106 protein-coding genes and 6 riboswitches (2 of these 112 cut by a window edge) are annotated in these 115,343 nt (G+C 40.5%); of the genes, 87 read left to right on the top strand and 19 right to left on the bottom strand.

Features of this window, described 5'->3' with window-relative positions; all coding sequences use genetic code 11:
* The 12 genes from Q5O24_11625 to Q5O24_11570 form a co-directional block, all read left to right on the top strand.
* Positions 1–843: the 3' portion of a DNA repair exonuclease gene (locus tag Q5O24_11625; protein WKY47004.1), read on the top strand. Its footprint begins 276 nt before the window's first position; 843 of the gene's 1,119 nt are visible here — the last part of the coding sequence; its start codon lies beyond the left edge, outside the window; its stop codon occupies positions 841–843.
* On the top strand, positions 840–3,149 hold the full coding sequence (locus Q5O24_11620) for an AAA family ATPase (protein ID WKY47003.1): 2,310 nt from the start codon (positions 840–842) through the stop codon (positions 3,147–3,149). The genes Q5O24_11625 and Q5O24_11620 overlap by 4 nt, the downstream gene beginning before the upstream one ends.
* A 121-nt stretch (positions 3,150–3,270) precedes the next feature.
* Complete coding sequence (locus tag Q5O24_11615) at positions 3,271–3,621, top strand: hypothetical protein (protein WKY47002.1); 351 nt, start codon at positions 3,271–3,273, stop codon at positions 3,619–3,621.
* Positions 3,618–4,037 carry an ATP-binding protein gene (locus tag Q5O24_11610; GenBank protein ID WKY47001.1) on the top strand — a complete coding sequence of 140 codons (420 nt, stop codon included), beginning with the start codon at positions 3,618–3,620 and terminating at the stop codon, positions 4,035–4,037. The genes Q5O24_11615 and Q5O24_11610 overlap by 4 nt, the downstream gene beginning before the upstream one ends.
* 23 nt (positions 4,038–4,060) lie before the next feature.
* The gene (locus Q5O24_11605; GenBank protein WKY47000.1) at positions 4,061–5,425 is read left to right on the top strand and encodes a [Fe-Fe] hydrogenase large subunit C-terminal domain-containing protein; all 1,365 of its coding nucleotides are present in this window, start codon (positions 4,061–4,063) and stop codon (positions 5,423–5,425) included.
* Positions 5,412–5,744 carry an AraC family transcriptional regulator gene (locus Q5O24_11600; protein ID WKY46999.1) on the top strand — a complete coding sequence of 111 codons (333 nt, stop codon included), beginning with the start codon at positions 5,412–5,414 and terminating at the stop codon, positions 5,742–5,744. The genes Q5O24_11605 and Q5O24_11600 overlap by 14 nt, the downstream gene beginning before the upstream one ends.
* Positions 5,744–6,481, top strand: a complete 738-nt coding sequence (locus Q5O24_11595; protein WKY46998.1) for a PHP domain-containing protein — start codon at positions 5,744–5,746, stop codon at positions 6,479–6,481. The genes Q5O24_11600 and Q5O24_11595 overlap by 1 nt, the downstream gene beginning before the upstream one ends.
* A 412-nt stretch (positions 6,482–6,893) precedes the next feature.
* Positions 6,894–7,364: an NADH-quinone oxidoreductase subunit NuoE gene (gene nuoE / locus Q5O24_11590; GenBank protein ID WKY46997.1), complete on the top strand. Its 471-nt coding sequence runs from the start codon at positions 6,894–6,896 to the stop codon at positions 7,362–7,364.
* A gap of 2 nt (positions 7,365–7,366) precedes the next feature.
* Positions 7,367–7,912, top strand: a complete 546-nt coding sequence (locus Q5O24_11585) for an ATP-binding protein (GenBank protein ID WKY46996.1) — start codon at positions 7,367–7,369, stop codon at positions 7,910–7,912.
* A 3-nt stretch (positions 7,913–7,915) separates the two neighbouring features.
* Positions 7,916–8,314, top strand: a complete 399-nt coding sequence (locus tag Q5O24_11580) for a (2Fe-2S) ferredoxin domain-containing protein (GenBank protein ID WKY46995.1) — start codon at positions 7,916–7,918, stop codon at positions 8,312–8,314.
* A 20-nt stretch (positions 8,315–8,334) separates the two neighbouring features.
* Entirely contained in the window at positions 8,335–10,134 is a 1,800-nt protein-coding gene (locus Q5O24_11575; GenBank protein ID WKY46994.1) for an NADH-quinone oxidoreductase subunit NuoF, read from the top strand.
* Positions 10,135–10,152: 18 nt separating this feature from the next.
* Positions 10,153–11,907: an NADH-dependent [FeFe] hydrogenase, group A6 gene (locus tag Q5O24_11570; protein WKY46993.1), complete on the top strand. Its 1,755-nt coding sequence runs from the start codon at positions 10,153–10,155 to the stop codon at positions 11,905–11,907.
* A 92-nt stretch (positions 11,908–11,999) separates the two neighbouring features.
* Here the strand turns inward: Q5O24_11570 and Q5O24_11565 are convergent, their stop codons facing one another.
* From Q5O24_11565 to Q5O24_11555, 3 genes are read right to left on the bottom strand one after another with little or no spacing between them, the layout of a single operon-like run.
* Positions 12,000–13,394, bottom strand: a complete 1,395-nt coding sequence (locus tag Q5O24_11565) for an SLC13 family permease (GenBank protein ID WKY46992.1) — start codon at positions 13,392–13,394, stop codon at positions 12,000–12,002.
* A 55-nt stretch (positions 13,395–13,449) separates the two neighbouring features.
* Positions 13,450–14,430, bottom strand: coding sequence for a uroporphyrinogen decarboxylase family protein (locus Q5O24_11560; GenBank protein ID WKY46991.1), 981 nt, complete (start codon positions 14,428–14,430; stop codon positions 13,450–13,452).
* A gap of 49 nt (positions 14,431–14,479) precedes the next feature.
* Positions 14,480–15,832, bottom strand: a complete 1,353-nt coding sequence (locus Q5O24_11555) for a glycoside-pentoside-hexuronide (GPH):cation symporter (GenBank protein ID WKY46990.1) — start codon at positions 15,830–15,832, stop codon at positions 14,480–14,482.
* 655 nt (positions 15,833–16,487) lie between these two features.
* Here Q5O24_11555 and Q5O24_11550 point away from each other — a divergent pair.
* The 4 genes from Q5O24_11550 to Q5O24_11535 all read left to right on the top strand — a co-directional run bounded on the left by Q5O24_11550 (position 16,488) and on the right by Q5O24_11535 (position 19,840).
* Positions 16,488–17,468, top strand: coding sequence for a uroporphyrinogen decarboxylase family protein (locus Q5O24_11550; protein WKY46989.1), 981 nt, complete (start codon positions 16,488–16,490; stop codon positions 17,466–17,468).
* An 11-nt stretch (positions 17,469–17,479) separates the two neighbouring features.
* Positions 17,480–18,277, top strand: a complete 798-nt coding sequence (locus Q5O24_11545; protein WKY46988.1) for a methyltetrahydrofolate cobalamin methyltransferase — start codon at positions 17,480–17,482, stop codon at positions 18,275–18,277.
* A gap of 55 nt (positions 18,278–18,332) precedes the next feature.
* Entirely contained in the window at positions 18,333–18,962 is a 630-nt protein-coding gene (locus tag Q5O24_11540; GenBank protein WKY46987.1) for a corrinoid protein, read from the top strand.
* A 221-nt stretch (positions 18,963–19,183) separates the two neighbouring features.
* On the top strand, positions 19,184–19,840 hold the full coding sequence (locus Q5O24_11535) for a TetR/AcrR family transcriptional regulator (protein ID WKY46986.1): 657 nt from the start codon (positions 19,184–19,186) through the stop codon (positions 19,838–19,840).
* A 23-nt stretch (positions 19,841–19,863) separates the two neighbouring features.
* Here Q5O24_11535 and Q5O24_11530 read toward each other — a convergent pair whose 3' ends face one another.
* Together Q5O24_11530 and Q5O24_11525 are read right to left on the bottom strand one after the other, a co-directional pair.
* Positions 19,864–20,613, bottom strand: a complete 750-nt coding sequence (locus Q5O24_11530; GenBank protein ID WKY46985.1) for a ComF family protein — start codon at positions 20,611–20,613, stop codon at positions 19,864–19,866.
* Positions 20,614–20,638: 25 nt separating this feature from the next.
* On the bottom strand, positions 20,639–22,846 hold the full coding sequence (locus tag Q5O24_11525) for an ATP-dependent RecD-like DNA helicase (protein ID WKY46984.1): 2,208 nt from the start codon (positions 22,844–22,846) through the stop codon (positions 20,639–20,641).
* A 321-nt stretch (positions 22,847–23,167) separates the two neighbouring features.
* Here Q5O24_11525 and murB point away from each other — a divergent pair, with 321 nt between their 5' ends.
* The 8 genes from murB (at position 23,168) to Q5O24_11485 (ending at position 29,525) form a co-directional block, all read left to right on the top strand.
* On the top strand, positions 23,168–24,070 hold the full coding sequence (gene murB / locus Q5O24_11520) for a UDP-N-acetylmuramate dehydrogenase (protein WKY46983.1): 903 nt from the start codon (positions 23,168–23,170) through the stop codon (positions 24,068–24,070).
* Between the two features lie 21 nt (positions 24,071–24,091).
* Positions 24,092–24,400: a nucleotidyltransferase domain-containing protein gene (locus tag Q5O24_11515; GenBank protein ID WKY46982.1), complete on the top strand. Its 309-nt coding sequence runs from the start codon at positions 24,092–24,094 to the stop codon at positions 24,398–24,400.
* Positions 24,387–24,719 carry a DUF86 domain-containing protein gene (locus Q5O24_11510; protein WKY46981.1) on the top strand — a complete coding sequence of 111 codons (333 nt, stop codon included), beginning with the start codon at positions 24,387–24,389 and terminating at the stop codon, positions 24,717–24,719. Before Q5O24_11515 ends, Q5O24_11510 begins: the two co-directional genes overlap by 14 nt.
* A gap of 13 nt (positions 24,720–24,732) precedes the next feature.
* Positions 24,733–25,467 carry a PHP domain-containing protein gene (locus Q5O24_11505; GenBank protein ID WKY46980.1) on the top strand — a complete coding sequence of 245 codons (735 nt, stop codon included), beginning with the start codon at positions 24,733–24,735 and terminating at the stop codon, positions 25,465–25,467.
* Between the two features lie 34 nt (positions 25,468–25,501).
* Positions 25,502–26,392, top strand: a complete 891-nt coding sequence (rapZ, locus tag Q5O24_11500) for an RNase adapter RapZ (GenBank protein WKY46979.1) — start codon at positions 25,502–25,504, stop codon at positions 26,390–26,392.
* A 72-nt stretch (positions 26,393–26,464) separates the two neighbouring features.
* A complete protein-coding gene (gene yvcK / locus Q5O24_11495; GenBank protein WKY46978.1) occupies positions 26,465–27,478 on the top strand; it encodes a uridine diphosphate-N-acetylglucosamine-binding protein YvcK in 1,014 nt (337 codons plus the stop codon).
* Positions 27,479–27,782: 304 nt separating this feature from the next.
* Entirely contained in the window at positions 27,783–28,724 is a 942-nt protein-coding gene (gene whiA / locus Q5O24_11490; GenBank protein ID WKY46977.1) for a DNA-binding protein WhiA, read from the top strand.
* Complete coding sequence (locus Q5O24_11485; GenBank protein WKY46976.1) at positions 28,725–29,525, top strand: CpsB/CapC family capsule biosynthesis tyrosine phosphatase; 801 nt, start codon at positions 28,725–28,727, stop codon at positions 29,523–29,525. It begins immediately after the preceding gene.
* Positions 29,526–29,758: 233 nt separating this feature from the next.
* Here Q5O24_11485 and Q5O24_11480 read toward each other — a convergent pair whose 3' ends face one another.
* Both Q5O24_11480 and Q5O24_11475 read right to left on the bottom strand, forming a co-directional pair.
* A complete protein-coding gene (locus Q5O24_11480) occupies positions 29,759–30,346 on the bottom strand; it encodes a sigma-70 family RNA polymerase sigma factor (protein ID WKY46975.1) in 588 nt (195 codons plus the stop codon).
* A 174-nt stretch (positions 30,347–30,520) separates the two neighbouring features.
* Positions 30,521–30,658 (bottom strand): hypothetical protein, encoded by a 138-nt coding sequence (locus Q5O24_11475; GenBank protein WKY46974.1) that lies wholly within the window; start codon positions 30,656–30,658, stop codon positions 30,521–30,523.
* A gap of 339 nt (positions 30,659–30,997) precedes the next feature.
* Between Q5O24_11475 and Q5O24_11470 the strand changes: the two genes are divergently transcribed.
* The 3 genes from Q5O24_11470 to Q5O24_11460 all read left to right on the top strand — a co-directional run bounded on the left by Q5O24_11470 (position 30,998) and on the right by Q5O24_11460 (position 36,380).
* Complete coding sequence (locus Q5O24_11470; GenBank protein ID WKY46973.1) at positions 30,998–31,579, top strand: RNA polymerase sigma factor; 582 nt, start codon at positions 30,998–31,000, stop codon at positions 31,577–31,579.
* Positions 31,576–32,817 (top strand): hypothetical protein, encoded by a 1,242-nt coding sequence (locus tag Q5O24_11465; protein WKY46972.1) that lies wholly within the window; start codon positions 31,576–31,578, stop codon positions 32,815–32,817. The genes Q5O24_11470 and Q5O24_11465 overlap by 4 nt, the downstream gene beginning before the upstream one ends.
* A gap of 497 nt (positions 32,818–33,314) precedes the next feature.
* On the top strand, positions 33,315–36,380 hold the full coding sequence (locus Q5O24_11460; GenBank protein ID WKY46971.1) for a hypothetical protein: 3,066 nt from the start codon (positions 33,315–33,317) through the stop codon (positions 36,378–36,380).
* 574 nt (positions 36,381–36,954) lie between these two features.
* Here Q5O24_11460 and Q5O24_11455 read toward each other — a convergent pair.
* Entirely contained in the window at positions 36,955–37,308 is a 354-nt protein-coding gene (locus tag Q5O24_11455) for an ATP-binding protein (protein ID WKY46970.1), read from the bottom strand.
* A gap of 507 nt (positions 37,309–37,815) precedes the next feature.
* Between Q5O24_11455 and Q5O24_11450 the strand changes: the two genes are divergently transcribed.
* The 5 genes from Q5O24_11450 (at position 37,816) to Q5O24_11430 (ending at position 40,089) form a co-directional block, all read left to right on the top strand.
* Positions 37,816–38,127, top strand: a complete 312-nt coding sequence (locus Q5O24_11450; GenBank protein WKY46969.1) for a DUF4258 domain-containing protein — start codon at positions 37,816–37,818, stop codon at positions 38,125–38,127.
* 2 nt (positions 38,128–38,129) lie between these two features.
* A complete protein-coding gene (locus Q5O24_11445) occupies positions 38,130–38,357 on the top strand; it encodes a type II toxin-antitoxin system MqsA family antitoxin (protein ID WKY49250.1) in 228 nt (75 codons plus the stop codon).
* 301 nt (positions 38,358–38,658) lie between these two features.
* A complete protein-coding gene (locus Q5O24_11440) occupies positions 38,659–38,976 on the top strand; it encodes a DUF4258 domain-containing protein (GenBank protein WKY46968.1) in 318 nt (105 codons plus the stop codon).
* Positions 38,973–39,203: a type II toxin-antitoxin system MqsA family antitoxin gene (locus Q5O24_11435; GenBank protein WKY46967.1), complete on the top strand. Its 231-nt coding sequence runs from the start codon at positions 38,973–38,975 to the stop codon at positions 39,201–39,203. The genes Q5O24_11440 and Q5O24_11435 overlap by 4 nt, the downstream gene beginning before the upstream one ends.
* A 127-nt stretch (positions 39,204–39,330) precedes the next feature.
* Positions 39,331–40,089 carry a transposase gene (locus Q5O24_11430; GenBank protein WKY46966.1) on the top strand — a complete coding sequence of 253 codons (759 nt, stop codon included), beginning with the start codon at positions 39,331–39,333 and terminating at the stop codon, positions 40,087–40,089.
* Here Q5O24_11430 and Q5O24_11425 read toward each other — a convergent pair.
* Positions 39,996–41,036 carry a magnesium chelatase domain-containing protein gene (locus Q5O24_11425; GenBank protein ID WKY46965.1) on the bottom strand — a complete coding sequence of 347 codons (1,041 nt, stop codon included), beginning with the start codon at positions 41,034–41,036 and terminating at the stop codon, positions 39,996–39,998. The two genes, Q5O24_11430 and Q5O24_11425, sit on opposite strands and share 94 nt — an antisense overlap.
* A gap of 634 nt (positions 41,037–41,670) precedes the next feature.
* Here Q5O24_11425 and Q5O24_11420 point away from each other — a divergent pair.
* From Q5O24_11420 to Q5O24_11400, 5 genes are all read left to right on the top strand, one after another.
* Positions 41,671–41,937 (top strand): DUF4160 domain-containing protein, encoded by a 267-nt coding sequence (locus Q5O24_11420; protein WKY46964.1) that lies wholly within the window; start codon positions 41,671–41,673, stop codon positions 41,935–41,937.
* An 8-nt stretch (positions 41,938–41,945) separates the two neighbouring features.
* Positions 41,946–42,185, top strand: a complete 240-nt coding sequence (locus Q5O24_11415) for a DUF2442 domain-containing protein (protein ID WKY46963.1) — start codon at positions 41,946–41,948, stop codon at positions 42,183–42,185.
* A gap of 224 nt (positions 42,186–42,409) precedes the next feature.
* Entirely contained in the window at positions 42,410–42,733 is a 324-nt protein-coding gene (locus tag Q5O24_11410; protein ID WKY46962.1) for a transposase, read from the top strand.
* 206 nt (positions 42,734–42,939) lie between these two features.
* Positions 42,940–43,221: a hypothetical protein gene (locus Q5O24_11405; GenBank protein ID WKY46961.1), complete on the top strand. Its 282-nt coding sequence runs from the start codon at positions 42,940–42,942 to the stop codon at positions 43,219–43,221.
* A 211-nt stretch (positions 43,222–43,432) separates the two neighbouring features.
* Complete coding sequence (locus Q5O24_11400) at positions 43,433–43,648, top strand: hypothetical protein (protein ID WKY46960.1); 216 nt, start codon at positions 43,433–43,435, stop codon at positions 43,646–43,648.
* Positions 43,649–43,800: 152 nt separating this feature from the next.
* On the opposite strand, the gene Q5O24_11395 is transcribed toward Q5O24_11400, so the two are convergent.
* Both Q5O24_11395 and Q5O24_11390 read right to left on the bottom strand, forming a co-directional pair.
* Positions 43,801–45,708, bottom strand: coding sequence for an EAL domain-containing protein (locus Q5O24_11395; protein ID WKY46959.1), 1,908 nt, complete (start codon positions 45,706–45,708; stop codon positions 43,801–43,803).
* 82 nt (positions 45,709–45,790) lie between these two features.
* On the bottom strand, positions 45,791–45,937 hold the full coding sequence (locus Q5O24_11390; GenBank protein WKY46958.1) for a hypothetical protein: 147 nt from the start codon (positions 45,935–45,937) through the stop codon (positions 45,791–45,793).
* Positions 45,938–46,075: 138 nt separating this feature from the next.
* On the opposite strand from Q5O24_11390, the gene Q5O24_11385 reads away from it, so the two are divergent.
* Positions 46,076–47,428, top strand: coding sequence for an HD domain-containing protein (locus Q5O24_11385; protein WKY46957.1), 1,353 nt, complete (start codon positions 46,076–46,078; stop codon positions 47,426–47,428).
* A 65-nt stretch (positions 47,429–47,493) separates the two neighbouring features.
* Here the strand turns inward: Q5O24_11385 and epsC are convergent, their stop codons facing one another.
* Positions 47,494–48,441: a serine O-acetyltransferase EpsC gene (epsC, locus tag Q5O24_11380; GenBank protein WKY46956.1), complete on the bottom strand. Its 948-nt coding sequence runs from the start codon at positions 48,439–48,441 to the stop codon at positions 47,494–47,496.
* Between the two features lie 218 nt (positions 48,442–48,659).
* Here epsC and Q5O24_11375 point away from each other — a divergent pair, with 218 nt between their 5' ends.
* From Q5O24_11375 to Q5O24_11325, 11 genes are all read left to right on the top strand, one after another.
* Positions 48,660–50,414, top strand: coding sequence for a S8 family serine peptidase (locus tag Q5O24_11375; GenBank protein ID WKY46955.1), 1,755 nt, complete (start codon positions 48,660–48,662; stop codon positions 50,412–50,414).
* A gap of 226 nt (positions 50,415–50,640) precedes the next feature.
* The gene (locus Q5O24_11370; protein ID WKY46954.1) at positions 50,641–53,643 is read left to right on the top strand and encodes an Ig-like domain-containing protein; all 3,003 of its coding nucleotides are present in this window, start codon (positions 50,641–50,643) and stop codon (positions 53,641–53,643) included.
* Between the two features lie 47 nt (positions 53,644–53,690).
* Positions 53,691–57,125 (top strand): hypothetical protein, encoded by a 3,435-nt coding sequence (locus Q5O24_11365; GenBank protein ID WKY46953.1) that lies wholly within the window; start codon positions 53,691–53,693, stop codon positions 57,123–57,125.
* A gap of 266 nt (positions 57,126–57,391) precedes the next feature.
* A complete protein-coding gene (locus Q5O24_11360) occupies positions 57,392–58,348 on the top strand; it encodes a GBS Bsp-like repeat-containing protein (GenBank protein WKY46952.1) in 957 nt (318 codons plus the stop codon).
* A gap of 148 nt (positions 58,349–58,496) precedes the next feature.
* Positions 58,497–60,308, top strand: a complete 1,812-nt coding sequence (locus Q5O24_11355; protein ID WKY46951.1) for a hypothetical protein — start codon at positions 58,497–58,499, stop codon at positions 60,306–60,308.
* 140 nt (positions 60,309–60,448) lie between these two features.
* Positions 60,449–61,189, top strand: a complete 741-nt coding sequence (locus Q5O24_11350; GenBank protein WKY46950.1) for a CpsB/CapC family capsule biosynthesis tyrosine phosphatase — start codon at positions 60,449–60,451, stop codon at positions 61,187–61,189.
* Positions 61,190–61,269: 80 nt separating this feature from the next.
* Positions 61,270–63,189 carry a nucleoside-diphosphate sugar epimerase/dehydratase gene (locus tag Q5O24_11345; GenBank protein WKY46949.1) on the top strand — a complete coding sequence of 640 codons (1,920 nt, stop codon included), beginning with the start codon at positions 61,270–61,272 and terminating at the stop codon, positions 63,187–63,189.
* 65 nt (positions 63,190–63,254) lie between these two features.
* Positions 63,255–64,202, top strand: coding sequence for an LCP family protein (locus Q5O24_11340; protein WKY46948.1), 948 nt, complete (start codon positions 63,255–63,257; stop codon positions 64,200–64,202).
* A 24-nt stretch (positions 64,203–64,226) separates the two neighbouring features.
* Complete coding sequence (locus Q5O24_11335; protein ID WKY46947.1) at positions 64,227–64,919, top strand: CpsD/CapB family tyrosine-protein kinase; 693 nt, start codon at positions 64,227–64,229, stop codon at positions 64,917–64,919.
* A gap of 226 nt (positions 64,920–65,145) precedes the next feature.
* The gene (locus tag Q5O24_11330) at positions 65,146–66,168 is read left to right on the top strand and encodes an NAD-dependent epimerase (protein WKY46946.1); all 1,023 of its coding nucleotides are present in this window, start codon (positions 65,146–65,148) and stop codon (positions 66,166–66,168) included.
* Positions 66,169–66,248: 80 nt separating this feature from the next.
* Positions 66,249–67,415, top strand: coding sequence for a nucleotide sugar dehydrogenase (locus Q5O24_11325; protein ID WKY46945.1), 1,167 nt, complete (start codon positions 66,249–66,251; stop codon positions 67,413–67,415).
* Between the two features lie 31 nt (positions 67,416–67,446).
* Here the strand turns inward: Q5O24_11325 and Q5O24_11320 are convergent, their stop codons facing one another.
* Positions 67,447–68,136 carry a Wzz/FepE/Etk N-terminal domain-containing protein gene (locus Q5O24_11320; protein WKY46944.1) on the bottom strand — a complete coding sequence of 230 codons (690 nt, stop codon included), beginning with the start codon at positions 68,134–68,136 and terminating at the stop codon, positions 67,447–67,449.
* Positions 68,137–68,335: 199 nt separating this feature from the next.
* The gene (locus Q5O24_11315) at positions 68,336–69,010 is read right to left on the bottom strand and encodes a Wzz/FepE/Etk N-terminal domain-containing protein (GenBank protein WKY46943.1); all 675 of its coding nucleotides are present in this window, start codon (positions 69,008–69,010) and stop codon (positions 68,336–68,338) included.
* 287 nt (positions 69,011–69,297) lie between these two features.
* On the opposite strand from Q5O24_11315, the gene Q5O24_11310 reads away from it, so the two are divergent.
* From Q5O24_11310 to Q5O24_11155, 32 genes are all read left to right on the top strand, one after another.
* Positions 69,298–70,239 carry a glycosyltransferase gene (locus Q5O24_11310; GenBank protein WKY46942.1) on the top strand — a complete coding sequence of 314 codons (942 nt, stop codon included), beginning with the start codon at positions 69,298–69,300 and terminating at the stop codon, positions 70,237–70,239.
* 6 nt (positions 70,240–70,245) lie between these two features.
* Positions 70,246–71,661 (top strand): lipopolysaccharide biosynthesis protein, encoded by a 1,416-nt coding sequence (locus tag Q5O24_11305; protein WKY46941.1) that lies wholly within the window; start codon positions 70,246–70,248, stop codon positions 71,659–71,661.
* 53 nt (positions 71,662–71,714) lie between these two features.
* A complete protein-coding gene (locus tag Q5O24_11300; protein ID WKY46940.1) occupies positions 71,715–72,335 on the top strand; it encodes a VanZ family protein in 621 nt (206 codons plus the stop codon).
* A 29-nt stretch (positions 72,336–72,364) separates the two neighbouring features.
* Positions 72,365–72,982: a sugar transferase gene (locus Q5O24_11295; GenBank protein ID WKY46939.1), complete on the top strand. Its 618-nt coding sequence runs from the start codon at positions 72,365–72,367 to the stop codon at positions 72,980–72,982.
* A gap of 14 nt (positions 72,983–72,996) precedes the next feature.
* Complete coding sequence (locus tag Q5O24_11290) at positions 72,997–73,833, top strand: aldolase/citrate lyase family protein (protein ID WKY46938.1); 837 nt, start codon at positions 72,997–72,999, stop codon at positions 73,831–73,833.
* Positions 73,834–73,971: 138 nt separating this feature from the next.
* Positions 73,972–75,090 (top strand): glycosyltransferase family 4 protein, encoded by a 1,119-nt coding sequence (locus tag Q5O24_11285; GenBank protein ID WKY46937.1) that lies wholly within the window; start codon positions 73,972–73,974, stop codon positions 75,088–75,090.
* Positions 75,091–75,100: 10 nt separating this feature from the next.
* The gene (locus Q5O24_11280) at positions 75,101–76,210 is read left to right on the top strand and encodes a glycosyltransferase family 1 protein (GenBank protein ID WKY46936.1); all 1,110 of its coding nucleotides are present in this window, start codon (positions 75,101–75,103) and stop codon (positions 76,208–76,210) included.
* Positions 76,211–76,212: 2 nt separating this feature from the next.
* Entirely contained in the window at positions 76,213–77,391 is a 1,179-nt protein-coding gene (locus Q5O24_11275; protein WKY46935.1) for a hypothetical protein, read from the top strand.
* Between the two features lie 29 nt (positions 77,392–77,420).
* On the top strand, positions 77,421–78,440 hold the full coding sequence (locus Q5O24_11270; GenBank protein ID WKY46934.1) for a glycosyltransferase: 1,020 nt from the start codon (positions 77,421–77,423) through the stop codon (positions 78,438–78,440).
* Positions 78,441–78,887: 447 nt separating this feature from the next.
* A riboswitch (cyclic di-GMP riboswitch) is annotated at positions 78,888–78,963 on the top strand.
* Positions 78,964–79,025: 62 nt separating this feature from the next.
* Positions 79,026–79,101, top strand: a riboswitch (cyclic di-GMP riboswitch).
* A 47-nt stretch (positions 79,102–79,148) separates the two neighbouring features.
* Positions 79,149–79,223, top strand: a riboswitch (cyclic di-GMP riboswitch).
* Between the two features lie 13 nt (positions 79,224–79,236).
* Entirely contained in the window at positions 79,237–80,691 is a 1,455-nt protein-coding gene (locus Q5O24_11265; protein ID WKY46933.1) for a right-handed parallel beta-helix repeat-containing protein, read from the top strand.
* Positions 80,692–80,888: 197 nt separating this feature from the next.
* Positions 80,889–80,963, top strand: a riboswitch (cyclic di-GMP riboswitch).
* A 9-nt stretch (positions 80,964–80,972) separates the two neighbouring features.
* The gene (locus tag Q5O24_11260) at positions 80,973–82,802 is read left to right on the top strand and encodes a right-handed parallel beta-helix repeat-containing protein (GenBank protein ID WKY46932.1); all 1,830 of its coding nucleotides are present in this window, start codon (positions 80,973–80,975) and stop codon (positions 82,800–82,802) included.
* 285 nt (positions 82,803–83,087) lie between these two features.
* The gene (locus Q5O24_11255) at positions 83,088–83,933 is read left to right on the top strand and encodes a leucyl/phenylalanyl-tRNA--protein transferase (protein WKY46931.1); all 846 of its coding nucleotides are present in this window, start codon (positions 83,088–83,090) and stop codon (positions 83,931–83,933) included.
* A gap of 189 nt (positions 83,934–84,122) precedes the next feature.
* Positions 84,123–84,198, top strand: a riboswitch (cyclic di-GMP riboswitch).
* Between the two features lie 47 nt (positions 84,199–84,245).
* A riboswitch (cyclic di-GMP riboswitch) is annotated at positions 84,246–84,320 on the top strand.
* Positions 84,321–84,332: 12 nt separating this feature from the next.
* Positions 84,333–85,910, top strand: coding sequence for a right-handed parallel beta-helix repeat-containing protein (locus tag Q5O24_11250; GenBank protein ID WKY46930.1), 1,578 nt, complete (start codon positions 84,333–84,335; stop codon positions 85,908–85,910).
* Between the two features lie 258 nt (positions 85,911–86,168).
* On the top strand, positions 86,169–87,116 hold the full coding sequence (locus tag Q5O24_11245; GenBank protein WKY46929.1) for a glycosyltransferase: 948 nt from the start codon (positions 86,169–86,171) through the stop codon (positions 87,114–87,116).
* 181 nt (positions 87,117–87,297) lie between these two features.
* On the top strand, positions 87,298–88,779 hold the full coding sequence (locus Q5O24_11240) for a lipopolysaccharide biosynthesis protein (protein ID WKY46928.1): 1,482 nt from the start codon (positions 87,298–87,300) through the stop codon (positions 88,777–88,779).
* A gap of 182 nt (positions 88,780–88,961) precedes the next feature.
* Positions 88,962–89,645 carry a leucyl/phenylalanyl-tRNA--protein transferase gene (locus tag Q5O24_11235; protein WKY46927.1) on the top strand — a complete coding sequence of 228 codons (684 nt, stop codon included), beginning with the start codon at positions 88,962–88,964 and terminating at the stop codon, positions 89,643–89,645.
* A 30-nt stretch (positions 89,646–89,675) separates the two neighbouring features.
* Positions 89,676–90,554: a leucyl/phenylalanyl-tRNA--protein transferase gene (gene aat / locus Q5O24_11230; protein WKY46926.1), complete on the top strand. Its 879-nt coding sequence runs from the start codon at positions 89,676–89,678 to the stop codon at positions 90,552–90,554.
* 57 nt (positions 90,555–90,611) lie between these two features.
* On the top strand, positions 90,612–91,712 hold the full coding sequence (locus Q5O24_11225) for a DegT/DnrJ/EryC1/StrS family aminotransferase (protein ID WKY46925.1): 1,101 nt from the start codon (positions 90,612–90,614) through the stop codon (positions 91,710–91,712).
* A gap of 57 nt (positions 91,713–91,769) precedes the next feature.
* Entirely contained in the window at positions 91,770–92,489 is a 720-nt protein-coding gene (locus Q5O24_11220; protein ID WKY46924.1) for a WbqC family protein, read from the top strand.
* A gap of 72 nt (positions 92,490–92,561) precedes the next feature.
* Positions 92,562–93,296 carry a WbqC family protein gene (locus Q5O24_11215; protein ID WKY46923.1) on the top strand — a complete coding sequence of 245 codons (735 nt, stop codon included), beginning with the start codon at positions 92,562–92,564 and terminating at the stop codon, positions 93,294–93,296.
* The gene (locus tag Q5O24_11210) at positions 93,296–94,006 is read left to right on the top strand and encodes a WbqC family protein (protein ID WKY46922.1); all 711 of its coding nucleotides are present in this window, start codon (positions 93,296–93,298) and stop codon (positions 94,004–94,006) included. The genes Q5O24_11215 and Q5O24_11210 overlap by 1 nt, the downstream gene beginning before the upstream one ends.
* A 296-nt stretch (positions 94,007–94,302) precedes the next feature.
* Positions 94,303–94,719, top strand: coding sequence for a zinc-ribbon domain-containing protein (locus Q5O24_11205; protein ID WKY46921.1), 417 nt, complete (start codon positions 94,303–94,305; stop codon positions 94,717–94,719).
* 53 nt (positions 94,720–94,772) lie between these two features.
* On the top strand, positions 94,773–95,324 hold the full coding sequence (locus tag Q5O24_11200) for a glycerol-3-phosphate responsive antiterminator (protein WKY46920.1): 552 nt from the start codon (positions 94,773–94,775) through the stop codon (positions 95,322–95,324).
* Positions 95,325–95,451: 127 nt separating this feature from the next.
* Positions 95,452–96,951, top strand: coding sequence for an FGGY-family carbohydrate kinase (locus tag Q5O24_11195; GenBank protein WKY46919.1), 1,500 nt, complete (start codon positions 95,452–95,454; stop codon positions 96,949–96,951).
* A gap of 50 nt (positions 96,952–97,001) precedes the next feature.
* Entirely contained in the window at positions 97,002–97,775 is a 774-nt protein-coding gene (locus tag Q5O24_11190; GenBank protein WKY46918.1) for an SDR family oxidoreductase, read from the top strand.
* A 175-nt stretch (positions 97,776–97,950) separates the two neighbouring features.
* Positions 97,951–99,396: an NAD(P)/FAD-dependent oxidoreductase gene (locus Q5O24_11185; protein WKY46917.1), complete on the top strand. Its 1,446-nt coding sequence runs from the start codon at positions 97,951–97,953 to the stop codon at positions 99,394–99,396.
* Positions 99,397–99,399: 3 nt separating this feature from the next.
* A complete protein-coding gene (locus Q5O24_11180; GenBank protein WKY46916.1) occupies positions 99,400–100,659 on the top strand; it encodes an FAD-dependent oxidoreductase in 1,260 nt (419 codons plus the stop codon).
* Positions 100,649–101,014, top strand: a complete 366-nt coding sequence (locus Q5O24_11175; GenBank protein ID WKY46915.1) for a DUF1667 domain-containing protein — start codon at positions 100,649–100,651, stop codon at positions 101,012–101,014. The genes Q5O24_11180 and Q5O24_11175 overlap by 11 nt, the downstream gene beginning before the upstream one ends.
* Positions 101,015–101,017: 3 nt before the next feature.
* Positions 101,018–101,878: a class II fructose-bisphosphate aldolase gene (locus Q5O24_11170; protein WKY46914.1), complete on the top strand. Its 861-nt coding sequence runs from the start codon at positions 101,018–101,020 to the stop codon at positions 101,876–101,878.
* A 306-nt stretch (positions 101,879–102,184) separates the two neighbouring features.
* Positions 102,185–103,627: a GBS Bsp-like repeat-containing protein gene (locus Q5O24_11165; protein WKY46913.1), complete on the top strand. Its 1,443-nt coding sequence runs from the start codon at positions 102,185–102,187 to the stop codon at positions 103,625–103,627.
* A 63-nt stretch (positions 103,628–103,690) separates the two neighbouring features.
* On the top strand, positions 103,691–104,101 hold the full coding sequence (locus Q5O24_11160) for a phage holin family protein (protein WKY46912.1): 411 nt from the start codon (positions 103,691–103,693) through the stop codon (positions 104,099–104,101).
* Complete coding sequence (locus Q5O24_11155; GenBank protein ID WKY46911.1) at positions 104,094–104,648, top strand: D-Ala-D-Ala carboxypeptidase family metallohydrolase; 555 nt, start codon at positions 104,094–104,096, stop codon at positions 104,646–104,648. Before Q5O24_11160 ends, Q5O24_11155 begins: the two co-directional genes overlap by 8 nt.
* 196 nt (positions 104,649–104,844) lie before the next feature.
* On the opposite strand, the gene Q5O24_11150 is transcribed toward Q5O24_11155, so the two are convergent.
* The gene (locus Q5O24_11150) at positions 104,845–107,679 is read right to left on the bottom strand and encodes a GBS Bsp-like repeat-containing protein (GenBank protein WKY46910.1); all 2,835 of its coding nucleotides are present in this window, start codon (positions 107,677–107,679) and stop codon (positions 104,845–104,847) included.
* Positions 107,680–108,105: 426 nt separating this feature from the next.
* Between Q5O24_11150 and Q5O24_11145 the strand changes: the two genes are divergently transcribed.
* Together Q5O24_11145 and Q5O24_11140 are read left to right on the top strand one after the other, a co-directional pair.
* Positions 108,106–108,423 carry a helix-turn-helix transcriptional regulator gene (locus tag Q5O24_11145; protein ID WKY46909.1) on the top strand — a complete coding sequence of 106 codons (318 nt, stop codon included), beginning with the start codon at positions 108,106–108,108 and terminating at the stop codon, positions 108,421–108,423.
* A 3-nt stretch (positions 108,424–108,426) separates the two neighbouring features.
* Complete coding sequence (locus Q5O24_11140) at positions 108,427–108,981, top strand: DUF2812 domain-containing protein (GenBank protein WKY46908.1); 555 nt, start codon at positions 108,427–108,429, stop codon at positions 108,979–108,981.
* Between the two features lie 153 nt (positions 108,982–109,134).
* Here Q5O24_11140 and Q5O24_11135 read toward each other — a convergent pair whose 3' ends face one another.
* Positions 109,135–110,190 carry a PocR ligand-binding domain-containing protein gene (locus tag Q5O24_11135; GenBank protein WKY46907.1) on the bottom strand — a complete coding sequence of 352 codons (1,056 nt, stop codon included), beginning with the start codon at positions 110,188–110,190 and terminating at the stop codon, positions 109,135–109,137.
* Between the two features lie 318 nt (positions 110,191–110,508).
* Between Q5O24_11135 and Q5O24_11130 the strand changes: the two genes are divergently transcribed.
* Positions 110,509–110,955 carry a VanZ family protein gene (locus Q5O24_11130; GenBank protein ID WKY46906.1) on the top strand — a complete coding sequence of 149 codons (447 nt, stop codon included), beginning with the start codon at positions 110,509–110,511 and terminating at the stop codon, positions 110,953–110,955.
* Here Q5O24_11130 and Q5O24_11125 read toward each other — a convergent pair.
* On the bottom strand, positions 110,943–111,653 hold the full coding sequence (locus Q5O24_11125; GenBank protein WKY46905.1) for a S24 family peptidase: 711 nt from the start codon (positions 111,651–111,653) through the stop codon (positions 110,943–110,945). The genes Q5O24_11130 and Q5O24_11125 overlap by 13 nt on opposite strands.
* A 257-nt stretch (positions 111,654–111,910) precedes the next feature.
* On the opposite strand from Q5O24_11125, the gene Q5O24_11120 reads away from it, so the two are divergent.
* The 3 genes from Q5O24_11120 (at position 111,911) to Q5O24_11110 (ending at position 113,884) form a co-directional block, all read left to right on the top strand.
* Positions 111,911–113,164, top strand: a complete 1,254-nt coding sequence (locus tag Q5O24_11120) for a DNA polymerase IV (GenBank protein ID WKY46904.1) — start codon at positions 111,911–111,913, stop codon at positions 113,162–113,164.
* A gap of 32 nt (positions 113,165–113,196) precedes the next feature.
* A complete protein-coding gene (locus Q5O24_11115) occupies positions 113,197–113,451 on the top strand; it encodes a hypothetical protein (GenBank protein ID WKY46903.1) in 255 nt (84 codons plus the stop codon).
* Between the two features lie 73 nt (positions 113,452–113,524).
* On the top strand, positions 113,525–113,884 hold the full coding sequence (locus tag Q5O24_11110; GenBank protein WKY46902.1) for a hypothetical protein: 360 nt from the start codon (positions 113,525–113,527) through the stop codon (positions 113,882–113,884).
* 37 nt (positions 113,885–113,921) lie between these two features.
* On the opposite strand, the gene Q5O24_11105 is transcribed toward Q5O24_11110, so the two are convergent.
* Entirely contained in the window at positions 113,922–114,404 is a 483-nt protein-coding gene (locus Q5O24_11105; protein WKY46901.1) for a hypothetical protein, read from the bottom strand.
* Between the two features lie 16 nt (positions 114,405–114,420).
* Positions 114,421–115,343, bottom strand: partial view of a glutamate-5-semialdehyde dehydrogenase gene (locus tag Q5O24_11100; GenBank protein WKY46900.1) — the 3' portion only. 367 nt of this gene lie beyond the right edge of the window; 923 of the gene's 1,290 nt are visible here — the last part of the coding sequence; the start codon falls outside the window, past its right edge — the gene reads right to left on this strand; its stop codon occupies positions 114,421–114,423.

Raw genomic sequence — 115,343 nt, 5'->3', positions numbered from 1 at the left:
GATTACAATGGGGAAGATTCTCCTTATAAAAAGGTGGAGTGGCCCCGAAATGTTTATATTTTCAATGAAGACCGGTTTCGGTCTGTTTATATACAGGAATTAAATACTGAAGTTTATGGTTTTTCATGGGTGGAGAACGAATACCGGGAATTTCCTGAACTTTCTTTTGATCGTTTGCGTCTCAATGAGGGTCGATATAATATTCTTTTGATGCACGGAGAAGTGGCTTCAAAGAGTTCTTACCTGCCCATTAACCTTAAAAAAATTGAAGAAAAAGGCTTTCATGCCATTTGTCTCGGGCATATTCACAAGCCGGGAATTACTTCCGGCGGCGTAGCCTATTGCGGCTCGCCGGTTCCTCTAGATTTTGGGGAGACTGGGGACCATGGCTTCTTATCGGCGCGGGTGGAAGTGGATTATGAGAAGCAGCTGTTTCTCACCAAGAACCGCTTTAATCCCATTCATTCCAGATGTTATGAGTCACTGGAGATTTCAGTTACTCCCGAAGATTCCTACTCGGATATTCTCGATAAAGCAACAACCTGTGACTCCCGGGATAATCGGATGAACAATTATTACCGGCTTAAGCTGACCGGACTCATTGATCCGGAAATCCATTTGGATTGGATTGAAGATGATCTGGAGGATTCCTTTTATTATGTCGAAACAGATCTTTCGAGTTTAGAAACTGATATTGATATCGAGAAGCTGATTGATGAAAATAAAGACAATCCTGTGGGAAGCTTTCTGTTGGAACTTCAGGAGATTCAGGACGAAGAACTGCGAAAACGGGCCATCCTTTACTCTATTGAAGCGATGCTTAAAGAGGGGGTGCTTAAATGAAAATAAAAGCGCTTAGAATCAAAGCTTTTGGGAAATTTAAAGATCGCACTTTGTCGCTAAAACCAGGCTTAAATATCGTCTATGGTGAGAATGAAGCTGGTAAAACGACCATGCAGGCCTTTATTCAGGGGATGTTCTTTGGCTTTTTCAAACCCTACCGAAAGAAAAAGACCTATAGCGATGATTATGAAAAATATATGCCCTGGGCCCAGTTTGACTACAGTGGCTCCTTAGTATACGAATTAGATGGTGAAGAACTGCGTCTGGAGCGAAATTTCCTGCGTGGCAAGGATAGCCTGACAATCTTTGATAATGCAACTGGCAGCGAACTGACAAAAAAATTCGCATACGATGGCGTAATCAGACAACATTTGCCTTTGGGAAATCTGGGAATAACACCGGGGATTTACAATCAGACCGTGAATCTGAAGCAGACCGGTTATGACTTTGATCCGGCTTCAAGTGAAGAAATCAGAGATTCTTACTTGGAATTCTTAAATGCTGGAAACTTCGATTTAAATCTCAGCAAGGTTGCTAAAAATCTGGAAGATCGTAAAAAAAGTGTCGGTCGTGCTGGTCAGTCTAAATCAAAAATCGGTCTCTTGATGAGAAAGAGAGAGGAACTCAGAGAGACTTTAAAAGAAGCCCAGGAAGCTTATCAGAGAGTGGCAGATAATCAGGAGAAAATTACCAGACTGTCCAAGCGGCTTAAAAAAGTGGAAACAGAAAATAATTATTTGATTCAGGAAACAGAAGTCCGAAACAAACGCGATTTATTAAAATCTTATGAGAAAATCACCGAACTGGAAAAAGAAAATCTGGCAATCACAGAACGTTTGGAGATTTTGGGAGATAAAGAAAGCTATAATCAGGAAACCCTTGAAAATTTAAGAACCACCCAAGGTCAGATTGACCGCCTGGAAGATCAGATCCAATACATCCAGAAAGAAATTGATGACCTGACTGAACAGTTAAAAGCATTGCGAACGCGGGTAGAAGCAAAAGAACAGGTCCTGGAAGGCAACAACTGGGAAATGATTCACGCCGATTACGAAGTTTTTGGAGAGGAAAAAACGGGCAAAGAGGATGCGATTCAGAAAAAAAATGTTTTGATCAGTACAGCTTCTATCGTTGTAACTTTTCTAGGCCTTTTAGTGATTTGGCTTAATGTGATGGGTTTTACACCGATTGATGGTTTGGATCAGACTGCGGCCCTGCTTATCGGATCGGTGCTGATGATTGTTGGTGTAGGTGGTTCGATCTTTGGGATTATTTCGGCCTTTCAAATCCGCAGAAGCCGTTATGAGATTCAGCTGACCATGGATCAGGAAGAGATATTAAAAAAATACGATTTTTCCAATGGACAGGAATTCGAAGACTTTTTTAAAAAAGCCAGTCGTGCCCAGCGGGAACTGGAACAATTGTTCAACGAAAAGGAACTGCTTTCTGTCCAATTGGGGCGTCATCAGACCGGTTTTGAAATACTGTTTGAACAAAGTCGAGGAATAAAAAGAGAACTGGAGAAAAAATTTGAGCTAAACGGCGTTGATTCAGTTGAGGCCTATGCTGAAAACTGCGTGATTGCTCGGGAAATCAAAGAGTTAAAAGAAAATTTCATGGATAACAAAGATCAGATAGAGAGTTTGCGTGAATCTGTGACAGAAAGCGAAGAACAGCGGATTTCTAATACCTGGAATAAGACCAATCCCAAAGCAGATGAGCTGTTAATGATCGGGAAGGAAATAGCACGGCTGGAAGGTGAAAATGCAGCCCTGACCGAAGGAGTGGATCTGCCGGTGGAAATAGCAGAAACCATAGAATCCCTGGAAGCGCAAATTTCATCATATAACAGAGAAATTGCAGCCTGCGACGCGGCTCTTAAGGTTATGGCCCGGATGCAAAAAGAAACACATCGGGAATCAGCACCGGAACTCAATGATTCGATTGGTGATGTGTTGGAGACCCTGACCGGCCGCTATAAGGGAGTTAAAATCGATGAAGCCATGCAGGTTAAAGTGGTTGATCCGTCTGGCGGTGATTTTAAAGAAGCTGACCAGCTCAGCGCCGGGACCATGGATCAGGTTCATTTTGCCTTTCGTTATGGGATGGGTAATATGATTACCCGGGACATGCCTTTTATCCTGGACGAACCCTTTGTCCGCTATGATGAAAATCGAAAAACTCAGGCTCTTAAACTGCTTTCTGATTTATCAAAAGATAAGCAGATCATTTTGTTTACCTGCGGTAGTGATGAGGATAGAATCCTCGAATCTCTGGGGCGAAAATACCACCGGATCGAATTGTAATCTGGACCGACCAAAACGACCATGGGCTTTGCCCTGGTCGTTAAAAAAGTAACCCTTTACATTTCCGGAGATTGGAGTTAGACTTAAGTGGTTCATTTGAGAACAGGTAAAAAGGAGTATTATGAAACTCAAAGAAATTAAGGATTTATTAAATGCCGTTGTACTCACGGGTGAGGATCACCTGGAGGATGAGGTTTTTTGCGGTTTTGGTAGCGATCTGATGAGTGACGTGCTTTGTTATGCCAATGATGATGCAATTCTTTTAACTGGCCTGATTAACAGACAGGTTTTAAACACAGCGGAGATGGCCAATATGCGTTGCGTAGTTTTTGTCAGAAACAAAAGACCGTCAGAGGACCTGATCGCTTTGGCGATGGAAATGGATATGCTGGTGATGACGACCCGGATGATCCTTTTTGAATGCTGTGGAGTCCTCTATCAGCATGGCCTTTCCGGAGCTAATAAAAGATGAGTTATGAATTGAAATTTGAAGTAATGCGGGGCGATTTCGAATCGGCCGGCCAGGCTTCCCGAAAAATTAAAAAAACCCTGCAACAGTTGGGGATCAATAATAAGACAATTCGAAAAGTGTCGATAGCCGGCTATGAAGGTGAGATGAATCTGGCCATTCATTCCGATGGCGGGACCATTTGTTTAACGGTTTTAGAGGGTGAACTGCTCTTGATTATTGAAGATAACGGTCCCGGGATTCCAGATATTTCCCTTGCTATGCAGGAAGGCTACTCTACGGCTGGTGATGAAGCTCGGGAAATGGGATTTGGGGCCGGGATGGGGCTTCCCAATATGCGTAATAATTCTGACGCCTTCGAGATCACATCTGAGCCAGGTGTGGGCACTCGAATTGAAATGCATTTTAAAACTACATAGATTAAAGAAATAGAGGATGAGGAATGGAAAAGCTTTTGCATTCCGTTTACCTCGACTCGGATAAATGTTTGGGGTGTACAACCTGTTTGAGGAATTGTCCCACCGGAGCCATCCGAGTTCGGGACGGAAAAGCGATTATAATTGAATCAAAGTGTATCGATTGTGGAGAGTGTATTCGGGTATGTCCCCACCACGCAAAATTGGCAAAAACTGACCCGCTGGCAAAAATTTCCCAATTCAAATACAAGGTAGCCATTCCGGCGCCTTCGATTTTGGGACAGTTTAAACCCAAATATTCTATTGTTGAAGTGCTTTCGGCGATTAAAGCTCTGGGCTTTGACGAAGTGGTGGAAGTCGCTTATGGTGCTGAAGTAGTGGGACGGGCACTCAAATATGAGTTTCATGCCAAACGTTATCCAAAACCACTTATATCATCGGCCTGTCCGGCAGTAGTTAAACTGATTCAGGTTCGGTTTCCTGAACTGACTGATAATATCTGTCGTTTAAAATCTCCAATGGCTCTGACGGCAAGGCTGGTGAGAAAACGACTGAGGGATCAGAAAGGCTTTAAAAACGGGGAAGTGGGTGTGTTTTTTATTACACCCTGCGCAGCCAAGGCGACGATGGTCAATAATCCTGCTTCCAGTGAATATGATTCTTATGGACATATCGATGGAGCTATTGCCATGAAAGATATTTTTGCCGATCTCCATAAGCAACTGGGCCACTGCCAACTGGATGAAGGGATTGTCAATTCTACTGCCGAAGGGTTTTCCTGGGCCTTGAGTGGCGGGGAGAGCAAATACCTGAAAAATAAAAATATTCTCCATGTCGATGGGATTCAAAATGTTATCAATGTGTTGGAGGAAATTGAATGTGGAAAACTGGAGTCAATTGAGTTTTTCGAAGGCCTGGCCTGTATCGGCGGTTGTGTGGGTGGCTGCTTAACCGTTGAAAACAATTATGTGGCAAAAATGTACATGGAAGAGCGGGTTAAGCAATTAAGTGAAACTTCTATCGTACATATGTCAGAGGAGTATGTTAAGGAAATCTATAATTCGGGGATGATGCATATTAAGGAGCGAATTCTCCCGCGCAGTCCCGAACCCTTGGATCACGACATCAATAAAGCCATCGAAAAAATGAAAAAGATCGAAGAGATCGAAGAACGGCTGCCACGGTTGGACTGTGGGTCCTGCGGGGCACCGGGCTGCCGGGCCCTGGCTGAAGATATTGTCATCGGCAAGGCCCGGGAAATAGATTGTGTCTTTGTTTTGAAAGACCGGTTGCTGGAACTTTCGCAGCTGACCAATGAGTTGTTGCAGTTGGCCCAACCAACCGGAAAGAATAATGAGGAAAAGGGAGAAGCTAAGAATGAAAGTAAGTGACTTGTGTAAAAAGAGTGAATTCACCTGCCTGAATCCGGAAGTTGGTTTGGAAGGCGAAATTAAAGAAGGCTATACCGGAGATCTTTTAAGCTGGGTGATGGCGAATGCCAAAGCCAGCTCAGCCTGGGTGACTATTCAAACCCATGTCAATATTGTAGCGGTGGCAACCTTATTGGAAATGGCTTGTATTATAATCCCGGAAGGTGCAGAAATTGAGGATTCTGCATTGGAACGGGCTATCCTGGAGGATGTGCCGATCGTAACAACTGAATTAAATGCCTATGAGGTCTGTCGGGTTCTGGCGAAAGCCGGCATCTAATGGAAAAGATTGCCGTCGATCTTCATATTCATTCCTGTCTCTCGCCTTGTGGCGAGGAGGAGATGACACCAAATAATATTGTCAATATGGCAATTCTAAAAGAACTGGACTATATTGCAGTGACTGATCACAATTCAGCAAAGAATCTACCGGCGGTGGCTGAAGTGATTGAAGTGCTTAATCAGGGGATTTGTCTGTTGCCCGGGATTGAAGTAACGACCAAAGAGGAAGCCCATGTATTAGCTTATTTCAAGAACGTTTCTGATGCACTGGAGTTTGGAGACTTGCTTTACAGCCACCTGCCGGACATTAAGAATGATAAAGCTATCTTTGGGCCCCAACTGATTTTGGACAATAACGATCAGGTGATCGGGGAAGTAGACAAACTGTTGATTTCAGCGACTGATTTAGGGATTGATGAACTTTATGATTTGGTTTCCGGTTTTGGCGGAGTTATTGTACCGGCCCATATCGATCGAAAATCTTACAGTATTGTAGCATCTCTTGGCTTTGTTCCGCCTGAGTTACCAATTAAGACGCTGGAAGTTTCCAGACACAGCGAAATTGAAACTGTGAAAAAAAGTTTTCGCTTTTTTAAACCCTATCAGTTTATTAAAGCCTCAGATGCTCACCAGCTGATGGATATCGCTGAAAGGGAGTTTTTTATTGAACTGCCTGACCTGCAGCGGGAAACCTTGATTTCTTTTCTGGGAGAAAATGACAGCAGACAAATCTGAAACGATACTTTCAACTGATTAAAATAGCTATAGACTTAAAACTGCGTATTGATTCAAGTGCATTGAAACTCAAATGGCAGTTTTTTAATTGCAAAAAATTGGTTATTTTTTTGATTTGAAAGATTTTAGAATTTGTGGTAAAATTGACAAATAATTAACAAAAAATAAAGAGAAGGAACCGGGTTTGCTAGGGGCAAAAAAGTTTCTGTTTTTATCAGGTCTGTCTTTATGAGAAAAAAAATTGATATAATTCATAAAAAATGCCCCCAAATTATTAAATATTTGTGCAAAACCGGTAAAAATTTATCTGATATTTATATAACAGAGGCAAGACCGCTATGCTATAATCGAGTATACAAAAAGTGTAATTGCAATCGTAAAGGTTTGCATAAATTTTGAGGAGGTTATTGAATTGGCTGATTATGTACCAGTTGAAAACTTGGATGTGGTGAAAGAAATCGTCGCGGCGCAGAAAGATGTACCGGGATGTCTGATGGGAATCCTGCAGGAAACCCAGGAAAAGTATGGTTATTTACCACTGGAACTTCAGAGCACCATTGCTGATGAACTAAAGATTCCATTAACAGAGGTCTACGGAGTAGCAACTTTTTACTCTCAGTTCACCTTAAAACCAAAAGGAAAATACAAAATTGGGGTTTGCCTGGGAACGGCCTGCTATGTCCGTGGTTCACAGGATATTCTGGATAAGGTCAATGGCCAGTTGGGGATTAACACTGGTGATACTACCGAAGACGGTAAATTTTCAGTGGATGCAACTCGCTGTGTAGGTGCTTGTGGTCTGGCTCCGGTTATGATGATTAATGAAGAAGTTTACGGCCGTCTGGTTGCAAACGACGTGGCTGATATATTGGCAAAATATTAATTATGAAAGAACTTTCGCTTCATTTGCTGGATATCACACAAAATTCTGTTCGAGCTCAGGCCAGCCTGATTAAATTAACAATCAACGAAGCCGTAAAAAAAAATCTTCTTTCAATGGAAATAGAAGATAACGGAAAAGGGATTCCCAGTGACAGGCTGGCAGTTATTACCGATCCTTTTGTTACCAGCAGAACCACCAGACGGGTGGGACTGGGGCTTTCGATGTTTGAAGCAGCGGCAAAACAATGCGGAGGAGAATTTGAGATCCAGTCACGGGAAGGCTTGGGAACTACGGTTTCAGCCAGCTTTATCTACGATCATATTGATCGTGTACCCCTGGGGAATATGGCGGATACCATTGTGACCATGGTGATGTCATTTGGAGCGGCAGATCTGTTATACCAACATATTTATAATGAAAATATTTTCGTTTTTGACACTCGGGAAATAAGAGCTGCGCTAGAAGTAGTGAGCCTTAATGAGATTGAAATTCTTGAGTGGATTAGGGAAAATGTGGCTGAAGGCCTGGAAGAAATAATGGAGGGATAAAAAATGGCAAAGTCATTAGCTGAATTAAAAGAAATTCGCGAAAAAAAATTCAATGAAATGAATTTAAGAAAAGGTAAAGAGGGTTATCGTGTGGTTGTTGGGATGGCAACTTGCGGAATTGCTGCCGGAGCGCGACCAGTAATGGTTAAACTGATGGAAGAAGTAGCAGAAAAAAATTTAACAGATGTAACTGTTGCTCAAACAGGTTGTATTGGTTCATGTCGTCTTGAGCCAATGGTAGAAGTGTATAATGCTGAGGGTGAAAAAGTTACTTATATAAAAATGACACCGGAAAAAGTCAGCCGTATTGTAGATGAACACCTGACAAACGGAAAAGTTGTTGAAGAATACACCATGACGGTAGTAGACGGCAAAATCATTGAACCCACTAAGAAAGCTTAGTAGAGGAGGAGAAAAGCAATATGGCATATAAACGTTCTCAGATACTGATCTGCGGGGGTACTGGGTGTACTTCGTCAGGATCCCAGGTATTGGCACAGGAATTAAGAAAAGAACTGGTTAAACATGACATTCTGGAAGAAATTGAAATTATTATTACAGGATGTTTTGGATTATGTGAGCTGGGCCCAGTGGTTATTGTTTATCCCGAAGGTACTTTTTATAGTCGGGTTGAAACCAGCGACATTCCGGAAATGGTCGAAGAACACCTAGTTAAGGGACGTCCTTTAGAAAGACTGATCTATTCTGAAAAAGGTGACGGACAGCACCCGTTATCAATTAATGAACTGGGCTTTTTCAAAAAACAGAAAAGAATCGCCCTGGCTAACTGTGGTGTTATTAACCCCGAAGATATTGATGAATACATTGCTTTTAATGGATATATGGCTCTGGAAAAAGTATTGGGTTCTATGAGTCCTCAAGATGTAATCGATGAGATTAAAGCTTCCGGACTCCGAGGCCGTGGCGGCGGTGGATTCCCAACTGGTTTAAAATGGCAGTTCGCCCATGACGCAGTCTCCGAAGACGGTGTTAAATTTGTAGCCTGTAATGCCGACGAGGGTGACCCGGGTGCATTTATGGACCGTTCTGTCTTAGAAGGAGATCCTAATGCTCTAATCGAAGCGATGGCCATTGCCGGATACGCTGTAGGAGCGGAAAAAGGCTATGTTTATGTTCGTGCGGAATATCCGATTGCCGTTGATCGTCTGCAAATTGCTATTGATCAGGCTAAAGACTACGGAATCCTGGGGAACAATATTTTTGATTCAAACTTCTCTTTCGATTTAGAAATTCGATTGGGTGCCGGTGCCTTCGTTTGTGGTGAAGAAACTGCTTTAATGAATTCTGTTGAAGGTAAACGAGGTGAACCACGTCCACGTCCGCCATTCCCTGCTAATAAAGGTTTATTTGGCCGACCAACCGTTTTAAACAATGTTGAAACCTATGCTAATATACCAGCTATCATTTTAAATGGGTCAGAATGGTTTGCTTCAGTTGGTACTGAAAAATCAAAAGGAACCAAAGTATTTGCCTTAGGTGGTAAGATCAATAATACCGGTCTTCTGGAAATCCCAATGGGAACAACCCTGCGTGAGATTATTTTTGAAATCGGTGGCGGAATTCCAAATGGAAAAGAGTTTAAAGCGGCTCAAACCGGTGGTCCTTCGGGCGGATGTATTCCAGCAGATCTTTTAGACACACCAATTGATTATGATAACCTGATTGCAATTGGCTCTATGATGGGTTCCGGTGGTCTGATCGTAATGGATGAAGACAACTGTATGGTCGATGTAGCCCGCTTCTTCTTAGACTTTACTCAGGACGAATCATGTGGTAAATGTCCGCCATGTCGTATCGGAACCAAGAGAATGCTGGAGATTCTTGAACGAATCTGCGATGGTAAAGGTGAAGAAGGCGATATTGAACGGCTTGAAGAACTGGCTGTGGGGATCAAGTCATCTGCCCTTTGCGGTCTGGGACAAACAGCACCTAACCCGGTACTTTCTACCATCAAATTCTTTAGAGACGAATATGAAGCCCATATCCGTGATAAAAAATGTCCGGCTGGCGTTTGTAAACACCTGCTTGACTTTACCATTGTGCCAGAAACCTGTAAAGGCTGTGGCATCTGTGCGAAAAAATGTCCTGTTTCTGCTATCAGCGGCGAAAAGAAAAAACCGTATACCATCGATACAGAGGCTTGTATTAAGTGTGGTGCCTGTATTGAAGCCTGTCCATTTGGCGCAGTAATAAAGGCATAAGAGGGGGTTTTAAAAACGATGAAAGAAGTAACATTTAAAATTAACGGTCAGGAAATGACTGTCCCGGAAGGTACAACTGTGCTGGAAGCTGCCAGAATGAAAAACATTGATATTCCAACATTGTGTTATCTCAAGGATATCAATGAAATTGGTGCTTGTAGAATGTGTCTGGTGGAAATCGCCGGTGCTAGAGCTCTGCAGGCTTCCTGCGTGTATCCAGTTGCCAATGGGATTGAGGTCCTGACTAATTCTGAAAAGGTCAGAGAAGCTCGACGTGTGAATTTGGAGCTGATTCTCTCTGACCATAACCGGGAATGTACAACCTGTGTCCGTAGCGAAAACTGTGAGTTGCAGTCCATGGCTAAAGATTTGGGCGTATCTGATGTCCCATTTGAAGGGGAACGTTCTGGACATTTAATTGATAATATGTCAACCTCTATTGTTCGGGATGAAAGCAAATGTATCCTGTGTAAACGCTGTTCAGCTGTATGTAGCAGCGTGCAGGGAGTTGCAGTTCTGGGAGCTGTAGGCCGTGGTTTTACATCACAGGTTCAACCAGTCTTCGATAAATCGCTGGCCGAGGTAGGCTGTATCAATTGTGGACAGTGTATCGTCAATTGTCCAGTTGGTGCTTTAACCGAAAAATCAAATATCCGACAGGTCTGGGACGCAATATCTGATCCTTCAAAAATGGTTGTTGTTCAGACTGCGCCAGCCGTTCGTGCTGCTCTGGGTGAAGAATTCGGACTGCCTATGGGAACTGCGGTAACAGGTAAAATGGTGGCATCACTCAAAAGACTGGGATTTGATAAAGTCTTCGATACTGATTTTGGCGCTGATGTGACAATTATGGAAGAAGGAACAGAACTATTAGGACGGATTAATAATAATGGCGTTCTGCCGATGATCACTTCCTGTTCACCTGGCTGGGTTAAATATATCGAAACCTATTATCCGGAAATGATTCCTCATCTGTCAAGCTGTAAATCGCCACAGAATATGACAGGAGCCCTGTTAAAATCGCACTATGCAAAAGCAAACGGAATTGATCCTAAAGATATGTTTGTTGTATCGGTTATGCCATGTACTGCTAAAAAATATGAAGTACAGCGTGAAGAACTGGCATCGAAAGATGGCCTGGCAGATGTTGATGTTTCAATTACTACCCGTGAACTGGCAAGAATGATTAAAGAAGCCAGAATCATGTTCACGAAATTACCAGACGAAAGTTTTGATGAATACTATGGTGAATCGACAGGTGCAGCCGTTATTTTTGGCGCAACTGGTGGTGTTATGGAAGCCGCAGTTCGAACCCTGGCTGATATTTTGAATGACAAAGATATCCAGGAAATCGATTATGAAATGGTTCGTGGCGTAGAAGGCATTAAACGGGCAACCGTTTCTGTTACACCGGAAATGGATGTTAATGTTCTGGTCGCTCACGGTGGAAATAATATTAAAACCGTTATGGAAGATTTAAAAGCCGGAAAATTATCCGATGTGTCATTTATTGAGCTGATGGCCTGTCCGGGTGGTTGTGTAAACGGTGGTGGACAACCAATTGTCGCACCTAAAGATCAAATTGATATAGATATCCGCACAGAACGGGCTAAAGCTTTATATAATGAAGATGCTCAGGTGTTAAAATATCGTAAATCGCACCAGAGCCCATCTGTTAAACGGATCTACGAAGAATTCCTGGAAGAGCCTAACAGTCATGTTGCCCATGACATTCTTCACACGACTTATTCTGAAAAACCTAAAATGATCTAATCTAGTTTTAAACATCAAAAAGGCTGCTAGCCGGTGACCGTTGTGGTCAGTCGGCAGCAGCCTTTTTTTTATTTCTTATTTATAGAGAAGAATTAAACCAGTCCGATCAGTCGCCCGCCGATTGGCAGCCAGATGGTACAAAGGACGATGAAGGCCAATTGCATATAAATGGTTGCCTTAGGCATATCCATCATTTTGTAATAACCGGCTGTGTAGGTTATGAGGGGAATGGTATCGATGGGGAACAGATAACAATTCCCGGCACAAAGCCCCAGGGTGATAATTAAAAGAGCCGGATTAATGCCCGTGGTCAGAGCAATACTGACAATAACCGGGGATAAAACCCCAATCAGGGCCGGGGCTACAGGTACCACCAGCATGACCACAAAAGCGATTATAGAGACAAATAGGACACCTTGCATCACGGTTAGTGTCAGAGAAGCAGGCAGGACATGACTGACAAACCATTCACTGACACCGTTGGTAACCAGTGTATTGGCGATACATAGAACAGTACCGATTAAAATAAAGGAAGTCCAGGAGACCGCTTTTACATATTGCTCCCAGCTTAGAACGTTGATTCCCGGCATGAAGAATAGGGAGCAGCCCAACAGGGCGACAACTGATACGTCAATACCGGAAACAAATGAACTCAGTATCCAGAAAAAAAGCATTGTGGCACCGATGGTCAGGACCTTTTTTTCAATCGTCTGTAGTCCTTCAGTAATGGCGATGCTTTCAAGGTAGGTTTGAACGCGGTCATGTTCAATGTCTGCGGGAGGGAAAATCTTTATCAGCAGCCACCATGAAAAAGGTACCATGATAATGACTATCGGGATAGCACAAACCATCCATTGAATAAAGGTAATCTGAATACCGGCTATCTCCTGGAGCAGTCCGATGGTCAGGATATTGATACCACTGCCTGCTGGAGTCATAATTCCCCCCAGCATAATCGCAATGGGGATTCCGATCATTAAGGGTCGGGCAGTTTTTTTTCGGTCGGCCTCGTTTTCAAAAAGCTTTAAAAAACTGCTCCCGATACCCATAAAAACCACCACCGTAGGCACATCAGTAACCATAGAAGATACGATTGTTCCGGAGATCATAATGGCCAGTATACAGGTTTTTACGTCCTTGCCAAAGCTCTTGATAATGGCGTATAGAATTCGCCTGACAATTGGTGTTGAAGTTACTGCTTCTGCCAGGCCAAAAGAGGCGATAACAAAGAAAAGCATGGTGTTGGAAAAACCTGTCAAACCACTGGCTAAATTCTTGGTCACCCCTAAAAGCGGTAAAAGGGCTAGACTGATAAAGCAGATAATCCCAACCGGCAGAGATTCGAAAATAAGCAAAACCAGGAAAAAAATCAGCAGTCCGATGGTCCGAAATCCGATTTCAGTCAAACCTTCAGGGATAGGTAAGAAAATACTGGCTAACAGAACCAGGATTCCCAGAGCGATGCCGACAATCTGTTTTTTATTCATTTTTCACCTCACTTGTAAAAAAAAAGGGAGGAATAATCCTCCCTGTATAGTTAGTTTAGAACATTTCTTTGGACATTCGATCGATTTCATTGGTCAGAGTCTGATAAACTCCAGGGAAGGATTCGACCGGCAGACCGGAAGTCTGACAAGGAATGAAATACAGTTTTCCATTTTCCCGGCAGGTTTCTTCAACATATTTTGCAACAATTTCAGGGGTCCAGTCTGGGAAATCAACCAGACCAGAGTGAATACCACCCATGAATGAAATCTTTCCACCATACTCTTTAATCAGTTCGGGAATTTTATTGGTATTCATGACTCCCTGCCAGATATCAATGCCCATCTCGATCATTGAGGGGACCAGGTTGGCAGCATAAGAATCACTGTGGTGAACAATTAGTTCTACGCCGTTTTCCTTATAGAAACCATAAATCTTTTTATAAGCTGGGACAAAGAACTCTTCAAACATTTCAGGAGAAATGAAGGAATTAATCTGGCTGCCCCAATCATCATGATGGAAAACAGCATCTGGATGGAGGTGTTCGATAAATTCTTTTGCCAGTCTAAGTTCAAAATCAACAAGGAAATCAATTAGTTCATGCATCGCTTCCGGTTCTTCATAGTAGGCCATTAAAGCTTCTTCCATACTCATCAAATAATGGATATGTTCAAACAGACCGGGTGCAACAAAGACAGTGACAAAATATTCATCGCGATCAACCGCAGCAGCTTCTGCAGCAGCTTCTGCCCAGGCTTCATCAGGATAGTCAAGATTAGGTGCTTTTACATAGTCACGCCATTTTGTGATGTCTTTGATGACAATATGTTCCTCATCATGAACCGGGAAAGAGCCAAGCTGTCCTTCCGGCCATCGTAGCAGTACGCCCCATTCATTATAAGCTTCACCACCAACTGGCGGTTTAATTCTAGTGATCGGTGTTTTCATGACCAGATGCAGCGCTTCATACTGATTAACAAATCGGTCAGGGTTTCCGCCTTTTATAACTTCCATTAAATTTTGTCGTTTAGTTAACATGGTATCTCCTTTAACATTGATAAGAATTCGATGCTGATTTTACAACTGCTTATTTTTGTTTATCCATATCTTGCTTAATTTCAGCCATTTTCGATGGAGTCAACGAGTAAAGTTTTAACATCAGAAGCAGACCAATTGCCATGATGATAGCAGGGTACAGAGCAAAACCGTTTTTAATTCCCTGAACAAGTTCTGGAGTAACTGCCATATCAGCAACATAACCAACAGAAGCAAGTACTGCTGAAATAATTACCGAACGTACAAATACAGAGATTTTTATGGGGAAAGAAATCAATGACATGATGAAACCTCGGGCGTTTTTACCAGTTTTCCATTCACCATAGTCAACAGTTGCAGAGTACATGGCAACACCCAGTGAATCAGGAAGTCCATAACCGATGTAAGCAACAAACATAACCACTTTAAAGGCTGTAGCGCTTAAAGGCACAAACCAGACGACCAGCAGACCGACAATCAGGAATAAAAGGGCAATGACATAAGTCATTTTTTCACCCAATTTCTTGGCAATCGGTGCAGCGATCATAGCAGCAAAGAAGGAAACGATGGTCAGTCCTGTCATAAATAAAGCCAGACCTGGCAGGTCTTCAATAACATATTTGAAGTAATAGAAAGCCATACCGAAGATAACAAAACGTCCCAGATAACGACCCAGCTCTACTAACATCAGTCCCATTAAAGGAGGATTGACAGTGATCTGTTTAAGCATTTCGCTAATAGGCATTTTTTCTTTAGTGGCCTGAGCTTCAGAACCATTATCTTTATATGGAGTAGTAATTTTAAAATAAGTCAGGTTACAGATGATCATAATACATCCGGTAACAGCAGCTATGATGGTATAACCTAACACTTCATTACCAATACCGGCGCCAACAGCAGCGATAGATTTAACGCCAAAATATGAGAAGACAAGGCTTCCGGCAGCATTAAACATACCACGATTACCAGCCATAGAAATTCGCTCTTCACGAATGGTGGTTAAGGCATTATTCATAGAAATATGAGCCGCATAGAAGGTGTTCCAAACCAGATGGGAAACGGCAAAACCGATAAAGATAATAACAGCTGTTGTCATCGCTTCACCAATCTGAGAGAACTGGAAGACATAGAAAAAGGCTGCAATCGGTGGGCCGACTAATAGCCAGGAGCGATATTTACCCCATTTCATATTGCTTTTTTCAAGAATGATCCCAGATACTGGAACCGACACAATATCAACAATAGAAGTTAACAAAAGTACAGCAGAGGCGAGTGCCAATGGTATTTTAGCGTAATCGGTCAGAAACGCTGCAAAGAGCATGACCTCGATATTAACCATTGTCTGAAAGCCGAACGACGGCAAACCATAGAGATTTATGGCTGACTTGCTTAAAGGTTGATTCATATGTTTCTCCTTTTCATTTCAGTCAATAAACTGATAATTTTAGATTTTATAAATGTGTTGATGATTCTTTTTAAAACCCTCTTACCCTCTTCATAATTACGATATAAGAACGTCTTAAATACCTGTGATTTTACAAACAGTAAATTGGCCAATAATTACTATAGAAATCATGACTTCATTGTACTCGGTTTCACATTCATAGTCAACATATTTTAGTATATTATTAAAATATTTTTGTTTTTCGCCAGATGATTTCGTTTACATTCAGTAATAATCAAATAACTTACGGAAAATAGGTATTTCATCAAAAAAAATGAATTAACGAAAAAAAATAGAATAAGGAAAAATAAACAGTAAAAAATTAAATACGCTTAAATTATATCGATGTTTTATGGATTGTCAATACAAAATGCTATATAAAGGATAACATTTACAAAAATATAAAAATGATTTTAAATTTAATTTGATAATTCGTAAATTCAGCTTGAGAAAATAGGGACTTTTTGAAACTTATGATTGACAATATTGCTGAAACCGTTTATACTACAGTAAAATAATTTAAAATTACTAATAAAACAGTAATCAATAAATTTAATACTAATAATTACGAAGATGGGTTTTGTAATTATGGGAAAATCATTGAGGAGGTTGACAAGTGTTAACGATTAAAGAGAACTTAAAGGAAGTAATGTCAGGTGGCAAACCGGATCGGTTTGTAAAACAGTTTGAATTTATGGAAATGATTATGAATGTTCCATCTTGCCGAATTAAACCAGCTATTGGCGAAGAGGTGGTTAACGAGTGGGGTGTAACCGTTGCATGGCCGGAAGGACAGCTTGGTGCTTTCCCGGTTCATAATAATGGTAAAATCGTTTTAAAAGATATTACTGAATGGAAAGAGTATATTAAAGCTCCAAATGTTGTCTTTCCGGAAGCTGACTGGCAACCGGCGATTGAAGCTGCAAAGGCAGTTGATCGTGATAATAAATATGTTACTGCTTTTATTGCACCGGGAATTTTCGAATTAACGCATTATCTGATGGGGATGGAAGATGCATTAATGAGTTTTTATGAAGAGCCGGAAGCCATGAAAGAGCTGATTGACTATCTGACAGAATTCGAATTAGCTTATGCTAAAGAGCTGGTTACTTATTTAAAACCAGATTGCCTGTTTCATCATGATGATTGGGGCAGTCAGATTTCTACTTTCCTTTCTCCAGCAATGTTTGAAGAATTCTTACTGCCAGCATATAAAAAATTATACGGCTTCTATAAAGAAAACGGTGTAGAATTAATTGTTCATCACAGTGACTCTTATGGTGCAACTATCGTTCCAGCGATGATTGAAATGGGAATCGATGTCTGGCAGGGTGTTATGACAACTAACGATATTCCGGCAATGATTAAGGAATACGGCGGACAAATTACCTTTATGGGCGGTGTTCACTCAGGCATCATTGATCATCCGGATTGGACAAAAGAGCAGGTAGAAGAAGAATTTACCCGTGCCTGTCGTGAATGCGGTAAACTTTACTTCATCCCGGGAGCTTGTCAGGGAATGGGCGTATCTTCCTTCCCAGGCGTTTACGAAGCCAGTGATGAAGCAATTGATAAAATGACCAAAGAAATGTTTTAAAGGAGATACTAATGATTATTATTGGAGAAAAAATTAACGGAGCGATTCCGTCAACCGCCAAAGCGATTGCGGCTAAGGATGCTGAATTCATTAAGAATCTGGCCATTAAACAGGCAGAAGCAGGCGCAGATTATATTGATGTCTGTGCATCAGTAGATGATGACATTGAAATGGAAACCATGAAATGGTTAATTGATATCGTACAGGAAGCGGTAGATACCCCTATTGCTGTAGACAGTCCTAATGTTTTCACTTGTATTGAATCCATGAAACTTTGCAAAAAACCGGGATTATTCAATTCAGTTTCCATGGAAGGGGACAAAATTGACGCGGCTTTTAAAGCGCTGGCTGATACCGAATGGGAATGTGTTGCTCTGTTAAACAGCGATAAAGGAATTCCTAAAACAGCTAAAGACCGTTTGGATGTATTCCACGACATTATGGCTAAATGTAAAGAATATGGCATTGATCCATCCCGTATGCACATCGATCCATTGATTGAAATGCTGTGTACCTCTGAAGATGGCATTAATATGGTTACTGAAGTTATCCGTGAAATTAAAAAAGCCTACCCGACTATTCATGTCACCGGTGCGGTTTCAAATATTTCCTTCAACCTGCCAGCTCGTCGAATTGCCAACCAGGCTTTTGCCGTGCTAGCAATGAACGCTGGCATGGACTCCTTCATCCTGGATCCACTAAACAAGGACATGATGGGAATGCTTTTTGCCACTGAAGCCATGATGGGTGAAGATGAGTACTGTATGGAATATATCGGCGCTTTCCGCGAAGGTATTTTTGTAAAATAAATAATTTTGCACACACAAAGATAAAAAATAAAATTAAATTCTAAGGAGAAAGAATATGTCAACAATTGCAGAAGTAAAAACACTGGTAGAAACTGGAAAATCTAAAAAAGTAGGAGCTGCTGTACAGGCTGCTTTGGATGCAGGCGTAGTTGCTCAGGAAATTTTAGATGGCATGATCGAATCCATGGGCGTTGTCGGTGAAAAATTCTCAGCTGGCGAAATCTTCGTTCCAGAAATGTTGATTGCTGCCAAAGCAATGTCAAAAGGTGTGGATATTTTAAAACCGGTTATGGCTGGTGAAAATTCTACTTCTTTAGGAACCTGTATTATGGGAACTGTTGCCGGAGACCTGCATGATATCGGTAAAAACCTGGTTGTTATGATGCTTGAAAGCTCAGGATTTGACATGGTCGACCTGGGTGTGGATGTACCAGCAGACAAATTCGTTGAAGCGGTTAAAGAAAACGATAATGTAGTTTTAGTTGCCTGCTCTGGTCTGTTAACTACTACAATGCCAGCTTTAAAAGAAGCAGTTCAGACTGTAAAAGCTGCTTATCCTGAACTTCCAGTTATCGTTGGTGGCGCTCCTGTAACACCAGAATATGCTGCAGAAATTGGCGCAGATGGATACGCTCCAGATGCTGGTAGCTCAGCTTCAAAAGCCAAAGAACTAATTGGCGCATAGGAAACTCTTTATTTAAAGATTGCAATAATTGGGCCTTCTGTGATAAAATACCTACTCATGGAAGGCTTTTTATATGTGCAAAATTTTTTTGGCAGTAAAAAAGACTTTAGTTCGGGAAAAAATAAGTGGATATTAAAAAATAATGTGTTATTATTTTGTTGGATATTATAAATCGGAATGTTTCAATCAGATATCCACTTCAGTCCTAAGGAGATAGAGAGATGCGTAAAAAAACTAAAGGCGAAATGACAAAAGAAAGGATTTTCGACAGTGCAAAAGAACTGTTTTATCAGCAGGGCTATAATGCAACGACAATAGTCCAGATTGCTGAGCGTTCAAATTCCACTTTGGGCTCTATGACTTATCATTTTGCGACGAAAGACCTTTTTATTGCTCAAATTTTTGAAGATTATTTAAATAATATTCATGATAGCTTAAAAGAAAAGCTGATCGGATATCGCCCCATCAATGCTTTCGAAAATCATTTTTACTTAACGATGGTCTGGTATCATTATCTCTTATCCGATCCCCAGGTCAGAAATTTTTATTATGAAATCTCCCGAATTGATTCACTCTATCAGTTTCTCCATAAGAGTATTGAAGCCATTTATCACCAGTTTGTGGATGACTATAAATTGCGCATCCGGCCGATCGAATTTGATGCCCTCCTAATCGCCGATTTCGGGGCCCGCCGGGAATTGACCAGAAACTACTGTGAAGGTAATATTAATATGCCGGTGGAGGATTTCTCCATCCTTTTAATTTCCAATACCGCCCGCTGCTTTGGGATTCCCCAAAAGGTAATTTACAAAGTCAGCTATGAAGCCCTGCTGTTTTTCCGGGGAAACGATTTTTCAGACATTAAACTGCTGGTATAAAAAAAGACCCTAGAGGTCTTTTTTTATTGGTCGTCGAGAGCGGCGATAACGGCTATAAAGATTTTTCCAGCCCCGCCGTCTCTTAGCGTGGCGGCTGCTTCAAAAAGCGTTGCCCCAGTGGTCAGTACATCATCAACCAGTAGAATGTTCTTTTTATAAACCTCTCTCGGATTACTTAAATCAAATACGCCCAGCATATTTTCCTTACGTTTCTTTAAAGACTGGCCGATTTGATGGGGGTTGTTGTGGCTCCGAAAGAGATTATCATTAGCAAGGTGAATCGCCAGATTTTCAGGCAGTTCAGCGGCTAGACCTTCAGCTATTTTCTCACTCTGGTTGTAGCCTCTTTCCTTCCGCCGTTCTGGGTGAATGGGGATTGGCATAATTAAGTCAACCTTGTTAATCCAATCCTGTGTTTTGATTGCTTTGCCCATTTCCTGGCCCAGATAAACAGCCAGTCCCGGCCGGTTTTTAAATTTAAGGTCAGTAATCATTTTTCTTGAATCTTCCTGATAGTGAAAAAGACACAAGCCGCCGGAAAAAGGGTCTTCTTCCTGCCGGCAATGTTTACAGACCAATTTTTGATTGTCAGTCAGAGCCCGGCCGCAAGATTGGCAGACAGGACCATTATTAAGCGGCTTTCGTTTTTCGCATTCAGCACAGAGAAAAGCATCGCCCCAAAAAAGGACCTTTCCACAGACCGGGCAGGTCCCGTTTTTCAAAAATAGAAATTCCCCTAAAAATGAATTAATAGCTTCATATAGTGAGTTCATATTCGCGCTCCATTTTCCCTGCGGGCTATAGCAGCGGGTTATTCAAATAATCTATAATTCGCATTTTAAGAGCGGTCTGGCGCTGCTGGCTCTTTTCCGATTTAATCATCTGCCGGAAAACATACTGATTACCCATTAAAATGAGAAGCTTCTTGGCCCTGGTAACGCCGGTATATAAAAGTTTGCGGTTTAAGAACATCGGCGGTCCCCCGACTATTGGCATAATCACAACCGGAAACTCGCTGCCCTGGCTCTTATGGACAGTCATGGCATAGGCATGGGTAATCTCATCCATCTGGTCATAATCGTATTCCGATTCCCGTCCGTCATTAAAGAGGATGGTAAAAGTTTTTCGGCCGGGGTTGATATCGGTCAGAATTCCGATATCGCCATTATAAACCCCTTCACCTTCGTCGGGTCCGTCTTCCCATTTTTGCCGGTAGTTGTTTTTAATCTGCATGACCTTGTCGCCTTCCCGATAAATAACCGCTCCGAATTCCCGCTGGTTTTTATCAGCTGCGGGCGGGTTTAAGACGGACTGCAGGGCCTGATTTAAGTTAATCACCCCAACGGTTCCCTTTTTCATTGGCGAGATAACCTGAATATCGGAAATGTCAGTAAAGCCTTTGGCATTGGGGATGCGGTTTTCAACCAGATCAAGTATATCTCTTAAAAGTTTGTCATTATCATTTTTGTTAAGAAATAGAAAGTCAGTCTGATTATCGATATCGGGATAGCGGCCCTGGTTGATTTCATGGGCATTGACAGAAATCATACTATCCTCAGACTGGCGGTAAATCCGCTCTAAAGATACCACCTTGACAGCATCGCTTTCGATAATATCAGCCAGGACATTACCCGGTCCAACAGAGGGCAGCTGATCGGCATCGCCCACCAGAATCAGGCGGGTGCCGGGGGAAAGGGCAGATAAAAGGCTGTTTAATAAAAGGATATCGATCATTGAAGACTCGTCAACGATTAAGGCATCGGCCTCTAACGGATTGGCTTCATCACGGGTGAAGAAGGGGTTATCATCGTCACCGCCAAATTCGTATTCCAGCAGTCGGTGGATGGTTTTGGCTTCTGCCCCGGTGGTCTCCGACATCCGTTTGGCAGCCCGGCCAGTGGGGGCGCACAGCACAGTTTCCAGGCCCAGATTGGAAAAGATCTGTAAGATTCCATTTATAATGGTGGTTTTCCCGGTTCCCGGTCCACCGGTAATGACAATGACGCCGTGATCCATAGCTGCTGAAATGGCCTCGCGCTGCCTTGGGTCCAGGTCTAACTGCATTTGTTTTTCGTAGCGAGAAATTTGTTCTTCGATCGAAGTATCAGGAATTTCATATTGCGAACGGCTGATTCGGGCCATTAAAAGGGCCGCATTATCTTCTGCTTCAAATAGGGATAAAGGATAGTAAACGGGCTGGTCATCGAGAACTTCCTGACGGACCTGACCGGAAAAAATAACCTCGCTTAAGTGACTCATAATCGTGTCCGTGCTGACATTAAGCATTCGTGCTGCCCCGCCAATCAGCTCATCTTCGGTCATATAGGTATTGCCCCGGCTGTAGCAGTCGGACAGCACATAAGAGATGCCGGCCAGAACCCGACCGGGACTGTCCGGGTCAAAACCCAGCTGACTGGCAATATGGTCGGCAATCTTAAAGCCAATACCGCGGATGTCCTCAATCATTTTATAGGGGGTGTTGAGTAAAACGGAAATGGTATCACCTTTGTAGGTCTGGTACAGTTTCATAGCCCAGGTTGAGGAAATTCCGTATTCCTGAATTTGAAGCATGGTATTGCGGATTTCCCGCTGTTCAGGGTAAACTTCCTTGATGCCGGCCAGGGTTTTTTTACCGATTCCTTTAATCTCAGATAGACGGTTCAGGTCGTTATCAAGAATCTCGATAGTATCCTGTCCAAAACGTTCAACGATCAGGCGGGCGGTTTTTTCACCAATCCCCGGCAGGACCCCGGAGGATAGATAACGGATGATCCCATCAGTAGAGGTGGGGATTTCAAAGGCGTAGGTTTCTACAGCAAACTGTTCACCGTAGCTGCGATGTTCGGTAAAATAGCCGGTCAGTTTTAAAAATTCCCCATGATTCAGTTCCTCAAAATTTCCAACAACGGTAATTAATTCTCCGTCAATATCAAAATGCGCTACCGTATATCCGTTGGAATCATTACGATAGACGATGTGTTCAACCGTCCCTTTTAAGCTTTCCATGCCTGCTCCTGTGTCAATTTTTTTTCATTATAACATTAAACTTTGAGACTGGGTAGGATAAGTGTCTTAAAAAATGATTTAAAAAAGCCTGAATCTAGGCCTTTGGCCAGTTTTTAATGGAAAAAAAAGCGGTCGCATGTTAGAATGTCCTTTATAAAGAAAAAATGATAAGTGCTGGTAGTCAGTGAATACGGGAGAGCTTAAAAATCGTACTGACGGCTGGAGCTCGTCAGAAGCCAATTGTTGGTACGGTGGTGTATTTAATAAATGATTTAGATTTTATTTATGTATACCAGCACAAAAAAATTGATAGGAAACTAAATGGAAAAAATTATAAATGAACTGCAGGCTGTCCTGCAGCCGGAACAGATTAAAATTAACGAACCGATGAAGGCCCACACTTCTTTTCAGGTGGGGGGACCAGCGGATTTGCTGTTATTGCCAGGTTCTATAGAAGAAATGCAAGCGATCCTTAAAAGTCTTAAAAATCATGATGTTCCCGTATATATTATGGGGAAAGGTTCTAATCTTTTAGTTAAAGATAAGGGCTTTCGGGGTATTATGATAAAAACGACCAGTCTTAAAAAAGTTGAGGTGATTGACGAAACCATTATCGCCCAACCGGGGATTTCTTTAAAAGAACTGGCTGAAGTGGCCCTTGAAAATAGTCTGACCGGGCTGGAATTTGCTTCCGGCATCCCTGGCAGCCTGGGTGGAGCGGTGACCATGAACGCCGGTGCCTATGATGGAGAAATGAAACAGTGTATTGAATCCATTGAGGTCATTACTGAAGATGGAAATCTTAAAACTATCCATCTGGAAGACTGCGGCTTTGGCTATCGTCAGTCGGTCCTGCAAAAGCATGACTGGGTCCTGGTGTCCGTAACAATTAAGTTAAGTAGGGGCGAGCAGGCAGCTATACTTGAAAAAATGACAGATCTTAATCAGCGTCGGTCGGATAAACAGCCCCTGGAATACCCCAGTGCCGGTTCTACCTTTAGAAGACCGGAAGGCTATTTTGCCGGAAAACTGGTGCAGGATGCCGGTTTTAAAGGCTATAGCCTGGGTGGTGCTCAGGTCTCGGAAAAACACAGTGGTTTTGTCATCAATCGTGATAATGCCTCGGCGGCCGACATTTTAAACCTGATTGCAGCGATTCAGAACGGCGTTAAAGAAAAGTTTGGTGTGGAGTTAAAAACCGAGGTCATTGTGATCGGGGAATAACAGTATAAAAGGAGTGGGAATATGAAATCGGAATACACACCTTTGGAAATCAGCCGAAAAACAAAAAGGATATTTTCTGAAAATGATGTCAGACGAGCCTTTCTGTTCGGGTCATACGCTAAAGGCAGTGAGACCGCGAAAAGCGATATCGATATATATGCTGAATTTTTTCACAAAAAGCCCTTTTTCGAACTTTGTGGTATATTGTATGATCTGAGAGAGGCATTAAAAAAAGATGTCGATTTTTTTGATGAAGATGAACTGAAAAAAAATCCTGATTTATATCAAAATGCCAAATCAGAAGGAATTTGTATCTATGAAAAAAAGTGATGAAGAACGATTGGAGAAAATTACTCAATACTGTTTTGAAGCTATTGCTTTTACAGACGATATAAATCTCGAAATATTTTTAAATGATCTGAAAACAATAAGAGCAGTTACGATGACATTGGTACAAATTGGTGAGTTGGTCTATAAACTCTCAGATGAGATCAAGGAATCACATCATGAAGTTCCCTGGCGACAAATAGCAGGTTTGCGACACCGCCTGGTGCATGATTACGGAAATACCGATTATGCTGCAGTATGGGAGATTATTCGAATTAATATACCAGAGCTGCAAAATAGCATCAAAGATATTTTGAAATAGGCAGGACACAATTATGAAAATAGTCCACGATATGCACACCCATACCGTCTACAGTCACGGCAAAAATACCATTGAAGAAATGGTTCTGCAGGCCCGGGAGATTGGCTTAAAAGCCATTACCATCTCCGATCACGGCCGCTCCCACCCTTTGTTTGGCGTCCGTAAAAAGAATTTTAAAAAAATGCGGGCAGAAATCGATGCTTTAAATGAAAAGTATGATGATATCCGGATCTTTTTGTCAGTGGAGTCAAATATTACGGGTCGAAACGGTGATATTGATATCGGTCAGGAAGAACGTGAATACTGCGACTGGATCTTAGCCGGTTATCATTATGGCTATATTCCGGCGACCCTTGCCGATATCTTCTTGTTTGCCATTCCCAATTATCTGGCGATGGTTATTCCGCCTCTTAGAAAAAAAGTAAAGGCCATGAATACCCAAACCTATGTCAAGGCCATGGAGAAAAATAAAATAAGGCTGATTACCCATCCCGGGGACAAGCTGCCCATCGACATCGAACCGGTGGCTCATACGGCGGCTAAACATGGTGTGCTCTTGGAGATTAACCCCCGGCATGACCATTTAAACGTTGAAGAAATTAAAATATGTATGAAATATCCGGTAGAATTTGCCATCAACAGTGATGCTCATAAAAAAGAGGCGCTGGGGAATATGCGGGATACGCCAGCAATTGTTAAAGCAGCAGGTTTACCGCTTCATCGAATTGTTAATATCTGTGAAGATTAGGTGTCCCCTTGGGTCAGGAAAGAGAAGGTGAGAAATGGAGAACATTATTATAACCGGGATGTCAGGTGCCGGAAAAACCCAGGCCATGCAGATTCTTGAGGAACTGGGCTTTTTTTGTGTCGATAATCTGCCGCCCCAGCTGATTCCCACCTTTCTGGAACTGTGTCAGGAATCCGCAAAAAACCTCGATAAAGTCGCATTAGTAACAGACATTCGGGGAGAAATTTTCAGGGATCCCTCCTGCGAAGAAAAGGTATACTACCAGATCAAAGATCAGGTTCGGTACTTTTTTCTTGATGCCAGAGATGATGTACTGATCTCCCGTTATCAGGAAAGCCGCCGCAGCCACCCCCTATCGGAAATTAGTGGCAGCCTGATCGAAGCCATAGCCAGGGAGCGCCAAAGTCTGGCTTATCTAAAAGACCTGGCTGATGTGGTCATCGATACCTCGGAGATCACGACCGCGGAACTTAGAGAAACCCTCTTAAAAGCTTTAAATCGTGAAGAAACGCAAATTAAAACAAAAGTTAAACTATACTCATTTGGCTATAAATATGAAAGCCCAGTGGGGGCTGATTTTGTTTTCGATGTCCGTTTCCTTAAAAATCCTTTCTATTTAAAGGAGTTAAGAACCCTGACCGGTAAGGATAAAGAAGTGCAGGATTATGTCATGTCCTTTGCCGAAGCAAAGACCTTTTATGACCACCTTCTGGCGCTGCTGTCCTTTGTCATCCCCGAGTTTAAAAAAGTTTCCAAACCGGTGTTGGAAGTGGCTATCGGCTGTACCGGCGGTCAGCATCGTTCGGTGACCTTTGCTGAACTTTTAGCTAAGGATCTTAAACTGCAGGGCCTGGAAGTAACCCTCCTGCATCGGGATATGGATAAAAACGTCCATGTCGTCAAAAAAAGAGAAAATAAATTGTGATAGCCATAGAATACGAGGGACGGTTTTTTATTGTGCCCCTGTGTCTTACATCGCTGTGAAGGAAGTGATTGGATGGAAATGAAAGAATATATTCGGGAGTTTACCTTGAAGGACATAGTCAGAGTCAGAAATCCCCGTGTTGTAGCCATTGGCGGGGGAACCGGGCTGTCTGTGATCCTGCGGGGACTAAAAAAATATACCGACCGGCTCTCAGCCATTGTAACAGTTGGCGATGATGGCGGCGGTTCGGGAATGCTCAGAGAAGATCTGGGTATACTGCCGCCGGGGGATATCAGATCCTGTATCCTGGCCCTGGCTGATGATGAGAATATCATGCAGGATTTGTTTAATTACCGTTTCCCGGAAGGCCGGATGATGGGCCAGTCCTTTGGCAATCTCTTTCTGGCAGCCATGAACGGGATCTCTCATGATTTTTATGATGCGGTTCGTCGAACCTCTGATGTTTTACAGATTAAGGGGGAAGTCCTGCCGGTGACCTTGTCGCAGATGACTCTGGTGGCCAAGCTTCAAAATGGTGCCATTGTTGAAGGGGAGTCGGCCATACCGGATCAGGTGATTCGACAGAACAGCCCGATTAATGAATTATCATTAAAACCCCAACAGATTAGTCCCCTGCCCGAAACCATTGAAGCGATTGCAGAAGCCGATCTGATTATAATCGGACCGGGAAGCCTCTATACCAGTATTATCCCAAATCTTTTAGTGTCCGGGGTGGCCAGGGCTATTTTCGACAGCCGGGCCAAACGTTTCTATATCGGCAATCTGATGAGCCAACCCGGCGAGACCAGCAGTTTTTCGCAGGAAGACCATGTTCGGGCCATCCTGTCCCATCTTGATCCCGATGAAGGACGGCTCTTTGATTATATCTGTGCCAATACCGGCCGGCTTCCGGTAAGTATTAAGGAAAAGTACGAAAAATGCGACGCTCGGACCATTTTCCTGGATCAGGAGCCGCTGCCCGGCTATACCTATATCTACGATGACTTTGTCACCATGGAAAGCGGCTACGTGCGGCACGACGCCGATCTGTTAGCCAAACGCATCTTTGAAACCTATATTGGATGATTTGGACATAGGGGGACGGTTCTTCTTGTGTTAACATTTAAAAACAAATAACAAGATAACAAAGAAAGCAAGGACACAGGGGGGCGGTTCTTCTTGTGTTAACATTTAAAAACAAATAACAAGATAACAAAGAAAGCAAGGACACAGGGGGACGGTTCTTCTTGTGTTAACATTTAAAAACAAATAATAAGATAACAAAGAAAGCAAGGACACAGGGGGACGGTTCTTCTTGTGTTAACATTTAAAAACAAATAATAAGATAACACAAAAGAACCGTCCCCCTGTGTCGTCCCTGGAGGTAAATATGACATTTTCAGCAATTCTAAAAAAAGACTTATCCCGGCTGCCACTGGAGCATGAAGCCCAAACGCTGGCTGAACTGGCAGGGATTATCTCGGCGGTTGGGACGGTCAAAATCATAAGTCTTGACGACAACCCCAGTACGGCACTGTCGGTCAAAACAGAAAATCCGGCGGTGGCCACCCGCACCTACCAGCTGTTAAAAAAACTTTATGCCTATAAAGCCTCGGTGGAAATTCAAAAAACCAGAAAATTCAGAGACCATCGGAACTATCTGGTAACTGTAGCAGATTCACAGCTGGCTAGAAAAATATTTAACGATACCCAAAGCTTTGCTGGTGACTTAAGCAGGCGCTTAAATGATAATGGCGCTAAAGCTTATTTAAGAGGCGTCTTTTTAGGCTGTGGATCGGTAACTAACCCGGAAAAGACCTATCATCTGGAACTGGTATCTAAAACCGGTGAGGATTTTTTGCAGAATATAAAGACCTTGCTTTCCGGCTTCGAAATTCGATCCAATCTGATCAGGCGCAAAAATTCATCAGTCTTATATATAAAGGAAAGCGAATCTGTAGCCAACTTTTTAAATGTCATCGGTGCCCACCGGGGGCTTTTGGAAATGGAGAATATCCGGATTGTCAAGGAGATGCGCAATGATGTCAACAGACAGGTTAACTGCGAGACGGCCAACCTTAATAAGACCGTCGCTGCCGCCTGTGATCAGATTGCCGATATCATGGTTTTAAAAGACCATTACGGCTTTAAAAATTTGCCTAAAAATCTGTATGCTATTGCTGAAGTCAGGCTAAATTACCCTGATGCGACCATTAAGGAGCTGGGCCAGCGGCTGGACCCGCCAGTTGGCAAATCCGGTGTCTACCACCGGCTCAAAAAACTCTCGGAACTGGCTCAAACGGTCAGAAATGAAAAAGGATTAGGTGAATAGTTGATTGATATACATACCCATATATTGCCCGGAGTTGATGACGGGGCCAGAAATTTTGAAGAAAGTTTAAAGATGTTGAAGAAGGCTGAGAGCATTGGTTTTGATGCCCTGGTCTGCAGCCCGCATTTCCATGAGGATAAGGAGATGACCATCACGGCCTGTGAGAATAATCTTTTAATCAAGCGGTTAAAAAAAGCCGCCAAGGCAGAAGGGATTAATATTTTTCTTTTTCCCGGCAATGAAGTCTTTTATTCGCCTCATATTATGGAAGATATCGATAAAAGTCTGTTTATCAGCCTGAACAAAAGCCGATACTTTTTAGTGGAAGGCAACCGTCATAAGCTGGACTGCCATAATTTCGAACGCTTTCTGATTAATCTTAAGGCCAAAGGCTACACACCTATTATCGCCCACCCGGAACGCTACTCCTGCATTCAGGAAAACCCCAATATTCTGGCCCGGATGATTGGTCATGGCTGTTATGCCCAGCTTAATCTTCTTAGCCTGATCGGCTTTCATGGCGATCAGGCCCAGGATACAGCCGAAATCCTTTTAACCCACCAGATGGTTCATTTTGCTGCATCAGACGCCCATAAACCCAGGTACTATGAGTCCATGCCCAAAGCCCTGGACATGGCTGCAGAACTGATTGGTGAGGTAGAACTTGACCGCCTGATGGACAAGAATCCCAAACGCCTACTGGTTAACGAAGCAATTCATCTGCCAGAACCTTATATGGTTGAGCTGAAACCTAAAAGAACAAGCTTACTCTGGGGCTTCTTTAAAAAAAGCCAGGTATAAAAAAATAACCGGTTGTAGTACCGGTTTAGAACTTATTCCTACTCCGTACCGACCAATTGAATTTCGTAGTCTGCGCGCGGTTTCGTACAGTTGCTAAATTTGCATGTGCAAATATTTAAGATTTTCTAGCAACTGTTCGCCCCGAGGCAGACTACTGAAAAGCCAATTGTCGGTACTCAGGTGATTAATTATCTTTAGATCGGTTTAATAGCCGGTTATTTTTTTGCAAAGAATCAGTTGGGACGATGGGAAAAGCCGGCATCACAAAGCTCCGCTCTCAGCTGTTTAAGCAGACGGCGGTGCATCTGCGACAGGGCATTGGCCGAACAGCCGGCTTCTTGGGCCAGTTCATTTAAGCTTCTGCCTCTGGCATAAACCTCGTTTAAAAGCCAGACCTGACGGGGCCGGAGTTTTTTTAGCAGCTCGCTCAGGGTTTTTAACAGCTCCTGGGTGCTGTAACGGCTTTCAATTAGCAGGTCAGGGTCACACAGGCTTTCAAGCAGGGTGAGGCCCTCGGAATCAGGCTTTATTTCATCCAGGGAAGAGGTATAGCGAAATTTCTTGGCCTTTTCGACCCAGTGATAGAATAATTGTTTTTTAAGATAGGCGCCGAAAGGAACCTTTAATGACGGGTCATAATCATTTATGGTCATTAAAAGAACCACAATCCCCTCAGAAATCAGATCTTCGGGAGGGAGATTATTAAGGTTATACTTTTGCCCCATAGAATATAAAAGGGGTGTATACTGTCTGATCAGTAACAGCCTGGACTGGCTGTCCTGTGAACGCGCGCTTTTTATAAGCGTCAGGGTATCATACATAGTTTTCCTCCTGTTATGAAAATTCGGGTTAACCGGATTGCGTCACGAACGATCTGAAAATCGCCACACTTAACTCACAAATAGTCATAACGCAAAGAACTGATATCATTAATTATTATAACGGAAATTCATAATTATCGCAAGAGTAAAATATAGGACACAGGGGGACGGTTCTTATTGTGTTAACATATAAAACAAATAAAGATAACACAAAGGAACCGTCCCCCTGTGTCCCATATCTTTGCCGTCAACGTTACCGAAATTGGAGCGGATTGATAATTTGCTGCTTAAGTTTTCCTTAGTAATTGCCATGTTGGCCTCCTTAATGTTTTTTAACCGGTTATGCCAATAGATAGACCTGTGACAGAAAATGTGACAAAAAAACTTAAAAAAATGAGAAATTTCTTTAAATCCTTTATCTTCCTTTAGTACTTAGGTTATAATATAGGGTATTACAAAGGGGAATTGCATAATACCCGAGACACAGGGGGACGGTTCTTATTGTGTTAACATATAAAACAAATAAAGATAACACAAAAGAACCGTCCCCCTGTGTCCTCTGTGTCCCCAACGACCCAAACTTTTTATTTTGCACCAGTGCAATAAAACGTCCCCCCTGGACGTTACTAATATATGGAGGACAAAATCTGAATGAATCTTTTTCTGACCATGGTGGTACCACCGGAGACAGAGCCAACCAGTGAACTTGACGAAGGCCTGTTTTTAAAAATTGCAGAAAATGATATGGAGGCCTTTGAAACCTTCTATCGACAGACTGAGCGTACCCTGTATGCCTTTATCCTGTCGATTATCAAAAACCACGATGAAGCTCTGGATCTGCTCCAGGATACCTATTTAAAGGTGCGGGCGGCGGCCCACCTCTATAAGCCCATGGGCAAACCCATGGCCTGGGTCTTTACCATCGCCAGGAACTTAACGATAAGTCGAATCCGCAAGCAGACAAAAAACGAGAACGGACAGGTTAATGAAATAGAGAATGATTTAAATTTTTCCTACGTCACCGATCCCGAGGACCGGCTGGTATTACAGACCGCCCTTAAGATTCTAAACGAAGAGGAAAGAGAAGTTATTCTTCTCCATGCCATTTCCGGTTTTACCCACCGGGAGCTCGCCGAGAACCTTAATCTGCCTATTTCCACTGTTTTATCCAAATATCATCGGGGTCTTAAAAAACTTAAAAAACACCTGTTGGAAAAGGGGGTGAAACGATGAAAAAAATTGAGATGGAAGGCGCGCTTTCCCGGGCTGTTAACCAGGCCCCGCTCTTGGATTTTAAAGCCCTTTCTGCCATGCCGGTCGAAAAGATGGACAAACACGACTGGATTACCATGCCGAGAAAGAAGAAATGCATTAATCTAAAACCAATATCAGCGGTAGCGGCAAGCTTTCTGGTTGGGGTAGTGGTTTATTCCGGCTGGTTTGCCCAGTTTAAGATGGCCGATTCGGTGATCGGGCTGGATGTTAATCAGAGTGTGGAAATCATAACCAACCGTCAGAACAAAGTGCTGTCAGTCAGGCCCCTAAATGCATTGGGGGAAAAAGTGATTGCCGGTAAAGATTTTAAGCAGGCCGATCTTAATGAATCGGTCAATACCATTGTCAATGGCCTGATCGAATACGGCTATTTAAATGAAGCCGATAAAACTATTCTGGTCTCGGTCAAGAACAGCGATGTGGCAAAGGCTGACCAGCTGGTCGCATCAGTCAGCGAGACCATCGAAAAAACCGCCGATGCGGAAGCCATAAGCCCCACCATCCTCAATCAGACCTATGACAAAATCGATACAGCGGAAGAGGAGCTGGCTGAGAGTCTGAATGTGACCACCGGTAAAATGAATGTCATTACGGTGATGAATCAGGCTGACGAGTCTCTGGAGCTGGAAGCACTGGCAGCCATGTCCATGGACCAGCTGATTCAAGTGTCGGATGAGAAAAATATCGACTTAAGCTCGGTTATTAAAACGGAAGAGGCGGACAAGGTCAAGAATAGTCTCGAAAGCTCAAAAGAAACCGGTGCGGTCGAAGTCGAAGACGCAGAGGAAGCAGATGAAAATTCCGATGATCTTGTTGTAGAAAATGCTGCCACTTCCAAAGAAGATCCAAGCAGCGATGCTGACCAAAGCCTTGATGGCCTTGCGAGTGATGAAGAGAACACCGAAGAGACGGTTGGTGGAAGCGGCGAAATAGCTGATGAAACACCAAAAGAAGTAGCTGGCAGTGAGGATAAAAACAAGCAGTCCCTTGAGGAAGAAGAACAGGTTGATTTAGAAGATCCGCCTGATAAGATCAGTCAGTCCCACGATAAGGACGAGGCGGCAAAAGATCCGGATGAAGTTCAAGACCAGGATAACGGCCGGGAACTGGCGGAAGAAGAGCTGTCAGACCTGTCTGAAGAAGAAAGCCCTATGGAAGAAACGACAGTTTCACCGACTGAGGAAAAAGAAATTTAAAAAAATTAAAAAAGGTTGCGATAAAAAGTAAAACTCTATCGTTAACCAATTGTAATTAGGATTTAGTGCCTCGCCTTAACCGGCTAAAATCGGGAAATTAGCAATTGCTGAAATTTTTAGTTGCAAAACCGTTACTAATTGGTTTTAAGTTAAATTCAATTGACTTCAATTGTAAAGTTTGTAAATAAAAAAATCGGGTAATTCTGAATTAATGATTGCAAATTTCTATAAGAAGGTGTAAAATTCTTAATGAGAATGCTCTTAATCTTTTATGGTCACGCAATGGGTAATCTTGCAAACTTTCCAACCTTTTGGGCAGAGGATGTTGCAAGCTGAGGTTTACCTTTGTAAGCAATAGAAAGGAAAGGAGGCAGAGAGCGTTTGCGGAGCCATTTAAGAAGAGTATACATTTTTCGGAACTAAGCGTGAGTATATCATAAAGATCGCTTTTTTCTGGAAACACAACAAAATAAAATTCACGAACGGAGGATTTAAGTGTGAAGAAAATTACTGCAAGTATTTTAACAGTAATGTTGACGCTTTCGATGGTATTCTCATCGAGTGTATTCGCAGCAGAAAAAACATCTGCATGGGATTCATTCCTGGGATTATTTTCGAATGACACAGCAACAACTGAAGCCACTGCTGTTGGTGTTCAGTACAAAGGACACGTAGAAAACAAAGGTGACGTTGATTGGGTTACAGGACCAGAAGAATTAGGTACAAGAGGACAAAGTTTAAGACTGGAAGCTTTCTATATCGAATTAATGGATGCTCCTGCTGACATGCACATCATGTACCGAGTTCATGTTCAGAACGAAGGTTGGTTAGAGTGGGTTGAAGATGGCGCACTTGGCGGAACCACCGGTAAAGCTCAGCGTATTGAATCTGTTGAAATCAAATTAGTTGATGACAACGGTGCTGATTACGAAGGTTACTCTGTAGAATATCAGGGACATGTTCAGAACAAAGGTGATATGCCTGCTGACGGATCTTGGTATATGGATGGAGCTCAGTTAGGTACTGTTGGTGAAGGTTTACGTCTGGAAGCCCTTAAAGTTCAGATCGTACAGACTAAAGCTGACATGACTGCTTATGAAGCTGCTGTAGAAGCTGCTAATGCTTTAGATTCAGCTGATTATACTGCTGAAACTTGGGCTGAGCTTGAAGCTGCTTTAGCGGTTGAAGTAACTGAAGACAATACTCAGACTGAAGTTGATGATGCTACAGCGGCTATTAACGCTGCTATGGATGCACTTGTAATGGTACCAAGTATTTCTAGCTTAGAAGCTACAGGTTTAAAACAATTGACTGTAACATTCAACATGCCAGTTGATACAGATGTAGCTTCATTTAGTGTTATTAAAGGGACAGCTACAAGCATTGGCGTTTCAACTGTAACATGGAATGACGATGCAACAGTTGCAACACTTGCATTAGCATCAAAATTAACAGAAGCTACTTATACTGTAAATGTTGATAATTTAGCTGATGATACTTTAACAGCATCAGTTGATACATTAGCAGAAACAGTTACTGAAATTACAATTGCATCAGATATCGCAGTGTTTAATTCAACAACAAGTGAATATTCTGTTGGATATGCTGTTTATAATCAGTACGGTGAAAACATGACATCTAAAGTTTCTACAATTGTACCAAATGCTTCAAGTGGAGCAGGTGCACCTACTGCAACAGCTGCAACTGGTATTGTTACAATTCCAGAGGGAACATTAGAAATTGGTGATACTACAGTATTGACTCTTGTTGATAGCGGTACTGGCGTTTCTGCTTCACAGAAATTAACTTGCTCAGATTCAGCTGCAGTTGCTGAAATTACACTGGGAGAAGTTTACAATGAAGATGGTTATGAACTTTCAGCTGATAACACAGCAGAAGATTTTTATGTGGTTGTAGATGCATATGATCAGTACGGTACAAAACTTGAAGCCGCTACATTAAATAGTGCAACCGCAGTTGTTGTTTCTACTACAGATTCTTCTGTATTAGACGTTGTAAGAGCTGATGATCCTGACTTCTTCTATGATATGGATATCAATGATGATGATGTAGACGAAACATTAATGAAACTTGATGCAGCGTCTATGACAGATGGAACAGCTAAATTAACAGTGATTTCGTTATACAATGGTGCAAAATCAGCAGTTACATTAACCGTTGCTCCTGCAACACAAGTTGATGTACTGACACTGGAACAGCCTGACCTAGCGGTTGCTGGTGAAGATGTCGTTATTCCATATGAAGCTTATGATTTAGATGGAGAAGCTGTGTCATCCACAACTCTGTTAAATGCTGTTAACTTTGGATTCACTTTCACTGATTTAGCAGATGCTGGTTCTACAGATGCTGTATTCAAGAAGAATGCTTCAACTGGTGAAGTTGAATTAATTTTAACATTAGATGTAACTGACGCTGATGATGATGGCGGAAAAGTTACTTTGACAGCTACGACACCAACTGGTGAAGTAACAATTTTAACAGTTACTGTAGAAGAAGCTGCTACACCAACAACAATTTCAGGTTTAGATGATGTAACATTAAACCCAACAGTTGATGGTACAAGCACACTTGACTTTGATGAAGTAATCGTTGTTGACCAATTTGATCGTGTAATGGATCCTACTACTAGTGGTGCACAAATTGATGTTACTATTGATGATGTTACTATTGCTGATACAGATGATGCTGGTGCAGCCACAGATTCGCTCGTTAACGGTGATACCTTAACAGTTTATGGTCAAGCAAAAGGAACTACTGATGTAACATTTGAAATTAATGGTGTTACTGATAGTGAATACACAACAAGCATTCGTGTTGCAGCTACAAGCGAATTTGATTCTTACACATTGTCTACAGTTGGAACAATCTATGATGATTCATTAGTTGCTGCAACTGCAGGAAGTGCAAAATATAATGAATCATTAACAGTATACGGTGTTACATCTAATGGTACTGAAGTAGTAGTACCTGCAGCAAACTATAATGTTTTAATTACTGGACAATCTGGATTGGTTGCTGCAGCAGGAACTAACTCAACATCAATTGGTGTTGTAGAAACAGGAGCTGCTTCTGTAATTAGTTACGCAACAGATGCTACAGAAGCCTCAGCCACTATAATTGTTACAATCAATGCAAGTGGTGAACAGTATACACAGTCACTTACAATTTCTAAAGTTGAACCTGTTGTAAGCACAATTGTAATGGGATCTTCTGTAGTAAGTGGTGGATATGATTTAGCAGCAGGTACATTTGATGCAGATGACATTGCGGCTTTAATTTCTACAACTGATTCAGAAGATAATTATGGTGAAGATTTAGATTTCACAACAGATTCATCTAATGTAACATTTGCAGATGGTTCAGATTCACCTGTATACTATACAGTATCTGACATTGTTGATGCAGATGACGCAGGTGATATGGCAATTACTGGAAATGGTACTGGAACATTAGCTATTGGTAATGCAGAAGTTGGAGATAGCTTCACAGTAACCATTACAGCAGACGGCGTATCTAGAGTATTTGGCGTAGTCGTCAACTAATCAACAGATACGGTGCCAGGCCTGACTTAACTTATTAACTTAACTCATTGAGTTGGGTTGAGAGTGAAGTAACAGAGAAAATAGAGGCGATTCGAACTCGAGAGGGTTCGGATCGTCTTTTCTTTTTTGGTTGGAAAAGAGTAAGGAATCTGACTGGTTAAAATTTCAGAAGGATAGACACAAGGGGACGGTTCTTCTGTGTTCGCTTGCGTTGGGACTGGTTGAAAAAGAATGGTAAATTTGGCAGGAAAATTTTTGACTGCTGATGTAAATATACGGTGCCAGGCCTGACTTAACTTATTGAGATGATGAGGACACAAGGGGACGGTTCTTCTGTGTTCGCTTGCGTTGGGACTGGTTTAAAAAGAATGGTAAATTTGGCAGGAAAATTTTTGAGTGCTGATGCAAAGATATGGTGCCAGGCCTGACTTAACTTATTGAGATGATGGGTAGCGGGTGTATATTATGAAGCGACAGAGCCAACCAATCTCCTGTGATAGAGCCAGGTAATCTTTTATCGAGAGCCAGTGCTCCGAAAGAGGGAGCCACTAGAGATAGCTCCCTGGTAGTTGAATTATTTAATGGTTCGTTTTCGCCAGCGCATTGAAACATCGCCATCAATAATCATTGAATAAGCAGATGGAACAATGCGGTCAAGAATTGAATCAGCCAGCGCACCACCACCTAAACGTTCATGCCAGCCTTCGGCAGTTAGCTGTGAACAGATAATAATGGATGCCTGATCACAACGACATTCCACAAGTTCCAGAAGATCCCGCTGCTCAGTATCTGTAGTTGGGACCAGTAGAAACTCATCCAGAATCATCAGAGAACATTTTTTATACTGATTGAGAAGATGATGATACTTCCCCTGAATACGGGCAGCTTCAAAGGCGCTAAAGAGATCCGGCAAACGAATATGAAACACAAGGGGACGGTTCTTCTGTGTTCACGTACTAGGTAAGTATTCTGCCGATATTAAGTAAGCGCTCAACTATAGGGTGTCGCAAAAAACAACAGAACCGGTAGCGACAGCTAACCGATTCTGGAAAAATTGATTTACATTTTAAAATCTAACTGGATCTGTTCAGACCATGGCATCAGCGCTTCCAGCTCTTCAGGCTCATTACGGTAATCCAGCCCTGGTGGACACAAGGGGACGGTTCTTCTGTGTTCGCTTGCGTTGGGACTGGTTTAAAAAGAATGGTAAATTTGGCAGGAAAATTTTTGAGTGCTGATGCAAAGATATGGTGCCAGGCCTGACTTAACATATTGAGATGATGGGTAGCGGGACTGAGAAAAGAAAAATAAGAGACGATTCGAGCTCTAGAGGGAGCGGAACGTCTTTTCTTTTTTGGGGAAATCAGATATAATAGTTATAATATACAGGTTGAAATCAATAAGACTTTCGGAATTGTTAAGCTGCGGAGATAACATGGAAATCGAAGATTTAAGAGTAAAAGTATTTGAACGAAAAATAAAGTGGACAGCACATGTGGCCCAAAGAATTCAGGAACGTGATATCAGTCGGCTTGATGTCATTAACTGCATATCATCAGGTGAAATTATTGAAAGTTATCCTGAAGATTATCCCAACCCCAGTTGCCTGATTTTAGGTTTACGCAATGATGGAAAATCAATACATGTTGTAGCTGGATCTGATGGTGATTACATTTTTATTATAACGGCATATTATCCAAACCTTAATAAATTTGAAGCAGACTATAAAACAAGGAGAAAATCATGAAGATGTGTTTTTATTGTAAAGGTGATTTAATTAATAGCATCACGTCACACGTTGTAAATTATAAAAATTGTATTATCATTATAAAGAACGTTCCTTGCGAAGAATGTGAACAGTGTGGTGAAAAGTATTTTAGTGATGAAACTATGGAAGTGCTTGAAAACATCGTAAATGCGGCAAAATCACTAGCTGGTGAAATATCTGTTATCGATTTTCATCATAACGCTGCTTAGTCTTGCTTGAGACAGGACACAAGGGGACTGTTCTTCTGTGTTCGCGTACTAGGTGAGTATTCTGCCGATATTAAGATACAGTGCCAGGCCTGACTAAGCATATTAACTTAACTTATTGGGTTGATGGGGAGCGGGACTGAGAAAAGAATAAGAATAATAGAAGGCGATTCGTGCTCGAAAGGGTTTGGATCGTCTTTTCTTTTTTGGGGAAATCATTTATAATGTAATAAAGTAAAAGTCATATATTTTTGCAGTAATACTATTAATATTACAGTATTTACATAAGGATGAAATGGAAAAAATGAATATTGAAAAATTAAGAGTTCTTTACAAGCAAGATCTAGTTTTTTTAACACAACATGTAATTGAACGCTGTAAGCAGCGAAACATCCGTCCTAGTAATATCAGAGAAGCGGTAATGACAGGAGAGATCATAGAAGATTATCCAAATGATTTTCCAACTCCGAGTTGTTTGATTCTTGGAATGACTTCATTTGATGTATCTATTCATGTAGTAATTGCAAGTAATGGTGAAACAGCAAAAATTGTTACAGCATATTATCCAGATAAAGATAAATGGGAAGCAGATTTAAAGACTAGAAAGGAAAGATCAAAATGAAATGTTTAAGTTGTAAAAGTGGTGAAATGGAAAGTTCAGTTACAACCTACTTTGCGGACTTGAAGAATTGCATGATTATTGTCAAAAATGTACCTTGTTATAAATGTGAGCAGTGTGGTGAAATTTTGTTTTCTGCTTCTGTTGCAGAAAAACTTGATGAACTGATGGATAAAGCAGAAATTTTAGCGAGCGAATTGACAATTATGGAATATGATCGGATCGCATAGAGATACAGTGCCATGGAACACAAGGGGACGGTTCTTTTGTGTTGACTATAAAGAGGGACACAAGGGGACGGTTCTTTTGTGTTGACTATAAATAAGAGTGCTGATAGAATAGATGAGAGGTGATAAAATGCCAAGAAAAGCGCGTATTAAAAGCAGCACTGGTATTTACCATATCTTGATTAGAGGCATAAATCGACAGATCATCTTTGAGGATGACGAAGACTGTCAGCAATATCTGGAAGTTTTGAAAGAGCAAAAGGAGAAAAGCGGAATTGAGATTTATGCTTATTGTTTAATGAGCAACCATATCCATTTGTTGATCAAAGAAGGCAGCGAAGAACTGGGAACTGTTTTCAAACGTATCGGAGCAAGTTATGTCTACTGGTATAATTGGAAATACAATCGACGGGGACACTTATATCAGGATCGGTTTAAAAGTGAAGAAGTTCAGGATGATAATTATTTTCTGACTGTAATTAAATATATTCACCAAAATCCGCTAAAAGCGGGTATTACAAAAAATTTGGAGCAATATCCGTGGTGCAGTTATAATGAGTATCTGGGAGAGAAAGGTTTTTGTCAAACACAAACAGCCTTGAAAATCTTTTCTAAAAATCCGGAGCGAGCAGTTATTCTATTTAAGGAATTCAGTATAGGAAAGGTCGAAGACAATGTACTGGATGATGATGAAAAAATACGCTGGAAAGACAATGAAGCCAGCATATTCATCAAGAAACTAGCATCGGTTGTCAGCCCGACAGAAATTCAGAATATGGGGCAGGAATCAAGGGATCAGATAATTCTGAGCTGTAAGCAACAAGGAATGTCCATTAGACAGATTGTACGTTTGACAGGTGTAAGTTTTGGAATAATTCGAAAGCTGTGAACACAAGGGAACCGTCCCCTTGTGTTATGAGGGAACCGTCCCCTTGTGTTATGGGCCAAAGAAATTTCACCGGGTGTGGCATTTCTGCCGCCACCAATTAAGGCATTGGTAGACGCATTGTGGTGGGGTGCGCGATAGGGTCGTTTTCTTACCAGGCCGCTGTCATCATTGATCAATCCGGCAACGCTGTAAATGGTTGTCACCTCCAGGGCTTCGGATTCGCTCATTTCCGGTAAAATTGTTGGGATTCGTTTGGCGATCATCGATTTTCCGCAGCCGGGTGAACCGATCATCAGCAGATTATGGCCGCCGGCAGCGGCTACAACAAGATATTCGATCAAACCTTCCTGACCGGCAATATCGGAAAAATCAACATGATCAGATGGCTCTGTCGCTTGTGAAGCTTTAAAACCGGGAATAATATCCTGGTAAGGCTTTCTTTCCTCCAGAAAATCCACGACGTCTTGTAAATTGTCAAAACCGTAAATGTTTAAACCAGTAACCAGACTTGCTTCTGGGAGGTTTTTAGCGGGTACAATAATATCTGTAATTCCAGCATTGCGTGCTGCTATCATCATCGGAAGAATTCCACTGCAAGCACGCAGTTTTGAATTTAGAGACAATTCTCCTATTAATGCAAAGGGATTTGGTCTTAAAATAGAGATTTGTTTGGTTTCAATAAGAATCCCCAGCGCAATTGCCAGGTCAAAATGAGAGCCGCTTTTCTTCATATCACTGGGGGCAAGATTGATGACCACCTTTTTCTGTGGAAATGTGAAGTGCCCGTCACAAATGGCCGCTTCTACACGTTCTCTGGCTTCTTTGACGGCAGTGTCGCCCAAACCAACGATAGAAATCATCGGCAATCCATTAATGGCTTTAACCTCCACATCAACAGGATAGGCATCTACACCGGAAAGTCCAAAACTTTTTACAATTGAGGCCATAATATTTCTGCCTTTCATTCTTTAATCGATAATTAATATACTTCAGTTTAGCAGAAATTAAAATCGTATTCAATCATTGGTGAAGATAATTTGTTGGTGGTAAGAATGTTAGCAAATAACATAGAACACAAAAGAACCGTCCCTTAGAATACGGTGCCAGGCCTGACTTAACTTATTGAGTTGATGGGAGCGGGACTGAGAAAAGAATAATAAGAGGCGATTCGAGCTCGAGAAGGTTCGGAGCGTCTTTTCTTTTGTCTAAAAGTAAACGCTTGATAACAGGGTGCCTTACATTCAAAAATAATCCATGAGATAATACTCCCGAATAAGAGTTTTTCAAGTAATAGTTTTTCGAGTTTTTAAGTGCCTTGAAAAACTCTAGCTGAGGTATATTATATGGATGAAATCACACTCGTAAGAACAAGGTTTCGGGTGGCACAGTGGACACAAACACATAAATGAAATTATTATTCTATTGTGATGTCATTGCTATTAAGGAGTTGAGGTGATAAAATAAAGACAAAAAGACATAAATGTTTTACTTCATATTCAAGTTGATAAATATCGTAAACTATTGGTTATGATGATTCTAAAGAGAAATGAGAAAATAATTTGAACATGAAAGGACTAAAAAATGCCGACAATTAGTATGTTTTATGGAATTATTATTCGAATGTTTTGTGCGCCAGAAGAACATAATCCGCCGCATTTTCATGCGTATTATGGGGAGTTCAAGGCCATTATTGATATTAAAACGTGTGAATTAAAGGAAGGGAATTTGCCCAAAAAACAACTTAAGCTTGTTTTGGCTTGGGCTGAGTTAAGACAGGAAGAACTACTTGCCGATTGGATATTGGCTATGAACAGTGAGCTTCCATATAAAATTGATCCATTAAAATAGGAGGTCGAATGATGTACTTAGCAGTTATAGAGGTAGAACCTTTAAATGATTATAAGCTTCTTTTAACTTTTGAAAATGACGAAAAGCGAATATTTGATGTTAGTCCATATTTGGGTAAGGGTATTTTTCAAGAATTAAGGAATTTGGATAAATTCAATACTGTACGTGTTAGTTTTGATAGTATTGAATGGTGTAATCAAGCAGATCTTGATCCAGAGTTTTTATATGAAAAGAGCATAGCCTGTTAGCAGAATACGGTGCCAGGCCTGTCTTAACTTATTGGGGTGATGCGATGCGGGATTGAGAAAAGAATAATAAGAGGCGATTCGAGCTCTGGAGGGTTCGGATCGCTTTTTAAAAAGTGAAAATTGCGATGATATGCAATCAAATTAATATTTATTAAATCCTATCTATTTTTGGTTGAAAGCGTTGCCATGTTCTGGTAAACTGAATATCAGAAAGAGATGATTAGTTGAGCCGGAAACCTATAATCGATTACCCAGGTGGTATTTATCATTTGATACAGCGCGGTAATAATCGTATTTATATATTCGAGAAAAAAGAAGATAAGGCCGAGCTGCTTGATCTGATTCGCGCCTATCAGCTGGAACTGGGTTTTGAATGCCTGGGCTATGTAATCATGGGCAATCATTATCACCTTATCATTAAAAGGGAGTCATCCGCTTCAATTTCAGAGATTATGCATCGTATTAATTTTCGTTTTGCCCGATACTATAATCTGAAAAACAAGCGGACTGGACATGTCTTTGAAATCGCTATCGAGGTTATCTGGTGAAAGACGATGCTTACCTTTTAGCCCTCCTTCGTTACATTCATCAGAATCCGGTTGTGGCAAAAATGTGACGAAAAGTAAGTGAATATCCCTGGAGCAGCGACAGTGCCTATCGAAAAAACGAACCACTGGGACTCACGTCTATCGATTTTATCTTGAATATTTTTTCTGAGGATCGGTATATTGCGCTTAAGGAATACGATATTTTTATGAATGAATATAAGATCGAATCCGATTTTGATTTGGAGCTTCAATTGGCTCCCAAAATGCCATGTATACCTGCTTCCGCTCCAATAAAAGTTAGTCACTCAAAATCACTGGATAAAATTTTAAAGGAATGCGCTGACGATACGGCTTATTCCGCAATTTTAACTGGATCCAGACAACGAACGCTAACAGAAGTTAAGAAGAAATTTATTACTCAGGCACTAAATGCAAATTTTTCCTCAAACGCAATGAGCAGATCGCCAGTTTCTGCAAGCAGATTTTAATTGTTGAAGCCTGAGCAAAAAGCGGCACTTTGTATACTGCCAGTATTGCTGCAGATTTGAAACGCAAAATTCTGGTGCCTCCTCATGAGATTTATGATTCTCGTGGTCTTGGGAGCAATCTGCTGCTGCAAAAAACGGCAGAACTTTATTTTGAACCCAGGCAATTAACAGATCAAGACCTTTCTCATTTGATTCTGATTGTGCAGATTATATGGCAAAAAATAGTGTTGCTAAGAAGCTGACGGCTAATGAAGAAAAAATTGTAAATCTGCTTGATGATTGTCCTAAGAAGGTTCTGCAGCTTGCTGAAAAACTGGGTTTTACTGAAGTCACTCTGCTGCAGTTACTGTCAGATATGGAGCTGGAAGGGCTGCTTATCTGTCAAAACGGATATTACAAACTTGGTCAGATGGAAAAAAATGTTTAAGGATACAAGGCGACAGGTTTTTAATAAAACGGTGGCAGGCAATTTTAACTTTAGCGCATGTCAATTAACTTATTGAGTTGGGGCGGGTGTGAAGTTAAAAGACAGAGGTAACTCGAGCCGAAAGAGATCGGATTGCCTCTGTCTTTTATAGCTCAGTATTTAAATCCCAGCCTCTTTATTGCTTCATCTTCAGCAAGCGGCTTATCAAAGTAATAACCCTGGACATATTCGCAGCCGTATCCCTTTAAGATCTTTAGCTGTTCAAATGTTTCCACCCCTTCCGCGCAGCTGGAAAGTTTTAAAGACTTGGCCAGCATGATAACAGAGACAAGTAGTTCTCTGGACTGCTCGGAGTTGCCGATGGTGTCGACAAAAGATTTGTCAATTTTTAAAACATCAATGGGCAGTTTGTGCAGATAGCTTAAAGAAGAATAGCCGGTGCCAAAATCGTCCAGATAGATGGGAATCCCCAAGCCCTTAATCCGCTCCATTACCCGTTTGGCATTATCAAGGTTTTCAATATAGGCAGTTTCGGTAATTTCGAAGGCAATGTTATTTACCGCTACATCAGTATCTTTAATTGTTTTTTGGGTTCTGACAAGAAAAGATTCTTCCAGCAGCTGCCGTGCCGAAATATTGATCGAGACCACGATCGAGGCATCAATCTGAGAAGCGTTTTTGGCAAAAATCATAGCATTTTTCATAATGACCTGACCCAGTTCGATTATCTGGCCGGATTGCTCTGCTACCCGGATAAATTCATCAGGATAAATAGTTCCCAGTTCCTGGGAATTCCAGCGGACTAAGGCCTCAAAACCGTCCACCGAATTATTGTTCAGACCAACCTTTGGCTGGTAGAGATTATAAAACTCCCCTTTTTCGATGGCTTCACTCATTATACTGGAAATTTTATATTGTCGGTCGATCATCTGAATGTAAGCATCGTCATGGTCGGCATAATTTCCTTTTCCTTCATCTTTTACCTTATGCATGGCCATTTCAGCATTGCGAATCAAGTCAATAGTTCGGGCATTCTCGTAAGCTTCAGAGATGCCGATGCTGGCCTTTATTCTAAACTCCATTTCACCGATTTTAATCGACTTGAAAATCTGTTCCAGCTGACAAAGGACAACTTTTTTAGCAATCGAATGATTAACGATAAACATCAGGGTATCGCCGTCAGACCGTGAGACATATTCAAATAAGTCATGTTTACTCATCAGCTGATTGACCAGTTTGATAATAATCTGGTCGCCGGTATTGTAGCCGAATGAATTGTTGATATACATAAAATTGTCCAGATCAAAGAGGACAACATAGAAATCAGTGTTTTTGTCAACAGCAATCCGTTGTTCCAGAGCGTCAGCGAATCCCCGCCAGTTCAGGGCTCCAGTAAGACTGTCATGAATCAGGCTGTGCTTTAATTCCTGGTCGGTGCTGATGATTTCTTCATTTAAATGGCGCAGACTGAGATGGAGGTCGTTCATTTTCAACAGTTGAAGCTGGTATAATTCTTCGAATTGGGCGTACATGTCAATTCCCTTGACCAGGGTAATAAGCATCAGCAGGTACATTCCGAAATTGGAGAAAAGATAACCTAGGCCCAGCGCGACAAATTGGCCTACCCCAAGTATGCCGTAATAAGTGATGAAGCCCAGGGTGAGAAAACCGGCAATATAGAGATAGCGTTTATTCAGGCTAAGAAAAATGACCACGGTCATGGTATAAACTGCCAGGCCGTTGGTGGTCAGATATTTTTCTGTTGGCAGAATTGTCAACATTATAATATAGATAAGTGAAATAATCAGATAGATGCGTAGGCGCAAACTCTGGTCAGAGATTTTTTTCTTGATGATGACCAGTCCCAAAGTTGAGATAAGTGCTGTCCCAACATTGACACCCAACAACAAGAGTTTATAAGACAAAGGATAAATAGATAATAAGATAGCAGGAAAGAAAGTGAGGGTAATAATAATTATGGCCAGAATAAACACTTGATGGATAGTATTTGCCCGGATAGTTTGATACTGATCTTTCAGATTCCTGGTTATTTCTTTCATGACAATCCTCTCTTGTGATAGTACGAATGGACAATCACTATTTTGGTAATTTAACTTATTATAGCATTAGCGGGGAGAGCTTTTAAAGGCTTTTAAGAAATAAAGGAGGAACAAAACCTGTAAAGGTGATTGTTGAAATGGTAAACTGATTCAATACATAAAATTTCAGAATAGTGGTGATGATTCCCGACACCAGGTCTGCCAATCCTAGTAGAGTAGTATTAGCCAAAATGATTCTCCTAAATTTTATTACCACATTATTTGTGGCGATTTGATTTAATAAACTCTTTAGTTAAGCTTGAGACTAACGGACAGTCATGCTAGAATATTATATTAGATTAAACTTGAAATTTTTACAGGAAAAGAGATGTTATACATGGTCGAATTGTTTGAACTGTTACTTGAATTGTCTAAGGCTACAGATCTGGTCAGCCCAAGACTCAATCATCATCAGCATCAGGTTGGCTTTATTGCCTGTTGTCTGGGTGAGCAGATGGGCTTCTCCAAGGAGAGCCTGAATACCATAGGAATGGCTGGGATTTTACATGATATCGGTGGTTTGAGCTTGCAGGAACGAATTGATGTCCTGAAATTCGATGCCATTCATCCCCATCGGCACGCTCGGATTGGCTGGCAGCTGCTTAAAGAAAATACAAACCTGACGGAGATTGCTGAAATCATCAAATTCCATCATGTTGATTGGGATAACGGCAGCGGTATTTTCTTTAATGGTGAAGCAGTGCCCCTTGAAAGTCATTTAATTCATCTGGCGGACCGAATATCCACATCAATTAATCCAACTGAGGATCTCATCAATCAGGGTGATGCTATTTATGAAAAGATCAAACGGGCATCTGGCCGGAAATTTAATCCGGCATTTGTTGAGGCTTTTGCCCAAATCAGACATTTTGACTATTTCTGGTTCGATCTGGAATCGATCATGAAGGGCAACAATCTTTACCGCAAGTTTACTGATTTCTCAAAGATTCAGATTGATCTGGAGGGGTTGCTGGATATTTCCCGCCTGTTTTCTCGGGTTATCGATTTTAGAAGTCCTTTTACCGCAGTCCATAGTGTGGGAGTTGCCTGTGTCGGTGCTGAAATTGGAAAATTATGCGGATTAAATGATGATACCTGCCAGAAAATTAAAATTGCCGGCTACCTTCATGATTTGGGTAAACTGGCGATTTCCAATGAAGTTCTGGAAAAGCCGGATCGGTTGACAGAAAAAGAATTTTCTCTGGTTAAAGCCCATGTTTATGAAACCTATATTTTATTGGATCGGGTGAACGGGATGCAGGAAATTACCGCTATTGCCGCTTTACATCACGAAAAAATGGACGGCAGCGGTTACCCTTTTAAATTAAGCGGCGACCAGCTCAGTTATGAAGCGAGAATTTTAGCCATTGCTGATATTTTTACAGCCTTAACTGAAAACAGGCCTTACCGAAAAGGAATGAGTCAGGTCGCTGTCAAAGAAATATTTAACGAACTGAAAAATGAAAACAAGTTAGATCCGGCAATTTTAGAAGTTGTAGATGCAAATTATGAGCTGCTGGAAAAAGTCAGGATCTCTTCACAGTCCGGAGCCCGCGACCATTATCAGCGGTTAAAAGCAGAAACGGATGAACCCAGTCCACGAAAGGAACCCGTTTTCGACCCTTCTGCCTGGCCTGATACAAGGTCTTATCTGCATCAGGAAGAAGCTTTTCAGGCCTGATTTCCGGCAAAGGAATAATCTTGCCCAAATAGAGTAAGACCCGCTTCGCTGAAGCGGGTCTTTTTTTAGATATCCCAGTTAATGGAATCATCTTTGACATCTTTACTGGGTTTGCCGCCGGAAAAATGAAGTTCCATGTTTTTAATACTGACCTTGGTTCCTTCGGGAACTGACTTGGTGATAAAGACATTACTGCCGATAACGACCCCTTTTCCGACCACTGTATCGCCACCGAGGATTGATGCGCCGGAATAAACGGTCACTTCATCTTCAAGACAGGGGTGACGTCTGACGCCACGCAACTTTTGTCCGCCTCTGGTTGACAGGGCGCCCAGAGTAACACCCTGATAGATTTTTACCCGTTCGCCAATGAGGGCTGTTTCACCGATTACGACACCAGTTCCGTGATCGATAAAAAAGTATTTGCCAATGGTGGCACCAGGATGAATATCGATTCCCGTAATATTGTGGGCGTATTCACTCATAATTCGGGGAATCATCGGGACCGATAATTTATAGAGCTCGTGGGCCAGACGGTGGATGGAAATGGCGAAAACGCCCGGATAACAAAAGATGACTTCATCTTTACTTTGAGCCGCTGGGTCACCGTCAAAAGCAGCCTGAACATCGGTAGCCAGAAATTCGCGGATTTCCGGTATTTTTTTCATGAAAGTACAGCAGAGATTTTCTGCAACAGCCTGACAATCAGAAATGTCACCACCCTTATTAATGCAGGAGTTATGTTTTAGTGTCAGGGTGATCTGCTCCGTCATTTTTTCAGTAATGGAAACAGCCAGTTCACTGATATGGTAGTCCTGTATTTCCTTGCGGAAATGGGTGTTCGAAAAATAGCTGGGAAAGACCAGTTGTCTTAACAGTTTTGTGGTTTCGATAATAACCGAACGATTGGGAATATAGCCTTGTTCATAGGGAGCAATTCGATCCTCTTTATCATAGCTTTCGGATATCATTAAAACCAGATCATCAATTTTTCCTTTAAATTCATTACTCATGGTATTATTTCCTTTGCACGTTTTCTTCTATTATAGCCTATTCATTTATTGAAAACAAGAAAGCAAAGACCCCAGCTTTTTCGGGGGTTTAATAGTAGACTTAAAGGTTTTTTTATTATGGGGATTCGCTTGCTTTTGATCAGGACAGGGCTTATAATAAATATGTTATACTGGAGTAAGTCTATATTTTTAAGATAAAAACTAAAGGAGATCAAACCGTGTTTAAAAAAAGCTTTGCAGTGACCATGTCGCTGATACTCATATTGCTGTCCTTACCCCTTTCGGTAATGGCAGAGGAAACCCTGCAGGTTAACAGCCTGGACCAGCTGGAAACGGTCGATGTTCTGGATGCGACCGGCCGTCAGGTAGTTGTGATCTATAATGAAAAACAGGAAGATAATATTGGGACCCTTGATTTATCAAACAGTGAAATAATTGGGGGAGAATCAGTATCCAGCCGGGTCGATGTCATCGAAGTGGCAGAAGATGTGGATATTGATGCCTTTCTGGCCGAATTAAGAAGCCAGCCCAATGTATTGGCGGCGGACCTCAATCAGCTTTACGAAAAATCTTCATTGCCTGATGATCCCTACATTCAGAATGGTCAGGCTTGGCAGTTTACCGGAATTGGTCAGGATTTGGTTTGGGATCAGGTAGAGAATGAAGAGGCGGTAGTAGTAGCTGTACTGGATACCGGCCTTAATACCCAACACCCGGATCTGCTGGGGAGAATTGTTGAGGGCTACGATTATCTTTCCGGCTCTACCCAGGTGGTTGATCGCGACTGGGAAGAAGGTCATGGAACTGCGGTCAGTGGTTTTGTTGTGGCAACTGCAAATAATGGGATTGGGACTGCTGGTGTAGCCGGGACGGCTAATGTGAAAGTTGCGCCATTCTGCATTGGCGATGGCAGTTATTCAAATGCGACAATTGCGGCTGCCCTGATGGATGCGGCCGATCGAGCGGATATTGATGTGATTAATATGAGCTATGGCGGTTATGGTGCTAATGCTACAGAACTGATGGCTATCAACTATGCCCTTTCAAAAGGAAAAATACTGGTGGCTTCTTCAGGGAATGAAGGGGATGGTCGTGAAGCCGGCCAATATTCCTATCCGGCATCATACGATGGCGTTATCTCTGTTGGTGCAACAGACAGCAATCAGCAGATTGCCTATTTTTCCCAGTATAACGATAAAGTCGATTTGGTGGCACCAGGTGTTGGACTTGTCACAACTGATCAGTCAGGTGGCTATGCTACAGAAGATGTTGATGGGACTTCCTTTTCTTCACCGATTGTTGCCGGAGCCTGTGCGCTTCTTCTGGCAGCTGACAGTAGTTTAACTGCTACGGAAGTCGAATCAACTTTAAAAGAAACAGCCCTTGACTTGGGACAAACCGGCAAAGATAATTATTATGGATATGGCCTGATTCAGCTAGACAAGGCTTTGGAACTGGTCACTCAAGCTAAACCGACAGATCCCGAAGATCCTGCTGATCCGGTTGGCTTAGAAGCTCCAGATGTCTTTTACCATACCCATGTGCAAAATTATGGCTGGCAGAATTATGTTTCCAATGGTGAAACCAGTGGTACCTCGGGTGAAGGTCTGCGACTGGAGGGCATTGAGATTAATCTTGGAGGATCGGATTATGATCTGGGTATTGCCTACTCCACGCATGTAGAAAATTACGGCTGGCAGGATTATGTCTATAACGGGCAAATGAGCGGTTCACAGGACGAGGGTTTGCGGCTTGAAGCTATCCGGATAGATCTGGTGGGTGAAGATGCCGAACTGTTTGATGTTTACTATCGGGTTCATGCCCAAAATGTTGGTTGGATGGGATGGGCCAAAAATGGCGCCGATTCGGGAACCTCTGGCTATGGCTATCGTCTTGAGGGGATAGAAATAGTCGTTTTGCCGGCTGGTGAGATGCCGACCGGGTCAATGGAAAATGCTTTCATAGAAGCTTAGCAGAAGTTGCCATTAGATATATTAATAAATCAACTTAATGAATCTTTAAGCCGCCGATTTGGCGGCTTTTGATTTATGTGAAATGGCTAAAGATTTCTGTAAAAAAGCCGATAGAACACTATAGAAGCTAGAAAAAATAAAAAAATTTGATAGCTTATGCAATAAATTAATTGATTAGAACGTTGACTTAATAAAGCCTTAAAAAAGATCAGAAAGCGAGAAAAATATGATAAAAAAATTCAGTCTTATAACAGGTCTATTACTCGGTCTGTTGTTTTTTTCCTCAACCGTTTCAGCGGAAGAAAGTCCGTTATTAAAAACAAACAGCATATCTGATTTTCAGGTTGACTATCATACCCACATACAGAATATTGGTTGGGAATGGGACTGGATCACTGACGGAAATACTTCCGGTACATTTGGCAAAGGCCTGCGGCTGGAAGGAATTCAGATAAAGTTAACTGGTAACATACCAGAGGGCGCCTCCATTGAATACCGGACTCAGGTGCAGAATCTGGGCTGGGAGCAAAGCTGGACAACAGATGCAGAAACCTCGGGAACGACGGGCCTGGGTTATCGGCTGGAAGCTATTCAAATCCGTCTGGTTGACTGCCCTGGCTATCATCTGGAATATCGTACCCATATCCAGAATCTGGGCTGGGAGCAAACCTGGTCGACAGATGGAGAAACTTCGGGGACCGTAGGAAAAAGTCTGCGGCTGGAAGGGATTCAGATTAAACTGGTTAAGGATGATGCCGACCTGGAAGAATATGATGCGTTGTTGGAAGAAATAGATAGTTTAAAATCCTATCAGTATACTGACTATTCCTGGGACCTTCTTCAGACGACAATGGAAACCTATGCTGTAACACAGAGAAATACGGCTTCTGAAGTAACAAAAGCAGTCGAGAAAATCACCCAGGCCCTTGATAATCTGGAAAGCTTAAGCGAGGCGACGGTTTATGACGAGGAAGGGACCTATGGTTCTTCATCGAGCAGTTCACCACAGGTAATAGCGGGAAATGTGATAATTGATGAAGAGGACATTATACTTAAGAATATGGTCATCAAAGGCAATCTGATCATTGGTGAAGGAGTTGGCAGCGGCGACTGTACATTGGAGAATGTGGTAGTTTACGGCGAAACCTACATTCGCGGTGGCGGCGACAACAGCATTCATATCAACGGCGGTGATTATAACGATATCATTATTCAAAGAACAGCTTCAGGCTCGGTTCGGGTGGTAACCACCCTGGATGGGCTGGAAGTGGTTATTGCTGAAGATGCCAGCGAAGATTCAGTGATTTTAGAAGGAAATTTTACCAGTGTAACCCTTGAAGGCATTGATGTGGATTTGACGATAGCCGGTTCATCAGTAATTGATGAATTAATTGTCAAACCGCTGGGTTTAGGCAGTATGATTACGGTTGAAGACAACGCGACCATTTCAGACTTGTATGTGAACGGGCCGGAAGTCACTTTTTATGGTCTGGGAGATATTGAATGGGCAGAGGTGACAGCCAGAGATGTCAGTTTTGAAAAAGCGCCGGATACCCTGATTCTTGATGATAACGTCGATATTGATGTTCCGGTCATGGTTGAAGCGATTTCAGTTTCCGGTTATAATGGAGCAAGTACCATCAAAACGGATGGTGGGACACTGCAGATGCTCGCAGAGCTTGAGCCGGAAGATGCTGACAATCAGGACGTAACCTGGTCAGTGGTGAATTCTACCGGTGAAGCAACCATCAGCAGCAGTGGCTTACTTACCGCTGTCAAGAATGGTACAGTAACTGTTTATGCCACAGCTAAAGACGGCTCTCGAATTAGCGGTTCGATGTCGGTGGTGATTACCAATCAGACCGAACCGACCATTTCAGCGGCTTCAAGTACAATCGTCAGTGGAACAGTCGATCCAAAAGTTGTGTTAACTCTGACAAATGACACTTTTACAACAACAGCTAACTTAAATTCATACTGGACGATCTCAACCGGAACGACTGGACTGGCCTTAAACACTATAACCAGGGATTTATCCTCTCAGGTGACAATCAGTTTTATTGGGACAGCCGTGCCGGGAACGATTTCTATTCAGGCCGGACAATCTGCTTTATCCGGAGGACAAGCCTCCAACGCGATTGAGCTGACTGTTCCCACAGTAGCGGTGACATCAGTGTCATTATCAGCATCAACTATGGCTTTAACAACTGGTGGAGCGACCGGTTCTCTGACAACGACTGTTTTGCCGACAAATGCAACGATTAAGACGGTTAGTTGGTCTTCCCAGGATACTTCAGTGGCAACCGTAACTGCCGGCAAAGTGACACCGGTATCGGAAGGTCGGACTTATATAATCGCAACGACAACAGATGGTCAAAAAACAGCGTCCTGTCTGGTGACGGTAACGGATGCTGAAACTGAGCCCTATATGACGGCCTTAACAGCAGTTCTTGATGATGACAGCGAGGTACAAGCCTCCGGCGAGACTCTGAGCCTGACCCTTGAACAAAATACTTTAACCAAGTCAATTTCCGTTGTCATGAATGAGAAAGTCAAGCTGGGCACCGACCCGACAGTTTATTTTAACGGGACAAATGTGGTTTATGGGACCATTAGTCTGGATACTAATGATACCAGCGGAAAAACCATAATCATTACACCAGGCGGTTCAAATGGAACTGCGGCATTATTAGGAACATTTACCTTCAATGTACCGGCTGGGGCTCTTCTGGATATGCTTGATCATGGCAATGAGGCAACTTCATTTAACCTGACGGTCATCCCCGTTGAGACGCTGGTTCCGGCTAGTCGTATTACAACTTATAATACAACAGTTGATGGCGTGACAGTTGCTGCTGATGCGGGTGTAGATGGAAGGGCAACAATCAGTTTTTCTGACTCTATTGCCTGGCCGACTGACCAGGAACCAAATGTTGATTTGGGCGGTGACCCCAATTATGTATATGTGGATCTGCTGGTTTTAAAACCGGAGGGTGCTACACAGGTTCTGATTGATGATGCAAAAGTAGCTTTGGATGATCAAATAAATGGAACGCTGCCCACCGGATTATTGTTTTATTACCCGGTAGCAGTGAAGGATAGCAGTAATAATTTTGTAGGAATTTCCCAGGAAAAAACCTGGAATGAAAAAATATACTGGTATGATGAAAATGATGTTTTAATTGCCATCGAAAATCTTGAGGTTTATCGAGAGGTTTATGGAAATTAATTAGGAATATGCAATAGCGTTGAAAAGTAGCAGGAAGGAGAAAGAAGATGAAGAAGAAAATTGCCATACTGATGTCCGGCGTATTAAGTCTTTCAATGGTTATGTCCAGCGGTGTCTGGGCAGCCAGTGAGACCCTTGAAACTGCTTCGACAGTTGGAGTTGAATATAAGACTCATATTCAGGATTATGGTTGGGAAAGTGAATGGAAAGAAGATGGGGTACTGTCAGGAACCGTGGGGCAAGGTAAACGGCTGGAAGCCCTGAGAATTGAATTGACAGGCAATTATCCCAGCGATGCAGAAATACAGACTTATGTCCATGTCCAGAATTACGGCGACAAAGGTCCTTTTACGATGGGCCAGGATGCCGGAACGTCGGGGGAAGGGCTGCGTCTGGAACGAATCAGACTGGTACTTAAAAATCTTCCGGCCTATACCCTGGCGTATAACGTACAGGTGGAGAATTATGGCTGGCTTAGGGATGAGTATGATACCACAGACTGGTTTAGAAGCGGTGAGGTAGCCGGTACCACCGGGATGGGACTTCGTCTTGAAGGGATCAGAATTGAGCTGATTAAAGTTAATGAGGCTTATGCTGCATATCTGGAAGCTCTCTCCAATGTTGATGAGGATGATTACACCATTGACTCCTGGAAAACCTATAAACGGGTTGTAACGGCCTATGCAATGACTGAAGACGACGATGAAGAGCTGATTGATCTGGCAACGGAGACTATTGTGTCAGCCCAGAAAAATCTGGTCAAGGGAATGAATATGAAAAAGTATAAAGAAGCTCTGGCAAAAGTAACAGAGGAAAATTATACACCTGATTCATGGTCTGCCTATCAGACAATAGTAAATCGTAATTATGTGGATCAGTCCAATACTCAGTCAGAGATTGATGAAGCGACGGTAAATATTCTGGAAGCGCAGAAACTGCTTGAAGGAAAGGTTAATTTAACTGAATATCTGGAACTCCTGGCATCGGTTCGCGAAGACAATTATACGGCATTGTCATGGTTTTTCTATCAGCAGTCAGTCAACAGTAATCAGGTGGATTTAAGTAATACCCAGACTCAAGTCGATAAGGCGGTAGAAAATATTAAAACCGCTCAGAACAAACTGGTTCGAAAATTTGATTTCTCAGCCTATAATGCCCTTTTAAAGGCGGTTGAACAAGAGGATTATACAACCATTTCATGGGGAAAATACCAGGCGGCAATTGAAGAATACGGCGTGACGGAAAATGATACCCAGAGTGATATCGAAGAAGCTATCCTGGCCATCGAAGAAGCTCAAAAAGGGCTGGTTAAAGGCAGTGATCTTTCTGCTTATTATGCAGTTCTTGATAATGTTGACAAGTACTCCTGTACCACTGATTCCTGGACCGCCTATCAGAAAGTGGTAGATAAAAATTATGTAACCAAAGACAGCCCTCAGTCTGATGTTGACAAAGCGGCAGAAACCATTCTTAAAGCGCAGTTAAAGCTGGTTGGTCTGGGTGATCTTTCAGAATACCTGGATATCCTGGATCAGGTCATTGAAGAAGACTACACACCTAAATCCTGGGCAACCTATCAGAAAGTGGTCAAAGCCAATATTGTAACCGAAGCTAGTGGTCAATCTGCTATTGATTCGGCTATTGTTAAAATTGCCGCTGCCCAGCTTAAATTGGAACTGGCAGGTGATCTGACTGAGTATAATGCCTTGTTGGATTCATATAACAGTACTCAGAACCAGTGGACTTCCGATTCCTGGACAGCTTTCCAGAAAGTGGTGACATCAAATTATATGACCACCGATGACAATCAGACGGATATTAATTCAGCAATGTCTAAAATTAAACTGGCCTATCTAAAACTCATTGAAAGAGGAGATATTACAGAGTTTACCACCCTGATTAACAGCGTTAGTCAGGATGATTATACGGTGGACTCATGGACCGATTATCGAAAAGTTCTGATGAAATATTATATGACTGAAGATAATTCTCAAGCCGAAATCACTGAGGCAGTTTTAAAAATTACCTTGGCTCAGTTGGAACTGGTTTATAAAGGCGATGTCACTGCTTATGAAGAATTGATTGAATCCAAGAGCGGGATGGCAGATAGTTATACGACTGCTTCATGGGCAGCTTATCAGGCTGTTCTGGCTGCTAATGTTATGACCACTGAAAATACTAACTCTGAAATTGCCGTGGCAATTCAGCGAATTAAAGCGGCTCAGGATCGATTAATAAAAGCATCTAACATGACTTATTACAATAATGCGCTTCATGCCTATGATGGACTGGAATCAGAATATACAGAAACTTCCTGGGCTGTTTACCAGGCGGTAATCATAAAAAATCTGGTAACCAAAGACAATACTCAGAGTGAAGTTGATACCGCAACGGTAAATATCACAAATGCTGCTAAGAATCTGGTACGAAGTACTAATTTATCCAACTTCCTGACAACACTTGGATTGTATCAGCGGGATAAAATTGCAAACGAGAATATTCAGAAGAATGCTACCGCTGCCACCTGGGCTGACTATGAATATTGGGTCGAATATTATGCGGCATTTGATGAAACAACATGGGATTACGATGAGAGTAAAGATCCGAAGATTACCTCGAGTTCTTCGCAGAATTCGGTTGATATCGCAACCGGCGTAATTCAGGAGGCGTTAGATAATATTCTTCCGGATCAAACAGCTGCACCAGCTTTATATAATGCCTATAGTGCATACGTGGCGGCCATCAAACTTGACGGAAATGATACCCAGGAAATGTTTACCCTTGATTCTTATACTGAGTATCAATCGACAATTGATCGCTATCCTTTGACAAAATCGGTTATTGAGTATGATGCACCGGTACTTCAGGGAATGGCTGACACCATTCAGAGTATGAAAGATAAGTTGGAGAAAAGAGTTACGCAGGCGAATTGGGATTTATTTGAAGCAGAAGCTGCAATTCACGATACATTAAACAGTGCTAATTACACACAAACATCGTGGAATACCTATAGTGATGCCTGGAGCAATTACTATGATAATCCGATTTATGCTTATACTCAGGATAACAACACAGATGAAGAAGTTATTGATGCGACAAAAGACTTAAGAGAGAAACGAATCGGATTGATTATTGCTTCAGATAAGAGGACGATTGATACTGTCTCTTCTCGATTAACAAACGAAGCGATTCAAGTAATGGCTTATCAAGAAGCTGATACTTATAAAGAAGGGGTTGTAATGGGTGAAAATCTTTTAGACTTGGCAGTAGATCTTATTGATGATAAGTATACTGACCCATTGAATACGAGTTATACAGTAACTCTGACTCCTGCACCGACAACAGCAAACGTAAATGTGGATGGTTCAGGAATCGTAAATGGTTTAGTTGACCAAAAAGTTACAATTTCATTTACTGTTTCAGATGGTTCAACAACTAAAGTTATAACGCTTACTGACTTACCAATTATTAGTAATCCATAGAATAAGCTTTTAGTATACTTAAATAAAAATTAATAAAAACGGCACCTGACTTTCAGGTGTCGTTTTTTAGTGGCCTTTAAATTTCCCTTACTACCGGGCTTATTAACTGCTCAAAAATTGGTCATAAAACTCTTAAAACCATATTAAAACAAGTCGATTCTTTAAGAACTTGCAAAGAATACATTTTTATTGTAAACTTTCCTTTGTTAATTGTAACAAAAAGAATACATCTAAGGATGATGACATTCATAATTGCAGGAGGAGAAATGAAGAATACTGGTTTAAAAAGACTGTGTCTTGGCACGGCCCTGGTTTTAATGCTTGGCTTTGCACCGTCAGCGGTACTGGCCAACGAAAGTAATACAGAAGACACAGCGGTGCAGACGACGGTAGCGCAAAAAACGTTTTTTACCCCCCGATTAACACAGCCGACATCAGACAACCCATATTTCTATGCCAACAATCGCTATTATCAAGGCGGCTATGGTTTGCCCAATTGTACGGCTTATGCCTATGGACGCGCCTATGAAATTTTAGGCTATGATCCCGGTTTACCAATGAATGACGCCGGCGGCTGGTGGTCTGATAATATGGCTTCAGGAACTTATGCCTACGGTTCAACCCCTAAACTGGGTGCAATTATCTGCTGGAACGGCAGTTATTATGGGCATGTAGCGGTGGTTGAAGCCATCAACGGCGATCAGGTAACGGTATCGGAATCTGCCTGGAGCGGTCCGATATTTAATTCCTATACCTATACTATTGGAAATGAAAATAATACTTCAGTTGGCGGCTTCCAGGGCTATATCTATGTTGGTGATTTTGTTGATGCTTCGACAGATACAGTAAAGCCGACAATTGAAAATGTCCGTGTTTCGGAAGTAGATGATGAGGGCTTTACGGTAACAGCAGAAGTAAGTGATGCTGATACTGGTATTTCAAAAATTACCATCCCTGTCTGGACAGATGCCGGCGGTCAGGATGATCGCATCTGGTACGACGGAAGCCTGGATGGAAACACCGTAACCTGTCGGGTTGAATATGCTGATCATAACAATGAGCAGGGAGACTACTCCATTCATTTGTATGCTTATGACTATAATGGGAATCAGTCATTGGTGACCACCCACACCTCAATTAATACGGTCTATCCGACGATAACGGATGTAGGTGATCTGCTAACTGCATCAAAAGAAAGTGATAAAGCGCCACCGGTAATTTAATAGTAGACCTGAGACCGCCTTCGGGCGGTTTCTTTTTAACTTGCAAAATGGGGATAGAAAGTGTAAAATTCAGTTAAAACAATCGCTTAAATTCCCATATTTGGGAGCAGACGAGATGTCTTAAAGTGGTATAAAAAGGAGAATTCTGATGAAAAAGCAGTTTACAAGTCTGGTTTCAGTGTTGACTTTGCTACTTGTCTTAATGTCGGGGAATGTCCTGGCAGCAAGTCCTGTCAGCCAGGCAACCGAAACAGTGGGAGTCCGTTATAAAACCCATATTCAGGATAAGGGCTGGGAAACGGCCTGGAAGGCTGACGGGGAATTGTCAGGGACAGTAGGGGAGTCCAAACGGCTTGAAGCCATTAAGGTGGAATTGACCGGGGATGTTCCGGAGGATGCAAACATCGAAACCTGGGTTCATGTTCAGAATGAAGGTGATAAGGGGCCATTCATCATGGGCGAGGCTGCCGGAAGCGAAGGTAAAAGCCAACGTCTGGAGCGAATTACCTTGCAATTAAATAATATGCCTGGTTATAGCCTCCGCTACAATGTGCAGGTTCAGAATAAAGGCTGGTTAATGGACGAAGATGACTCAACAACCTGGTTTGTTGACGGTGAAGCGGCTGGGACTGAAGGAGAAAGCCTTCGTCTTGAAGCAATAAAAATTATTATTACTAAAGATGCCGATCTGACAGATTATCAGGAAGCTCTGGACAGTGTTTCAGAAGAAAATTATACTGAAGAATCATGGACTGTCTATCAGGACGTGGTTGAAGCCAATACTGTGACTAAATTGAATACTCAGGAAGAAGTCTATGTGGCGACCATCAGTATTTTAAAGGCGCAAAAAAATCTTGTCTCTAAATCAGATCTGACAGCCTATGAAGCAGCACTGGCAGCAGTGACTGAAGACCAGGTAAAAGAAGGATGGACTGCCTATCAGGCTGTGGTTGATGCCAATGTGATGACGGCTCAGAATACTCAGGAAGAAGTTGATACAGCGACTGCAAATATTCTTGCCGCTCAGAAAGATTTGGTGTTTTATTCCGATTTAACTGCTTTTAATGATGCTATTCAATTGTATGTTCTTTATGGTGCAGACAGTACTTATACCCCTTATTCCATCGATACCTGGGATGCTTATGTGGCGGTCTGTGAGGAATATGGAAGTCTTTCTGATGGCGAATGGGAATACGATGTGATTTCTAAAGAAAGTTCCCAGGAAGTAGTGGATGATGCCACAGAAGTCATTGAGGCTGTTTGGCTGGAATTAGAATCGGCAGCTGACCTTTCTGCTTTTAGTGCCGCCAAGAATATTGAACAGGGCAATTACACGACAGCTTCATTTGAAGCTTATCAGGCTGATTCCCGAGTCATTGCTATTGTGGAGGTTCCGACAGCGACAATGAAGGGCTATTCTCAAGGCGTAGTTGATGGTTATACAGCAACTTTGCTTGCCCTGCAGGAAGAGATTCTGGTTTATGGAGCTGATCTCAGTCAATATGAAATGGCACTGGCAGCAGTTGAAGAAAGTGATTTTACATCAGCTTCCTGGACGATCTACCAGGCAGTAGTGGACGAAAATGTCGTCAGTGTTGATAATACGCAAGCCCAGGTATCGACTGCTACGGCTAATATTATTGCAGCTCAAACGGACCTGGTTTACAAGGCTTCATATGTAGTCAGCCATGCAGGTATGACGGGTTCCGAATTTGGTGAACTTACTGTCGGCGATAACATTTTAACAATTGCAAATGAATTTATCGAAGCAGCAGGAATCGATTCTGCAGATTATACAGTAACCTTTATCCGTGTGGATTCAGGATCTACTGTGATTAATGAAGAAACCGGTGAAATAACAAGTGTCGGAGATGTTGGAACGACCGTATATTTTACAATTACACCAAACGATGGTGGCGCAGCTGCTAATACTATTAATATAGGTTTGGAAATTGCATAACAGATTTTTAGGAAGACCCACTTTTGTTAAACATTACAAACAAAAGTGGGTGTTTTTTAAGTTTATCTAATATTTAATAGAATATTTTATTTAGAAGTGGGTAAATAAGCATATAAATAAATCAAAAGAGAGTGATTCTAATGATTGATACGCATATTCATTTATTACCAGCAGTTGATGATGGTGCTAATGATCTTGAGATATCCCGACAAATGGCAAAAAGAGCTGTTGATGAAGGAATTTCACAAATGATTGTAACACCTCATTTTGTTAATAATATAGATTATCAGACTAATGCCAGACAGCAGTTTGAACTTTTGTCGCAGGTGTTGGAGGAAGAAAATATTAGTTTGAAGATTCGTCTTGGCAATGAGATTCATTTATCCGAAGAAAATGTGGAGGCTATTTTTTCTGGGGTGGCCAATACCATGGCAGGCAGTGACTATGTTTTAATTGAACTGCCAACCTACCATTTTTATGAGTTTCATGAAGCGTTTCTCTATAATTTGCTTGAAAAAGGATATAAAATAATTTTGGCACATATCGAGCGCTATCGGATCTTTGAGGATCGTCCGGAAAAGCTTGGCCAATTTATCGAAGCGGGTATGTTTGCCCAGGTGACTGCTAAATATCTTATTGAACGTAAGACCCGTAAGAAGGGCATCGACTGGATTAAGACTGGTTGGGTTCATATTGTTGCGACAGACGCCCATGATATTAAGTATCGGCCGCCGCAAATGAAGAAGGCCTACGAGATAATTGAAGGACGTTTTGGAGAATGTGCCGCCATTCGCTTATTCAAAGAGAATCCGCGAGCAGTTATTGAAAACAGACCGATCGATTCCGTCATGGTCAGTCAAAAGCGTTGGAGATTATTTTAAATGTTTAAGGTAAAAAGATGAATTTGAGAATAAAATCTTATATTGGAAGTTAGATCTTATAACTGTTCGAAGGAGTAGCGATGAATAATCGACTAAAAGAATTTCTAATGATATTAGCTGATGGTCTTTTAATAAACGGGGCAATCTTGCTGACCTTTTTTCTTCATTATGAAGGCATTGTGCCGGAAGATGTCTGGCAAGTCTATTTTAATAATGTTCTGTTTATAACCATAGGAGAGATTATAGTCTACAGATACTTTGGGATGTATAAGAGTATCTGGGCTTATGCAACACTGGAAGAGTTAGTCAAGGTATTTTTGGCTGTTACTGTATCATCATTATTTACTACAGCTTTTCTGATCTATCGTGGAGCGGATTTTTTCTATGGTATATATTTTACCATGTACTTGTTTGAACTGGTTTTTGTTGGTGTATTTAGAGCCAGTTTCCGTTTATATCGCAGTATCAAAAATAGACATTTCTTTATCAGGAATCAATTCGAAAAAAAAATTCTAATTATTGGAAGTGGCGCAACAGCATCATTAATCGCCGATGAAATCAGAAATCACAAAGATACCTATGGAGATGTGATCGGTTTTCTTGACGAGGATGATAAAAATCTTCACAAGGTGATTTCCGGTGTTAAGGTTATCGGAAACTTCCATGATATTGGCAGTGTTGCCTATCGTTTTGAAATTGATGAAATTATTGTAGCAGTGCCTACAGTGGGACAGGGAACCCTGCGAATGATCCTCGAAGAAGCAAAACGGACCAGTGCCAAGGTACGGATTACTCCGGGGATTAAGGAGATTATTGACGGCCAGGTGTCACTGAGTAAAATCCGAGATGTTGAAATCGAGGATTTACTGGGCCGCGAAGCCGTTAATTTGAATATCCGCGAAGTCGTTGATTCAATCGAAGGAAAAGTAGTATTGGTCACCGGTGGAGGGGGCTCAATCGGGTCGGAACTGTGCCGACAAATTGCCCGTTTTAATCCCAAAAAGCTAATCATCCTTGATATCTATGAAAACAGCGCCTATGAGATTCAGCATGAGCTGAATCAGGATTATGGTTCCAGACTAAATTTGGATGTCGTTATTGCTTCGGTAACTGATAGGGAAGCGATATTTTCTTTGATAGATTCGCAACAGCCCAACATCATTTTTCATGCGGCGGCGCATAAACATGTTCCGCTGATGGAACGCTCACCTAACGAGGCCATCAAAAATAATGTTTTTGGCACCAGAAATGTCGCTGAAGCAGCACATAAATGCGGTGTTGGCAGGTTTGTCATGGTTTCCACAGATAAAGCGGTCAATCCCACCAATATTATGGGGGCCAGTAAGCGGATCTGTGAAATGTACATTCAGGTGATGGACAAACAGAGTAAGACCAAGTTTACGGCTGTACGTTTTGGTAATGTTCTGGGCAGTAATGGGTCTGTCGTTCCCCTGTTTAAAAAACAGATTCGCGAAGGTGGACCGGTCACTGTTACCCATCGGGAAATTATCCGCTATTTTATGACAATACCTGAAGCCACTCAGCTGGTTATGCAGTCTGGGGCCATGGCCAAGGGCGGTGAAATTTTTGTCTTGGATATGGGCAAGCCAGTTAAGATTTATGATCTGGCAGTTGATATGATTAAACTTTCAGGACTTAAACTGGGCGAAGATATAGAAATTGAAATTATCGGACTACGGCCTGGCGAAAAACTTTATGAAGAGCTTCTGATGGATGAGGAAGGACTAAAGGGAACAGCACATGATAAAATCCGTGTTGGTCATCCCCTCGATATTGATATCAATGAGTTCCTGGATTCGGTAGAAGGATTAAAAGATTGGCTTAAAGATTCTGATCACGATCGTCTACTGCTCGAAGTGCAGAAAATTCTACCTAATTATCGGGATAACCGTGAGGTCAATCAGGAAAAGATTAGAGAGAATATGGAGTCCCTTAATCAGAATATTGTTACTGGAAAAGAAGGTTACAATTTTTCCTGATATTTTAGCAAAAATATGAAAAAATGCTTTTCTGATCTTTGAAAGGATAGATTAGGTGTGAGGAAATGAATGGGTCAAAAAAATGGATTATCCTATTTTCCGTCATCGGACTGGTGATCCTTGGTGGAGCCGGTCTTTATCTGTATAATCAGAATAATATGTCAGCAAGCCAAAATACTGATACTAATGCAGAATCATCTGGTGGCTCGTTGCTGGATACATTGAATCAGAATAATGAAGAACTGTTGAAAGAGGTTGATACCCGTAAAACTGTAATATTTGGCCTCTACGGAACCGATGAACGAGAAGATGAAGTGTCTCGAGGGGACATTATTATGGTTGTAAAATATAACCCTCAGACCAAGGTGGCAGTGATTGCTTCTATTCCCCGGGATACCATGGTTGAAATACCTGGATATGGACTGGATAAGATTAATCATTCCTATGCTTTTGGCGGCCAGGAACTTCTGGATCAGACCGTTGAGAATTTTCTTGATATCCAGCTTGATTTTTCTGTGAAAACTAATTTTGTTACTTTTTCAAAAATTATTGATGATGTGGGCGGGGTATTTGTGAATGTGCAGAAGGATTTTCATTATGAAGACGGTTCTTTAGCAATAGCGGCAGGAGAACAGATATTAGACAGTGAAGATGCTTTGTTCTACGTTCGCTTTCGTCGGGATTCAGACAATGATTTTGGACGGATTGGCAGACAGCAGGAAGTTATCATTTCTCTTGTAGATACTCTATCTAAAACCAGTCTTCAGGAAATTGATAAGCTGATAGAAAAATATTATAATAATGGAATGGAAACTAATGCTAATTTCTCTAAAATTCAGGAATATATTAACCTGGGTACACGAGATACTGATATAACATATGAGACATATCGTTTGAATACCAGCGGCGCTTTAATTGACGGCATCTGGTATGAAGTTTATACTCAGGAGGATCTGGATACGATAAAAGCATTATTCCAGGATCCCGATTTGCATCAGGATAACTGGGAATAAAGGAATTATCTAAAGGAGGAAAGAATGAATACATCAAAACTCGTTGTACTCTATGATTCAGATTCGTTTGTTGCAGAAAGTTATAAACTCTTGCGGACTAACTTGGATTTTAAAAACTCAAAGAAATTAAATCAGGTGATGCTGATAACCAGCTCGGGTAAACATGAAGGTAAGAGTACTACAATTTCAAATCTTGCTGCGTCTTTTGCTCAGGCTCAGAAAAAAGTCCTTCTGATTGACTGTGATTTAAGGCAACCTAAAATAGGTGAAATTTTCGGAATTAATAAAATGAAAACAGGTCTGTCAAACCTTGTGGTTGATAATTTACCAATAGAAACAGCAATCAATAAAATCGGCAATTTTAGTTTACATGTCATGACGGCAGGAAGTAAACAGGTTTCTCCAACAGAACTATTAAATTCGCAGGATTTTGAGGAACTTATTGAAGCCTGTAGAGCTGAATATGATCTGATTTTGATTGATACGCCGCCAATATTAAGTTTTGCTGACGCTTTAATTATTTCGCGAGTTGTCGATGGGGTGCTCCTGGTTATTGCAGCTGGAGAGACCAAAAAGACGATGATGGTTGAGGCCAAAAAAAATCTGGAAAAAGTTGGTGCAAATCTGATGGGGGTAATTCTGACAAAGGTAGAGTTTAAAAAGAACTTGGAGTATTACCATTACGACTATAAGAAACGCAAGCGTCATTTTTTTTAGCAAATCAACCTGATTATGCAGGAAGGAATTGATGCTGATGCCATTGTAAGATAGTGTTTATGAAAATTTGCTGTGTTTTTTTCAGAACGAAAAAAACCAGCAGTTTTTTGTTGAACACGTATCGCAATGGTGCCATTTATTTAAAGGTTCGTGGGTAACAGAAGTATCCTGGAGTGTTGCGTGATCCCAATAACAGACAGATTATTTAAGTGAAAGGACGAATGAGATGAAAATATTAATTACTGGAGCAGCTGGTTTTATTGGTTTTCACTTGTCTGATTTATTGCTGTCAAAAAACGTTGAAGTAATTGGGATTGACAATCTCAATAATTATTATGATACTGGATTAAAGGAAGATCGTCTGGCTATTTTAAAACAGAAAAAAAATTTTATTTTTCATAAGATTGATCTGAAAGACAAGGAATCGCTGGATGAATTGTTTGAAAACAGTCGGCCAGAATATGTGGTAAATCTGGCGGCGCAGGCAGGTGTGCGATATTCGATTGAAAATCCCTATGCCTATGTTGATTCAAATCTGGTCGGTTTTGTGAATATTTTGGAAGCCTGCAGAAACTATCCCGTAAAACATCTGCTGTATGCATCATCAAGCTCCGTTTATGGTGGAAATAAAAGGGTTCCTTTTTCCACTGCTCATAATGTGGATCATCCGGTATCCTTGTATGCGGCTACGAAGAAAGCTAATGAACTGATGGCCCACACATACAGCCATCTCTATGGCATTCCAACAACAGGGTTACGTTTCTTTACAGTGTATGGCCCCTATGGCAGGCCAGATATGGCCTATTTTAGTTTTACCAAAGAAATTTTGGCAGGAAGACCGATCAAAGTTTACAACAATGGAAAAATGGAACGAGACTTTACTTACATTGATGACATAGTAACAGGAATTGAAAGACTTATCGAGAAAGTCCCGGTGGCTAATAAAAACTGGGATGAAAGTGTTGATGATATCAGTACGAGCTTTGCTCCCTATAAGATTTACAATATTGGAAACAACAAGCCAATTCAGTTAATGTATTTTATAACGGCTTTAGAGAAGGCATTAGGGAAAGAGGGTCAGAAAATATTTATGGAAATGCAGCCGGGTGATGTTTTAAGGACTTATGCTGAGGTAAGTGATCTTTCACGAGATACCGGTTTTAAACCAGATACCACGATAGAAGAGGGGCTTAAAAAGTTTGTTGAATGGTATCTGGATTACTATAACATAATAACAGAGCAGATCTGATTTCGGGTATCTTTTTTTATCGAAGAAACTAACCCCAAAGGTTGATTGAGAAATGACAAAAATCAATAAGGAGTCATATTATGAAAATAACTATCGCAGGAATTGGTTATGTGGGGCTGTCAAATGCGATTCTGCTGTCGCAGCATAACGAAGTAATTGCCGTCGACATTATCAGGGAAAGAGTTGAACAGATTAATAGAAGAGAATCGCCGATTATTGATAAGGAAATTGAAGAATACCTTTCATCAAAAGAACTGAATTTAAGGGCAACTTATGATAATTATGAGGCTTATATTGAAGCAGATTATGTCATTATTTGCACACCGACTAATTATGATCCACAGAAAAACTATTTTAATACCCGATCAGTTGAGGCAGTCATTGCTAATGTACTGGCTATTAATTCAGATGCTGTGATGATCATAAAATCAACGGTTCCGGTAGGCTATACAAAAACAATTAGAGAAAAATTTGAAACGGAAAATGTCATTTTCTCACCTGAATTCCTGAGAGAGGGAAAAGCTCTTTATGATAATCTCTATCCTTCCAGAATCATTGTTGGCGAAGATTCCAAAAGAGCCGAAGTTTTTGCCAACTTGCTTAAAGATGGCGCATTAAAGGAAGAAATAGAAGTACTTTTTACCAATTCCACAGAAGCAGAGGCTATTAAACTTTTTGCCAATACCTATCTGGCCCTGAGAATTGCCTATTTTAACGAATTGGATTCCTATGCTGAGGTGCGTGGCCTTAATACGCATGATATTATTAAAGGGGTATCGATGGACCCGCGAATTGGAGATCATTATAATAACCCTTCATTTGGTTATGGGGGATATTGTCTGCCAAAAGATACAAAGCAGCTGCTTGCAAATTATTCGGATGTACCGCAAAACATCATGTCGGCCATTGTTGATGCAAACCGGACCCGAAAAGATCATATTGCTGAAATGATTATTCAAAAATCCCCGAAAACGGTTGGTATTTATCGGTTAACGATGAAGACCAATTCAGATAATTTCCGGGAATCGGCTGTTCAAGGGGTTATGAAGCGGATTAAAGCCAAAGGGATAGATGTGGTGGTTTACGAGCCCGCCATGAAAGAAGATACTTTCTTTAATTCGCAGGTGATTAGCTCATTGGAAGAGTTTAAAGAAATATCTGACATCATCGTTGCAAACCGTTTATCTGATGAAATAAGCGATGTTGTTGATAAAGTGTACACGCGAGACCTGTTCAGCAGAGATTAGAATTGTAACCTTATATTTTGAATTGCACAAATTACCTTTTTTCGCTGAGTTCGGGGATAGCCCCTAGTACGGTGACCCCGAGCAGCTTTTCGATATCATCTTCATTTTTAACCGTATCATCACCTAAAAATAAAACTAAAATAGTGAACAATGAAATTAAAAAACCGATTAATGTACCAATAAGTAAATAGCTTAATAAAACTGGTGAAACAGGATCCGTAGGAACTTGGGCTTGATCAATAATCCGGATGTTTTCGACACCTACGATTTCGAAAACCGCTAAAGTCAGTTGTTTAGCTAACTCGTCAGAAACACTTTTAGCAATTGCAGGATCAGGATACATAAAGCCAACGGTAAATAACCTGGAGTCTTCAACTGTTTGAATGACAACACTATCCCGGAATTCTTCATAGCTAATATCCAGATTAGTGTTGTTGATGACTTGATCGATAACCAGTCGAGTTAAGGCGATTTGCTGATAATCAACGATTAACTGATTATTGGCATTAAGGGTTCCCAATGAAATGTCAACATTACCCAGACCGGAATTTTCTTTACCGATAAATAAAACGGTGTCAGCTTCATAAACAGGTGTAATGACTTGAGTTGCAATAACAAAAGCTGAACCGAATCCTACTGTCATCAGCAGCAGGACGAGCCACCATTTTTTAAATAAGGTTTGAAAAATATCTTTGAGTTGCAGTTCCTTTTTGTTTTCCATAATACCTCCATGAATTGCAGATGATGTTTAGTCCGAGTAAAATTCCTTTATTTCATATTCCAGTTTGAACGTCTGAAGTTAGCTAATTAATTACTATCTACCCTCTTTTTAGAGATTTATCCCTCAAATATTAAATTTAACAAGTTGACTATTGTTTTTTGAATATTAAAAGGAGAGCGTTTATTTTAAGTGAGGAAAATTATTTAACTTTTGGAATATTTCCTAATACAGATGTTCCAATTAAATTTTCGACATCATCTTCATTTTTGACGGTATTATCTAAAAGAAACGCAAAAATTATAATGGCTAGTGCAAGCAAAATACCCAAAGAAGTCCCTAAGATTAGAACGTTAAGCATTCTGGGGAAAATTGGAGCGTCAGGAACTGGTGCCGAATCAAGGATTTGAATATTCTCAACTCCGACAGTTGCGGAAATTGACTGCAAGAGTTGATTAGCTAATGAATTCGCGACAGAGTTTGCGATGATGGGATCGGGAGATTGAAAACTGATTGTAAATAAGCGTGAACCTTCAACGGCAGTAATAAAGATATTTTCAAGAAATTCCGCATACGTCATTTGAAGATTTAAATTACTAATGATAGGATCAATGACCGAGTGTGATAGGGCAATATGCTGATAATCGGTAATGAGTTGTCTGTCAGTGTCCATTAGAGAAGAATCAAGGTCTGCTAAACTGGTGTTTTCTGTTCCGAGAAATAAAACCGTAGTAGCTTCATAAATGGGTGTAAGGTATCGATCGGCGACCAGGTAGGAAGTTCCAAAACTGATAGTCGTAAAGATCAGGATCAGCCACCATTTTTTTATTAAAACTGCTGTAATTTTCTTTAAATCTATTACTATTGTCTCTTTCATTGGGTCTCCTTTGTACCTTTACAAACCTAAGATCTTTCTTGTATTTTACCCGATTCTTTAAAAAATAACAAATAATTCTAATTTTATCAAATTTTTCTGATGCGGTCTGATTTTTAAATATTAGTTTCCAGCTTTTATTCAGGTTGGAAATTTGAACAGATTATATTATAATTATTCGCAAGAAGACTTATTTCAAGTCAAATAAATTAAATATAGTTTAAATTTTACATTTAAAGGGTATTAAATATAAAAATATTGTTATTGGTAAAATAACACAGGAGAAAAAAATGAAAGTATCAACTGTAATGTCGACATACAATGGAAGACGATATTTGCCTGAAATGTTGGATTCTATAAGAAAACAGACAAGAGAAATAGATGAAGTTCTGATTTATGATGATAAATCAAGTGATGAGACTGTTTCTTATATCGATAAATATATTGCCGAACATAAGTTGGTTAAATGGAAATTAAAAGTAAATAAAACAAATCTGGGCTGGGAACGGAATTTTTTTCAGGGCCTTAAAAAGGCGACAGGCGATGTTATTTTCCTTTGTGATCAGGATGATATCTGGCACGAGGAACGAATCGAGAAAATGACCAGAGCTTTTGAAGAAAATGATGATATTTGGCTGCTGGCTTCTGGTTTTCATGCTTTTACTGAGACTGGTGGAGAGATGATCTATCAGCAGTCTGTAAAGACTGAAAGTCAGGGAATTGTGAGTAAAGTTACATTTGATAAGCATTATTATAAAATTCTTCGACCTGGATGTACAATGGCCTTTCGTAAAGATCTATTGCCGATGTTTGAAGAAAACTGGGAAAAAGGTACGCCACATGATGTGGTTTTATGGGTTGTTGCAGCATTGTTAGATAAACTATTTCTTTATGACCAAACCTTTATCGAATACCGGAGACATGCAAATAATGCTTCACGCTCAATTAAATATAATTATTTATATACAGTAAATGAAATAGTTAGAACAATTCGGATTAATCAGTGGTATCTTAAATCAGAATACTATAAACCGGAAAAAAGGAAGCTGATAGAAAGTTTAAATATTTGGTGTGATCTTCGAAATAAACTTTTGACAGAAAAAAAGTTCTTTGCATGGCTCAAACTGTTTAAATATCGTGAGTTTTATTTTACGCAAAGACAATATCTGGTGGATGGATATTATTTCGTGGAGCAGTTTAAAGACAAAAATACTGTTGGCAGAGAACACTGAGAAACTATGGAATTAAAAAAGTCAGTATTAATCAATGCTTCCGGAAAGTATACAAAAGTAGTTTTATCGCTTCTAGTGAACGCTGTATTAGCAAGAATTTTATCACCTGAGGATTACGGAATTGTCGCCGTTGTTACTGTATTTTCCACCTTTTTCACAACTTTTTCAGATATGGGGTTTGGACCTGCTATTATCCAGAAAAAAGATCTTACAAAAGAGGATATTAATAATATCTATTCATTTACTGTTTATGTTTCAGTGGTATTGATGTTTGTGTTTATCTTGTGTGCTTATCCGATTGCATCTTTTTATGAAGATGATGTATTTATCTCATTGGGACAAATGTTAAGTATTGCTCTTTTATTTAATGCTTTAAATATGGTTCCCAACGGAATTCTGAACAGGGAAAAGAAGTTTGCAAGTATTGCCGTCAGAACAGTTGTGGTCTATGTAGGCGCTTCGGTAATTAGTATTTTTCTGGCATTTATGGGCTTCCGTTATTATGCCCTGGCAATTCAGGCTATTTTAGTGGCATTATTCACTTTTATTTGGAATTTTGGGACAACACGTCCAAGATTTCGTTTTAAAATTGATATGGACAGTATAAAAAAAGTTATAAATTATTCAAGTTACCAGTTTGCTTTTAATCTGATTAATTATTTTTCAAAAAATCTTGATAATTTGCTGATTGGAAAGTTTATGGGAAGTGCAGAGTTAGGATATTACAATAAAGCCTATACCCTAATGGTGTATCCGGTAAATAATCTAACGGGCGTTATTTCACCGGTATTGCATCCAGTTCTTTCGGATTATCAGCAACAGTTAGATATTATATATAGAAAATACATGAAAATTGTACATCTGTTAGCCTGTGTTGGATTATACATAGCACCGGTGTGTTTCCTTGGAGCCAATGAGATAATAAATATTTTTTATGGCAGGAACTGGGGTGCCTCAGTGAGCTGCTTCCAGTATTTGTCGATTGCAATTGTTCCTCAGATGATCAACTCAAGTTCTGGAGCTATTTTTCAGTCTCTTGGTAATACCAGACAACTCTTTGCAAACGGCCTGATCAATACCTGTGTAACGGTTATCGCTATATTAATTGGGGTTTTTGTGGGAGGAAGCATTGAAACGGTATCAATCTGTGTCGCGGCTGCCTATCTCTTTCATTTTATAACCGCATCAGTAATGCTGATAAAACTTGGATTTAAATATCAGTTGATTGCATATATAAAGGACCTGGTTCCAGTGCTATTTGTGCTTTTGGCGATGATTGCCGGGGTTGTTTTATATCCGTTTTCGATTGAATCAGTGTTGCTGTCTATCTTTGTAAAATGCGTCTATTTAGGCATTTTTTTTATAGGTTCAATATTTGTAAGCAGAGAGTACAAACAGCTGCTTTTTTTACTTAAAAAATGATGAAAAATGTAGGTCATATTTTATAATTTAGAATATTTATTTGAGGAATTTTAATGGAAGAAGTGCTTCGTTATTATAATTTTTTTATACAGCATGGAATATTTTCAAGTCGAAAAACGATTATTGAAACAGTAATTGTCGTTTTATTAATCATAACGTTGCTAATTTTTAATAAGGAAAAATGGTCAGCCCGTGAAAAGGTTGGAAGAATGGCAGTGTGGTTCTATTTATATTTGATATTTTTGTTTACGTTTTTAGCTCGCTCATCTAATGAAGAAGCTGGTAAAAATCTGCTTTTATTCTGGTCATATCAACATATCTATTCTACCCATGATTTCTACATTGTGCTGGAAGTTCTGATAAATTGTTTGATGTTTGTTCCAGTAGGAATTTTGGTTCCCTGGGCATACAGAAACTATTTGCATGAGGAAATGGTCAGGGAGCGCAATACAGTTATGCTGTTTGGGCTGATTGTTTCGATTTCCGTGGAATGTCTGCAATTAGTAACAAAAACAGGTTTTTTTGAATGGGATGACATTATGCACAATATGATTGGTCTAGTTTGGGGATACGGCCTTTTTCTATGGATGATGGGGAAAAAATTTTGGGAAGTGCATCGGTATTTTTTGCCAATGGTTGCCGTTGGATTGGCTTTACTTATTACCATGTTGTAATGGATTGAAGACGTGATGGAGGTGGAAATATGTATCCTGTTGTAAAACGAATGGGTGATATAGTGATTGCACTGTTTGGTTTAATATTACTTAGTCCGGTTTTATTAATTGCCATGCTGGCAATAAGGATTGACTCAGAGGGACCAATCATTTTTAAGCAGCAGCGTTTGGGAAAAAATGGAAAAGTCTTTGAGATTTATAAATTTCGCTCAATGTGTGTGGGCGCTGAAAAAGGCGGCGTGTATGAAAAAAAAGGCGATAAAAGAGTCACTAAAGTTGGTCGTATTATCCGCAAAACGAGTATTGATGAATTTCCGCAGTTTATGAATATTTTAAAAGGTGATATGTCTTTAATTGGACCGAGACCGCCCTTGACCTATCATCCCTGGCCTTTTGAAGAATATAGTGATGAACAGAAAAGAATGTTTGATGTTCGTCCTGGGGTAACAGGTTGGGCACAGGTAAATGGTAGAAAAGATGTTGAATGGAATAGACGGATTGAACTCAGTGTTGAATATGTAGAGAAAATGTCATTAACCTTTGATCTTCTGATATTTTTTAAAACTATTTCAAAAGTCATAAGAATGAAAGACAATGTAAACACACATGAGACGGTAGATAAAAAGTCAAATAAAACAAATGAGTGAGAAGGTATAAAATAATGAATTTGAAATTGATGTATATTACTAATGATCCAGAGGTTGCAAAGGTGGCAGAAGTTGCTGGCGTGGATTGGGTGTTTATTGATTTGGAAATTAACGGCAAAGAAGAACGTCAAGGTCATTTGGATACGGTAATTTCGAGACACTCAATTGATGATGTCGAAAAAGTTCGGAGGGCTTTAACCCAGTCAAAGCTTCTGGTACGCATCAATCCTATTTATGAAGAATCAGAGGAAGAAATTAACAAGGTCATAAATGATGGTGCGGATATTGTGATGCTGCCTTTTTTTAAAACAGCCGGAGAGGTAGAGACTTTTATTGATATCGTAGCTGGTCGAGCAAAAACGTGTCTGCTTTTGGAGACTCCGGAAGCAGTCGAATGCCTGGAGGGTATATTATCCATTGAAGGAATTGATTTCATTCATATTGGATTAAATGATTTACATCTGGGTTACGGAATGGACTTTATGTTTGAATTATTGTCAAATGGAACAGTTGAACGCTTATGTGAAAAATTTCGAGATAAGAAGATAGCTTATGGCTTTGGCGGCATTGCTCGATTGGGCGAAGGGGAGTTGCCGGCGGAATTGATTATTGCTGAGCATTATAGATTGGGTTCAGAAATGGCTATTTTGTCGAGAAGTTTTTGTAATTTAAATAAAATTAATGATCGTAGTCAAATAAAAGATTTGTTTCAATCAGGCGTTTCAGAGATACGAGATTATGAAAAAGCACTGGGAGATAAAGAGGGCCCTTTTTTTGATGAAAATTCGGTAATGATTAAAGAAAAAGTGGCTAATATTGTTGAACGAATTGCCTCAAAACGTAAAAAGTGATTGGACGAACGCGAATTTTTACAGCATATTACCAATAATATATTTTTGTCAAAGAAAAAATAGGTTAGTAAACGAGTTGATGGGATCTTAAGGACATAATTTGAAATAGTTGACCTGATTTTAACTGGGAGTGTAGATATGAAAGTAATGGTGATTTCTCCAAAAAACAAAGCGATATTTAATTTTAGAGGTGATTTAATAAAAGAAATGATCAGACAAGGACATGAAGTTGTTGCAACCGGTCCGAATCAAGATAATTTAGATGATATTTTAGCATTAGGAGCTGATTTTATTGAAGTTCCATTGGTGAAAGATAATACAAGTATTTGGGGAGACCTAAAATACTATCAGAATTTAAAAAAAGTTTTTCTTAAGGAAAAACCGGATGTGGTTTTTGCTTTTACGATAAAACCGGTTATTTATGGGAGTTTGGCGGCTAAAAGGGCAGGAGTCAGAAAAATATACGCGATGGTAACAGGACTTGGTAGGGTGTATTCATCCAATAGTATGAAGTCAAAATTACTAAGAGTGGTCACCGGTATATTATATAAAAGTGCCTTTAAAGGATGCGATCGAGTTATATTTCAGAATGACGATGATCGAATGAAATTTGTTAATCTGAAATACACAACAGAAGAAAAAACGGTGCGTGTTGATGGCTCAGGTGTCAATCTACAACGTTTTCAGGTAGCCAGTTTACCCAATGAAAATATCTTTTTGATGATTGCCAGAATTATTAAAGAAAAAGGTGTCCTTGATTTTGCAGAGGCAGCACGAATTGTAAAAATAGATTATCCAGAAGCCTGTTTTATTTTACTTGGGGGCTATGATAAATCTATCGGTGCAATAAGACAGGAAGACCTCGAACCCTACATTAGTGAGGGTACAATCGAATTTCCAGGTGAAGTTAAGGATGTAGTTCCCTATCTTAAAGAAGCAAGGATTTTTGTACTGCCATCATATTATGGAGAAGGTTTACCGAGAACAATACTTGAATCTATGGCAATGGGTCGTCCTGTAATTACCACAGACTGGCAGGGATGTAGAGATGCTGTGGAAAATGGTGTTAATGGATACCTGGTTAAACCCAGGGATCCAATTAGTTTAAGCCTGGCGATGAAAAAAATGATTGAAGAACCACAAAAAGCTAAGGCTATGGGAGAAAATGGTAGAAAGTTATGCCAGGAAAAATATGATGTTAATTTAGTGAACAAACATATGCTGTCAATTATGGGGTTGATAGAGGGAAAATCATAAGGGGGAACATATGAAAGAGCCAGTGAGAATACTCCATGTTTTTGGTAAATTGAATAGAGGTGGGGCAGAAACAATGATAATGAATCTTTATCGCGAAATTGACCGATCGAAGATTCAGTTTGACTTTGTTATTCACACTGAAGAAGAATGCGATTATAATCTTGAAATTGAATCTTTAGGAGGCATAATTCATCATGTCCCTCAATATACCGGTAAAAATCATTTCAAATATAAAAAAGCATGGCGGGATTTCTTTATTGAACATAGCAGCTATAAAATAATACATAGTCATGTGCGAAGTACAGCATCGATCTATTTGGCAATGGCAAGAAAGCGTGGTATATACACGATTGCTCACAGCCATAATACATCGTCAGGTTCGGGTGTTTCCTCAATAGCTAAAAATATCCTTCAATATCGGCTAAGATATATCGCTGATGATTTGTTTGCCTGTTCTAAAGATGCCGGCGAATGGCTGTTCGGTAATAAATGTCACTTTCATATTCTCAAAAATGCTATTGATACTGATAAATTCAGGTTCAACGAAGAAATACGGCAGACAAAAAGAGCTGAGCTAAACGTGACTGATAGATTGGTGATCGGTCATGTTGGTCGGTTCGATCCGCAAAAGAACCATACATTTTTAATTGACATATTTAAGGTAATCAACTTGAAGTGGGAGAACGCCACCCTGGTCCTCATTGGGGATGGTGGGCTGAAAAACAGTATCGAAAAAAAAGTAAATGACCTTGGTTTAGAGAAGACGGTGATTTTTACAGGGGTGAGATCAGACGTACCAGAGCTTTTACAGGCAGTTGATGTGTTTTTATTTCCTTCGTTGTTTGAAGGGTTGCCGCTGACTCTAGTAGAAGCACAAGCTGCAGGGTTGCCGTGTGTGATATCCGATACTATAACCAGGGAAATCGTGATGAAAGATGAGTTGATTACATTTGTTTTACTGGAGGATGAACCAGAAACATGGGCAGATGAAGTCTTGAAAAACAGGGCAGTAAGGTTAAACGCGCAGGATGAAATAAAAAATAATGGTTATGACATTCATTCGAGCGTGGAATGGCTTCAGGCGTATTATTTAAAAATATTCGCTGAGAATAAGGTGTAGATATGAATACTGCGATTAATACTAATATAGAAGATTATCGATATTTTTTTATTGCTCTTGTTCCAGTGTTGGCACTGTATCAGTTTATCCCACTCGTTAATTTGGGTTATTTATTTTTGATGCTGATTATTTTTATAAAAGTTATAAAAGATAATTTGATTGTTGAAATAAATATTCAGTTGTTGCTGGTCATGACAGCTTTTATACTGCTTAATTTTTTCGTTGGAGGCACAAAATATCTGTCAATAACAAGTACCCTAAATAATACAGCAGGGATGATTGTGTTTACGATTATAGCCATTGTTTTGTGTTGTCCGGGTTATATTGAACCGGAAAAACTATATAAAGCCTGTAAAGTGGTTAGTATAGCAGCGACTTTGTTTTTGATCTATCAATTTCTAGCCTATAATCTTTTAGATGTTACGGTTTGGGGAAAAATCCCTTTTTTAACGCAGGTTGAAGATGGATTTACATCGATGGAAAATGGACGACCCAATTCTTTTTTCTATGAACCGGCACATTTTATTATTTATATTATGCCAGTCTATGCAATGTCAATTATCAAAAAGGAATATTGGTTATCAATATTTTTAGCGATTGGGACAATTTTATCAACGAGCACGACTGGCTTTGTTCTGCTGTTTGCTATTCCGGTTATCATAGCAATCAAGAATTCAATCTCACTGATCATTACCTCAGGCGTTTTACTGATTGCTATGGGTATAATCAGTCAGCTGGCTGTTTTTACCGAACAATACTTAAATAAACTTGGGCTTTCCAGCTTATTGCAAAATACCAGGTTGTTTGGCACTCTGGATTATTTTCAGTATTTTTCGATTAAGGAATGGATTTTTGGAATTGGGTTTAACAGACTGGCAGAATGGCTTTATTTGAATGGGATAAGCTATGGTAGAAACTATTCGAATTCTGTAGTATTTATGATGTTCTCGTTTGGTGTAATTGGTTTTTTAATCTTCATCTATTTATGTGTTATTCTTTATAGGAATATCCAATATGAATATCGGGTCATGTGGTTTATTCTAATGTTTATTTTAGCCAGTGATCAAATATTTTTTAATAGAAACTTTCTTTACCTGATCATTTGGATTTACGCAGTTCATAAAAAAGAGGATGAGGTATTAGAACTGGTTGATTCATACAACGTTGAGTTACTAAGATAGAAATTCTATTGGGAATGAGGTTAGGTTTTATGGAGCCTTTAATTAGTATAATTATGCCAGTATATAATGCGGAAAAAAGAATGCGGATTTCAATCGACAGTATTCTGGCTCAAACATATAAAAATTTTGAATTGATCTTGGTAGATGACGGCTCAAGAGATTTATCGCCGCAAATATGTGATGAGTATTCTGCCCTTGACCCAAGAGTAAAGGCTATTCACCAGAAAAATTTGAGGGTAAGTGAAGCAAGAAATACCGGGATTCGAAACGCGGTTGGTGAGTTCATATCATTTGTTGATGCGGATGATATTCTTAACGCAAATGCTTACAAAGAGGTAATGGAAATCCTGGCAGATTATTCAATTGATATTGTGATGTTTGGGATGAGTTTTGACTATTATAAGAAAGAAGTGCTCAAAAAAAGGGTAATCAGGTCTGTTGAAAAAAGTTATAATATTAATAAAAATGAGCTAAAAACGTATTTTTTAACGTTGTATGATAATAATTATTTAAGTCCGGTTTGGAACAAAGTAATTAGAACTAAAGTGATAAAAGAAAATAAAATCAGCTTCGAAAATGAGATGTCACTTCTCGAGGATTTCAAATTTTCGTTGGATGTTCTTGATAAAGTTGAAAGAATATCGGTATTGTCCAAGCCGTTATATGAATATTACCACGATCTGGAAGTTTCCACTCTGAAAAGAAGACCAAATATTGATTTTATGAGAAATTTTCAGATCCTTGATCAGCAGCTGCGGTATTTTGCAAAAAAGTATGAATTGGACGAAGGAGTTAATGGTAAAAAAATTAATGGGATGATTATCAGATATTACATGATTGCTATCGAAAAGCTGTTTTCAAGCAATGAAAATGCTCAATACAAATTCAACGAAATGAAACGCATCATTGAAACTAAAGAATTTCAAAGGGCTTTGCAAACGGATTACATAACCAGAGGAAGACTCAAAAGTATCTATGATCTTTTGAAAAAAGGCAGATATAGAAGATTATTTTTGATATTTTTTGCCAATGATGTTGTTAGAAAATAAAACTTATAACCGATATTGCTGAGCATTTAATTCCATATTTCCGGGGTCATCTAGGTTACTAAAAAATTATTCGTTTCTGGACACTCAGGTAGCAGAAAACGAGGATGATTTTAGTTAAGATGATCTTTTTGTATTTTTTGTCCGGGAAATTTGAGAGAATAATATTATTCTTGATTCGCGAAAAATTTGAAATAACCTGGTTTAGATTCAGATTTTTAAAAGGGCTATCTAAAGGAAATTAAAGTTTTCTTAACATATATAGAGATAAAATAAATTAATATTTGGAACATCCACATAAGATTAAACAAAAGAGCAATATGTGAGATGAAATAAATTTAATGTGTGTAAAATAAGAAACAACAACGAAAATCGATAAAAATATTGACTTGGGTATTGTCAGGTGATATAGTTATGTCAAGGAACGAACGGAAACGATAAAATTCGAAGTATTGACAAAAGCAAACCAGTCGAAAGACTGGGACGCAAAACTAAAGGGCCTGTAAAATGGCAGCCAGTTGTCGAAAGGAAGCGAAGGATTTTCTAATACTCGGACCGCAAACTAAATATAATGTTGAAGTGAACTTTCAACGATAATAGCAAACCAGTCGAAAGGCTGGGACGCAAAACTAAAGGGCCTGTAAAATGGCAGCCAGTTACCGAAAGGAAGTTTTTTATTGTGAATTTTTTAATATGTCGTGTGTGATTATTCCACGATAATGGCAAACCGGGCGAAAGACCGGGACGCAAAGCCAAGGGCCTGTAAGATGGCAGCCGGCTACCGAAAAGGAGTAAAAAAATGAAAAAGTTATCTGCACTTTTAGTGATTGTAGTGATGTTGTTCAGTAGCGTATCAGTTTATGCAGCACCTAAAGATAAAACTTGGAATCCCAATAAACCAGCCAAGGAAACTGTAACAGAAGAAGCAGTAGTCGAAGAACCGGTAGTGGAAGATCCGGTAGTCGAAGAACCGGTAGTGGATGTAACAACACCGGAAGAAATAGTAGTGGAAGAACCAGTAGTGGATGAAACAACACCGGAAGAGACAGTGCCGGAACAGAGTGAACCAGTTGATACAGGAAGTGGCGTCAGTGTATTGGATTTTGGGGCTAAAGGTGATGGCGTAACGAATGACACATCGGCAATCCAGGCGGCACTTAATGCCAACTCAGCCGTTTATATTCCCGACGGAACCTACATGATTGATGTCAACACATCATTAGAACCAAACTCAGGACAAACCATAACACTTGCTGAAAACGCAGTATTAAAAGCCATTCCAAGCTCAAATTCGACAAATGCAGTAATCCGCATCAGTGGTCAGAATAATATCACAATCGCTGGTGGAAGTATTGTCGGTGAAAGATACGGTCATTTAGGAACAACCGGTGCCTGGGGAATGGGCGTAACCATTCTGGATGGTGCCAGTGGAATTGATATCAGCAATATGACAATTACTGACTGTTGGGGAGATGGCATTTACCTGGGTGGTACTCCGGCGGTAAGCGCAGTAACGGTTGATAATGTAGTCAGTGATAATAACCGAAGACAGGGAATGTCAATTACAAACGCCAGCAATGTAGCTGTCAGCAACAGTGTTTTCAGTAACACAAATGGAACAGCACCACAGGCCGGAATTGATATCGAACCAAACGGCGGTCAGTCAGCTTCAGAAATAACAATCAACAATGTACAGACTAATAATAATATGGGTATGGGAATTCAGTTACTGGGAACAAACGGAACTGTTCAGGGTGTTGAAATCAGCAACAGTGAAATAAGTGACAACAACGAAGTCGGTTTAAAACTGGATACTGCCAGTGATGTAAGTGCAGACAGTGTCGTGATTTCAAACAACAGTTATGGAATTGATATTCCGAGAAACCTTACAAATGCATCATTTACTAATATGACCATTACCAACAACAGGTCACGCGGCGTATCAATGGTAACTTCAAGACAAAGCTCTGGCGTTCAGAATATCGTGTTTGAAGACAGTGTCATTTCAAACAGCAGTCAAGGTTCTCCGGCAACGATGGATGGTGTAAGAATTGACAGTTATGATTCGACTGGCGTTATGACAGATATTGCTTTCAGAAATGTACAGTTTATCGATAATCAGTCAGTAGCAACTCAGAGATATGGCTTAACAATGGGGTCTTCATCAACCATTAGTGGTGTAACAGTAGATTCAAGCTGTAGCTTCTCTGGAAATGCAGCAGGTTCTTATATCGGAACATTGAGCTTTGTATAAGTCAATAAAGAGTGTTAACATTTCCTGATAACAGAGGATACATACATTTAATTTTAAACTTAAGGGTTGTCAATCATTCGAATTGACAGCCCTTAAAAAGTAAATTAGTTGAAAGATTGGTATAGGGCCTGAAAGATGGCAGTTTGTAATTTTAAAAAGTTTTCATAGTAAATTTAAGTCATCGTGAGTAAATTATTCCACGATAATAGCAAACCGGGCGAAAGACCGGGACGCAAAGCCAAGGGCCTGTAAGATGGCAGCCGGCTACCGAAAGGATAAGGATGTTAAAACAATATAGTAAAGTTAATGCAGGATTTTTAAGTCTTTTATTTTTGATGATCAGTTTTCTAAATCTTTCAATGCCGATGGAGAAAGTGGCAGCAGCTCAAGTAACCGATTTTGGGGTATCTTATCGAACTCATATTCAGAACGAAGGATGGGCTCAGGGCTTTGTCAATGATGGCGATCTTTCCGGTTCAGAAGGAAAAGGCCTGCGATTGGAAGGCATTGAAATTAAACTGACAGGTGATGTTCCCGGAGATCTGGGAATTGAATACCGCACTCATATCCAGAACATTGGTTGGGAAGAAGAATTTGCTTCAAATGGAGATTTTTCAGGTTCGGAAGGCCAGGGCCTAAGACTGGAAGGTATTGAAATCCGTTTGACTGGACAAGAAGCTCAGAATTACTCAGTAAAATATCGTACTCACATCCAGAATGAAGGTTGGGAGCAAGGCTGGGTATATGATGGTGCCATGGCTGGATCAGAAGGAAAAGGCTTGCGTCTGGAAGCGATTGAAGTTGTAATTGAAGAAAAAGCTGCAGCTAGTGATAATTTAGGAAATAGCGGTTCGACAAATGTGTCAACTGACCAGACACAAGAAGAAACAATACCGGAAGAGACAGTACCAGAACAGAGTGAACCAGTTGATACAGGAAGCGGCGTCAGTGTATTGGATTTTGGAGCTAAAGGTGATGGCGTAGCGAATGACACATCAGCAATCCAGGCGGCACTTAATGCCAACTCAGCCGTTTACATACCCGACGGAACCTACATGATTGATGTCAACACCTCGTTAAAACCTCAATCAGGACAAACCATTACGCTTGCTGAAAATGCAGTATTAAAAGCCATTCCAAGCTCAAATTCGACAAATGCAGTAATCCGCATCAGTGGTCAGAATAATATTACAATCACAGGTGGAAGTATTGTCGGTGAAAGATACGGTCACTTTGGAACAACCGGTGCCTGGGGAATGGGCGTAACCATTCTGGATGGTGCCAGTGGAATTGATATCAGCAATATGACAATTACTGACTGTTGGGGAGATGGCATTTACCTGGGTGGTACTCCGGCGGTAAGCGCAGTAACGGTTGATAATGTAGTCAGTGATAATAACCGGAGACAGGGAATGTCAATTACAAACGCCAGTAATGTAACTGTCAGCAACAGTGTTTTCAGTAACACCAATGGAACAGCACCACAGGCTGGAATTGATATCGAACCAAACGGCGGTCAGTCAGCTTCACAAATAACAATCATCAATGTACAGTCTTATAACAATAAAGGTATGGGAATTCAGCTACTGGGAACAAACGGAAGTGTTCAGGGAGTCGACATTATCAATAGTAGGTTAAGTGACAACAACGAAGTCGGTTTAAAACTGGATACTGCCAGTGATGTAAGTGCTGATTATGTCGAGATTTCAAACAACAGTTATGGAATTGATATTCCGAGAAATCTGATAAATGCATCATTTTCTAATATGACCATCACCAACAACAGGTCACGCGGCGTATCAATGGTAACTTCAAGACAAAGCTCTGGCGTTCAAAACATTGTATTTAGAGACAGTGTTATTTCAAACAGCAGTCAAGGTTCTCCGGCAACGATGGATGGTGTAAGAATTGACAGTTATGATTCGACTGGTGTTATGTCTAATATAGCCTTTAAAAATGTAAAATTTGTCGATAATCAGTCAGTAGCAACTCAGAGGTATGGTTTAACAATGGGTTCTTCATCAACCATTAGCGGTGTAACAGTTGATTCAAGCTGCAGTTTTGCAGGTAACGCAGCAGGATCTTATATTGGAGCATTGAGTTTTGTATAAGTCAATAAAGCGTGTCAGTATCTCCTCATATTAAAGGAGTAAACAAAATTAATAGCTAAAAAAAAAGGGCTGTCAATCGAATGAATTGGCACCCCTTTTGTTGTTTAAAATTAGAATGAAGATATAAACGCTCTGAAAGGCTCGCAAAGAATGCGTCTAAATATAATTTTATTATTGATAAATGCTATAGTAAGGAAATAATGGGGTATTTAATAATAGATATGAATTTGGTTAACTGCGATAAAGTGAGTCAGATTGTATAAATTTTAAGCTGGGGGGATAAAAATGGGAAAATTAATTTCAGAAATTTCTAAGATTGATAAAAAATATTTCAAAGGAAATTTGAATACATTTTATTCTCGGCATCTAAGATATCGAAAAAAAGTATATCAATTAACAGAAGAGCTGTATTTTCCGCCCCATGAAGCGGCAAATGAGAAATTTAAAATGGGCCCAAATGGTAAATTGTTAGCATTTGGTGGTGATTTCTCCCCGGAACGAATCATTTTAGCATATAAAAACGGGATTTATCCTTTGTCCTACGAAGGTCAGCCGCTGTTATGGTGGACGACGGATACCTATTGTGTTTTATTTCTTGAGGATTTACACATCAGAAGAACGGTTTGTAAATTTATTAAGAACGATAATTTTCGAATCACTGCAGATAGAGCCTATTTTGAAGTTGTCAATGCCTGCTCTGAAAACAGAAAAGGGCCAACATGGATAACAAATAAAAGAAAAGAAGCTGCCGTTAAGCTATTCGAGATGGGTAAGGCCCACTCTGTTGAAGTGTGGCAGGATGACCAGCTGATTGGAGGTTTGTTTGGCGTTATAGTTGGGGCTTGTTTTTACAATGAATCAATGTTTACCCGCAAGGATTGCGGTTCGAAAATAGCCATGACTGCACTGGCACTTAGATTAAAAGAACTGAATTTTAGGATAATGGATTTAGGTATGTGGCCCACTGAGAATTTGAGACGATATGGATCAACGCAGATTTGTCGGGAGGAACATATAGATGAGATGAAAAAATGTCTTAATTCACCTTGTTATGAATGTGACTGGAGCGAGCTATTTAAAGACTGGGATTTTAAATCCGCGGTTAATAAACAGCGATATCGGGAACAATGATTTGAAGCTCAACAGGGGGAGAATAGTCGGCAATTGAATGCATTGAAAAGGTTTAAAAACCACAAATTATAAACATAGTAGAGATATAAACAACATATATTGGTTTAAAAAAAGAAAAAGAACAAAAATAGATAAAAATGTTGACGCCGCGATTGTCAGATGATATAGTTACGTCAAGAAGTAAACTTTCAACGATAATAGCAAACCAGTCGAAAGGTTGGGACGCAAAACTAGAGGGCCTGTAAAATGGCAGCCAGTCACCGAAAGGAAGTTTTTTATTGTGAATTTTTTAATATGTCGTGTGTGATTATTCCACGATAATGGCAAACCGGGCGAAAGACCGGGACGCAAAGCCATGGGCCTGTAAAATGGCAGCCGGCTACCGAAAAGGAGTAAAAAATGAAAAAGCTATCGGCACTTTTATTGGTTGCAGTGATGTTATTTAGTGCTTCGCCAGTACAGGCGAAGTCAAGATGGGATAGATGGGATTGGAGTAAGATCTGGAATCCTACGAAATGGCATGAAATTTGGAATCCGGTAGAGGAAGAAGAAACAGCTTCCCCAGAAGAAACTACAACACCTGAGGAATCAGCTGTAGAAGAACCAGCAGTGGATGAAACAACACCGGAAGAAGCAGTAGTCGAAGAACCGGTAGTGGATGAAACAACACCGGAAGAAGTAGTAGTCGAAGAACCGGTAGTGGATGAAACAACACCGGAAGAAATAGTAGTGGAAGAACCAGTAGTGGATGAAACAACACCGGAAGAGACAGTGCCGGAACAGAGTGAACCAGTTGATACAGGAAGTGGCGTCAGTGTATTGGATTTTGGGGCTAAAGGTGATGGCGTAACGAATGACACATCGGCAATCCAGGCGGCACTTAATGCCAACTCAGCCGTTTATATTCCCGACGGAACCTACATGATTGATGTCAACACATCATTAGAACCAAACTCAGGACAAACCATAACACTTGCTGAAAACGCAGTATTAAAAGCCATTCCAAGCTCAAATTCGACAAATGCAGTAATCCGCATCAGTGGTCAGAATAATATCACAATCGCTGGTGGAAGTATTGTCGGTGAAAGATACGGTCATTTAGGAACAACCGGTGCCTGGGGAATGGGCGTAACCATTCTGGATGGTGCCAGTGGAATTGATATCAGCAATATGACAATTACTGACTGTTGGGGAGATGGCATTTACCTGGGTGGTACTCCGGCGGTAAGCGCAGTAACGGTTGATAATGTAGTCAGTGATAATAACCGAAGACAGGGAATGTCAATTACAAACGCCAGCAATGTAGCTGTCAGCAACAGTGTTTTCAGTAACACAAATGGAACAGCACCACAGGCCGGAATTGATATCGAACCAAACGGCGGTCAGTCAGCTTCACAAATAACAATCATCAATGTACAGACTAATAATAATATGGGTATGGGAATTCAGTTACTGGGAACAAACGGAACTGTTCAGGGCGTTGAAATCAGCAACAGTGAAATAAGTGACAACAACGAAGTCGGTTTAAAACTGGATACTGCCAATGATGTAAGTGCAGACAGTGTCGTGATTTCAAACAACAGTTATGGAATTGATATTCCGAGAAACCTTACAAATGCATCATTTACTAATATGACCATTACCAACAACAGGTCGCGCGGCGTATCAATGGTAACTTCAAGACAAAGCTCTGGCGTTCAGAATATCGTGTTTGAAGACAGTGTCATTTCAAACAGCAGTCAAGGTTCTCCGGCAACGATGGATGGTGTAAGAATCGACAGTTATGATTCGACTGGGGTTATGACAGATATTGCTTTCAGAAATGTACAGTTTATCGATAATCAGTCAGTAGCAACTCAGAGATATGGCTTAACAATGGGTTCTTCATCAACCATTAGTGGTGTAACAGTAGATTCAAGCTGTAGCTTCTCTGGAAATGCAGCAGGTTCTTATATCGGAACATTGAGCTTTGTATAAGTCAATAAAGAGTGTTAAAATTACCAGATATTTAAGGAAAACATAAAGTTAATTTCAAAACTTCGGGGTTGTCAATAATATGAATTGACAACCCTTTTGAGTTATTCAATTTTTGCAGCTATCAAGCTGAGAATGATCTATATTGACATTGCATAAGATTTTGGATAAAATTATATTATTTAAAAGAATGGATCTAAAGTGTTGGATTTAGAAGTTTTGAGAGTGAATTATTAATTAAAAGATAAGAGGGAGAAATTGTTGGAAAACGAAGTAATGGTAAGTGTTGCTTGCATCACATATAATCATGAAAAATATATAGCTGACGCTATAGAAAGCTTTCTGATGCAAAAAACGAACTTTAAATTTGAGATTTTAATTCACGATGATGCTTCTACTGACGCAACAGCGAGAATCATCAAAGAATATGAAGAACGTTATCCAGACTTAATAAAGCCAATTTATCAGACCGAAAATAAGTATTCACAAGGCTTGGATGTTGACGAAATAAATACCTGCAGAGCAAAAGGTAAATATATTGCTATGTGTGAAGGTGATGATTTTTGGACTGATCCGACAAAACTGCAGCAACAGTATGACTATATGGAATCTTGTCCAGCATGCAGTTTATGTGTTCATGATGCTTATATAGTTTATGCTTCTGGAAAAAGAAAAGATGTTTCAATGCGACTTAGAAAAAGTCGGAAATTTTCTGTCGAAGAAATTATTGTTGGTGGAGGTGCTTTATTTGCAACAAGTTCTCTTTTTTATCGACAATGTTTTGATGGAAATATGCCGGAATTTTATAAAATATCACCGACTGGAGACTATCCACTGGTTATTCATTTAGCCTTAAAAGGAGAGGTCTACTATATTGGGAAAAAGATGTCAGCATATCGAGTCGGTGTTGCTGGTTCATGGACTGAAACGGAAATGAAAACCTTAGAGAAGCGAACAAAGCATTATCGTGAAATTGCAGAGATGCTTGACGAGTTGGATCGTTACACAGACTATCTTTATCAGGATACAATACTTAATGCAAAGAGTAGAAATGAATTTGAGTTATTAATTCATGCAAAAAGATATGATGAGTTAAAACGCGGAAAATACCAGGAGATTTATCGGTCTTTGTCAAAACGGAAGCGATGGAGTATATTTTTAAGGGAGCATTTTCCCTTTCTAGTTAAAAAGCTTCAGGTTCATAAATAAAAATGAAATACTACTGCAGATTTTGGGCGCAGTAGAAAAATAAACCCTAAAGAAGTTTTGCATATGAGTTGATTCTATCATAAACCATATGGCGAACTTCTTTTTTTATATATTAAGTTTTTGAAGACTACTTTTAGTTTATAAATAATTGGGTATAATGATACTAACTCTTAAACAGGAAATGGTAAAAGCATTCATGGAAGATAAACAGATAAAATCGAAAGTCATTACATCACTATTCTGGAAATTAATGGAGCGTGGAGGAACACAGGGTATTCAATTTATTGTTCAGATTGTGTTGGCCCGGCTACTTTTGCCTGAAGAATATGGCGTATTGGCAATTTTACTTGTTTTTATAGCACTGGCCAATGTATTTGTGCAGTATGGTTTTAATACCTCTCTCATTCAAAAAAAAGATGCTGATGAGACGGATTTTTCAACGGTATTTTATTCAAGTCTGGTAGTTGCTGGAGTGATTTATATTATATTGTTTTTTACAGTACCTGTAATTGCTGACTTTTATGAAAATGAAATGATAATACCGTTAATGAGGGTCTTGTCATTAACTTTGTTTATTGGGGCCTTAAATTCGATCCAAAATGCCATTGTGGCCAGAAATCTGGAATTTAAGAAATTGTTTTACAGTAGTTTAGGGGCAATTATCATTTCTGGAGTTGTTGGGATTTTCATGGCATATAGGGGCTTGGGAATATGGGCGCTGGTTTTTCAGCAATTGTCCAATCAGGTGACAATTGCTTTAATTTTGTGGTTTACAGTAAAATGGCGGCCCAGACTACTTTTTTCATTTGAAAGTCTTAAGAGTTTATTTTCTTTTGGTTGGAAATTACTGCTGTCAGCTTTAATTAATACGTTTTATACCAATATATATACTTTTGTTATCGGAAAACTGTATAGTCCGGAAATGTTGGGGTATTTTAACAGAGGACAACAATTTCCGCAATTAGTGGTGAAGAATGTTAATGGTTCGATTCAGTCGGTGATGTTTCCAGCTATGGCCTCGCAGCAGGAAAACAGGGAGCGGCTAAAAGGGATGGCCAGAAGAAGCATTGTGACCAGTTCATTTTTAGTTTTCCCAATGATGGTGGGGATGGCAATTATTGCTGAACCTATGGTTAAGGTTTTATTAACTGATAAGTGGCTTCCTAGTGTTCCGTTTTTGCAGATTGCCTGTGCCAGTCTAGCTTTAGTGCCGATTCATACGGCAAATTTGCAGGCAATTAATGCTCTGGGACGCAGCGACATTTTCTTGAAACTGGAGATTATTAAAACAGTCGTTGATGGCTTGCTGTTAGTAATAGCCCTGTTTTTCGGGATTTATGCAATCGCCTGGGCGATGGTAGTGTCGAGTTTGATTGCCTCATTTATCAATGCATATCCTAATTTAAAGCTTTTAAATTACAGTTATAAAGAGCAACTGAAAGATATTTTACCTTCATTATTATTGTCCATGATAATGGGAGCCGGTATTTATGTCTTTTCATTTTTGGGTTTGAGTCCCCTGATAACGATAATTGTACAAGTTTCTGCAGGGATAATTATATATTTTGGACTGGCAAAGATAATGAAATTGGAGAGTTTCACTTATCTGATAATAACGGGCAAAGAAATTTTTTACAGCAGAAAAAATTCGAAACATAATTAAAAAAATAAAAGGTGATGAAAATGGGGAAATTAATGTCATTATTATCAAAGATTGATAAGATTTTTTTAAAAGGGACGTTAAAAATATTTTAATCTCGACATTTTAGATATCGGAACAAAGTATATCAGTTGACGGAAGACCTGTATTTTCCACCCCATGAAGCGGCGAATGAAAAATTTAAAATGGGTCCATATGGCAAATTACTGGCTATTGGGGGAGCTTTCTCTCCAGAGCGGATTATTTTGGCTTATCAAAACGGGATTTATCCTTTATCCTACGAAGGTCAGCCATTACTCTGGTGGACGTCGGATACTTATTTAATTTTATACCTGGATAAGTTACATATTGCAACAGATGTCAGGAAATTTATCAGAAATGATAATTTCAGCATAACTGCTGACAAAGCTTACTATGAAGTTGTCAATGCCTGCTCAGAAAACAGACAAGGTCAAACCTGGCTGACGAAAGAAAGAAAAGAAGCCGCTTTTCAGTTATATGAGATGGGCAAGGCTCACTCTGTTGAAGTGTGGCAGAATAATGAATTGATTGGTGGTTTGTTTGGGGTTGTGATTGGTTCTTGTTTCTACAATGAATCCATGTTTACCCGAAGGGATTCCGGGTCAAAAGTTGCGATGACAGCTTCGGCACTTAGGTTAAAAGAACTGAATTTTCGGACAATGGATTTAGGAGACTGGCCAACTGATAATTTGCTGCGATATGGATCGACACAAATCTGTCGTGAAGATTATATGAAGGAAATGAAAAAGTGTCACGATGAGTCTGGTTTTAAAGGTGATTGGGTAGATATATTTAAAGATTGGGATTTAAAATCTGCTATTAAAAAACATCGTCATCTGAAATTATGATATCAAGTCTATCAGCGGGGGGATTTAGAAATGGGAAATAAAATAGGTGGGCTGAAAAAGATTGATCAGAAGTTTTTTCATGGAAAGATGAAGGCTTTTTATAGGCGGCATATGCTATATCAAAATAAAGCCTATCATTTGACAGAAGACCTATATTTCCCTCCTCACACAGATGCCAACAAAGAAGTTCGGTTGGGACCATTAGGGGAACTACTGGCGATTGGCGGAGATTTATCACTAGAGCGGATGATCTTCTCATATAAGAATGGGATTGATATGACGATTTCCAAGGATGAACCGATTCTCTGGTGGACATCTGAAGGCAGGTGTGTGTTATTTCCACCTAATATCCATATTTCAAAGGGGGCTCGACGATTTATTGAAAGAAATACCTTTCGGTTTACAGTCGATCAGGTTTTTGAAAAAGTAGTCGATGCTTGCTCGGAAGAAAGAACGGGACTGACATGGCTGACACCGGAAAGAAAAGACGTGGCTTATAAATTATATCAGCAAGGAATCGCCCATTCGATTGAATTGTGGCAGGATGATAATCTAATTGCTGGAAATTTTGGCGTGGCTTTTGGCGCATATTTTTTGAGTGAATCAAAATTCTCAAGGGTAAGTAATGCTGGAAAGGCTGCTACGATTGCCTTGGCCCTACGACTAAAAGAATTACACTACAACCTTTATGATATGGGGATATGGCCCACTGATCACCTAATAAGCATGGGCGCTGAGGTGATTCCGCGTGAAGAATTTCATAAAATATTAAAAGAAAGTCTTGAAAAACCTGATATCGTAAAAGAATGGGACAGACTATTTGAAAACTGGGATTTAAAATCTGCAGTTGAAAAACATCGTGTAGAGAGGACGCTTGCCTGGGAAAAGGATAACAGTTCACAAATTTAATGAAGTTATAATCGGCTGATATAATTGCTTACTTGTTTCTAATAATGGAGCTATAATATGGGAAAGAGAATAAATGTTACACGTTCATCAATGCCTGAATTTGAGGAGTATATAGAAGAAATTAGAAGCTTATGGGATAGTCATTGGTTGACTAATATGGGAGAAAAACATGAAAAATTCAGCGCTTGTTTAAGATCTTATCTGAGTGTGCCGTATGTTTCGCTTTTTACCAATGGCCATCTGGCACTTGAATGTATTCTGGCTGCACTTGAATTAGAGGGTGAGGCTATTACCACGCCATATACATTTGCATCAACGACCCATGCGGTTATCAGAAATGGTTTAGTACCAGTATTTTGTGATATTAATGAGGAAGACTATACCATTGATGTTAAGCAGATTGAAAGCCTGATTACCGAAAAGACATCTGCAATTATTCCTGTTCATGTTTATGGGAATATCTGTAATCTGGAAGATATTGATAAAATTGCTAAGAAATACAATCTTAAAGTCATTTATGATGCGGCTCACGCATTCGGAGTAAAAGTTAACGGCGTAGGAATTGGTAATTTCGGAGACGCCTCAATGTTTAGTTTTCATGCGACTAAGGTTTTTAACACCATTGAAGGTGGAGCGGCTTCATATCGTGAGGAATATATTCAACAAATATTGTATTATCTTAAAAACTTTGGTATTACTGGGCCGGAATCGGTGGAATATGTTGGGGGGAATGCCAAAATGAGCGAATTTCAGGCTGCAATGGGAATTTGTAATCTTCGCCATGTTGATGAAGATATCAGTAAACGCAAAAAGGTGACAGACCGTTATCAGCAAAACCTGGGTAAAACTCCTGGGATCAAACTGGTCAAAAACCAGGCTGGGGTACAAGGGAATTATGCTTATATGCCGGTTGTTTTCGACGGATATCATAAGTCTAGAGACCAGATTTTTAAGGAGCTGGAAGGAAAAAACATTCATCCGAGGAAGTATTTTTATCCGATCATAACAGATTATGAATGTTATGAGGGTCAATTCAATTCAGATAATACCCCAGTTGCAAAATATATTGCCGACCGGGTTTTAACACTTCCGATCTATCCGGATCTGGCACTTGAAGATGTTGACTGGATTTGTGATATTATCAAGAAACCATTGTAAGACGGCAATGTCTGCTGAATATGATGTTTAATGAACGTTGGTGGGGGATGAAAAGTAATGAATATTTCAATTATGCAGCCTTATTTGTTTCCGTATATAGGATATTTTCAGATGATAAACTGTTCCGATTATTTTGTGATAGATGATGAAGATCAATATATAAAAAGAGGCTGGATTAACAGAAACAGGATTTTGGTCGATGGTAAAGATTATATGATTACTTTACCTGTAGTTAAAGATAATTACCGTTTAGGTATTAATGAGCGCTATTATGTAGATGATCCGGATAATAAAATTGAGGAAAAATTTTTAAAGACAATTGAACACGCTTATAAAAAGGCACCAAATTTTGGAGCGTGTTATGAATTGATTAAAGAAATACTACGTTTTGATAATAAAAATGTAGCAGAATTTACTGGCAATAGTCTGAATAAAATTTGTCGTTATCTGGAAATAGAAACGCCGATGCGTTACCAGTCTGAAATTAATCCACCCAAAAACCTGGATTATCAGGATTCAGTCATCTACATTTGTAAAGAAATGGAGGCTAGCTGCTATATCAATGCAATCGGTGGAACAGAACTCTATTCTAATCGTGTGTTTGATGAGAACGACCTGACTTTAAAATTCATCAAAACACGAGAATCCCTGGAATACAAACAATATTGGAATACTTTTATTCCAAACCTTTCGATCATCGATGTGATGATGTTTAATTCTCTTGAGGAAATTAAAGCCTTGCTTACAGAATATGATCTGATAAGCGGAAAAAATTAATAAACGAGCAAATCTATTATTAAATTGTGTGTTTTGTCTGACAGAATGATAAAGTGTTATAACGTATGAAGAATGAGAGATGGTATTATGAGAATTTCAATTATGCAACCCTATCTATTTCCATATATAGGCTATTTCCAAATGATAAACTGTTCTGATTATTTTGTCTTTGATGATAGCGATCAGTATATTCAGCGAGGTTGGATTAATAGAAATAGAATCTTGTTAAACGGCAAAGACCATTTTATAACAATGCCGGTTGTAAAGGATAGTTATCGTTTAAAAATAAATGAACGCTATTTTGTAGAAGAACAGGAGAATATAAACGAAGAAAAAATATTGGACACCATTTATTATGCATACCATAAAGCGCCCTACTATTCAGATTGCTATGATTTGATTAAATATATATTATCTTTTAAGAATAAAAATGTTGCAGAATATACAGCAAATAGTTTGAAAGAGGTTTGTAATTATTTAGAAATTGAAACAAAAATGTTATTTAAATCTAAATTAAATCCTCCCCCGGACGTGAATTATCAGGATTCTGTGATTTATGTCTGTAAACAAATGGAGGCAGATTGCTATATTAATGCTATCGGCGGCATGGAACTGTATTCAGCAAGAAAGTTCAGTGAGAACAATATAGAATTAAGATTTATTAAAACAAGAGAGACCATAAGATACCAGCAATTCTGGTATGATTTTATACCTAATTTATCAATCATTGATGTGATGATGTTTAATTCTCCGGAGCAGATAAAAACACTGCTGTCAGAATATGATTTGATAGATGGGAAGAATTAATGGATATTTCTATTATGCAACCCTATCTTTTTCCATATATTGGGTATTTCCAGATGATTAAAGCATCAGATTATTTTATTATTTCAGATAGTGTTCAGTATATCCAACATGGTTGGATCAACAGGAATCAGATTCTAGTAGATGGTAAAGGCCGTTTAATTACTTTGCCAGTAGTAAAGGATAGATACCGCCTAAATATTAATGCGCGTTATTATGTCGATGACCCTGCCAGAAAATTTGAAAGAAAAATGCTTAATACCATTTACTATGCTTATCGTAAAGCACAGTATTTTGAACAGGTTTATCAATTAGTTGAAACAATACTTGATTTTAATAATAAAAATGTAGCAGATTTTACTGACAATAGTTTAAAGCAAATTTGTAATTATTTGGGGATTATAAGCTGCACTGAAAGAGAGTCGGAAATGAAACTGTCAGCTGAACTAAATGCTCAGGAGAAAATTATATATATCTGTAAGATAAAGAATGCAGACCGCTATATTAATGCAATTGGCGGGAAAAATCTGTATTCAGCCACACCTTTTCAAAAAAATAATTTAGAATTAAAATTCATAAAAACGAGAGATTCTTTAAAATACAAGCAGTTTGGCAATGTATTTGTCCCAAACCTGTCAATCATTGATGTGATGATGTTCAATTCTCGAAAGCAGCTTGATGATTTGCTGCTTGAATATGACTTAGTTGACTAAAAAAATTCAATACCAATTAAGTGCCTCTGCGATAAGTATTTAATCAGGTTCGAAGGACGAAGTAAATTAGGAGTAGTAGATAATACTGGCCAATAATTGCTTTTGTTTTTTGATGAAAATCAAATTTCAATGAGCATTAAGTTTATATGAATAGGTGTATTTAAATTGGGTATTTATAAAGCAATTGGTATGTTTTTAGATTTGAAAGTAAACTGGAATGATTAATTTATATTAATACCGGATGCCAAAGTGGTCGGGTCTAAAAAACACCCAAAAAATTGACAGGAGGATAGACTATGTATTGCAAAAATTGTGGAAAGGAAATCCCGGATAATTCAGTATTTTGTACTAACTGCGGAGCTAAACAGACCAGTTCGTCGGGTTCTGTACAGCCTTCACAGCCAGTGATACAAAATAGCTCAGCGCAGCAGGAGCGTAAGGAATATCGTCAGTCTTCAACACAGCAAAATGGCGAAGTTGATGTTCTCAGCATGGGTCAGTACTTAATTATGTTTTTACTTACAGCAGTTCCAATTGTTGGGATTGTGATGCTCTTTGTCTGGGGATTTGGGAGCCAGTCCGGCCCTAATAAAAAGAATTTTGCCCGGGCTTATCTGATTATGATGCTGATTGGGATTGTCTTGAGTATTCTTTTAAGTGGGGTAATCGGGGCGATTATGGCTTCAATGATGAGCAGTATGTACTATTATTAACCAGCAGAAAAATATGTTGACCTTTTAATTAGAAATGTGCTATGATGCTAGTAATGAAAAATAAATTTGATACATTCCAGATTATTCCATCGATTCGAAGATTGAGTGATCTTGAAGCCGGGCTCAACAGCCAGTCAGATATTGTACTCTTAACTGAGGCCCATATTGCTAACCTAAAAGATTTAGTCAAGATCGCCCACCAGAAAAACAAACTGGTTCTGGTTAATCTTGAATTGGTTGGTGGGTTTGGTAAAGATCAGATCGGGATCAAACTGATGAAAAACTATTACCAGGTTGATGGCGTTATGTCGACAGATCAGTCGAAACTTAATTTGGCCAGACACAATGGATTGTTCACAATTCAGCGGTTTTTTCTTCATGATTCAAGGGCCTTAGAAACAAGTCTGCGACTGCTTGAAAAAAGTACCGTGGATGCGGCAGAGCTATTGCCGTCAAAAATTGCTATCGATTTTATTGAAAAGATCTCATCTGTCACCGATATTCCCTTATTGGCCGGAGGCTTCATTCATGATCAGCAAATGATAAAAGTTATTCGGGAATCAGGCTTTAGCGGGATGACAGTTAGCGATAAAACATTATGGTAACAACAAAATAAATCAGCCGGACGGTGAATTGGTGAGTCCTGCTTAACAGACGCAAATTACTTGCGTCTGTTAAGCAGGACTCTTTTTTTGTGAGGCTGATACAAAAAATTTAAAGGAGGATTATGTGATGGCAAAGTATTTGATTGGACTGGATAATGGGGGAACCATGATCAAAGCGGCTTTATATGATATGAAGGGGAATGAGGTGGCAATTTCCAGTTCTAAAACGGCCATGTTTCAGCCCCAGCCCGGGTTTACAGAGAGGGATCTGGAAGAGATGTGGCAGGCCAATGTCACTGCCATTAAAGGTGTACTTGAAAAGGCGGGTATCAAAGGCGAAGAGGTGGCTGGTTTATCGGTTACCGGTCATGGCAATGGGATGTATCTGGTTAAGGAGGATGGCAGTCAAGCCTATAACGGCATGATTTCAACAGATGTTCGCGGCAAAGATTATGTCATCGAATGGATGAAAGATGGAACGTTTGAAAAAATTCTTCCTAAGACTATGCAGTCGGTATGGGCAGGTCAGCCGACAACCCTTTTAAAATGGTTTTTAGAACATCGACCTGAGGTCATTGATGAAACCCGCTGGGTTTTTATGTGTAAAGATTATGTGCGGTTTAGAATGACCGGTGAGGCCTATGGAGAAATTGCTGATATGTCCGGGTCCAGTCTGATGAATGTTCGGGATGTTAAATATGATAAAGAACTTCTTGCCGATATGGGCTTGGAGATGATTTATGATAAGCTGCCGCCGCTTCGCTATTCTGGAGAGGTCTGTGGGACGATTACCAAAGAGGTAGCAGAGCTGACTGGACTTAAAGAAGGAACACCAGTCGCTGGCGGATGTATGGACATCCATGCTTCAGCGATGGCAGTGGGTATTACTGATGAAGAAAAAATGTGTGTTGTGGCAGGAACCTGGTCTATTAATGAATATATCAGTAAAGAACCAGTGGTTGATAAAGATCTCTTTATGACTTCTATCTATACAATGCCGGGCTACTGGATGATACTTGAGGGAAGTCCCACCTCTGCCAGCAATCTTGAATGGTTTTTAACCGAAATCCTTAAAGATGTGGATCTTCATGATCAGGACGTTTATGATTTTTCAAACCACTGTGTCAATTGCGTGGCTGATGAGGATTGTGGAATTGTCTTTTTGCCTTTTCTTTATGCCAGCAATGTCAATATCAATGCTAAAGCCTGTTTTATTGGCTTAAGTGCCCACCATAATCGGGATAATATGCTTAGAGCTGTCTATGAAGGGATTGTATTCAGTCATAAATATCATATTGAAAAACTACTTAAATATCGGCAAGCACCTAAGAGTATCAGAATTGCTGGTGGGGTGGCAAAATCAAAAGTTTGGGTGCAGATGTTTGCAAACATTTTACAGCTGCCAATTGAGGTTACCGATTGTAAGGAACTGGGTGCTTTGGGAGCAGCCATTTGTGCTGGCGTGGCAACTCAGGAATTTTCCGGTTTTAAAGAAGCTTCTGATGAGATGGTCAAAATCGCTTATACCGCTGAGCCTGATCCGGAAAAATTTCTCATGTACGATAAGAAATATAAGCGCTATTTAAAGGTCATCGATGCACTTGATGGGATCTGGGATGAGTATTAAAAAGCATAATCGCCATAACATGATATTTACCTGAAATACACGATTCGAAAATGGAAAGGAAACAAATGGATTTACATTTAAAAGGAAAAAACGCGGTAATAACCGGAGGGTCACGTGGGGTAGGCAGGGCGATTGCCTTGGGTTTGGCTCAAGAAGGGGTCAATATTGTCTTTACAGCTACCCGATTGACACCTGAAGTTGACGAAACCCTAAAAATGATTCAAAGCTATGGCGTTAAGGCTCGGGTTATGGCGGTGGATCTTAAAGACAGTCAGGCGGCACTGGTGATGATTAAATCCGCAGAAGATTTTCTTGGGAGCCTTGATATTCTGGTTAATAATGCTGGTATCTGGCTGCAGGGATGGATTGAAGATATCCCTGTTGAAGATTGGGATCTTTCAATGGATGTGAATCTCAAAGCTCCCTTTGTATTATCACAGTATTTTGCAAAGTCAAATCTTAAATCGGGAAAAGAAGGGCGAATTATCAATATTAATTCCCAGGCGGCCTTTAATGGTTCGACTACTGGCCATGCCCACTACGCAGCCAGTAAGGCCGGAATGACCGCCTTGACAATCTCAATGGCCAGAGAACTTTCAAAAAAAGGGATCACCGTAAATGCCGTTGCTTTGGGGGTGGTGGAAACAGATATGATCAGATCCCAAATTGAAGAAAACCCCGGCTATTATGAAGGTCGAATCCCTATAGGGCGAGTGGCGCAGCCAGAAGAAATTGCTGATATTGTCGTTTTTCTGGCTTCGGCCAGATCAGCCTATTTAACCGGGGCAACCATAGACGCAACAGGTGGGATGTTGATGAGATAAAGTGGGATATGCCGATTTAGCACTATAAATTTTTTTTTTAAGTTTATAAGCGGTGAACAGTTTGGACTGTTCACCGCACAAACGATACTTATTTATTATTAAAGTACCGACATCCTACTACTAACAAGGTAGTTATTATCACACCTGGATAAAGTAAATTAAGAAAGGAAATCAAATGACTAGATATGACGTAATCATCATCGGTGGTGGCATTACCGGTTCAGCGATTGCCAGAGAGTTGTCGCGATTTGAATTGAAAGTTGCTCTGCTGGAAAAAGGTCTGGATATTGGAATGGGGGCAACCAAGGGTAATGGTGGAGTTGTTCACCAGGGATATGATCCGGTGCCCGGTTCGGTGAAAGCCAAGATCAACGCTGAAGGCGCCAGACAGTTTCCCCAGCTTTCCAGGGAACTGGGTTTTGAAATTAGTAATCCGGGACTTTTTGTTTTGGGTTTTGGTGCGGCTGACCTGGAAGTACTAAAACACAAACTGGATTATGGCATTAGAAATGGAATTAAAGATATCCGCATTGTTGATAAAGAAACGGTTAAAGAGAAAGAGCCGCATATTAATTCCAATGTCACACATGGCTTATCGGTACCAACAACGACGGTCGTAGATCCCTTTGAAGTGGCTTTGGCTTTTGCTGAAAATGCAGTTGATAATGGGGTTGAGGTTTTTCTGGGAGAAACGGTTGGAAAAATTGAAAAAATGGGCGAAGATTTCTTAATTATGACCGAGTCATCTCAATATAAAACAAAATACATTGTTAATGCTGCCGGAAATCATGCTGATGATGTGGCGAAACTGGCAGGGATTGAAGAATATCGGATGCAGCCTCGCCATGGGGATTTACTGGTATTTGACCGGGATATGAGAATTAAACCGCAAACAGTGATGTTTCCCTGTCCGGGTCCTGATACCAAGGGTATCGCCTGTATTCCCACCATTCATGGCAACACTATTGTCGGTTCTACCGCTACTATGATGAATGATAAAGAGGATGTTTCCAATTATAAAAAGGGAATCGAAGCGCTGATTAAAGGTGTTCACCATATTTTACCAGAACTGGATGAACGAAAAATTATTCGAACCTTTGCCGGCTTAAGACCGGTGGTTCTTGACCATAACAACGACTTTTTCATTGAAATCTCAACAGTAGACCAGCACTTTATTCATGCTGCCGGGATTCAGTCGCCGGGAATGGCATCGGCACCGGCAATCGCCGAGCGAGTCAGAGATCTTTTAAACAATGCCGGATTGGATTTGCGTGATAAGAAGTCTTTTAACCCTTATCGCAAAGCGCCGACAATTTTCAACCAATTGCCAGAAGTTGAGCAGGATCTTTTAATCAAAGAAAACATCGCGTTCGGTCATATGGTCTGCCGTTGTGAATCAGTCACCGAGGGAGAAATTTTGGCGGCAATCCAAAGCAGTATTCCGGCGACAACGGTAGATGGGATTAAAAGGCGGACTCGTGCCGGCATGGGACGTTGTCAGAGCGGTTTTTGTCAGTATAAGGTTTTATCGATTCTGGCCAAAGTGCATGGTTTGCCGGTTGAACAGGTCCTTCTTGAAGATGAGGGGTCGCAGCTGATTTTCGGAAAGGTCAAGGGATGAGTGATGTATAAATTTGATGTTGTCGTGGTCGGCGGCGGTCCTGCTGGTATGGGGGCAGCGGTAGAAGCGTCAAGGAAAGGTGCCAGCGTTGCCATCCTTGAGCGAAATGATGAGCTGGGTGGTATTTTAAATCAGTGTATTCACAGTGGTTTTGGTCTACAGTATTTTAAAGAAGAACTAACCGGACCGGAGTATGCGGAAAATTTTAAAAACCAGGTTGAGAAGGCTCGGATTAAAGTTTTTCTAAATACGATGGTGACAGAGATTAAAGCTCATAAAGAAGTCGTGGCGGTCAGTACTCAAGGTATCATAACTCTTCAAGCCGGGGCAATTGTTTTATCGATGGGATGTCGGGAGCGGACCAGGGGTGCCATTAAAATTCCTGGAAGCCGTCCGGCAGGAGTACTGACAGCGGGGCTTGCACAACGCTATGTTAACATGGAAAATCTGAAGCCGGGAAACCGGATAGTTATACTTGGGTCTGGTGATATTGGACTGATCATGGCCAGGCGACTGGCTCTTGAAGGAATGGAGGTCGTCGGTGTTTATGAGCTGATGCCTTATGCCAATGGCCTGTTCAGAAACGTGAAAAACTGTTTGGATGATTTTTGTATTCCTCTTCATTTATCAACTACGGTTACCAGGGTAATCGGTTATCCTCGGGTGGAAGCGGTCGAAGTCTGTCAGGTCGATGCGTGCGGTTGTCCGATACCGGGAAAAGAAAAAATAGTTCCCTGTGATACGCTGCTTTTGTCGGTTGGCTTAATTCCGGAAAATGAATTGTCACAAAAATTAGGTGTAGTCCTAGATCAGCGGACCAATGGTCCTTTAGTCAACCAGGATCTGGAAACATCTGTCAGCGGCGTCTTTGCTTGTGGCAATGTACTTCATGTTCATGATCTGGTTGATAAGGTGACGGTTGAAGCAATCCAGGCAGGAGGGAAGGCCGCAGCCTATGCTTTGTCAGACCGACAGCCATCAGAGGGTGAAAAGAGTGCTATTGAACATGGTGAAAATATTGCCTATACGGTACCGTCTTATTTTGACCAGGTCGCTGCTCAGGACCTGCAGATTAAATTCAGAGTTAAAAAACCCCTTGATTCTGGTGTCATTAAGGTAATCAATGGTGATAAAATTATTTCAGAGAGCAAAATAAAATCATTTAAGCCCAGTATTATGGAAGAATTTCCCGTTAATTTAGTAGAAATAAATGGAAAACAGTCGATCAGAATTATTATCGAGGAGGTTGAGGATGAAGTGTGATCAGATATGCTGTACGACTTGTCCTTCAGAATGTCGAATATCAGTCTTCTCAGATGGGGGACAGATTATCAAAATCGAAGGAAACAGCTGTAAGAGAGGAATTGTATTTGCCGAAAAAGAAATGACCGATCCTGTCAGGACCTTAACCAGTACGGTGATTTTGAAAAGTTCAACCGGAGAGATTTCGGTGCCAGTTAAAAGCAGCCAACCGATTGCCTTAAGAAATATGATGGATGCGATGAAGCAAATTCATGAGACACAAATAGATAATGCTGTAAAGATTGGTCAAGTTGTTATTCCGGATATCTGTTGTTCTGGCGCTGATATTGTGGCCTGTAAAACCGTGAAAGGATAAACGATGTTAGTCAATTTAAAAGAAATTCTTGAAAAAGCTGTCAAAGGTAATTATGCGATTGGTGCTTTTAATACCCCCAATCTGGAAACTATTCAGGCGGTAATAACAGCAGCTGAAATCACTGGTATACCAGTGATTTTAAATCACGCCCAGATTCATGATAAAATCGCGCCGCTTGATTTGATTGGTCCTTTAATGGTTAAACTGGCTCAAAAAAGTTCAGCAGAGATTTGTGTTCACCTGGATCATGGAGAAGATGAGGAATATATCAGACGGGCGATTGAGATGGGGTTTACTTCAGCGATGTTTGATGGTTCAAAACTGTCCTATCAAGAAAATCTAAATAAGACAAAGGCGATTGTAAAAATTGCCCATGCTAAAAATGTCAGTGTTGAGGCTGAACTGGGGCGAGTGTTGAGGCCGGAAGGCGGAGGGGTTGATCCTGCGGAGGAAGATCTAAATCCCGAAAATTACTATACAGATCCTCAAAAGGCCAAGGATTTTAGTGATGAGACTGGGATTGATGCTTTGGCTATTTCGTTTGGAACCGCTCATGGCCTTTATGATATCGCACCTATGCTGGATTTTAATCGGATTCAGATGATTCGCAAAAAAACCGATATACCACTTGTTATGCACGGGGGATCGGGTTTATCCCAGCAGGATTTTTTAAAAGCGATTGACGCTGGTATTAATAAGGTAAATTATTTTACCTACCTGTCACTGGCTGGCGGTGAGGCTGTCGCTGAACTTTATCAACAAAAAAAGTTCCTGCGTTTTGACGAAATATCTGAATGTGGGCGACTGGTGATGCAGAAGCATACGGAATCAAAATTAAAATTGTTTAAAAATAATAAAGATTGACCTTTGTCGGGCAGGCTTTTGCTTTGTGTAGACGGTCAGAATATTGGAATAGCTGAGTTTTTTGTATCGTTAATTTGAATTGAGTAAATACATTAAGAACAAGCCCGTCGCGGACAATTTTTTTGTCCTGGCGGGTTTATTGCTGTTTCTATTTGAGTAAAGAAATATCTGAAAACTTTCAAATCATAAAAAGTTTGCAAAAAAGGGCCGATTGTTGTAAAATAAAGTAAACAAATTGTAACAATTCGGTTCGTTTTTAAACTGAAAAATGATATAAAGACTGATCTTTGTCAACAGGAGAGTAAAATGGAATTAAAAACCTTAAAAAAATCATGTATCGGACTGGTGCTTGCCCTCAGTTTAGGGATCTTTCCGGCCAATGTGTTTGCTGAAGAAGTGATTGTTGTCTCGGATACTGGGCAGAATGTAATAGAAGCGCGGGAGATGATGCCTGGAGATGTGGCGACTGAATATGATGGTGCAGATCCGGCAATAATTAGAACCAATGAGCTCTTTTCACCGCGCCTGACTGCTCCTGAGTCGGGAAATCCTTATTATTTTGATTATAACAGTTATTATCTGTCAGGATACGGAATGCCTAACTGTACGGCTTATGCTTATGGGAGGGCTTATGAAATTCTTGGAAGCAAGCCGAATCTTTGCATGGGTAATGCTAATCAGTGGTGGGATTATAATCTTTCCAGGGGCTATTATGAGTCCGGCAGTACCCCTGAAGTTGGGGCTGTAATCTGCTGGGGTGGCGGAGAATGTGGTCATGTGGCTGTAGTTGAAAAAATCGAAGGCAACACAGTCACGTATTCCGAATCAACCTGGAGCGGTGTGTATTTCCAGACCCGAACCTATACTATCGGAAATGAAGACAATGTCTCACTTGGTGATTTTCAGGGATATATTTATCTCGGGGATTTTACAAATGAAGAAGACGAGTCTGCTGATAATGGAGAAGATGTGGTGTCAGATACCAGTGCACCGCTGATTAGTAATCTGGTTATTTCCAATGTAGATGATTCAGGGTTCACTGTTTCCTGCAATGTCTCTGATGATGAATCAGGTATTGAGCGGGTACTCTTTCCAACCTGGACCGAGAATAATGATCAGGATGATCTGATCTGGTATGTCGCTAATGTGGTCGATGGGATTGCTTCAAAACGTATTTCCTTCGCTGAGCATAACGACGAAAGAGGGATTTATTTAGTCCATGCCTATACCTACAATACACAGAATCTGTTGTCTGTATTGGGAACCTCTATTGCCATACCGCAGGGAACGGTAGATGTTTCATATCGTACTCATGTTCAGGATTTCGGTTGGCAGGACTGGAAGACAAACGGAGACTTAAGTGGTACCATGGGAGAGGGCAAGCGTCTTGAAGGAATAGAGATTAGCCTTGATGCTCAGGGTTATGATTTGGGGATCGCCTATTCAACACATATTGAAAACATTGGCTGGCAGGATTATAGGACAAATGGTGTGATGAGCGGGACCGAAGGCCGGGGGTTAAGGCTGGAAGCGATTCGAATTGAGTTAACGGGAACAGATGCCAAGCTCTTTGATGTTTATTATAGGGTTCATGCCCAGAATGTCGGTTGGCTGGATTGGGCCAGCAATGGTGCAGATTCTGGAACAGCCGGTTTTGGTTACCGTCTCGAAAGTATTGAAGTCAGAGTGGTGCCAAAAGGTTCGGCAGCGCCGGGAGAAACGGCAAAAGCCTATATTCAGAGTCTTTAATATTAATTAAAATGTCATATTGATCATAAACCTTCTATCTATTAGCAGATAGGAGGTTTTTTTATGGAACTAAATCAGATGATGATGGCTTTAAAAAGTATTTTGGCATTGACTGGTTCTTTGCTGGCGGCTTTTTTCGGTGGTTGGGACGCAACGTTATATACCTTGTTGATCTTTATTCTGTTCGACTATTTAACGGGAGTAGTCAGGGCCGCTTATGAAAGAAAAGTCTCGAGTAGCGTTGGCTTTTGGGGGATATTAAAAAAGGTGATGGTTCTCTTGATAGTTGGTCTTTCACATTTATTGGATGTAAATCTTTTAGGTGGAGGGCAGGTGCTTAGAACCGGCGTAATATTTTTTTATTCTGCCAATGAAGGAATCAGTATTACAGAAAACCTTGGAGCGATGGGGTTTCCGATTCCCCGAAAACTTAGAAAAGTGCTGCTTCAGATAAAGGAGGAAGAAGATGGATGAATTTATAAAAAAAGTACAGGTGGCTTTGCTTGAAAAGGGATTTAAACCGGGTCCGGTAGATGGGATCTGCGGCCCACAGACACGACAAGCGGTTATTTCTTTTCAGAAACTGGCTGGACTTGAAGCTGATGGTCTGGTCGGACACCTGACAATGGCTTTTTTATTTAATCAGCATCAATTCACAAATACAGTTGCGGACCAACAATCTGAATACCTTTCAGATCATTTTAGACGAGAGGAATTTCGCTGCTGCTGCCAGGGTCGTTATTGCACCGGTTTTCCGGCGGAGATGAATTGGAGCTTAATTGATAAACTGGAAAGTGTGCGCTTAAGCCTTGGAACAGCGGTTATCGTAACATCCGGGGTCAGGTGTGTCATCAGAAATCGAGAGGTCGGTGGGATTGACAATTCCAGACATTTATCAGGTAATGCGGTGGATTGCTATGCTCCGGGATTTTCAGTCCATCAGTTAAAGGCGGCAGCGGAAAAAGAAGGATTGTCGGTAATTCTTTATCAAGCAGAAGGATTTTGTCATCTGCAATTGTAAAAAGACGAGTATTAATTATCCGATTTGATGGGTTATTTATAAAATTAAATAGTATTGATGGAGATGGTCATTAAGTCAGCAGCAAAATGCTCTTATCGCTCGACCTGTTAATAGGTTACGGATAATAAAAAGAAGGCGTTGAAAATTTTCAAGTACACTTGAATTTTCAACGCCTTCTTAGTTTTACTTTTGTTTGCTAAAACTTGTTCATAATAGCCTTGACTTTAGGGGCATAGGTCAAATCGGCGGCCCAGGTACCAGCCAGTTCTTCAACTGACAGGGCTTTAGTTCTGAGCTTATCGTTCCAACGGGGATCGACATTCGTGTTGTTGAGAGAAAGACTGCTGGCATAACATTTAAGATGCTGAATATGAGCCCGAATCCCCATTTGGATACCGGTGGCATTATTGCCATAGGCTTCGGCAAAGTTAAAGCCAGGTGCCCCATTGCCGGTCGCGCCAAGTCCGGCAAAATTAAATTGTCCAACGGAAACATCTTTACCAAACTGAAGATGACCGGTTTCCAGCATAGCCTGAGCAAAAGCTACTTCTGCCCGAACCCCTTCGGCTTTAGCTTCTTTTACATAAAGATCACAGAAGGTCTCTAAGTTTACGCCCAGATCATTGTAAAGCTGGGGGTAGACCTTACCAGTGCTTTTATAATAGGCAACCAGCTGAGCGGATGTTATAGTAGTGCTTCCCATAATGGGGGTTTCAACATAGCGGATGCTGGCTGAGCTAGCACCCAGAAAAACGGCAGTGCCATCACTTTCATAGCAGTATACATGGAAGTCATAAGTACCACTGTTGCCTTTATGGTTTTTAGCATCTACAATCACCTGATAAGAACCATCGCTTTGTTTAGTGGCAGTATACCATTTGATATCATCCTGACCACCGGCTTCACTCCAGCTGGGAACCAGGATTTTACTGACACCATTTGGTGTGGTCAAGCCATCAATTTTTAGAATGGCTATATTTTCAGTAACTGTAGCGGTAATGCTTTTTGCAGTTGCCGGTGTATAAGTGACTTTTACACTGGTATGGCCTAAATATTGATAGGTTTTAGATGCAAGATCCATTCCATAGCAGTGAATATTATATTGTCCGCTTTCATTGTTGTGGTTACTGGTATTGATGGTGCAGGTATAAGTACCGTTGCTTTTTTTAGTGGCTTTTACCCATTCTACATCATCTTGACCATTTTGGCTGGTCCAGACTGGGAAGTAGACGGAATCAATTCCTCCGGGAGCCTCAATGCCAGTTAGGGTAGCTGTAATCTCACGGCCGGAAACACTGGCAGTTACTTTTTCAGCACTCATAGGATCCAGATTGACATCAACACTGGTATTTCCAAGGAAGGTCAGTTTATCATAGGAATCTCGTCCGTAACAGTGGATCGAGTAAGAGCCAGTGTTATACAGGTGATCTGCAACCGATATCGACGCCTGATAGGCACCAGTACTTTGTCTGGTGGCTGTGACCCACTGAATATCATCTTGACCGTTTGTATTGCTCCATACCGGAAAAATGATTTCTTTAAGTCCATAGGGCGCGGAAACCGAAGTTGCTGTTATTGTTATCTGCCCGCTGGTGGAACTGGTGGCAGATATTTTTTTGACTGACATAGTAGAGACCGTCATCGACAGGCTGGTGCTGCCCAGATAATTTAGCTTACCATAGGAGTCTTTGCCGTAACAATGAATGTTATAGGTTCCGCCATCATAACGGTGGTCTTTAATATCGATTGTGGCCTGGTAGGAACCGTCACTTTGTTTGCTGGCTGTAACCCACTTGATGTCGTCCTGGCCGTCAGTTTCACTCCAGACTGGAAATACAACTTCAGTCAGACCATCAGGTGCATATATGTCAGAGACACTGACTTTAAACGTGGAATCAGTCAGGAGTTGAGAAATAACGCCACTGGAGCTCATTTTATCAACTGCCACTGAGGCAATGGTACTTCCCAAAAAGTTCTGTTTTCCATTTGTATCGGTGCCATAACAATGAATCTGATAAGAGCCGTCCTGTTTCTGATGATCTTTAATGTCGACGGTAGCCTGATAGGAACCATCACTTTGTTTAGTGGCTGTGTACCACCTGAGATCATCCTGTCCGCCTTTATCAGACCAGACCGCAAAGGATAGGGATTTAACATTTGTAGTAGTAGTGATGCCTGAAGCGGTAACCGTTATTTTTTCCCCGGAAGTACTGGCTTTTACCGAAGAAGCGGTTATGGTTGGAGTATCGTTGCCAAAAAAGGTATCAATACTTTTAAGAACCTGATTAGCCATCGCCTGCTGATTGCTGTCGTTGGCAAGCAGTAGGGATTCTGCATTGTTTGAGACAAATCCGGCTTCAATTAAAACAGAAGGCATACTGGTTTTTTTTAGGATTGAATCATCCCGCTCGACAATTCTGTTACGGCTGGGGATGTAAGAAAGACTGGCTTTAAAGTTGCTGTTGAAAAGGTTGGCCAGTTCTTTAGAACTAAGGGCAATAGCCGGTGGGGTGGAGTCTAAGGTAGCACTGGAGCCATCCGACCAGGCATTGGCCTTCTGGTAAAGGCCATCATTATCGAGTGTTGGGTGGTAGCTGGACCAGTAAAATTCATAGCCACTGGAAGTTGTTCCGCCGGAATTGTGGTGGATGCTGACAAGTAGGTCGGCACCAAGTTTATTTGCAGCGTTGCAGACCGACGTTGAAGTGTTGACAGTGGTTGAAAGCAGCGTCGGCAGTCCTGGATTGCCGGGAACCTGATGGCTGAGCATGGCGTTATAACCGGCATTTCGAAGATTTTGCACAACCTTGATGGCCAGGGCATTGTTTAATTCCACTTCAGTAATCCCGGTGGTTTTATTAACTGCTCCGGTATCACTTCCGGACTGGTGACCGGGATTAATAATAATGGTCTGTTTGGAGGCAGCTTGTACTGGAGGCGTGTAATAAATGGAAAAAGTTAGAAAAATCAGAATGAAGGCCAGTAAAAGGCCAGCTAATTTTTTAATGTATTTGATGGTTGCTGAGTTCATTTTTTATTTCCTTTCGGGATTGGAAGGTCTAATGACCCTATTATTCATGTAACAAAGATATCACTATTGTGTAACGGTGTCAATTAAAAAGTGAAGTTTTCATGAACCAGTAAAAATTGCTTAAATGTTTATATAAAGGGGGTTGAAAGACCTTTGCAAGGCGTGTTGATTCTTATGGAATTTGGATTTTCAATCAGAAAATTTGTATAGTATTGTATATAAAATGTAAAGGAAAGAGAACGGGAAAAATGATCGTCAAACTGCAAGAGCGGTTAATTGCTGCAATCAGATAGTAACAGTTAAGTTTTTAAAAAACTTTTTATGAACTATTATGTTGACAGTCGACATATGTCATGCTACAATATATCAAAAGCTGATATATCGCTAGTCGACATATCGAGTAACGACGTAAAGAAGGTGAGTTATGTGAAGGTGAGTGAACCTTTAACAGAGAGTTATTTTTATATTCTTCTATGCCTTAAAGAGGGGTCTAATCATGGTTACGGTATCATGCAGCGGGTCAAAGAGCTTTCTGATGAGCGGGTGAATATCGGCTCAGGAACCATGTATGGAGCGACGGGCAAGATGATTAAGAAAAAGTGGATTCAGGAGATCAAGAGTCCCAATGATGACAGGAAACGGATGTATCAACTTACGCCATTGGGGGAAGATATTTTATCGGGTGAGTACAGGCGCTTACAGGCGCTGATTGAAAGCGCACAAACGATTATGAAGGAGGAGTGACAAATGGGAAAAATCAACAAAACATCATTTAGAGCTTACGCAGCCTGGAATTATGACAAAGAAGAGCAGGATCTGGATGAGCAATCAAAAAAAGGTTGGCAACTTGTAAAAGGAGGCTGCTTCCATAGTCGGTTTATTCAGGATGAATCAGTAACTTATCGGTATCGGATTGATTTCAATCCGACCATTTTAAAAAGCCGCGAGGAAAAGGAGCGTTACATCAGCTTTTTCGAAGATCAGGGCTGGGAATTTGTCAATGTCACCTTTAACGGCTGGTCTTATTTTAGGAAACTAGTCCGAAGTGAAGTGCTGGAATCAGAGTATGAAATTTACAGCGATCAGGAATCCTATTATGGTATGCTTTCGCGTTGGATCCGTGTAGGCTGGGTTGCCGTGATTTTTGAACTGGTGGCGGCTTTGGTCTATATACTGCATTTTCTGGAAGACCATGAGGCGGTTTTTATTGTTGGACCGATTGCATTTCTGGCGATGGCAGCCTGGATTGGCAATGGGATTAGACGGATGAAAGAAAAACTTGACCAGCGGACTACAAATTAAAACATGATAAACGGCTGAGCTGTATCAGGTCGTCTAAAATGTTTTAACTGACGGCTATAATTTGGGATTTTTTATAAAAGTTGAAGATAGCAGATAGACAAATAAAAAAGAGGCCGCGAGGTCTCTTTTTTTGGAGGAGCTGATTGTGTGTTTTTAATAAGCAATGTTTTGTAAATTGGCAATTTCTTCTTTCATTTTATTGGAAATGTCATTAAGCATTTGCAGTTTCTGGTTAATTTCGTCCATTGAAGCCTGGTGCTCGATCACGATTTTCCCAGCTTTATTAGCTTGTGATTCAACACCATTCATGCTGGCAACCAGATTATCGAGAATGTTTTCAATTTTTTTTGCGGAGTCCACACTCATGACAGCCAGTTTACGAACTTCGTCAGCAACGACATTAAATCCTCGGCCATATTCACCGGCGCGGGTTGCTTCGATAGCGGCATTAAGTCCCAATAAATTGGTTTGAGTGGCAACATCGCGGATGAATTTTAAAATGGAGTCGGTTTCCTTGACTTCATTTTTAGAAAGGGTGGATGACTTCATCAGTTCCTTGGAAGTGTCATTTAATGATTCGATCTGTTTGGAGAATGTTTCCAGCATTTCACTGACGGAACGGATGTTTTCAAACATATTTTCAGTCAGTCCCTGGAATTTCTCAGTTTCTTCGACCAGCATACGATTATGGTGTCCCATGCTGGAAATAGAATTGGCAAAAATATAGAGCATATCAGCAGCGGCATCAACCTGGTCTCGAGGAACGATTTTTACTTTTCTGAGAGCCGCAATATATTCATCTTCATCCACACCGATTTCCCGGGCAACTTTTCTAAAGTAGTCTTCATCGGGGGGCTCAGTTAGAACCTGACCTCCGAGAATGGCACCAATCTGGTTACCATCAATAATAATTGGTGCGGCAAAATCTACCAGCCCGGCATGACAGGCATAAACAGCAGGTCTTCCAGTAGCGGCAGCTTTTTTTCCCCCTGAAACATCACAACCGATGCAACGCTCATTACCTACTTTTGAACCACGGGTAAATTTCATACAAAAATCAGTGAAGTTACTGGGCTCGGTGATGGAACCTTTTTCATTGTCAACCGTGATACTGGCCATTCCCATAGCAGTAGCAAAACTATCCTGAAATTTTTGCAGGACATTAAGATCAATCAATTCGTCAACATAATAATGTGATTTTTTTTCCATTAAATCATTCCTCCAATATTGGTTTTGTATTATATTTTGATTCAAGAACTCGTATTTTTTAGAAATGCAAAATATTATTTCTCTCAGTCGTCGGAAGTTATTTTTAGTTAATACCCATAATATAAATCGAATATTCATCATAAGAATAAATATTAGAGTATTTTGACCTGAAACAAATTAATTCGCCTTATTGTATCATTTCTAGTACAAGTTGTCAGCAAATACATTTAAAATATAGGAGGATAGCAAAAAAAGGAAGGAAGTGGTATGATAAAAAACAGCATCATAAATAATTGATTAGTATGGTTGGAGAATAGTATGGAGATAATAAAAAAATATGGATGGTGGATCTTGACGATTCTTTGGATGGGGGTAATTTTTTTAAGTTCCAGCCAAACAGGGGAAATTTCCGGAAGCCTGAGCACTGGTTTAAGCAGCCTCATTATGACGCAGTTGGAAGCTTTGTTTGGCATCAATTTAAAGCTGGCCGGCTTTGATCATTTTATCAGAAAGAACGCTCATTTTTTTGTCTATCTGATTTTAGGGATTTTTTCATATCTGGCACTTAAATCCCGGGGATTCTCTAACCCGGGACTTAAAGCGGTTTTATTCAGTTTAATCTATGCTGCCAGCGACGAAATTCATCAGCTTTTTGTGGCGGGAAGAGCGGGTCGGTTGACGGATGTATTGATCGATACACTAGGCGCCCTGGTTGGCGTTTTTATTGCTTATCAGATAAAAAAGCGGCGGGGTCAGAGGGAATAGCGGCCTAAAACCCTGCCGACGATACGGAGAGTATCATACTCGTTGGGAATAATGGAATCATATAAGGGGTTGAATGAAATAAAAGCATCATCGCGATACTGTTTGATGTAGGCATCACCATTAATGATAATGATTCCCACATCGCCCCGATTAAGCTGGTTGACGGGTTCCACAAAGACTATGTCATCCTGATAATAGGCTGGTTCCATACTATCGCCGGTAACTCGGATAGCATATTTGGCTTTATCCGGAACGGAGTCTGCCGGGAAAGATTTGAATTCGTATTGATCTGAATCAAGGTAACTGCCGACACCGGCAGAAGCGGGGAGCAGGTAAAGAGGGAGTTCGCGATAGGCTTCCGGATTCGGAAAGCTCAATTCTTTTTGTTCGTAGTCACTGAATTGATCCAATATATCGGAAATAAATTTTTTTCCTTCATTGGAAAGCGTCTGGTAGCGGGATAGAATATCACGATCCATTAAAGAGAGTGTTGGCAGTTCTTCTTCGTGAATGGCTTGAATGATAAGCTCATGATCAAGCGCATCCAGAAAAGCGGTTAAAGTATTATATTTAGGGTTGGTTGTTTCACCAGATAATAATTTATGAATAGTTGGCAGTGGAATCCTGGATTTCATTGAGAGTTCCTGAGTAGTCATTGATGACTGCTTTTTTAATTGGCGAAGTTTTTCGTTTATCATTAAATCATCGGATATCATTAAAGATTCTGATATCTTTTCCTTTCCGTGAATGATTTCTAAGCATTTGTTGTGACACAACAGGTCAGAACAGAATGGAAATCATCACCCTTTATTGCTATTATAAGGGATTTATCTGCGAAAAGCAAGTATAGAGTTATCAAACAAGTGGTATCATATAAGAAAATATGCTATTGACAAAACACCGCAAAAGGATATAATTAAAAATATAAAATAATTTATGATGAAAGAAGGAGAAGATGGAGCGTGTCATTCTGCATTGTGATATGAACAGTTTTTATGCCAGTGTGGAGGCCCTTTATCATCCAGAGCTGGAAGGAAAGCCATTGGCAGTGGGGGGGAATCCAGAAAAGCGGCATGGGATTATTCTAGCTAAGAATCAGCTGGCCAAGAAGGCGGGGGTAAAAACGGGTGAAACTTTAGCTCAGGCCATTGCTAAATGTCCGGGCCTGGTAGTCGTGAGGCCTGAATATACGCGATATTTGCGCTTTTCACGCCTGGCCAGAAAAATTTATAATCGTTACTCTGATCAGGTAGAGTCTTTTGGTCTGGATGAAGCCTGGATTGATGTTACAAACAGCGATAAACAGTTCGGGTCAGGATTTGAAATTGCCAAAGCCATTAGTCAGGCGGTTTATCAGGAGTTGGGTGTGACTTTATCGATTGGGGTTTCCTGGAATAAAATTTTTGCCAAATTTGGTTCAGATTATAAAAAACCCAACGCGATTACTGAAATCAATAAAGAAAATTATCGGGAAATAATCTGGCGCCAGGAGGCTGGTGATTTATTATATGTGGGACGATCTACGCAAAAGAAGCTTAATAGACATGGGATTTTTACAATTGGTCAACTGGCGCAGTCTAATCGGGATTTTTTAAAGTTCACTCTGGGGAAAATGGGCTTGATCTTATGGGATTTTGCCAACGGTCTGGATCAAAGTCCGGTGAAGTTTTTCGATGAAACGTGTAACGGCAACGAGCGGGCCATTAAAAGCATTGGTAACAGCGTCACAACGGCTCGAGACCTGGTCAATCGCCACGATGTCAATCTGGTTGTCTGCCTGCTTGCAGAAAGTGTGGCTATGCGATTAAGAGAGACCGGTTGTTTTTGCCAGACGGTGGCAATCCATGTCCGGAATTGTGATCTGGAAAGTTTTACCAGACAGAAAAAACTTGTTAAACCAACGGATTTAACTCGGGAGATTTATCAGGCCGCGATGGCCATTTTTGACGACCATTATGTGTTTGGCCCGACGATTCGTTCTATCGGGGTACGGGTGGAAAGGCTGATGCCCAATTCTGTTCCGATTCAGCTGGATCTGTTTGGCTGCGAAGAAGATCGGGTCAGACAGGAAAAGCTTGATCAGGCGGTGGATAGGCTGCGGCGTCGTTTTGGCAATCATTCGGTTCGCCGGGCGATCACCGTTGGTGATAAACTGGGAGATCTTGATGCCAAGAAGGATCATGTTATTCATCCGGTTGGGTATTTTTAAGTTGTGTGATGAATTTCAAAAGAGGAATGAAGATGAACAGTTCAGAGAAAAGAGTTAAAAAATATGTACCAGTCCTGGTGATGTTTGAAGAAAGCGGACGCATGACACCACTGGAAATTTATTGGGAGGATGGGCGCCGGTTTTCAATTGACCGGGTTTTGGATATGCGTCCCGGAGTTTCCAGAAAAGCTGGAGGACAGGGAATTCGCTATCTTTGCCGGATAAAAAATCAGGAGGTCCTGCTTTTTTATGAAGAGCCTAAATGGTTTGTGGAAGAAAAAAAATAAAATCTTCTATAATTAATTTGAAATCGGGTAGACAAAATAATGAAAGGATAATCAATCCAGGAGGGAAATAAAAATGGACAACGCAAATCAAAAACCAAAGGAGAATGAAGTAATGGAGTACCAGGAGTTTACCCAGGAAGATATTGAGGATAATAAGGTAATGGCGGCTTTGGCCTATATTCTTTTCTTTTTACCATTGATTGTCTGCCCGGAATCAGCCTATGGGAAATTTCATGCCAATCAGGGGCTGGTACTATTAATTATCAGTGTGGCAGGCAGCATTGTTTTTAGTCTGATTCCGGTAATCGGATGGATCTTGTTGCCAATATTCAGCTTGGCAATTCTGGCTTTTGTGATTCTTGGGATTGTTAATGCCTTAAATGGAAAGGCAAATAAATTGCCGCTGATTGGAGAGATTGTCATTCTTAAATAAAAAAAACGCTCAGATGAGCGTTTTTTTATGGAATAAATCAGGAAAGGCTGTTAACAGCTGCCTGGATGACATTCAGATCAAAACCGTCAGAGGTAAAGACTGAATAATCGTAATCAGTTGTACTGAAAGTAGCTAAACCTTCAGCGCCATCATTATATTGATAAAAAACGGCGTTTCCCCGGGAATCGGTGATTGTTTCGCCGTGATCAAATTGGGTGTAAACACCGCTGATGTCTTCATCACTGCGTTTGGCTTTTCGGATAGTAAAAGAGATCCCCTCAAAAGTCAAATCAACCTGAGCGATGGTATCAGCAATCAAATAATAGCTGGAATCTGATGAGGGCTCTGGCAGGGAATCAAAGGTGAATCCCAGGCTTTCATTAATGGCCTCGAGAGAAGAAATTTCTGTCATCGGATTGGGCAGGCTTTCTTCGGTGCTTTCGGATTGGTCCGACTGGCTGCAGCCGGTTAAAGCAAGTATTAGAACGACAAAAAGAATAAAGGTCAAATTTTGTTTCATCGTTTCCTCCAGAGTACTAAACAGGACAGTTTTCGTTTTTAGGCTGGTGGGTGAAATGGGACTGTCCACTGGCGTAATCACTAACGCGCTGACCATGACCTATGAGTTTGTACTTGTAGCTTAAAAGCCCATCCAGACCAACCGGGCCGCGGGCGTGAAGTTTGGAGGTACTGATTCCAACTTCGGCACCGAACCCAAAACGGAAGCCGTCACTAAACCGGGTTGAGCAATTACTGAAGACACCGGCAGAATCGACCAGTGTCATAAAAGTTTTAATAGCCGCGTCATCATTTGTGATGATGACATCGGTATGTCCGGAACCATAGGTATTAATATGAGAAATAGCAGAAGAAAGATCCGGGACGATTTTAATGGAAAGAATATAATCCAGATATTCGGTTTTCCAGTCATCTTCGGTTGCTGCTTCTATGTCAATGATTTTTAAAACTTCAGCATCGCCTTTAAGATGAACATTCTTCTCTTCCATAGCTCTTTTAAGCGGTGGCAAGATGTCTTTGGCAATAGATTCATGAACCAGCAGGGTTTCTAAGGTGTTGCAGGCGGCGACATACTGGGTCTTGGAATCAATGATGAGATCGATAGCCATGGGTATTTCGGCATCTTCATTGACAAAAACATGGCAGATTCCGTCAGCGTGACCCATAACCGGTATGTTGGAATGGTTCATAATATACTGCACAAACTCATTAGAACCGCGAGGGATAATCAGATCAATATAATCATCCAGTGCCAGCATGGCGTTAACTTCATCACGGCTTTCCAGATTTTGAATAAAGCCTTTGGGAATGCCGGCAGAAAGGGTTGCTTCTTCAATGACCTGACAAAGCATCCGGTTGGTTTCCAAAGCTTCGCGACCGCCTTTTAACAGGACGCTGTTGCCGCTTTTTAAACAAAGGGTTGAAATCTGAACAAAGGCAT

The sequence above is a fragment of the Eubacteriaceae bacterium ES3 genome (assembly GCA_030586155.1).
Classification (GTDB): domain Bacteria; phylum Bacillota; class Clostridia; order Eubacteriales; family Eubacteriaceae; genus Acetobacterium.
The sequence above is the reverse complement of the archived record's forward strand: the minus strand, read 5'-3'. Positions and strand labels throughout refer to the sequence as shown.

Bases quoted from the DNA above. Each gene is read 5' to 3' on its own strand.
- Q5O24_11620 (WKY47003.1), top strand. From the start codon at position 840: ATGAAAATAAAAGCGCTTAGAATCAAAGCTTTTGGGAAATTTAAAGAT.
- Q5O24_11615 (WKY47002.1), top strand. From the start codon at position 3,271: ATGAAACTCAAAGAAATTAAGGATTTATTAAATGCCGTTGTACTCACG.
- Q5O24_11610 (WKY47001.1), top strand. From the start codon at position 3,618: ATGAGTTATGAATTGAAATTTGAAGTAATGCGGGGCGATTTCGAATCG.
- Q5O24_11605 (WKY47000.1), top strand. From the start codon at position 4,061: ATGGAAAAGCTTTTGCATTCCGTTTACCTCGACTCGGATAAATGTTTG.
- Q5O24_11600 (WKY46999.1), top strand. From the start codon at position 5,412: ATGAAAGTAAGTGACTTGTGTAAAAAGAGTGAATTCACCTGCCTGAAT.
- Q5O24_11595 (WKY46998.1), top strand. From the start codon at position 5,744: ATGGAAAAGATTGCCGTCGATCTTCATATTCATTCCTGTCTCTCGCCT.
- Q5O24_11585 (WKY46996.1), top strand. From the start codon at position 7,367: ATGAAAGAACTTTCGCTTCATTTGCTGGATATCACACAAAATTCTGTT.
- Q5O24_11580 (WKY46995.1), top strand. From the start codon at position 7,916: ATGGCAAAGTCATTAGCTGAATTAAAAGAAATTCGCGAAAAAAAATTC.
- Q5O24_11575 (WKY46994.1), top strand. From the start codon at position 8,335: ATGGCATATAAACGTTCTCAGATACTGATCTGCGGGGGTACTGGGTGT.
- Q5O24_11570 (WKY46993.1), top strand. From the start codon at position 10,153: ATGAAAGAAGTAACATTTAAAATTAACGGTCAGGAAATGACTGTCCCG.
- Q5O24_11565 (WKY46992.1), bottom strand. From the start codon at position 13,394: ATGAATAAAAAACAGATTGTCGGCATCGCTCTGGGAATCCTGGTTCTG.
- Q5O24_11560 (WKY46991.1), bottom strand. From the start codon at position 14,430: ATGTTAACTAAACGACAAAATTTAATGGAAGTTATAAAAGGCGGAAAC.
- Q5O24_11555 (WKY46990.1), bottom strand. From the start codon at position 15,832: ATGAATCAACCTTTAAGCAAGTCAGCCATAAATCTCTATGGTTTGCCG.
- Q5O24_11545 (WKY46988.1), top strand. From the start codon at position 17,480: ATGATTATTATTGGAGAAAAAATTAACGGAGCGATTCCGTCAACCGCC.
- Q5O24_11540 (WKY46987.1), top strand. From the start codon at position 18,333: ATGTCAACAATTGCAGAAGTAAAAACACTGGTAGAAACTGGAAAATCT.
- Q5O24_11535 (WKY46986.1), top strand. From the start codon at position 19,184: ATGCGTAAAAAAACTAAAGGCGAAATGACAAAAGAAAGGATTTTCGAC.
- Q5O24_11530 (WKY46985.1), bottom strand. From the start codon at position 20,613: ATGAACTCACTATATGAAGCTATTAATTCATTTTTAGGGGAATTTCTA.
- Q5O24_11525 (WKY46984.1), bottom strand. From the start codon at position 22,846: ATGGAAAGCTTAAAAGGGACGGTTGAACACATCGTCTATCGTAATGAT.
- murB (WKY46983.1), top strand. From the start codon at position 23,168: ATGGAAAAAATTATAAATGAACTGCAGGCTGTCCTGCAGCCGGAACAG.
- Q5O24_11515 (WKY46982.1), top strand. From the start codon at position 24,092: ATGAAATCGGAATACACACCTTTGGAAATCAGCCGAAAAACAAAAAGG.
- Q5O24_11510 (WKY46981.1), top strand. From the start codon at position 24,387: ATGAAAAAAAGTGATGAAGAACGATTGGAGAAAATTACTCAATACTGT.
- Q5O24_11505 (WKY46980.1), top strand. From the start codon at position 24,733: ATGAAAATAGTCCACGATATGCACACCCATACCGTCTACAGTCACGGC.
- rapZ (WKY46979.1), top strand. From the start codon at position 25,502: ATGGAGAACATTATTATAACCGGGATGTCAGGTGCCGGAAAAACCCAG.
- yvcK (WKY46978.1), top strand. From the start codon at position 26,465: ATGGAAATGAAAGAATATATTCGGGAGTTTACCTTGAAGGACATAGTC.
- whiA (WKY46977.1), top strand. From the start codon at position 27,783: ATGACATTTTCAGCAATTCTAAAAAAAGACTTATCCCGGCTGCCACTG.
- Q5O24_11480 (WKY46975.1), bottom strand. From the start codon at position 30,346: ATGTATGATACCCTGACGCTTATAAAAAGCGCGCGTTCACAGGACAGC.
- Q5O24_11475 (WKY46974.1), bottom strand. From the start codon at position 30,658: ATGGCAATTACTAAGGAAAACTTAAGCAGCAAATTATCAATCCGCTCC.
- Q5O24_11470 (WKY46973.1), top strand. From the start codon at position 30,998: ATGAATCTTTTTCTGACCATGGTGGTACCACCGGAGACAGAGCCAACC.
- Q5O24_11465 (WKY46972.1), top strand. From the start codon at position 31,576: ATGAAAAAAATTGAGATGGAAGGCGCGCTTTCCCGGGCTGTTAACCAG.
- Q5O24_11450 (WKY46969.1), top strand. From the start codon at position 37,816: ATGGAAATCGAAGATTTAAGAGTAAAAGTATTTGAACGAAAAATAAAG.
- Q5O24_11445 (WKY49250.1), top strand. From the start codon at position 38,130: ATGTGTTTTTATTGTAAAGGTGATTTAATTAATAGCATCACGTCACAC.
- Q5O24_11440 (WKY46968.1), top strand. From the start codon at position 38,659: ATGAATATTGAAAAATTAAGAGTTCTTTACAAGCAAGATCTAGTTTTT.
- Q5O24_11435 (WKY46967.1), top strand. From the start codon at position 38,973: ATGAAATGTTTAAGTTGTAAAAGTGGTGAAATGGAAAGTTCAGTTACA.
- Q5O24_11430 (WKY46966.1), top strand. From the start codon at position 39,331: ATGCCAAGAAAAGCGCGTATTAAAAGCAGCACTGGTATTTACCATATC.
- Q5O24_11425 (WKY46965.1), bottom strand. From the start codon at position 41,036: ATGGCCTCAATTGTAAAAAGTTTTGGACTTTCCGGTGTAGATGCCTAT.
- Q5O24_11420 (WKY46964.1), top strand. From the start codon at position 41,671: ATGCCGACAATTAGTATGTTTTATGGAATTATTATTCGAATGTTTTGT.
- Q5O24_11415 (WKY46963.1), top strand. From the start codon at position 41,946: ATGATGTACTTAGCAGTTATAGAGGTAGAACCTTTAAATGATTATAAG.
- Q5O24_11405 (WKY46961.1), top strand. From the start codon at position 42,940: ATGAATGAATATAAGATCGAATCCGATTTTGATTTGGAGCTTCAATTG.
- Q5O24_11400 (WKY46960.1), top strand. From the start codon at position 43,433: ATGGCAAAAAATAGTGTTGCTAAGAAGCTGACGGCTAATGAAGAAAAA.
- Q5O24_11395 (WKY46959.1), bottom strand. From the start codon at position 45,708: ATGAAAGAAATAACCAGGAATCTGAAAGATCAGTATCAAACTATCCGG.
- Q5O24_11385 (WKY46957.1), top strand. From the start codon at position 46,076: ATGTTATACATGGTCGAATTGTTTGAACTGTTACTTGAATTGTCTAAG.
- epsC (WKY46956.1), bottom strand. From the start codon at position 48,441: ATGAGTAATGAATTTAAAGGAAAAATTGATGATCTGGTTTTAATGATA.
- Q5O24_11370 (WKY46954.1), top strand. From the start codon at position 50,641: ATGATAAAAAAATTCAGTCTTATAACAGGTCTATTACTCGGTCTGTTG.
- Q5O24_11365 (WKY46953.1), top strand. From the start codon at position 53,691: ATGAAGAAGAAAATTGCCATACTGATGTCCGGCGTATTAAGTCTTTCA.
- Q5O24_11360 (WKY46952.1), top strand. From the start codon at position 57,392: ATGAAGAATACTGGTTTAAAAAGACTGTGTCTTGGCACGGCCCTGGTT.
- Q5O24_11355 (WKY46951.1), top strand. From the start codon at position 58,497: ATGAAAAAGCAGTTTACAAGTCTGGTTTCAGTGTTGACTTTGCTACTT.
- Q5O24_11350 (WKY46950.1), top strand. From the start codon at position 60,449: ATGATTGATACGCATATTCATTTATTACCAGCAGTTGATGATGGTGCT.
- Q5O24_11345 (WKY46949.1), top strand. From the start codon at position 61,270: ATGAATAATCGACTAAAAGAATTTCTAATGATATTAGCTGATGGTCTT.
- Q5O24_11340 (WKY46948.1), top strand. From the start codon at position 63,255: ATGAATGGGTCAAAAAAATGGATTATCCTATTTTCCGTCATCGGACTG.
- Q5O24_11335 (WKY46947.1), top strand. From the start codon at position 64,227: ATGAATACATCAAAACTCGTTGTACTCTATGATTCAGATTCGTTTGTT.
- Q5O24_11330 (WKY46946.1), top strand. From the start codon at position 65,146: ATGAAAATATTAATTACTGGAGCAGCTGGTTTTATTGGTTTTCACTTG.
- Q5O24_11325 (WKY46945.1), top strand. From the start codon at position 66,249: ATGAAAATAACTATCGCAGGAATTGGTTATGTGGGGCTGTCAAATGCG.
- Q5O24_11320 (WKY46944.1), bottom strand. From the start codon at position 68,136: ATGGAAAACAAAAAGGAACTGCAACTCAAAGATATTTTTCAAACCTTA.
- Q5O24_11315 (WKY46943.1), bottom strand. From the start codon at position 69,010: ATGAAAGAGACAATAGTAATAGATTTAAAGAAAATTACAGCAGTTTTA.
- Q5O24_11310 (WKY46942.1), top strand. From the start codon at position 69,298: ATGAAAGTATCAACTGTAATGTCGACATACAATGGAAGACGATATTTG.
- Q5O24_11305 (WKY46941.1), top strand. From the start codon at position 70,246: ATGGAATTAAAAAAGTCAGTATTAATCAATGCTTCCGGAAAGTATACA.
- Q5O24_11300 (WKY46940.1), top strand. From the start codon at position 71,715: ATGGAAGAAGTGCTTCGTTATTATAATTTTTTTATACAGCATGGAATA.
- Q5O24_11295 (WKY46939.1), top strand. From the start codon at position 72,365: ATGTATCCTGTTGTAAAACGAATGGGTGATATAGTGATTGCACTGTTT.
- Q5O24_11290 (WKY46938.1), top strand. From the start codon at position 72,997: ATGAATTTGAAATTGATGTATATTACTAATGATCCAGAGGTTGCAAAG.
- Q5O24_11285 (WKY46937.1), top strand. From the start codon at position 73,972: ATGAAAGTAATGGTGATTTCTCCAAAAAACAAAGCGATATTTAATTTT.
- Q5O24_11280 (WKY46936.1), top strand. From the start codon at position 75,101: ATGAAAGAGCCAGTGAGAATACTCCATGTTTTTGGTAAATTGAATAGA.
- Q5O24_11275 (WKY46935.1), top strand. From the start codon at position 76,213: ATGAATACTGCGATTAATACTAATATAGAAGATTATCGATATTTTTTT.
- Q5O24_11270 (WKY46934.1), top strand. From the start codon at position 77,421: ATGGAGCCTTTAATTAGTATAATTATGCCAGTATATAATGCGGAAAAA.
- Q5O24_11265 (WKY46933.1), top strand. From the start codon at position 79,237: ATGAAAAAGTTATCTGCACTTTTAGTGATTGTAGTGATGTTGTTCAGT.
- Q5O24_11260 (WKY46932.1), top strand. From the start codon at position 80,973: ATGTTAAAACAATATAGTAAAGTTAATGCAGGATTTTTAAGTCTTTTA.
- Q5O24_11255 (WKY46931.1), top strand. From the start codon at position 83,088: ATGGGAAAATTAATTTCAGAAATTTCTAAGATTGATAAAAAATATTTC.
- Q5O24_11250 (WKY46930.1), top strand. From the start codon at position 84,333: ATGAAAAAGCTATCGGCACTTTTATTGGTTGCAGTGATGTTATTTAGT.
- Q5O24_11240 (WKY46928.1), top strand. From the start codon at position 87,298: ATGGTAAAAGCATTCATGGAAGATAAACAGATAAAATCGAAAGTCATT.
- Q5O24_11235 (WKY46927.1), top strand. From the start codon at position 88,962: ATGGGTCCATATGGCAAATTACTGGCTATTGGGGGAGCTTTCTCTCCA.
- aat (WKY46926.1), top strand. From the start codon at position 89,676: ATGGGAAATAAAATAGGTGGGCTGAAAAAGATTGATCAGAAGTTTTTT.
- Q5O24_11225 (WKY46925.1), top strand. From the start codon at position 90,612: ATGGGAAAGAGAATAAATGTTACACGTTCATCAATGCCTGAATTTGAG.
- Q5O24_11220 (WKY46924.1), top strand. From the start codon at position 91,770: ATGAATATTTCAATTATGCAGCCTTATTTGTTTCCGTATATAGGATAT.
- Q5O24_11215 (WKY46923.1), top strand. From the start codon at position 92,562: ATGAGAGATGGTATTATGAGAATTTCAATTATGCAACCCTATCTATTT.
- Q5O24_11210 (WKY46922.1), top strand. From the start codon at position 93,296: ATGGATATTTCTATTATGCAACCCTATCTTTTTCCATATATTGGGTAT.
- Q5O24_11205 (WKY46921.1), top strand. From the start codon at position 94,303: ATGTATTGCAAAAATTGTGGAAAGGAAATCCCGGATAATTCAGTATTT.
- Q5O24_11200 (WKY46920.1), top strand. From the start codon at position 94,773: ATGAAAAATAAATTTGATACATTCCAGATTATTCCATCGATTCGAAGA.
- Q5O24_11195 (WKY46919.1), top strand. From the start codon at position 95,452: ATGGCAAAGTATTTGATTGGACTGGATAATGGGGGAACCATGATCAAA.
- Q5O24_11190 (WKY46918.1), top strand. From the start codon at position 97,002: ATGGAAAGGAAACAAATGGATTTACATTTAAAAGGAAAAAACGCGGTA.
- Q5O24_11185 (WKY46917.1), top strand. From the start codon at position 97,951: ATGACTAGATATGACGTAATCATCATCGGTGGTGGCATTACCGGTTCA.
- Q5O24_11180 (WKY46916.1), top strand. From the start codon at position 99,400: ATGTATAAATTTGATGTTGTCGTGGTCGGCGGCGGTCCTGCTGGTATG.
- Q5O24_11175 (WKY46915.1), top strand. From the start codon at position 100,649: ATGAAGTGTGATCAGATATGCTGTACGACTTGTCCTTCAGAATGTCGA.
- Q5O24_11170 (WKY46914.1), top strand. From the start codon at position 101,018: ATGTTAGTCAATTTAAAAGAAATTCTTGAAAAAGCTGTCAAAGGTAAT.
- Q5O24_11165 (WKY46913.1), top strand. From the start codon at position 102,185: ATGGAATTAAAAACCTTAAAAAAATCATGTATCGGACTGGTGCTTGCC.
- Q5O24_11160 (WKY46912.1), top strand. From the start codon at position 103,691: ATGGAACTAAATCAGATGATGATGGCTTTAAAAAGTATTTTGGCATTG.
- Q5O24_11155 (WKY46911.1), top strand. From the start codon at position 104,094: ATGGATGAATTTATAAAAAAAGTACAGGTGGCTTTGCTTGAAAAGGGA.
- Q5O24_11150 (WKY46910.1), bottom strand. From the start codon at position 107,679: ATGAACTCAGCAACCATCAAATACATTAAAAAATTAGCTGGCCTTTTA.
- Q5O24_11140 (WKY46908.1), top strand. From the start codon at position 108,427: ATGGGAAAAATCAACAAAACATCATTTAGAGCTTACGCAGCCTGGAAT.
- Q5O24_11135 (WKY46907.1), bottom strand. From the start codon at position 110,190: ATGGAAAAAAAATCACATTATTATGTTGACGAATTGATTGATCTTAAT.
- Q5O24_11130 (WKY46906.1), top strand. From the start codon at position 110,509: ATGGAGATAATAAAAAAATATGGATGGTGGATCTTGACGATTCTTTGG.
- Q5O24_11125 (WKY46905.1), bottom strand. From the start codon at position 111,653: ATGATAAACGAAAAACTTCGCCAATTAAAAAAGCAGTCATCAATGACT.
- Q5O24_11120 (WKY46904.1), top strand. From the start codon at position 111,911: ATGGAGCGTGTCATTCTGCATTGTGATATGAACAGTTTTTATGCCAGT.
- Q5O24_11115 (WKY46903.1), top strand. From the start codon at position 113,197: ATGAACAGTTCAGAGAAAAGAGTTAAAAAATATGTACCAGTCCTGGTG.
- Q5O24_11110 (WKY46902.1), top strand. From the start codon at position 113,525: ATGGACAACGCAAATCAAAAACCAAAGGAGAATGAAGTAATGGAGTAC.
- Q5O24_11105 (WKY46901.1), bottom strand. From the start codon at position 114,404: ATGAAACAAAATTTGACCTTTATTCTTTTTGTCGTTCTAATACTTGCT.